This window comes from Streptomyces sp. NPDC048606, assembly GCF_040650855.1.
Lineage (GTDB): Bacteria > Actinomycetota > Actinomycetes > Streptomycetales > Streptomycetaceae > Streptomyces.
Genome location: NZ_JBEZIB010000002.1, coordinates 169218 through 281723, shown reverse-complemented (window position 1 = coordinate 281723; position 112506 = coordinate 169218). Strand labels below are relative to the sequence as shown.

The following is a 112506-nucleotide window of genomic DNA, read 5'->3' as shown; positions in this document are numbered from 1 at the left end:
CACGGTGCCGCGCCGGCCCGTGCGGTGCCGCCCCGTGCGGTGCCGTCCGCCCGCGAGGCCCCGCGGGCGGACGGCGTTCCCCCACGGCCGACCCTCGGCGGGGGTCAGCCGGTCCTCAGGGCGGCCTCCATGACGGCGCGCGCGATGGGCGCCGCCGCGCTGTTGCCGCTGATGTCCCGGCGGTCGGCCGCCGCGTCCTCGACCACCACCGCGACCGCCACGGCCGGCTGCGGCGCGCCCTCGGCCCTGGCCCAGGCGATGAACCAGGCGTACGGGGTGCCGGCGTTGCCCACGCCGTGCTGCGCGGTGCCGGTCTTCCCCCCGACGACCGCGCCGGGGATGGCGGCGTTGCGCCCGGTGCCGTCCTCGACGACCTGCACCATCAGCTCCTGCATCCGCAGCGCCGTCGCCGGGCTCATGGCACGGCCCAGCGTCCGCTGGTCGGTGCGGCGGACCGGGGAGCCGTCGTCCCGGGTGGTGCGCTCGACGAGGTGGGGGGTGCGCAGCTCTCCCCCGTTGGCGACGGCGGCCGCCACCATCGCCATCTGCAGGGGCGTCGCCCTCGTGTTGAACTGCCCGATCGAGGAGAGGGCCAGTTGGTCCCGGCTCATGTCCGTGTCGAAGCCGGACCGGGAGACCCACGACGGAACCCGCAGGCCGGCGTCGTTGAAGCCGAAGCGCTCGGCCGCCTCCACCATCCGTCGCAGCCCCACCTGGACCCCGATCTTCGCCATCACCGTGTTGCAGGACCACCGCACGGCCTCCGCCATGGAGGCGTCCTCGCAGCCGGTGCCCGCGTTCGGCAGCAGGGTGTGGGTGCCGGGCAGCGGGTACGGGTCGGGGGTGCGGGTGGGGGCGTCCACGTCGGTGACCACGCCCGCGTCCAGCGCCGCGGCCGCCGTCACGATCTTGAAGGTGGAGCCCGGCGGGTACGTCTCGCGCAGCGCCCGGTTCAGCATGGGCCGGGCCGGGTCGGCGTTCAGCCGCTCCCAGGCGGCCTTGACCCGCGATCCGGTGCCCGACAGCAGGCCCGGATCGTACGAGGGGCTGCTGACCAGCGCCAGGATCCGGCCCGTCGCCGGCTCCAGCGCGGCCACCGCCCCGCGCTTGCCGCCGAGCCCCCGGAAGGCGGCCTCCTGGAGGGCGGCCCGCACGGTGGTCGCCGCGTCGCCGCCGCCGGGGCGGCCGCGGGACAGCTCGTACCAGAGCGGGAAGGCCGACAGCGCCGGGTCGTCCCCGGCGAGGACCGCGTCCTCGGCGCGCTCGACGAAGCTGGTCCCGTAGCTCTGGGAGGAGAAGCCGGTGACGGGCGCGTAGAGCGGGCCGTTGACGTAGGTCCGCTCGTGGCGCAGCAGTTGGCCGCTGTCGCGGGAGCCGGTGACGGGTCTGCCGTCGACCAGGATGTCGCCGCGGGGTTCGGCGTACCGGGCGACGGCCGGGCGCTTGTTGGCGGGGTTCGCCCCGTAGGCGGCGGCCTCCCAGACCTGCACCCGGGCCACGTTGACGAGCAGGGCGAGCAGCAGCAGGGCGCAGAAGTACGCGCACCAGCGGATGTAGCGGATCACTCGACCCCCTCCCGCTCGGGGCGGGGTCTGCGGGCGCTGTCGCTGAGCCGGACCAGCAGCGCGACGATGATCCAGTTGGTGACGACGGAGGAGCCGCCCTGGGCCAGGAAGGGCATGGCCATGCCGGTCAGCGGGATGAGCCCGGTGACGCCGCCGGCGATCACGAACACCTGGAGGGCGATGATCGAGGCGAGTCCGGTGGCGAGGAGGCGGCCGAAGGGGTCGCGCAGGGCGAGGCCGGCGCGGAAGCCGCGGGAGACGAGCAGGCCGTAGAGGAGCAGGATCGCGGTCAGGCCGACGAGGCCGAGTTCCTCGCCGGCGGTGGCGAGGACGAAGTCGGACTTGGCGGCGAAGCCGATGAGGAAGGACTGGCCGTGCCCGAGTCCGGCGCCGAGCAGGCCGCCGGCACCGAAGGCGAAGAGGGACTGGGCGAGCTGGCCGGGGCCTTCGCCGCGCTCGATGGAGGCGAAAGGATTCAGCCAGTCGTCGACGCGGCTGTTCACATGGGGTTCGAAGGTTCCGACGGCGTAGGCGCCGAGGGCGGCGAGCAGCAGGCCGATGGCGATCCAGCCGATCCGGCCCGTGGCCGTGAACAGCATGATCACGAAGAGGCCGAAGAAGAGGAGCGAGGTGCCGAGGTCCCGTTCCAGGACCAGCAGTCCGACGCTGAGCAGCCAGATCGCCAGGATCGGGCCGAGGACCCGGCCGGGCAGCAGCCGCAGCTTCCAGAACAGGCGGCGGCCGGTGAGGGCGAGGGCGGTGCGGTTCGCGGCGAGGTAGGCGGCGAAGAACACCGCGAGCAGGATCTTGGCGAACTCCCCCGGCTGGAACGAGAGGCCGGCGAACCGGATCCAGATGTGGGCGCCGTTGACCGCCGGGAAGAACACGGGGACGAGCATCAGGGCGAGGGCGGCGGTGACGGCGAGGTAGGCGTAGCGCTGGAGGACGCGGTGGTCGCGCAGGAGTCCGACGACGAGCACGAAGAGCGTCACTCCGAGCGCGGACCACCGCAGCTGGTCGCCGGCGCCGCTCTCGCCCGGGGTGGCCAGGTCCAGGCGCTGGATGAGGACGAGGCCGAGGCCGTTGAGCAGGACGGCGATGGGGAGCAGCAGCGGGTCGGCGTGGGCGGCCCGCAGCCGGACGGCGAGGTGGGCCAGCAGCGCGGCGACGCCGAGGCCCGCCGCGTAGGGGGCGACGGGGCGGGGGGCGGGAGCGGGGGCGCCGGGGCCGGGCGCGGGGGCGCCGGCGGCGAGGCCGACGTAGACGTGGCCCAGTACGGAGATCAGGACCGCGCCGACGAGGAGGGTCAGCTCGATGCCGCGCCGCTTGGGGGCGCGGGCGGGGGGCGGGAGCGGAGCGGGTTCCGCCACCTTCGCCGTCAGAGCGGTCATGGGGGAAACGTAGCAAGGGTGAGGCGAGTATGTCCGGTTATGTCATAGTGTGCCGAAGAGTCGTCAGAAACGGTCAGGAGTGAGGGAGCCCCGCCCCATGGGACCTGTGGAGTTCATCGTCCTCGCCTTCCCCGAGGAGCAGCTGCGGGTCCCGGCGGTCGAGGCCGTCATGGGGCTGAGGAAGACGGGCGTGGTGCGCCTGATCGACGGCCTCGTCGCGACGAGGACGGCCGCGGGGGAGGTACTGGCCGCCGAGTTCGACGAGTTCGTGGAGCTACGGGGCATCCTGGCCGGCCGTGACGCGGCCCGGCTCATCGGCCCCGAGGACGTCCGGGAGGCGGCGGAGCTGCTGGAACGCGGCAGCTGCGCGCTGCTGCTGGTGGTCGAGCACGTGTGGGCGCAGGACGCGGCGGTGGCCGTACGCGCGGCCGGCGGGCGGATCGTGGGCTCGGTGCGGATCCCCGCGGAGCGGGTGGGGGCGGGGGCGGCGTGAGCGCGAGCGGCGGCGGCGCGGGACGCGTCCTGTTCATCCGGCCGGTGGGCACGAAGGTCGCGGCGGCGACCCGCGCCCCGGGCAGGCCATTGCTGCGGGGCCTGCTGCGCAGGGCGGCGGGGGCCGCGGAGTGGGGGGAGGCCGAGGACCGGGAGGAGGGCCGCGCCGAGGTCCTGGCGGAGGTGCTCGCCGAGGACGAGGCCGAGGCCCTGGCGGACGCGGCGCGCTACGAGGACCCCTTCCCGGAGCCCGCGCCGTGGGAGGAGGTCGAACCGCCCCCGTCGGCGAGCCCCGCGCGGCGCCCGGCGGAGCGGGAACAGCCGGCGGCCGAGCACACGGAGGCCGAACACCCGGCGGCGGAACACCTGGTGGCGGAGCTGACCCAACTGGCCGACCTCGCCCGCGAGGGCCTGTTGACCCCGGAGGAGTTCACGCGGGCGAAGGAACTGCTGTTGGGGCGGTAGCGGCCCCAAGGCGGTTCGAGCCGGACGCGCCGGCCCCCCGGAAGCGGGCGGCGCACCCCGGGGGCGGGGGGCGGTTCGCGGCCCGGAACCCAAGCGCGGCCACACCGCGAGAGCGCACCCCGGGGCGGGGGACGGTTCGACCCGGACGCGCAGGCCACCGCGGAAGCGGGTGGCGCACCCCGGAGGGCGGGGGCGGTTCAGAGGGCGTCGGAGAGGACCTGCGCGACCGCGCGGTGGGCGACGGCGGCCAGAACGGGGTTGGTGACGCGGTAGTAGTGCTCGGCGGTGAGGCCGAAGGCCAGGGCCCAGCCGCGCCCCCGGGCCCAGGTGGCGTCGTCCACCTCGACCGCCTCCCGGAACGCGCCGCGGGTCTCGGGCGTCAGCAGGGTCCAGGCGGCCATCGTGTCGCAGGCGGGATCGCCGACGCCCACGCAGCCGAAGTCGATGACGGCGGCGAGCCGGCCCTCCCGACCCAGCAGGTTGCCCGGCAGGAGGTCGCCGTGGAGCCAGACGGGGGCGCCCTCCCACTGTGGGAGAGCGAGGGTCTCCTCCCACACCGCGCCGGCCGCGTCCGCGTCGAGGACTCCGTCGGCCCCCAGGTCCCGGATCGCGGCCCGGACACCGGCGTCCCGCGCGGCGACCGGCCCTCCCCGGAACGATCGCGGTCCGCCGGTCGTGTCGATCCGCCGCAGCGCGGCGACGAAACGGCCCAGCTCGACCGCCGCGCCGCCCAGGTCCGTCAGGGGCGCGTCGAAGAGGTCCTCGCCGTCCAGCCATCCGTAGACCGACCACGGGAAGGCGAAGCCCTCACCGGGGACGCCCGCCCCCACCGGCGCCGGAACGGCCAACGGGAGGTGCGGCGCGAGCCGCGGCAACCAGCGGTTCTCCCGGGCCACTTGGTCCACGGAGCCGGGAACGCGCGGCAGGCGCACGGCCAGGCGCGAGCCCAGCCGGTACATCGCGTTGTCCGTGCCCGCGGACCGCACCGCGGTGACGGGCAGGTCCGCCCACTGCGGGAACTGCGCGGCGACCAGCCGCTCGACGAGGGCCTCGTCGATGTCGACCTCGTCGGCATGCATCCTCACGCCGGCTCCCCCCTTCCTCGGCACCGGAGCCGGCAGCGTAATCCGATCCCCGCCCGGCCTTCCAGAGGTTTTCGGGCGGCCCCACGGGCGCTCACCGACCCCTTCCGGGCCCCTCCGCGCCCCCTCCCCGCCCCCATCCGGGTGAGAGCGTCCACCCCGCCGGCCCGGGTCGGCCGCGCGGGGCGCGGGGCGTGGAAACATCGGGCCCCACGGAGGGATTACATGACAAAACGACTATTGCGGGTCGCCTGTCTCGTCACGCTCCTCGTCGCCGCCGGCCCCCCGGCCGCCGTACGGGCCGACCCCGCCCCCGCCCCGACCCCGACGCCTTCCCCGACCCCCGCCGCCACCACCACGCCCACCGCCCCCGCGGCCGGCACCACCGCGACCACCACCCCCGCCGCCGGCTCCGCTCCCGTGACGGAGTCCGTCGGGGAGCTGCTGACCCGGTTGCAGGGGCTGTACCAGAAGGCGGAGGAGGCCACCGAGGCCTACAACGCCACCGAGGTGGCGCTCACGGCGCGGCAGGACGAGGAGCGGCGCCTCACCGCCGAGCTCGGGCGGGCCCGTACGGCCCTGGGCGCCGAGCGGGCGGCCGCCGGACGGTTGGCCCGCGAGCAGTACCAGGGCGCCCAGGGGTTCTCGCCGTACCTGCGGATGCTGCTCTCCGGCGACCCCCAGCAGGCCGTCGACCAGCGGCGGCTCGCCGCCCGCGAGGGGGCCCGGCGGGCCGGGGTCGTGGCCCGGCTGGAGCGGGGCGAGCAGCGGGCCGACGTCCTGGCGGCCGGGGCGCGCAAGGCCCTGGACGCCGAGCGGTCGTTGGCGGCCGAGCGCAAGCGGCGGCAGGTCGAGGTGGCCGGGCGGCTCAAGGAGGTGGAGGCGCTGCTGGCGGCGCTGACCCCGGAGCAGTTGCGGGGGCTCGGGGCGCGCGAGGCGGCGGTGACGGCGGGGGCCCAGCGGGAGTTGCTGGGCTCCGGGCGGCTGCCGGCCCGGACCGGGACGCCGACGGCGGCGGGCGGTGCGGCCCTGCGCTACGCGGCGCGCCAGATCGGCAAGCCGTACGTGTGGGGCGCGGAGGGACCCGCGTCCTTCGACTGTTCCGGGTTGACCTCCCGGGCGTGGGAGGAGGCGGGGCGTGCCATCCCGCGCACCAGCCAGGAGCAGTGGGCGCGGTTGCCCCGGGTGCCGCTGGACGAGCTGCGGCCCGGGGACCTGGTGGTGTACTTCCCGAAGGCCACGCACGTGGCCCTGTACGTCGGCGACGGCAAGGTGATCCAGGCTCCGCGTCCGGGGGCCCGGGTGAAGGTCTCCCCCATCGCGGCGAACCCGCTGCTGGGGGCGGTGCGCCCGGACCCGGAGGGCGAACCGCTGACGGAGTTCACCCCGCCGCCGCTGCCGGGGGCCGCGACGGCGGGGGACGATTCCGGTTACTCGGCCGAGGAGGCGCCGGAGCCCGCCGAGGAGGCCGACACCCGGGCCGACGCCCGTGCGGGCACCCGGGCCGGCACCCGGTCCGACACCGAGGACGACGCCTAGGCGGACACCTGGACCGCCACCGAGGCCGACACCTCGGCGAGGTAGTCCGCCGCGTCCTCGGGGTCGTAGAAGTAGGCGTTGAAGTCGGCCGGGTTGTCGAAGCCGTTGGCGAATCGATCCGCCACCCGCTGGTGCTCCCCGGCCGCCCGGATCAGGTCGAGGACGTGCTGCGGCGGGGTGCCCAGCATCGTGTTGGTCCAGTCGGTGACGTGCTTGCCGGTCGTGAACCAGAACTTGTCGAAGGTGGCCTTCATCCACGCCTCGTCGAACGGCTTGTCGCCGTGCATGAGGATCGAGGAGAGGTACGAGGCCGCGCACTTGGCCGCCGCGTTCGTGCCCTGGTTGGTGATCGGGTCGTTGGCCACCACCACGTCGCCGACGCCCAGGACGAGGCCCCCGCCGGGCAGCCGGCCGACCGGCTTGCGCACGACCGGCGCGTAGCGGCCCGCGAGCGTGCCCCCCGCGTCGGTCAGCTCGACCCCGGTGGCGCGCTCGTACTCCCAGGGGGTGAACCTCTCCATCAGGTCGAGCGTCAGCTCCAGGTGGTCGGAGGGGTCGTTGACCCCCCGGAACACGTCGAGCGGGCCGCCCGGCACACCCTCCCAGAACAGGATGTCCGCCCGGCCCGAGGTGGTCAGGGTCGGCATGACGAACAGCTCGCCGACGCCCGGGACCAGGTTGCAGCGGACGGTCTCCGCGTCGGGGTGCTCGGGACGCGGCCGCAGTCCGCGCACGTAGGAGACGGCCAGCGCGCGCTGGGGGGCCGCGTACGGGGAACGGGCGGCGTCCCGGTCGAAGAGGGAGACCAGCTCGCCCTTGCCGGCGGCGACGAGCACCAGGTCGTAGGTGCGGGAGAAGTAGTCGAGGTCGGCCACGGAGGCGCCGTGGATGACCAGCTGTCCGCCGCGCTGGGTGAACACGTCCAGCCAACCGGCCATCTTCAGGCGCTGGTCGACGGATTGCGCGGGGCCCTTGAGGCGGCCGAGCCAGTCGACGGCGCGGGAGCCGTCGGGGGCGGCGACGGAGAAGCCGAGGCCGCGGATCGACGGGGCCTGGCGCTCCCAGAAGTTCAGCCGGAGGTCGCGCTCGTGCCGGAGGGCGGAGTCGAACATGACCTGCGTGGACATGACACGACCGGTGCGGATCTCGTCCGCCGTCCGGTTGGACATGAGGGTGACCTCGTAGTCCTTCGCCTGGAGGCCGAGGGCCAGCTGAAGGCCGGACTGGCCCGCCCCCACGACAAGAATCCTGCGCATTTCACGTTCTCCATCCGGACCGCGCCGGGGAGGACGGCGGCGGCTTCGAGTGTCGCTACGGCTTCGACTTCGACTACGGCGTACGGCTCGGCTACGGCTCGGCTATTCGGGGGTGCTGTCCAGCGCGTGGCCCACCAGCGTCAGCAGGGACTCCACGACCGTGTCGCGGCGCCGCGCGTCCATGATCACGACGGGGACCTCGGCGGGGATGGTCAGCGCCTCCCGCACGTCCTCGACGGCGTAGGAGCGCGAGCCCTCGAAGTGGTTGACGGCGACGGCGTAGGGGAGCCCGCAGCTCTCGAAGTAGTCCAGCGCGGGGAAGCAGTCGCGCAGCCGGCGGGTGTCGGCCAGGACGAGCCCGCCGATGGCGCCGCGGACGAGGTCGTCCCACATGAACCAGAACCGCTCCTGGCCCGGCGTCCCGTACACGTACAGCACGAGGTCGTCGGCGAGGGTGATGCGGCCGAAGTCCATGGCGACGGTCGTCGTGCTCTTGTCCGGGGTCCCGCTCAGGTCGTCCGTGGGAGCGCCGGCCTGGGTCATCACCGCCTCGGTGCGCAGCGGGGCGATCTCCGAGACGGAGGAGACGAAGGTGGTCTTGCCGACGCCGAAGCCGCCGGCGACGAGCACCTTGACGGCCACGGGCGCGCGGGAGCGGTCGTACTGCCAGGGCTGGACGGGTTCGTCGTCCAGGAGGGCGGCGGCCGGTTCAGAGACGGCGAAGACCACTGAGCACCCTTTCCAGCAGTGCGCGCTCGGGGCGGCCGGAGCCCTGCCCCGTGCCGTAGACGCGTACGCGGCCCTGGTCGGAGAGGTCGCTGACGAGGACCCGGACGACGCCGAGCGGCAGCTTCAGCAGGGCGGATATCTCGGCGATGGTCCGCATCCGGCGGCACACCTCGACGATGGCGCGCATCTCGGGCATGCGGTCGGGCGTCTTGGCCGGGCCGCTGTCCAGGGTGGCGACGAACGTCTCCACCCGCAGGACCTGCGTGAAGCGGGTGCGACCGCCCGTGAGGGAGTACGGGCGGACGCGGGCGGGGCGCCGGTCGGCGCCGCGTATCGGCAGCCGGTCGGAGGCCGTACTCCTCACGGGGTCTTCTCCATCGACTGGCGCAGCTCACTGCGGACTTCGGGGGTCAGGACGTGGCCGGCGCGGCCCACGAACAGGGCCATGTGGTAGGCGACGACGCTCATGTCGCAGTCGGGCGTGGCGTGCACGCCCAGCAGGGAGCCGTCGCTGATGGCCATGACGAAGACGGAGCCGTGCTCCATCGCGACCATGGTCTGCTTGACGGAGCCGAACTCCATGAGGGCGGCCGCGCCGGTGGTGAGGCTGCCGAGCCCGGAGACGATGGTCGCGAGGTCGGCGGAGGCTCCGCGCGGGCCCTTGGGGCGGCCTTCGTCGGCGGGCCGCGCCGCTCCTGGTTCGGAGGAGAGCAGCAGCAGCCCGTCCGAGGACACGACGGCCACGGAGTTGACCCCGGGCACCTCCTCGACCAGGTCGGTCAGCAGCCACTGCAGGTTGCGGGCCTGGGTGCTCAGTCCGTACGTACTGGGCGCGGTCATGTGCGTGCCTCCTGTGCGGTGTCCCCCTGGTCGGTCTGCCCCTGCCCCTGGTCCTGCGCGAGTTCGGCGGCCACGACGCGCCGCCCGTCCTGGGCGCCCTGGTAGAAGCCGCCGAGCCGGCGGCGCAGTTCCTCGGCGTCCACGCGGCGCGGCGCCTCGGGTCGGGCCGCGGCGGGGCGGGCGACGGGGGCCTTCGAGGCACGGGGGGTGCGCTTGGGCAGGCCCTTGTCGGTGACGGCCTCGGCGTCGTGGCCGGGGTGGCTGCCCTGACGCGGGACGAAGCCGTCGTCGGCGTCGGCGGCGCGCCGGTGGGCGGGCTGCTCGACGTCGGGGACGGGGATGGTGAGGGTCGGCTCGTCGACCTCGGCGGCGGCCGGGGCGGGCGCCGCCGGGGGCAGGACCGTGTCCTCGAAGGCCTCGGCCAGCGGGACCACCCTGGCCTGCTCCTCGGGCACCTGGTGGGGCTCGACGGGCTCGGGGGTCGGCTCGGGGGCGTCGGGGTCGGGCACGACGCGGGCGAGGAGTTCCTCGGCGGCGTCGGCGACGGCCTCGGCGGCGGGCTCCGGGGCGGGGTCGGTCGTGGGCTCGGGGGCCGGGGCCGGCTCCGGGTCGGCGAGGGTCCCGGCGGGCGCGGCGGCCTCGGGGGCGAGCGCGGTGAAGACCTGGTCCGCGGGCGGCAGCGCCTCGCCGTCGGCGGGCTCCTCGGCCCGTACGGCGGCCTCGTGGGCGTCGTCGGCCTCGTCGGCGTCGGTCGCGGCCCGCGCGGCCTCCTCCCGCGCGCCCCGGGCCAGCACGGAGTCCAGGTCCATGCCCAGGTCCATGCCGAGATCGGCGTCGAGGTCGGCGTCGGGTTCCGTACCCGGCTCGGCTTCGAGGTCGGACGCGGCGTCGACCTCGGCTTCGGCACGGGGCGCGGACGGGTCGGCGTCGGACGTCTCGACCTGCGTCTCGACCGCCGTGTCGACCGGCGTCTCGGGCTGCGGGCGCAGCCGCGGCGGGAGGGTGTTCTCGTTGGCCTCGGCGACCACGCCGGGCAGCTGGTAGGCGGGCAGGCCCGTCACGTCCAGGCTGTGCAGCGGGGAGGCCGGCGGGGTGGTCGGGAGCAGCGTGGCGGGGATGACGACCAGGGCCTCGGTGCCGCCGTGTTCCCCGGCGCGCAGCTCGGCGGTGACGCCGTGGCGGGCGGCGAGGCGGCCGGCGACGTAGAGGCCGAGTCCGAGTCCGTGTTCGGCCTCGGGTTCCTCGTCGTAGGCGTCGGGGGTGGCCAGGCGCTCGTTGAGGGAGGCGAGGCGGTCCTCGGTGACGCCGATGCCGGTGTCGACGACGGACAGGACCACGTCGCCGGAGTCCCGGAGCCGGCCGGAGACCTTCACCTTGGCGTCCGGCGGGGAGAAGGTGGTGGCGTTCTCCAGCAGCTCGGCGAGGACGTGCGAGATGTCGTCGGCGGCGTGGCCGGCGACCTGCGTGTACGAGGGGAGCTCGGTGAGGTCGACGCGCTCGTAGCGCTCGATCTCGCTGACGGCGGCCCGCATGACGTCGACCAGCGCGACGGGCAGGCTCTGGCCGTGGCCGTGTTCCTGTCCGGCGAGGACGAGCAGGTTCTCGTTGTGGCGGCGCATGACGGTCGCCAGGTGGTCCAGCTTGAAGAGGGTGGCGAGCCGGTCGGGGTCGCCCTCCTTCGACTCCAGCTCCTCGATGACCGCGAGCTGGCGTTCGACCAGGCCGAGGGTGCGCAGGGAGAGGGAGACGGAGGTGGTGGACATGACGCGGCGGTGCTCTTCGAGGCTCGCGCGCAGTTCGGCGAGTTCGGTCTCCATGGCGGCGCGGCCGGAGGCGAGTTCGTTCTCCAGGGCCTCGCGGCCCGAGGCGAGGGCCTCGTTGCGGCCGATGAGGCGGCGGCGGTCGGCGTCGAGGCCGGCGACGCGGGTGTGCAGGGCGACGGTCTGGTCGCGGACCGCGTTGAGGTGGCGGACGACCTCGGCGAACTCGTCGTTGCGGCCGGTGAACCGGACGGGCTCGACGGAGCCCTCGGGGGTGGTCAGACGTTCGGCGCCGCGCCGCAGGACCGACAGGGGTCGGGTCAGGGAGCGGGCGATGGCGGTGGAGAAGCCGACGACGAAGAGGAACAGGACGCCGAGTCCGGCGACGAGGAGCTCCAGTCGGGTGACGTCGTCGTCGCGCAGGGTGGCGAGGGCGGTCGCGCGCTCGCCGGCGAGGGTGGCCTCGACGGACCGCATGCGGTCGACGCGGGCGGTGAGGGCGGTGCCGACGGCGCCGGCGTCGACCTTGCGGTCGGCGGGGGTCAGCACGGGCCGGTCGGTGAGCCGCTTGAGGTAGTCCTCGGCGGTCTTGACCTCGGGGCCGGTGACGGTGGCGGCGAGGGTCTGGCGCACGTCGGGGCGCGCGGCGCGCGCGAAGTCGTCGAGGGCGGCCTGTTCGCGGACGCGGGCCCGCTGGGAGGCAGTGGTGAGCTCGTCGACGATCGCGGAGTTCGGGGGCGTTTCGCCGCGGGGGACGGCCAGTGCGGCGAGCAGCAGTCCGCGGGTGGCGGCGGCCTGTTCCACGGCCCGGCCCAGGGGGGCCAGGGGGCGGGTGACGGCGAGGGCGGCCTCGGCGCGCGGCGGGGTGAGTTCGGCGAGCCGGTTGCCGGGGGCCAGGAGTTCGTCCATGAGGCCGGCGTAGGCCTGGTGGGCGGCGAGGGCGCTGCCCTTGCCGTCGACGGCCTCGGCGCGGACGGCGACCACCTTGCCGAGGGCGCGGGTGAGGTCCTCGTCGGCCTCGGGGCGGAGTTCGCCGATCTGCCGGTCGGTCCGACCGGTGCGCTCGTCGACGGGCGCCTTGGCGCCGCCGGGGCGTCCCTTGGCCACGTAGTCGACGACGGCGTCGCGCTCGTCGCCGAGGAGGTGGGCGAGGGTGAGGGCCTGCTGCGACTGCTGCGCGAGGGTGACCAGGCGCTGGGAGTCGTTCAGTTCCCTCGTGGCGGAGACGACGGCGGGGGTGCCTGCCGCGAGGACGGTGAGTCCGGCGACGGCCACTCCGACCACCAGCCGACTGCGGACGCGTACGCGTCTTCCTGCCTGGGCGGGAACGTCGGCGCTGGCGGTGCCGTTCTTCCGAGACCGCTTCTTCTGCACCGGTGCTCGCAATCCTGTACGTGTGCTCGTGCTCGTCTACTCGTGTGGCCGAGGTAACGGCCGGTCAACAAGTAAACGCCCCCTGCCCCCTCGTACCGCCTCAGACCTTCGCAGTGTGTTGGGAGGAGAGCCGCACATCGCCCACCCGGCCACTCGAAGGAGTGAACATCACGGAGGAGTGGCCGACCAACTCGGACATCCCGTGTCAGGGGCCCGTCGTGGACGGGCGGTTGAAACATCGAGCCGGCCTTTGGCAATATGCGCGCCCACATCGCGATCGGACCGCGGGTAACGCCGTCCCCGGGGGCGCCCCCACCCCCCGCATATTGGTCCGGACCATTCGGTCCACACGGGGCTCCGGCGGGGAGAATGTCCCCATGCGCATCGACCTGGCCACGGCCCCGGGCGACCCGGAACGCCCCAACGAGGATTGGGTGTCGGCCGCGACACCTGCGCCGGGAGGCGGCGTCCTGGTCGTCCTCGACGGGGTGACGCCCCCGCGCGGCGGCGACGGGTGCGTCCACGGCGTGCCCTGGTTCTCGACGCGGCTCGGCGGCCGATTGACCGAACTGTCCGGATCGCGGCGGGACATGCCCCTGGACCGCGTGCTCGCCGAGGCCATCGCGGACACCGCCGAAGCCCACCGCGAAACCTGTGACCTTTCTCACGTCCGCACTCCGCAGGCGACGGTCGTGATGGTGCGCTGGGACGACGCGTACGTGGAGCACCTCGTCCTCTCCGATTCCGTGCTCCTGCTGCGCGGGCCCGACGGGGAGGTCACCGCGGTGCTCGACGACCGGCTCGACCGGATCCCCTCCCGGGTGCTGCGCTCCACGCGGGACACCGACGCGCTGCGCAACGCGGACGGCGGCTTCTTCACGGCGGCGGCGGACCCGGCGGTGGCGGACCGGGCGGTGACCGGGCGCACCCCGCGGGCCCGGGTGCGGGCGCTGGCCGCGCTCACGGACGGGGCGAGCCGCTGGACGGACACCTTCGCGGAGGGCGGCTGGGCCGCGTGCCTGGACGTGCTGCGCAAGGAGGGCGCGCAGGGGCTGATCGGGCGGGTCCGCACCCTCGAATCCGATCCGCTGCGCCCGCCGGCGCGGGGCAAGCGGCACGACGACGCCTCGGTGGTCTACGCGGAGCTCTGAGCGCCCGGGGGCCCTACTCCTCGCCGGAGTTCAACTGGCGCAGGAGCCTCGCCAGTTCCGCCACCTCGCCGCGGTCCCAGTCGGCGAGCTTGCGCATGTACTGCTCGCGCCGGGCGCCCCGGACCCGCAGGAAGCGCTCCCGGCCCTCGGCGGTGAGCCCGACGAGGAATGCACGGCCGTCGGCCGGGTCCGGCTCGCGGGCCACCAGGCCGAGCACCTCCAGGGCCCGCAGCTGGCGGCTCATGGTGGCCTTGCCGACGCCGAAGTAGGCGGCGAGCTCGGTGGCCCGCTGGCGGCCGGCGGCCTCCAGCCGGACGAGGAGCCCGTACGCGGCCGGCTCCAGCTCGGGGTGCAGCGCGCGGGCCATCTCGCCGGAAGAGGCCCGGGCCCGCCGGAGGAAGACGGACAGCTCCCGCTCCAGGGCAAGGAACTCCTGGTCTTCGCTCCCGTGCACGTCCCGCTCCGTTTCGTGGTGAGTGTCGGGTGGCGTGTGGCTTCCCCGTACGGGGTCAGTATTTCGCAGCGGGTACGCCGAGGGCCCGGGGCCCCGCCGAAGCGGGTTCCCGGGCCGGGTGCGTGGACGTCCCGCGCGTGCCCCTCGGGACGCCGGCCGCCGCTGCGTGCCTCAGGCGGCCTTGGTGAAGGAGATCTCCGCCGGGGCGAGGGCGAGCTCCAGCACCTGGCGCACGTCCGTCACGGGGTGTACCTCCAGTCCCTCCAGCACCTCGGCGGGGACGTCGTCGAGGTCCGCCTCGTTGCGCTTGGGGATGATCACGGTGGTCAGACCGGCCCGGTGCGCGGCGAGCAGCTTCTGCTTGACCCCGCCGATCGGCAGGACCCGTCCGGTCAGGGAGACCTCGCCGGTCATGGCCACGTCGGTGCGGACCGGGCGGCCCGAGAGCAGCGAGGCCAGGGCGGTGGTCATGGTGATGCCCGCGCTCGGACCGTCCTTGGGCACGGCCCCGGCCGGGAAGTGGATGTGCACGCCCCGGTCCTTCAGGTCGGCCACCGGGAGTTCCAGTTCGGCGCCGCGCGAGCGCAGGAAGCTGAGCGCGATCTGCGCCGACTCCTTCATGACGTCCCCGAGCTGGCCGGTGAGGGTGAGCCCGGCGGCCCCGGTCTCGGGGTCGGCGAGGGAGGCCTCGACGAACAGCACGTCGCCGCCGGCGCCGGTCACGGCGAGGCCGGTGGCCACGCCGGGGACGGCCGTACGCCGCTCCGCCGGGTCCTGGGCGGACTCGGGGACGTGGTGCGGGCGTCCGATGAGGGCGCGCAGGTCGCCCGCGCCGATGGTGAGGGGCAGCTCCCGCTTGCCCAGCTCGTGCTGGGAGGCCACCTTGCGCAGCAGGCGCGCCAGGGACCGCTCCAGGGTGCGCACGCCCGCCTCGCGGGTGTACTCGCCGGCGAGGCGGCGCAGGGCGTCGTCCTCCAGGGTGACCTCGTCGGCGCCGAGTCCGGCGCGCTCCAGCTGGCGGGGCAGGAGGTGGTCGCGGGCGATGACGACCTTCTCGTCCTCGGTGTAGCCGTCGAGCCGGACCAGCTCCATGCGGTCGGCGAGGGCCTCGGGGATGGCTTCCAGGACGTTGGCGGTGGCGAGGAAGACCACGTCGCTGAGGTCGAGCTCGACCTCCAGGTAGTGGTCGCGGAAGGTGTGGTTCTGCGCCGGGTCCAGGACCTCCAGGAGGGCGGCGGCCGGGTCGCCGCGGAAGTCGGAGCCGACCTTGTCGATCTCGTCGAGCAGGACGACCGGGTTCATGGACCCGGCCTCCTTGATGGCGCGGACGATGCGGCCGGGCAGCGCGCCGACGTAGGTGCGGCGGTGGCCGCGGATCTCGGCCTCGTCCCGGACGCCGCCGAGGGCGACGCGGACGAACTCGCGGCCCATGGCGTGCGCGACGGACTCCCCGAGGGAGGTCTTGCCGACGCCGGGCGGGCCGACGAGGGCGAGGACGGCGCCGCCCCTGCGGCCCCCGATCACGCCCATGCCGCGCTCGCCGCGCCGCTTGCGGACGGCGAGGTACTCGGTGATGCGGTCCTTGACGTCCCCCAGGCCCGCGTGTTCGGCGTCGAGGACGGCGCGGGCGCCGCGGATGTCGTAGCTGTCCTCGGTGCGCTCGTTCCAGGGCAGTTCGAGGACGGTGTCGAGCCAGGTGCGGATCCAGGAGCCCTCGGGGGACTGGTCGCTGGAGCGCTCCAGCTTGTCCACTTCCTTCAGGGCGGCCTCGCGGACCTTCTCGGGCAGGTCGGCGGCCTCGACGCGGGCGCGGTAGTCGTCGGACTCCTCGCCCTCCTTCTCGCCGCCCAGTTCGCGCAGCTCCTTGCGCACGGCCTCCAGCTGGCGGCGCAGGAGGAACTCGCGCTGCTGCTTGTCGACCCCGTCCTGGACGTCCTTGGCGATGGACTCGGCGACGTCCTGCTCGGCGAGGTGGTCGCCGAGGGCCTTGACGGCGAGGCGGAGACGGGCGACCGGGTCGGCGGTCTCCAGCAGCTCCACCTTCTGGGCGACGGTCAGGAACGGGGAGTAGCCGGAGTTGTCGGCAAGGGCCGACACCCCTTCGATCTGCTGGACCCGGTCGACGACCTGCCAGGCGCCGCGCTTCTTGAGCCAGCTGGTGGCGAGGGCCTTGTACTCCTTGACCAGCTCGGTCACCGAGCCCGGCAGGGGGTCGGGCAGGGGCTCCGCGACGGTCTCCCCCTCGACCCAGAGGGCCGCGCCGGGGCCGGTGGTGCCGGCGCCGATGCGGACCCGGCCGCGGCCGCGGATCAGGGCCCCGGGGTCGCCGTCGGACAGCCGGCCGACCTGCTCGACGGTGCCGAACACTCCGGTGCCCGCGTACGTGCCGTCGATGCGGGGCACGAGCAGGACCCGGGGCTTGCCCGTGCCCGCCGCCGCCTGCGCGGCCTCGACGGCGGCCCGCACCTCGGCGTCGGACAGGTCCAGCGGGACGACCATGCCGGGCAGCACGACCTCGTCGTCAAGCGGCAGCACGGGCAGAGTGAGCGTTACGGACGTCGAAGCCATGATCTTCCCTCCGGCAGTGAAGTTGAGCTATGCCGACTCAATGCTTCTGCGCCCGCCGATGTTCCCCGACGGCCGTTCGCCGGGGGCGAACGGCCGTTGAGGGCTGGTCAGAGGGGTGTTCAGAGGGCCGAGACGCGGATGTCGCCCGAGGTGGTGCGGATCGCGAGGCCGGAGGGTGCGCTGGGGGTGGAGGGAAGGGTGAGGTCGCGGGTGCCGGAGTCGGTGGAGGTCTCCAGCCGGTACGGGGCCCTCGGCACCTTGAGGGTGACGTCGCCCGAGCGCGCGGTGACCGACACCGCCGCGGGGGCCCGCGTGAAGTCCAGGCGGGAGTCTCCCGAGGTCGAGCGGACGTCGGCCTCGGCGCCCAGGGCGGTGCCCGTGACGTCCCCGGAGGCGGTGCGGATCCGCAGCGGCCCCGCGATGGCCTCGGCCCGTACGTCGCCGGAGTCGGACTCGACCTCGGCGGCGGCCACGCCCGTCAGCGCGACCCGGCCGCTGCTGCTGACGACCTTGACCTTCGCCGAGGCCGGCACCTCCAGTCGGTAGTCGATCCGGCAGGTGTCCGCGCAGCCCTCGGTGAAGGTCAGGACCCCGCCGGACACCCGCTGGCCGGGGCGGGGCTCGGTGTCGCCCCGGTAGCGCACGGTGCGGTGGACGCGCACCCCCGGGCCGCTGCCGACGGTGACCTCGACGGAGCCGCTGCGGACGTCGCCGACCTCCACGGCGGTGACGGCCTCGGCGACCGAGGCGTCTGCGGCCACGGTCCTGGTGGCCACGGGTTCCACCCAGGAGCAGCCCGACACGAGGAGGGCGGCCGCCGTCAGGGTGACGGCGAAGGCGGAGGCGCCGACTGCGGCGCGGACGGGACGCTCTGACGGGGTGTGGGATGCCATGCCCCCACCCTGGCCGCGTACGTCGCGGCCCGCGATGGGGCCGGTACCCGGCCGGTGGTGGGGTTATCCCCCGCCACGGGCGTCCGGCCCCTCTACGTCCCCGTGGTCACCGGGCGGGTGGGCGAGGGCAGGCCCCACTCGCTCCAGGAGCCGTCGTAGACCGCGGTGTCCCGGTGGCCGGCGAGGGTCGCGCCCAGCGCGAGGACGCAGGCCGTCACCCCGGAACCGCAGCTGAAGTAGAGGCGCTCGCGGTCGCCGGCCGCCGCCGCGAACAGTTCCCGCAGCTCGGCCGCCGGCCGCATCAGCCCGTCGGGCCGCCTGAGTTCCCCGAAGGGCAGGTTCACCGCGCCCGGCATGTGGCCGCCGCGCAGTCCGGGCCGGGGCTCGGGCTCCGTGCCGGCGAACCGGCCCGGGGTGCGGGCGTCGAGCACCGCGGCCGCCGGGTCGCCCAAGGCCCGGGCGACGGTGTCGGCGTCGACCAGCAGCCCGGGGCGGGGCCGGGCGGTGAAGGAGCCGGGCGGGCCCTCGTAGCCGGCCGGGCGGTCCTCGACGGGCAGCCCGGCGGCGGTCCAGGCCGGCAGGCCCCCGTCCAGGACGGCGGCCCGGTCGAAGCCCATCGCGCGCAGCATCCACCAGGCCCGGGCGCTGGAGTAGATCCCGGCGGCGTCGTAGACGACGACGGTGTCGGTGTCGTGGACGCCGAGTTCCCGCAGGGCCGCGGTGAAGCGGTCGGGGCCCGGCATGGTGTGCGGCGCGGGGGCGTCGTGGTCGGACAGGGCCCCGTCGAGGTCGAAGGGCCGGGCGCCCGGCAGGCGCGGGGCCCTCGCGCGGTGGGCGCCGACGGAGGCGTCGAAGAGGACCAGCCCGGGCGCCCCGAGGCACGCGGCGAGCCGCTCCACCGCGATCAGCGGCCCGACCGCAACCGGCACGGCGGACGGCCCGGGCCCGCCGGCGCCGGGAGGCCCCACCGAGGCCGCCGGGCCGGCCGGGGTCGCCGGCGAGGCGGGAGCGGCCGGGGTCGCTCCGGCGACCGAGGGGGCCAGAGCGGCGGGAACGGCCGGGGTGGCTTCGGAAGTCGAAGCGGCGGGTGCGGCCGGGGGCGCCGGGACGGCCGGGGTGGCCGGGACGGCCGGGTGCCCCGGCGAGGCGGGAGCGGCCGGGGTCGCTCCGGCGGCCGAGGGCGCCAGAGCGGGGGAAGCGGGCGGGCCGGCCCCGGCGGCCGAAGCGGCGGGTGCGGCCGAACCCGCCGGGGCGGACGGGGAGGCGGGGGGTTCGGGCGGGGGCATGGGGCGGACCTCCTGGGCCTGGGGCGTGTTCCGTGGATCATGCCCGACCCGTGCGCGGGAGGGGTCAGCCGCAGCCGCCGGGGCGGGCGTAGACGGCGACCCTGGCCCCGTGCACCCGGGTCTCGGAGCAGCGCTCGAAGCCGGCGGCCAGGGTGTCGCGTTTGACCGCCTCGACGGGCTCGCGGTCCTGCGGCTGCCCTGCCGGGTCCAGCAGGGCCACCACCCGGGGCGAGCGCAGCAGGGCCTCGCGGATGGCCCCGGGCGGCAGTTCGGTGCCGTGGAGGGTGTGCGAGGCCGTCGGGGCGCGATCGAGGGCGATGTCGCGCAGGCCCGCGTGGACCTCCGGGGAGGACAGCAGCCACTCGCGCCGGCGGGAGGGCAGGAACAGCACCGCGTCCCCGGGCCGGGCGTGCTCGCGCACGGCGGCGGCCACGGCGAGGACGTCGTCCTTGCGGGCCTCGGGGGTGCGCAGGTGGACGGACCACCAGAGCAGGGGCACGAGCAGCGCGGCCACCACCGCCCACGACCGCGCCGGGAGCGGGCGGGCGAGCCGCTCCCCGGCCAGGAGCGCGACCCCGATCAGGGCGTAGAGGACGTACCGGTCGACGTACAGGGGGCGGACGAGGGAGACCGTCAGGAGCAGGGCGGGCGGCAGCAGCGCGAGGGGGACGGCGACGCGGACGAGGTCGCGCCGGGGGCAGCCGCGGGCGAGGAGCAGGACGGCGGCCGCGAGCGCCCCGTAGCCGGCCCAGTCCTCCAGGCCGGGCCCGGCGAGCCGGCCCAACTGGGCCGCCGCCTGCCGCGAGCTGAGCCAGACCAGGGGGGCCGACGCGACGCAGACGGCGGCGGCGCCCCACCGCCAACCGCGCGAGCGGTGGGCGGTGGGGGCGTGCGCGAGGAGGGCGAGGAGGGCGAACTCGTGCAGCCAGCAGCCGAGCAGCAGGACGGTCGCGTAGGACACCCACCGTTCGCGCAGCATGAGGTACGTCGCCCAGGCCACGGCGGCGGCGACGAGGGCGTACGAGCGGCCCTCCTGCGCGTACGCCTGCACGGGCGGCAGCAGCGCGTAGGCGCAGCCGGCGAGGAGCGCGGCGCGTTCGCCCGCGAGGTGGTGGGCGAGGGCGGCCACGCCGGCGGCGGCGAGGGCGGTGGCGGCGACCGAGGGCAGGCGCAGGGCCCACAGGCCGCCGTCCCAGAGGGCGAAGACGCCGTGGGCGAGGAGGTAGTGGAGTCCGTGGACGGCGTCGACCTCGCCGAGGAGGCGCCACAGCTCGGGCAGGGGGCGGTGGGCGACCTGCCAGGTGGTGGACTCGTCGCGCCACATGCTGCCGCCGCCGGGGCCGCGTTCGAGTCCCACGAGGCCCAGGAGGAGGGCCAGGAGCGGGGGCGCCGCGCGCCAGGGGGCCAGGTGGCGGATGGCGGCCTCCGGGGTGCTTTCCGTGGCGGGACGGGGCCTCCATACTCGGGGTTCGGTCCGAGACCCGCGGAGGTGGGTGTGCGAACGGTGCGAACGGCGCGGGCGACAGGGGCGGCACGGGGGGCGCGGGCGGCGCGGGAGGCGGCGACGCGAACCCTCCCGACGGACCGGGCGGCGGCAACGACGGCAACGGCGCGAGCGGCGGCGACGACGCGTACGCTCCCGGCGGCGCGGGCCGTGCGCGCGGCGGGCGCCGTCACGGCGGCGGTGCTGGCGGTGGCGCTGCTGGGCGGCTGCGGCTCGGGCGGCCCGTCCGAGGCCTCCGGACCGGCCGGCTCCTCCGGGGCCCCCGCGACCTCGCCCCCCGCGCCGACGACCCCTGCGACGACGACCCCCTCGGCGTCGGCCCCGGGGAGCCCCTCCGCGTCGGCCCCCGGCGGCAGTCCCGGCCCCACCGGCTCGCCCGCCCCGACGGCCTCCCCCGATCCCCGGGCGGAGCACCTGGTCACGGTCATCCGTTCCGGCGGCTTCGCCGGCCGCTCGACGGGCCTGCTGGTCCGCGGCGACGGCTCCTGGAGCCTGGTGGACGACAAGGCCGCGGTGCTGCGGACCGGGCGGCTGGCGCCGGCCGCGCTGGAGGAGCTGCGGCGCGCGCTGGGGGCGGCGGACTTCGCCCGCCTGCCCCGCGAGGCGAAGGCCGATCCGCCGATCCACGACGGCTTCCGCTACGCGTTCACGTACGGCGGCCACACCGTGAGCGGCGACGAGGAGGCGCTCGCCCCGGCGCTGGGCGAGGTCCTCGAACACCTGCCGAGCTTCTCCGCGACCCCGTAGGGTCGCGGCCGTCATCGGACGTCAGCCCGTCCACCCCTGTCCGAACCCCGCATAGCCGCAGGCCGGTGGCTCCTCTACGCTGCACCCCATCACGCGGGATCTTCAGGGGCGGGACATGGAACAGACACACACCACCCACAACGGCGCCGCGGCCACCCCGGGCGCCCAGCGGCGCGTTCTCGTGGTCGAGGACGACCACACCATCGCGGACGCCATCGCGGCCCGGCTGCGGGCCGAGGGCTTCCAGGTGCAGACGGCCTACGACGGCCCCGCCGCGGTGGCGGCCGCCGAGAGCTGGCTGCCCGAGCTGCTGGTCCTGGACGTCATGCTGCCCGGCTTCGACGGGCTGGAGGTGTGCCGGCGCGTCCAGGCGCAGCGGCCGGTCCCGGTGCTGATGCTGACCGCCCGGGACGACGAGACCGACATGCTGGTCGGCCTCGGCGTCGGCGCGGACGACTACATGACGAAGCCGTTCTCCATGCGGGAGCTGGCCGCCCGGGTGCACGTCCTGCTGCGCCGGGTGGAGCGGGCCACGCAGGCCGCGACCGCCCCGCGCGGGGCCACGCTGCGCCTCGGCGACCTGGAGATCGACCACGCGCAGCGCCGGGTCCGGGTGCAGGCGGAGGACGTCCACCTGACGCCGACGGAGTTCGACCTGTTGGTGTGCCTGGCGGGCACACCGCGCGCGGTGCTCTCGCGGGAGCAGCTGTTGGCGGAGGTGTGGGACTGGGCAGACGCCTCGGGGACCCGTACGGTCGACAGCCACATCAAGGCGCTGCGCCGGAAGATCGGGGCGGAGCGGATCCGTACGGTCCACGGCGTCGGGTACGCCCTGGAGACCCCGGCCCAGCCGTGAGCGGGGCCCGGCCCGATCGCAGGCGCGGGGACGGCCGCCCCGGCGGGGCCGCCGCGCGCGACGGGGGGCTGCGGCCCTTCTCGCCGTTCTCGATCAAGACGAAGCTGGGCACGCTCGTCGTGGTGTCGGTGTTCATCACGACGGGGCTGCTGCTGGTGGCCCTGCGCACCGACACCGAGCTGCGGTTCATCACGGTGTTCTCGGTGATCGCCTCGATGTTGATCACCCAGTTCGTGGCGCACGGTCTGACGGCGCCGCTGGACGACATGACGACGGTGGCCCGCGCGATATCCCACGGGGACTACACGCGTCGGGTGCGGGGCGCGGGGCGCCGCGACGAGCTGGGCGATCTGGCCGTCACGATCAACCTGATGGCCGACGATCTGGAGGCCGTGGACAGGCACCGTAGGGAACTGGTCGCGAACGTCTCGCACGAGCTGCGGACGCCGATCGCGGCGCTGCGGGCGGTGCTGGAGAACGTGGTGGACGGGGTGTCGAGCGCCGATCCGGAGACCATGCGCACGATGCTGAAGCAGACGGAGCGCCTCGGCCGGCTGGTGGAGACCCTGCTGGACCTGTCCCGGTTGGACAACGGGGTGGTGCCGCTGCGGGCCCGCCGCTTCGAGGTGTGGCCCTACCTGTCGGGGGTGCTGAAGGAGTCGGGGCTGGCGGCGGCGGGGCGGCCGGGGCTGACCACCGGTTCGGGCGGGCACACCCGCAACGACGTGCACCTCCACCTGGACGTGTTCCCCTCGGACCTGGCGGCGTACGCGGACGCGGAGCGGCTGCACCAGGTGGTGGCCAACCTGATCGACAACGCGGTCAAGCACAGTCCCCCGCACGGCCGGGTGACGGTCCGGGCGCGGGCCGGTGACGCGCCCGGGAGCCTGGCCCTGGAGGTCGTGGACGAGGGGCCCGGCATCCCGGAGGCGGAGCGCCACCGGGTCTTCGAGCGCTTCAACCGGGGTTCGTCCGGGGGCGGCGACGGGGGCACGGGGCTGGGGCTGGCGATCGCCCGGTGGGCGGTCGCGCTGCACGGCGGGCACATCGGCGTGGCCGAATCGTCACGGGGTTGCCGAATCCTTGTCACTCTTCCGGGCAGCTCATCGGCGCCGTCTTGACGTAGGGTTCGAGGTGTAGGGACATGATCTCGGCCACACGTGCCCGCGATCGTCAGGGGTGCGAAGCCAGCAGGCCGCAACCTCGCTGTGCCCTACCCGAACCAGGCTGGTTTCCCGCCATTCAGGGCGACGAAACCCGCCGTTCGGTGTGACCTGCGTGACGGAAGTCCCGCCCGGCCTGCATGACACGGCCCGGGAGGCGTAGCCTTTATTCCCGCTGTCCATACCTTGTGAAGCGGAAGAGGGCGGTTGCCGCCGTGTCGCCACAGTCCCCCAGTAACCCGAGCACCACGACCGAAGCAGCAGAGGGCGGGAAGAACCCCGCCTCAGGCTTCGGCGCGAACGAGTGGCTCGTCGACGAGATCTATCAGCAGTACCTCCAGGACCCGAACTCGGTCGACCGGGCCTGGTGGGACTTCTTCGCCGACTACAAGCCGGGGGGCGCTGTCGCTCCGGTGAAGTCGGACGGTCCCGAGAAGCCCGCGACGACGGAGGGCGCCTCCGCACAGGCCGCCCCTTCCGCCGCCGGCGCCCCGCAGGCCATCGACGCCGCCGCCACGGGGGCGGCAGGCGCCGTGACCGCGCCCGCGCCCGTCGCGCCGACCCCTCCGCCTGTGTCAGCTCCTGCCCCTGCTCCTGCCACCCCCTCTGGTGCCCCTGCTGTGACTGTCACCTCCCAGGCCCCGGCCGCCGCACCGGCCGCGCCCGCCCCTCAGGCCCAGGCTCCGGCCGCCGCCACCACGCCGGCCCAGAAGGCCGCGCCCACCACCGAGGCCCCCGCGGGCCCCGAGCTGGTGACGCTCCGCGGCCCCGCCGCCGCCGTGGCCAAGAACATGAACGCCTCCCTCGACGTCCCGACGGCCACGTCCGTCCGCGCCGTCCCGGTGAAGCTGCTGTTCGACAACCGCATCGTCATCAACAACCACCTCAAGCGCGCCCGGGGCGGGAAGATCTCCTTCACCCACCTCATCGGCTACGCGATGGTGCAGGCCATCAAGGCCATGCCGTCCATGAACCACTCCTTCGCGGAGAAGGACGGCAAGCCGACCCTGGTCAAGCCGGAGCACGTGAACTTCGGCCTCGCGATCGACCTGGTCAAGCCGAACGGCGACCGCCAGCTCGTCGTCGCCGGCATCAAGAAGGCCGAGACCCTCAACTTCTTCGAGTTCTGGCAGGCCTACGAGGACATCGTCCGCCGCGCCCGCGTCGGCAAGCTGACGATGGACGACTTCACCGGCGTGACGGTCTCCCTCACCAACCCCGGCGGCCTCGGCACCGTCCACTCCGTGCCCCGCCTGATGCCCGGACAGTCGGTCATCATGGGCGTCGGCTCCATGGACTACCCCGCCGAGTTCCAGGGCACCTCCCAGGACACCCTGAACAAGCTGGGCATCTCCAAGGTCATGACCCTGACCTCGACCTACGACCACCGGGTCATCCAGGGCGCGGCCTCCGGCGAGTTCCTGCGCGTCGTCGCGAACATGCTGCTCGGCGAGAACGGCTTCTACGACGACGTCTTCGAGGCGCTGCGCATCCCGTACGAGCCGGTCCGCTGGCTCCGGGACATCGACGCCTCGCACGACGACGACGTCACCAAGGCCGCCCGCGTCTTCGAGCTGATCCACTCCTACCGGGTCCGCGGCCACGTCATGGCCGACACCGACCCGCTGGAGTACAAGCAGCGCAAGCACCCCGACCTCGACATCACCGAGCACGGCCTCACCCTGTGGGACCTGGAGCGCGAGTTCGCGGTCGGCGGCTTCTCCGGCAAGTCGATGATGAAGCTGCGCGACATCCTCGGCGTGCTGCGCGACTCGTACTGCCGCACCACCGGCGTCGAGTTCATGCACATCCAGGACCCGAAGCAGCGCCGTTGGATCCAGGACCGCATCGAGCGCCCGCACTCCAAGCCGGAGCGCGAGGAGCAGCTGCGGATCCTGCGCCGGCTGAACGCGGCGGAGGCCTTCGAGACCTTCCTGCAGACGAAGTACGTCGGCCAGAAGCGGTTCTCGCTGGAGGGCGGCGAGTCGGTCATCCCGCTGCTCGACGCCGTCATCGACTCGGCCGCCGAGGCCCGCCTCGAAGAGGTCGCGATCGGCATGGCCCACCGCGGCCGCCTGAACGTGCTCGCGAACATCGTCGGCAAGTCGTACGCGCAGATCTTCCGCGAGTTCGAGGGCAACCTCGACCCGAAGTCCATGCACGGCTCCGGCGACGTCAAGTACCACCTGGGCGCCGAGGGCACCTTCACGGGCCTGGACGGGGAGCAGATCAAGGTCTCGCTCGTCGCGAACCCCTCGCACCTGGAGGCGGTGGACCCGGTCCTGGAGGGCGTGGTCCGCGCCAAGCAGGACATCATCAACAAGGGCGGCACGGACTTCACGGTCCTGCCGGTCGCCCTGCACGGTGACGCGGCCTTCGCCGGCCAGGGTGTGGTCGCCGAGACGCTGAACATGTCGCAGCTGCGCGGCTACCGCACCGGCGGTACCGTCCACGTCGTCATCAACAACCAGGTCGGCTTCACCGCCGCCCCGGAGTCCTCGCGTTCGTCGATGTACGCGACCGACGTGGCCCGCATGATCGAGGCGCCGATCTTCCACGTGAACGGCGACGACCCGGAGGCCGTGGTCCGCATCGCGCGGCTCGCCTTCGAGTTCCGTCAGGCGTTCAACAAGGACGTCGTCATCGACCTCATCTGCTACCGCCGCCGCGGTCACAACGAGTCGGACAACCCGGCGTTCACGCAGCCGCTGATGTACGACCTGATCGACAAGAAGCGCTCGGTGCGCAAGCTGTACACCGAGTCCCTGATCGGTCGCGGCGACATCACCCTGGAAGAGGCGGAGCAGGCGCTCCAGGACTTCCAGGGCCAGCTGGAGAAGGTCTTCGCGGAGGTCCGCGAGGCCGCCACGCAGCCCGCGGTCGCCGCGCCGGCCCCGGTGGACCAGGCCGACTTCCCGGTCGCCGTGAACACGGCGATCTCGCAGGACGTCGTCAAGCGGATCGCCGAGTCCCAGGTCACCATCCCCGAGGGCGTCACCGTCCACCCGCGTCTGCTGCCGCAGCTCCAGCGCCGCGCGGCGATGATCGACGACGGCACCATCGACTGGGGCATGGGCGAGACCCTGGCCTTCGGTTCGCTGCTGATGGAGGGCACCCCGGTCCGGCTGTCCGGCCAGGACTCCCGCCGCGGCACCTTCGGTCAGCGTCACGCGGTCCTCATCGACCGGGAGACCGGCGAGGACTACACCCCGCTGCAGTACCTGTCGGACGACCAGGCCCGCTACAACGTCTACGACTCGCTGCTCTCCGAGTACGCGGCCATGGGCTTCGAGTACGGCTACTCGCTGGCCCGTCCGGACGCGCTGGTCCTGTGGGAGGCGCAGTTCGGTGACTTCGTCAACGGCGCGCAGACCGTCGTCGACGAGTTCATCTCCTCGGCCGAGCAGAAGTGGGGCCAGACCTCCGGCGTCACGCTGCTGCTGCCGCACGGCTACGAGGGCCAGGGCCCGGACCACAGCTCCGCCCGCCCGGAGCGCTTCCTGCAGCTCTGCGCGCAGAACAACATGACGGTCGCGATGCCGACCCTGCCGTCGAACTACTTCCACCTGCTGCGCTGGCAGGTCCACAACCCGCACCACAAGCCGCTGGTCGTCTTCACCCCGAAGTCGATGCTGCGTCTGAAGGCCGCGGCGTCGAAGGCGGAGGAGTTCACGACCGGTTCGTTCCGTCCGGTCATCGGCGACACCACGGTGGACCCGAACGCGGTCCGCAAGGTCGTCTTCTGCGCGGGCAAGGTCTACTACGACCTGGAGGCCGAGCGGGAGAAGCGCGGCATCACCGACACCGCGATCGTCCGCATCGAGCGGCTGTACCCGCTGGCGGGCGCGGAGCTCCAGGCGGAGATCGCCAAGTTCCCGAACGCGGCGAAGTACATCTGGGCGCAGGAGGAGCCGGCGAACCAGGGTGCGTGGCCGTTCATCGCGCTGAACCTGATCGACCACCTCGACCTGGCGGTCGGCGCCGAGGTCCCGGCCAACGAGCGGCTGCGGCGCATCTCGCGTCCGCACGGTTCGTCCCCGGCCGTGGGCTCGGCGAAGCGTCACCAGGCCGAGCAGCAGCAGCTGCTGAACGAGGTCTTCGAGGCCTGATCCCAGCGCCGCGTGCGAACGCGGAAGGCCCGGCTCCTTCGGGAGCCGGGCCTTCCGGCGTTCCGGGGCCCCGCGCCCCTACGGTTGGGGTTCGAAGTCCCAGTAGGGGCGTGCCTGTTGGCGGGCCGAGACGGTGTGGACGTGCTGCGGGCCGAGGGTGCGGGTGAGGGCCTTGAGGGCGGCGTCCTCGTGTTTGGCGGCCTCCGTGTCCTCGCGGACGGCCCGCAGGTCGGCGGCGAGCGCGGTCCGGGCGCTGAGGGCCATGGGGTGGTCGGGGCCCAGGATCCGTTCGGCTCCGCGCAGGGTCTCCCGGCTGAGGTCGAGGGCGTCCTCGAAGCGGCCGGTGATGTTGCGGTGCCCGGTGGCGTTGAGGGCGCAGCCCAACGTCCAGGGGTGGCGGTCGCCGAGGGCTCCGCGCATGCCGACGAGGGCCTGTTCGGCGAGGTTGAGGGCCTCGGTGCGTTCGCCCTGGGCGCGCAGCACGAGGGCGAGGTTGCCGACGGTGCCGATGCTGTACGGGTGGGCGAGGCCGAGTTGGGACTGGTAGCCGCGGACCACCTCCTCGGAGATCCGGCGGGCCTCCTCGATGTCCCCGTACTCGCGCAGGTAGGTGGCGTAGTCGGAGGCGACCATCAGGGTCCAGGGGAATTCGGCGCCGAAGACCCGGGTGGAGCGTTCCAGGACGCCGCGCAGGCGGGATCCGGCTCCGGTGATGTCGCCCGAACGGCGCAGGCACATGCCGAGGTTGTGTTCGGCGCGCAGGGTCTGGGGGTGGTTGGGGCCCAGGACCTGGGTGTTGAGCTTGAGGCCCTGCTCCTGGCGGGCGAGGGCCTCGCGGTAGCGGCCCATGAGGCGCAGGCCCATGGCGCAGCCGATGCCGGAGGAGAGGGTGGCGATGTGCCGGACGCGCAGGACCCGTTCGCGGCGGCGCAGGGTGTCCAGGTCGGTGTCGTAGGCCTCCTGGTAGCGGCCGAGGAGGCGCAGGACGACGGCGACGTTGTTCTGGGCGCCGAGGGTGGTGGAGTCGTCCTCGCCGAGGAGTTCGCGGTAGGTGGCGAAGGCGTGTTCCAGCAGGACGCGGGCCTCGTCGAACTTGGCGGTGCCCAGGAGGACGCCGGCGTAGGTGCTGGTGGCGCGCAGGGTCTCCAGGTCGCGGTCGCCGCGTTCGGCGAGGAGGCGGTCGGCGACCTGGCGGGCGAGTTGTTCGGCCTGGCGGAAGTGGCCGAGCATGCGCAGGGCGCCGCCGTGGTGGTAGCTGAGTTCGCGGACCTGGTCGTGGTCGTCGCCGAGCATGGCCCGCCAGACGGTGTCGGTCCGTTCGGACAGGCGCAGGCAGGTGCGGTACTCGCCGGCGAGGATGAGGTAGCGCAGGCAGTGCAGCAGGAAGTTCTGGATGCGGGGGTTGGTGCTGGTGAGGACCCCGGCGGACTCCAGGTGCGGGACGAGTTCGGCGTAGCGGGGCCACAGGCGGGAGTCGGTGGGGCGGCCGGGGTCGGCGGCGGCGAGCACCTGGCGGACGGCGCGGGAGAGTTGCTCGGCCTCCTCCTCGGCGAGGTTCTCGCGGACGATGTTGTGGACCATGCGGTGGAGTTGCACGGTCTCCAGGCCGCCGCCCTCCTCCACGGACAGGTCCGAGTACTCCAGGCGGACCACGGAGAACTGGACGAGCTTGTTGAGGGCGGCGTTCCAGCGGATCTGGTCGTTGACGATGCCGGCGAGGTGCTCGGGCACGTCGTCGGCGGGGAACTCGCGCAGCAGGCGCAGCGGGACGCGGCCGGGGGCGAAGAAGACGAACAGCCGCAGCAGGGCGAGGGCGTCGGGGAAGTTCTCCCGGACGTTGTTGAGGAGTATGGCCAGCGCGGTGGGGAAGGGCAGCGGGTAGTCGTCGGAGAGGGTGACGGCCTCGTGGGAGTCGAGGCGGCGCTGGAGCAGGCTCAGGTACTCGCCGACGCCGATCGGGGAGTCCGCGAGCCAGCCGGCGGTCTGGTCGAGGGCGAGGGGGTAGTCCTCCAGCGCCTCGGCGAGCTGGTCGGCCTCGTCGGCGGTGAGCCGGCGGGCCCGGCGGCGGATGAAGGTGAGCGACTCGGGGCGGGCGTACAGGGGGACCTCGACGAGGCTGGTGTGGCGGGTGGCCCACTCCCGGTTGCGGGAGGTGATGATCACGTCGCCGGCGCCGGAGGGCAGCAGGTCGGTGAGGTCGTCGGGGTGGTCACAGCCGTCGAAGACCAACAGCCAGCGGTGGTACGGGTTCCCGCGCCGCAGGGCCTCCAGTACGGCGCGGATCTGCTCGCCGTAGCTGCCGGCGCCGCGCGGCAGGTCGAGGGCGGGGGCCAGGTCGGCGAGGCGTTCGCGCAGGGTGGGCCGGTCCTCGGCGGGGACCCACCACACGACGTCGTACTCGGAGGCGAAGCGGTAGGCGTACTCGGTGGCGACCTGGGTCTTGCCGACGCCGGACAGGCCGAGCAGGGTCACGGTGGAGGCGCCGGGCGGGGCCTCGGCGAGGGCGGACCGCAGCCGGCCGATGACGTCGTTGCGGCCGGTGAAGCGGGGGTTGCGGCGCGGGACGCGGCCCCAGACCTCGGGCGGGTCGTTGGGGAAGCGGGGGCCGCGCCGGCCGGACTCGGTGCCGATGCGGTCGGTGGGCAGCTCCAGGCGGCGCAGCACCCGGTACTCGGCCTCGTAGGCGTCCAGGCCCCACAGGTCGGTCTTCTCCAGGGCGGCGACGGCGCTGGGCAGCGGGGCGTCGGTGAGGCAGACGGCCGCGAACCGGCCGGGGTGGGCCTCGGTGACGGTGCGCAGGGCGGTGTTCCACTCGTCGTCGGCGTGGGTGCCCAGCGAGAAGTAGCGCTCGCTGAGGACGAGGAGGATCCGGCCGCCGGCCCGGGCCAGGTCGTCGAGGGCCTCGGCCAGTCCGGGGCTGGTCTGGGGGTCCCAGCGTTGGAGGACGACGCGGTGGCCGTGTTCCTCCAGGCGGTGGGCGATCCACGCGGCCCAGGGCCGGTTGAAGCCCGCGAAGCTGATGACGAAGCGGCGCGGTCGGTCGGCTCCGTCGCGGTCGTGACGCGTACCGGTGGCGGTCATGGCTGCCGTCTCCCTGTGATCCCGGCGGTGGACTGGAAGGGGAGGGGGTGGAGCGGGACGGGGCGGTGCGGGATTGAAAGGTACCGCAGCCCCGGGGGTCCTCAGCCGTGGCGGGGCGGGGCGATTTCGGGGTGCGCCTCGTACCAGGCGCGGCGTTCCCGGTCGAGGGCGCGGCGGGCCGTGGCGTGTTGGTCGCCGGGCGGCGGCAGTTCGTCCATGGCCCGCTCCGCGCAGGCCATTCCTTCGACGAACTCCCTTCCGGTGACGGTCAGATGGGGTTCGGCGCGCAGGGCGGGCAGCACCGCCGCGACCTGGGCGCGCAGGCGGGCGTGCTGGGCCCACGCGCCGCGGGCCCCGTACAGGGCGGCGCGCTGCCAGTAGCCGGCGAGGGCCAGGTGGGCGTACGTACCGTGCAGCAGCCCCTCCAGGGGCCTGGGGTCCTCGCGCCAGGGGGCCCAGTGGCAGGGGGTGCGGTCGGCGGTGTGCAGGGTCAGGATGTCGGCGAGCGCGGCCAGTTTGCCGTGCTGGACCTCGTGGACCAGGGTCGCGGCGAGCGCGGGCGGGGCCTGGCTGCGGGCCAGGAGCGAGCCGGCGGCGGCGGGCAGGGTGGCGCCGGTGGAGCGGGAGCCGCCGGCCAGGGGCACGACGGAGCGCAGCAGGGCGTCCACCTCCTCGGCGCGGGTGGAGTCGTAGCGCTCCAGCAGGGTGAGGGCGCCGGACCACTGGATGTCCCAGCGCTTGTGCCCCTTGGGGGTGAGCCGGCGGGCGGCGCGCACGGGCTCGGTCCGGAGCTCGACGGGATGGCCCGGGGCGGGTCCGCCGGGGGGCCGGACCCGGTAGGGGTCGAGGTCGTCGAGGGAGGCCCGGCCGCCGGGCAGGGGGTGCAGGGGCAGGGCGTCGGCGCTGTCCCAGGAGCGTTCGGTCAGGGCGAGCGGGCCGGGGCGGTCGGGGCGCAGCAGGCCGAGGGTGGGCAGGACGAGGCGGCCGTTGACGGGCCGCAGGGTGGCCTTGAAGCCGATCCCGGCGCGCAGCGCGGCGGCGACGGCGAGGGCGCCGAGGTGGGCGAGGTCGGGGGCCGGACCGTAGGGGGCGTGCAGCCGGCGCAGGGTCTCCTCGGCCCAGACGCCGGTGGCGGGGTAGTGCAGTACGTCGCGCACCGCGTCGGGGTCCTGTCGTTCGGCCTCCTCCAGGAGCGCCCACCGTTCGCCGGTCTCGCCGCCGGGGCCGTCGGGGGCGGCGTCGAGGACGGCGCGCAGCAGGAGCAGCCGCTTGGAGCGGCGTACGTCGCGCACGAGGCGGGTGCCCTCGGGGGTGGGTTCGGTGGAGGCGAGGGCGCGCAGGGTGCGGGAGCTGACGGCGAAGGAGTCGAGGCCGGAGTCGGGGGCGTCGGCGGCTTCGGCGGCGGGCGCGGCGGTGGCGGGCGGCGCGCCGAGGGGGTCCGTCCCGGGGGTGCGCGGGGTGGGGACGGCCGGATCGCCGGGGCGCGCGGTACGGGTGGGGTCGATGCGGGTGGGGTCGGTGCGGCCGGGGGTGGCGCGGCCGGGGTCCGTGCGGTGGTTCACGAGGCGGCCCGTCCCGTCGTGGCGGCGGTGTGCAGCGCGTCGGCGACGTGCCGGATCAGTCGCTGGAGGTCGGCGCAGTACACGGACGGCTGCCGGAACCCCTCCCCCTCGCGGTAGCGGTGCGGGTAGTGCCCGCCGCCGCACACCTCCACCAGTTCGCAGGACCGGCAGGCGTCGGCGAGGGCCTCCCGCCCGAGCTGGCGGGCGACGAAGCCGGGGTGGTCGAGGAGTTGGTCGAAGCTGTGGGTGTCGAGGTTCATGCCGGTCGCGGCGGCCCCCTCGTACGCGGACTTCAGCGAGTCGGCCTGTTCGATGCTGCCGTCGGTCTCGACGACGGCGGTGGTGACGGGCGCCAGGCCCAGGGTCTCGGTCGCGGCGGGCAACCCCAGCAACAGCGCGATCACCTCCTCGAAGACGCGGACCCGGGTGCGCCGCGCCCCGTCGTGCCACCAGCGTTCGAAGACGGCGACGAGCCAGTCCCCGTACGGGGCTCCGGTGCCCGTGTGGCCGGGCGGCGGGGCGGACCGGTTGGCCAGCGGCAGCAGCAGGCCGATGACGGGCGGGGCGAACTCCAGCAGGGACTCGTACGTCTCCACCGGGTCCTGCGCGAGGTCCACGACGCACAACACCCCGGCGTACCCGGCGGGATGCCGGGCGAGCAGCCGCAGGCCCCGGGCGGCGGCGGCGAACGCGGGCCGCCCGGTGTGGTCCACGCGGCGCGCGTTGTGCGCGGGGAGCCCGCCGTCGAGGCTGACGCCGACCCGGATCCCGGCGGCGGCCAGCGCGGCGACGCGGCCCCGCGTCAGCAGGGTGGCGTTGGTCTGCACGCTCGCGGTGAGCCGGGTGCGGGGGGCCCGGCGGGCCAGCGCCTCGCGTACCGCCTCGACGGGCGCGGCCAGCCGGGCGGGGGCTCCGAGGAGGGGTTCGCCGCCGTGCAGGACCAGGTCGACGCGGCTCAGATCGTGGGCGGCGGCGTGCTCGGCGATGCGTTCGGCGGCGCGCGCGGCGACGGCGGGCGCCATGACGGCGGGACGGTCGCGCCAGCTGCGGTCGGCCATCTCGTAGACGTAGCAGTAGGTGCAGGCGAGGTTGCAGCGGCTGTGGGTCTTGAGCACGAACTGCCGTACGGGGTGCGGTGCGTGGCCGGCGGAGCGCAGGGCGGGCACGTCGAGCCGGGCGTAGGGCCAGGGGGCGTGACGGGCGTGCGCGACGGGCGGGGGCGGTTCGCCCGGTGCGCCGGACGCGGCCGGTTCGGCGGGGTCGCCGACGACCGGCGGTCGGTGCGCGGGCAGCACGGGAACGCTCGTCATCGCTTGGCCCATCGCCTGTACCTCTCGCCGCGGACGGTGCATCCCTGCCCTGCGCAGAGCCCCCGCTAACGGCGGAAAGTGGTCAACTCCGGCCGGTACGGACCCGGTCCGGTGGAAACCGGGGGCGGCTAGACGACGCCGGAGTCGAAGGCGTTGAGGATCTCGGCCGGGTGCGTGACGCGGTCGACCATGCCCTCGATGACCTCGGCCAGGACGGGATGGTCGATCCCGCGCAGGGCGGCCAGGTCGAGGCCGGACAGGTCGGGCAGTCGGGCGGGGCAGGGGCGGGGCGGGGCCGCCTCCCGCGCGGGGGGCCGGCCGGGGGCCGGGGCCGGGGCCACGGGGGTCACCGGTGTGGTCGTGGCCGGAGGTGCCGGCGTGGTCGTGTCCCGACGTCCCGTCACCATGGGCAGCCCGTCCCCCTGTCGTATGCGGTGGTCCACTGCCCCTTCCCGTCGCCGGGCGGGCGGAAACGGCCGGGGCGCACCCGCGGCGGGCATCGCGGGCCCGGCAGGGTCCGGCCGCACGACCTAACCCCCCGTCTCCAGGGCGTGGACGCGGGCCCGGACGGTGCGGGCCCGTTCGTCGTCCGGGGTGCCGAGGCGCTGCCACAGCTCCAGGGCGGCCCGGTAGGCGTCCAGGGCCGCGCGGGGGCGGGCCAGCCGTTCCAGGACGTCCCCGCGCAGTTGTTGGACGCGGGCCGCGAGCCGCAGGGCGGCGCCGTCGGGGCGGCGGTCGGCGTGGTCCTCGCGGGCGTCGCGGTCGGCCTCCAGGGCGGCGCGCCAGGACCGCCGGTAGGAGTCGGCGGCCCGGTCGAGCCGGTCGGCGGTGCCGGTGTGGGCGTGGATCTCCTGCTGCACGTCCCCGTGTTCCCGCCAGGCGCGGGCCCGTTCGAGGGGGCCGTGGCTCTGCCGGACGGCCAGCTCCAACAGGTACTCCGCCTCCCTGAGGTCGACGAGGTCCCCCTCGTAGGCGTGCCGCAGCCGCAGCCCGGCGGCCAGCCTCAGCAGCCGGTACGCCGATCCGGGGTCGGACTGGGGCACCGCCGCCCGGCTCTCGCGCAGGACCCGTACGGCGAGGGAGGCGAAGCGGCGGCCGTCGCCGGCCCGGGCCCGGTCCAGGAGCGCGTCGCCCCACTCGGGGAGCAGCTCCGCGAAGGCGTCCGCGTCCCGCGGGATCAGCCCCCGGGCCCGGCCGTAGGCCTCGCCGGCCTCCTCCAGGGCCGCCGGGTCGCCGTCGCGCGCGTACCGGGCGCGGTGCACCCGGGCCAGGCACAGCAGGGCGGCCAACCGCAGCTCGGGGTCCCCGACGGACTCCTCCAGGGCCCGGGCCAGTTGCGCGGCCGCCTCCTCCAGCCGCGCCGGGAGGTGGCGCAGCGCGGCGGCCAGCTCCACGCGCACGCGCGCCCGCGTCCCGCGTGCCTCCGCCGGGCCGACGGGCCGTGCGACCCGGCGTTCCCGGATCCCGGCCGCGCCCGCCCCGGCGTCGGTGTCGGTGTCGGCGTCGGTCGGGGCCCCGTCGTGCCCGTCGTGCCCGTCGGCGCCGTGCCCGTCGGCGCCCCGCCCCTGCGGTTCCGGCGCGTCGGGGTCGGTGGCCGAGGCGCCGTCCAGCAGGGCGGCCAGGGCGGTGCCCAGGCGGGCGGCGGCCCGTTCGGCCAGGGCGGTGCGTTCCGTCGGGTCCGGGGTGTGGGGCAGCAGGGCCAGCAGCACCCGGCCCAGGGCCAGCAGCAGTTCGGGGTGGGCGCCCGGGCCGCCCGGGGCCTCCTGCGGCAGGACCGCGGCCTCCAGCGCCACCCGCGCCTCGTGCAGTGGGCCGGCATCGCCGCGCAGCTCGCCCAGCCGGATCAGGGTCTGCGCCCGCCGGACCGCGCAGTCCCGGCGCAGGCGGGGGTCGGCGGCGGCGCCGGCCTGCGCGAACTCCCGCTCGGCGGCGGCCAGCAGCTCCGCGTCGGGCCGGCCGGCCAGGGCCCGTTCGTACAGCACCCGGCCCAGGGCGGCGCCGGCGGCGGGCGTGCGCAGGCCGGTCAGGGCCCGTTCGGCCTCGTCGAGGAGTTCGGGGTCGCGCTGTTCGGCCCACAGCCACAGCAGTACCTCCGCGAGCGCGGTCTCGGCCTCCTCCGGCGGGTCCTGGGGTCCGGGCGGGGCGGTGACGGCCCGGCGCAGCAGGGCGGCGGCCTCGTACAGGGCCCGCGCGTCGCCGTCCACGAGCCGGTCCAGGGCCGCGCGCAGGGAGCGGGCGCGGTCGGGGACGGGCGGTGCGGGGGGCGCGGTCGCGGCGTGGGCGGGGTCCTCTTCGGGCGGGCCGGGCAGGTAGCGGCGTACGACCTTGGCCGACACGTGGGCGAAGGCCTGCGGGGGGCGCAGCGGGGGCACCCGGCCGGCTTCGGCCCCGGGTTCGGTGAGGGGGACGCCGGTGAGCTGGGAGACGGCGAGCGCGGGGAAGTTGCGCACGCCGCGGCCGAAGTGCGCGAGGACGTACTCGGAGCAGTGGGTGAGCACGAGCGCGGCCTCGTCCCGTCCCAGGGGCCCCAGCAGCACGTCCTGCACCCCGGGGACGAACTCGTACCACTGGCCCGGCGCCTCCCCGGTGCGCCTCAGGAGCCCGCTGAGCAGGACCTCGGCGAGGTCGGAGGGTTCCGAGTCGGGGAGCATCGTGCGCTGGACGAGCCGCATCACGGGCAGGGTGAGCGGGGCCGCCGACAGGTACACGGCGAGCCGGACGGCGTCGGGCGCGGCGGAGGAGCGGAAGCGGCGCACGAGTTCGCGGGGCGGTCGGGCGGCCCTGGGCAGGGGCTGGGGGGAGGCGGGGTGGCGGGCGAGGACCCGGCCCACCTCGGCCGGTACGGGGCCGGTGCCCAGCCCCGCGACGAGCCGGGCCCACGCCCCGAGGGCGGTGGCGCTGGGCGGCAGCACCGGGACGGTGAGCCCTCCGGTGGGCCGGCCGGGCCGGGGCGCCCGGTCGGAGCGGAAGCGCAGCAGCGGGCCGGCGCCCGCGCCCGCGCCGCCGTCGGCGCGCTCCAGCACGCCGCGTTCGGTGGGCAGCCAGCTGCGGCTCCAGAGGCGCTGCGGGAGGGGTTGGACGACCACGCAGGGCGCGCACTGGGCCCACCGGTGGAGCAGGCGTTGGGCCTCTCCCTCGCGCCACAGCGGTCCGGCGCAGTCGGAGACGACCATGGTCAGGGTGCGTCCGGTGGGGTCGCGCAGTTGGTCGCCGGAGCGCAGGGCGGTGCCGGGGGCGGGGCCGCGCCCGATCGCGGCCGTGCCGTCGGCGGGCCGGTGGAGGTAGTGGACCTGGACGTCGCGGAAGGCGCCGAGGCGTTCGCAGACGGCCCGCAGCTCCTCGAACATCTCGTGCCAGACGGCCATGGACGGGGAGGCGTCCATCACCAGCCGTACGGTCGCCTCGCGGCGGGTCTCGGGCCGGAACACGGGGATGAGCAGGCCGAGGGCGCGGGCCCCGGCCTCCGCGGTGGCGGCCTCGTCGAGGACGTGTCGGGTGGGCGGGCCGGGCGGGCGGTGGCGTTGCAGGGCGCGCAGGGCGCGTTGGACCTCCAGGATGCGCGGCAGCGCGGCCGCCGCGGGCACCCGTACGGGGATCCCGCCCGGCGTCTGCCCGCCGCCGAACGGTTCGCCGTCGGCGTCGGGGTCGGCCCCGGTCCCCTCGTCCGGGTCGGTCCCGGGGGCGGGGGCGCCGGCCGGGTAGAGGCGCAGCGCCTCCTCGGCGTCGGTCTCCTCCCGGGGGCGGGTCGGGCGGGGTCCCCCGCCGGTCTCCTCGTCGGATTCGTCCTCCTCCCGGTCCGGTCGGGGCGGGGTGTCGCGCGGGCCGTCCGGGGCGGCGGCGCGGGCCGCCTCGCGGGTGCGGCCGGCCAGCCACAGGGCGTCGGCGAGTTCCTCGGCGGAGGGGTCGAGCCCGACGGAGCGCAGCAGGCCGGCGAGGGCGCGGATCACCGGGTCGGGGGATGCGGCCACGGGCTCACCTCGGACGGTCGAGGCGCTGGATGAGCAGGTCCGCGAGGTCCTCGCGGGTGGGCGGGGCGGCGTAGTGGGTGAGGTAGATGGCGTTGAGGAGTTGGTCGGCCGCGACCAGCTCGGAGCGGGAGCGGCTGAGGAACTCGCGGATCAGGTCGGCGCCGAGTTGCGCCGCCTCCTCCCCGAGGTGGGCGCGGACCATGCCGGCGAGGCGCTTCTCGCCCGGGGGGCCGAGCTTGAGTTGGATGCAGCGGCGCAACAGGGCGGCGGGGAAGTCCCGTTCGCCGTTGCTGGTGAGGATGATGAAGGGGAAGGCCCGGCAGCGCACGCGGCCGTCGCGGACGGTGACCTTGGTGCCGTCGTCGGTGAGGACGCGCACCTCGGGTTCGGAGTCGGCGACCCGTTCCAGTTCGGGCAGCGTGAACTCGCCCTCCTCCAGGACGTTCAGGAGGTCGTTGGGCAGGTCGATGTCGCTCTTGTCGAGTTCGTCGATGAGCAGCACGCGCGGTCGCGCGGTGGGCAGCAGGGCGGTGCCGAGCGGGCCGAGGCGGATGTAGCGGCCGATGCCGCTGTCGGCTCCGCCGTGGACTCTGTTGTCGGCTCCGGCGTCGGCTCCGCCCTCGGCTCCGGCGGCCGGGGCCCGGTCCGACCGGCCGGCGCCCGCCGTGATCTGGACGTCCTGGAGGCGGGCGAGGGCGTCGTAGCGGTAGAGGCCCTCCTGGAGGACGGTCCGCGAGACCACCGGCCAGCGCAGGACCCGCCCCAGTTTCAGTTCGTGGGCGACGGCGTGCGCCAGGGTGGACTTCCCGGTGCCCGGGTAGCCGGTGACCAGCAGCGGCCGGCGCAGGTAGAGGGCCGCGTTGACCGCCTCCAGCTCCTCCGGTTCGGGCCGGTGCAGGGCGGCGGCCCGGCGGTGGGCGCCCAGCCTGCGCGCCACGCTCCCGTCGACGGCCGCGGCGGCCCCCTCCGGTTCGGCGAGGGGTCCGCCGTCGAAGTCCCGCCACGGCGGCGGGTCGGGCAGCGCCCCGATCCCGTCGTGTGGTTCGCCCACCCCCCGGTAGATCAGCCATTCCTCGCTCACGCCCGCTCCCTCCCACGACCCCACACCCGTACGGACCCGCTCCGTACGGGTCCCGCGCTCCGTGCTCCCCCGGACGCCGTGCCCGCCGTCGCCCGGCTCCCCCGCGCCCCGGGCGCGGCGCCCGGGGCGGTCGTCCGCCGCCCGCTCACAGGTCCCCCTGGAGCGGCTCGTCCTCGGGCAGGGGCCGCGCCGGGTCGTCCCAGACGAGGGTCACCCCGGCCGCCCAGTAGGCGTCGGGGTCCGCCCCGTACGCCCGGGCCCGCAGCGCCCGCAGGCGCTGCGGCAACACCGCGGCGCGGCCCGCCTCGGCCAACTCCTCGCGCAGCCCGCGGTGGAAGGGCGCGCAGGACACGGGCGGGCCGGGCGGCGGGCGGCGGCCGACCAGCACCCCGTAGCCCGTCTCCCGTACGGCGCGCAGCGCGCCCAGCGTCGGTTCGGCGTCGGCGGCCCGGCAGAGCACGGGGACGGTGTTGTCCAGGAGTCCGGCCAGCCAGCCGGGCGAGGGGCTGCGCGGTCGCCCGCGCGCGCAGTCGGCCCGCTGGTCGAGGAGCGGGCCCTCGCGCACCCGCGCCCACCGGACGGCCGCGGCCGGTCCCCCGTCGCCGTCCGGGTGGCGGAGCACCACCGGGCGCTGGACGCCCAGGGGCACCCCGCCCGACAGCGTCCAGGCGTCCACCGGGAGCCCGAACAGCTCGGGTTCCACGGCCACTTCGAGGAGCGATGCCGCCTCGTGCGTGTCGCAGCGCCGGAAGCCCTCGGCGAGCGGGGCCCGCAGGGCCTCGGGCAGGTCGTGGGGGCGGACGCGGACGCCGGACGCGATCGGGGTGACGTGGCCGGGGCGGGCGGGACCGGCCAGGACGGAGACCCGCCAGTCGTGGACGTCCTCCCAGCCGTGCGCCCACACCTCCAGCAGTACGGAGGGTCCCGACGGGGGGCCCGTGGCGGTCCTGGACCGGCCGCGCGCCCCCGTCGCGGCGTGGGCGCGGCGGCGGCGCTCGCGTTCGACGAGGCCGCGGTCGCGCTGCTCGCCCAGTTCGCGCCGCAGCGGGCGCCACAGTCGCTCCGCGGTGGTGCGCACCCAGTCCCACAGTTCGTCGTCCGCGCCGGGCGAGGGGGGCTCGCGGTGGTCGGCGACGCTCACGCCGGTCGCGTAGCGGAGCATCGCCGCGGCCTCACCTCCGACGCCGGGCGGATCGTGCAGCAGGCCGAGGCCGTCGCGCCAGCCGAGCGGGGCGGGTACGGCGGTGTCCGGTTCCTCGCCCCGGGCCTGTTCGACGAGCTCGCGCACGGCCTCCGAGGAGCCGGGCGGCGGCAGCTCGGCCAGCAGCCCGCACAGGGTGGTGAACTCCCCGGGGGTGAGCCGGCCCCGGCCGCCGTGGCGTGCGCCGTACCGGTCGGGCTCGGCGGAGGCGAGTTCGTCGTGGACGTCGGTCCAGGTGCGGCGGCTGTCGAGATCGCTCAGGTGGCGGTCGTGGTGGTAGAGGTCGTGGGCCTGCATCACCCTGCGGTACAGGCCGGTCTGGCCGGTGGCGGCCATGGGCAGGGTCCGCAGTTGGGACACCGAGACGGCGAGGCCTCCCCCGCCGCCGTGCCGGCGGGCCTTGACGACGCCGACGACCTCGCCGCGCGCGAGGTCCACGACGGGGCCGCCGGACATGCCGGCCTCGATCTCGTCGTCGTCCCCGAGGCGGATGGCGGCGCCGTGGGCGGCGATGCCGCGCAGCCGGGTGGTGCGGCCGGTGATCTCGGGGACGCCGAGTTCCTCGGTGCAGCCGAAGTAGGCGGCCTCGTCGAGGTGGGGGCCGGCGCGGTCGGTGAGCCAGACGCAGGCGTGCGAGACGGGGGCGAGGACCCGGACCAGGGCCAGGTCGGGCAGGTCCCACAGGGCCCGGCGGCCGGGGCGCCGTTCCTCCAGCCGTTCGGGCAGGACGCATTCCACCCGGCCCGCGACGGTTCCGGTGGCCCCGTCGGGGCCGGACTGGAAGGTGATGCCGAGCTCGCGCCCCGCCAGCCGCATCGCGGCACCCCCTTCGCCGACCACGTGCGCGCACGTCAGGACCCAGCCGGGGGCGATGAAGAAGCCGCTGCCCCAGGTGGGTCCGGACCAGTCGCTGCCGGGGTTGTCATACCCGCCCCGGGGCGGATGGACGCGTACCGTCGCGGCCCGGACCAGGGGTTCCAGGAGCGCGTAGGCACGCGCCGAACCGGTGCCCAGCCCGTCAGGCATCCCGCGCCCCCCGCCCACCGTCAGGCCCTGTCGTCCCATCGTGGCCGTCCAGGCTAGCCCCGGGGACGGACGTGGCGGGAGGGTGTGGTCGTAAGGCGGATTATCCTGGCGGGAAACACCCCCACCACGACACGGCACGGAGCCCGACTTGTACTTCACCGATCGCGGCATCGAGGAGCTGGAGAAGCGGCGCGGCGAGGAGGAGGTCACCTTCGAGTGGCTCGCCGAGCAGCTCCGTACGTTCGTCGACCTCAACCCGGACTTCGAGGTCCCGGTGGAGCGCCTGGCCACCTGGCTGGCCCGTCTCGACGACGAGGACGAGGACGACGAGTAACCCCGCCCGCCCGGCCCCGGGCCCGGCGCGCACACCCCCGAGGGGCCCGACCACACCCGGTCGGGCCCCTCGGCCGTCACCCGGACCGCCGCCCGCCCGGCGACCGAAAAGCTTCGGACCGCGCGGCGAGCCGGGCGCACGGTGTCCGGGGCCGCGCGCACAGTCCGTCGGGGTGCGCGTGCGACGCCGCGACCTCGATCATCCGCCCGACCCGCCGGGCCGGGCCTCCCCGAGCCGGGCCTCGCCGACGCGGACGAGCAGGCGGACGGCGGCGGTGCGGCAGAACCAGTCCCCGGGGACGGGGGGCGCGGCCCAGTACAGGGGCCGCCGCTCCTCGCCCCGGGCCCGCAGCGGGTCGGGCACCCCGAGGTACGTGCCGTGGCCGAGGCACTCCGCGCCGGCGCGGGCGCCCCACCCCCGCGCCGTGCCGGGCTCGACGAGGGCGTAGTGGTTGCGCCCGCGCGCGTCGTGGATGACGGGTCCCTCCAGGGCCACGGCGAGGACGAGGCCCACGACGTCGTCCCGGTCGCTCAGGGTCGCGGCCCGGGCCAGGGCGTCGGGGATCCGCACGGCCTCGAACCGCGCCCCGAGCGGCAGCACGGCCACGCCCCGCTCCCGCCACTCGGCGTGCGCGACCGCCGGATCGTCCAGACACCGCGCGTACCAGTCGGCCGTTCTCCTACAGGACACGGCGGCTCCCTACCGTCGTCAGCGAGTGGTGGCACGAGTGTGGAGGCACGGCGAGGCCCCGACTGTCCGGAGTTCCGGATAGTCGGGGCCACGGTTTCGCGGAGGGTCAGGCCCCGAGCCAGGAGCCGTACGACATGAAGGAGTCGGGCAGTTGGCGGCGTGCCGCCTCCAGGCCCGCGTAGGTCTCGCGGACGGTCTGGTGGTACCGGGCCTGCTGGGGTGCCGCCTTCCGCGCGTGCAGGAGGTTCTGGAAGCTGCCGTCCAGGTCGCCGGTCCACAGCTGAGCCCGGGCCAGCTCGGCGTGGTGGTGAGAGCGCCGCGACCTGGGCCAGTCCGCCGGGATGTTCAGCCCGCGCCCGCTCTGCGCGGCCTGCCCGTACTCGTCCAGTTCGGCCAGTACGCTCACCCGGTGCACGGCGACGTTCGTGGGCCCGAAGGTCAACCAGTGCACGGTGACGGCCTCGCCGGTGGAGTCCGCGATCCGCTCCGCCTCCCCGAGGTGCCCCTCGGCCCGATCGCCGTCCTTCGACCGTCCCGCCAGCACCGCCGCGCCCAGGTGGAGCTGACCGGTGACCACCTCTCGTTCCCGGCTGGGCTCGGACTGCGCCAACGTCCGCAGCCCGAGGTCGACGAGCCGTGCGCCGGTGCGGTATTCGCCGGCTCGCAGGTAGGTCAGGGCCCGCATGTAGCGGTACATGGCGCCGAACACGGCGTCGGAGCCGCGTTCGGCCGCCCAGTCCATGCGGGCCAGGGACAGCGCGGCGAGGTCGTAGTAGCCGAGCTTCGAGGAGACGTCGTAGGCGGTGCGGTAGAGGCCGGCCAGGAGCAGCCAACGCTCGCGGGCCGGCGCGGCGTGCGCCGCCGTCGTCGCCTCCTGGAGCAGGCCGGGGAGCCGGCCGGCGACCTGCTTGATCTCGCCGGCGCGGACGGCGACGAGGAGGGATTCGGCGTCGGCGGCGAGCAGGTGGTCCGCGCGCGGCGCGACGTCCGGGTCGGCGCCGAGGTCGTACAGGTCGAGCGCCTCGCGGATCGGTCGGATGAGCACGTCCAGTTCGTCCGCGCGCAGTTCGGTGACGTACGGCTGGCCGGTGACCGTGGCGACCTCGACGCGCAGGGCTCTGGCCAGGGCGGCGATGACGTAGGGCGTGGCGGGCGTGACGCCCTGTTCCACCTTGATGAGCGTGCCATACGGCACGAGCGAGAGGTCGGACAGCGCCTTCTGCGTGAGGTGGCGTTCCAGGCGCAGTCGTTTGACGCGCGTTCCGGTGTGGTCGTGCGATAGAGAGTGCATGATGGCTCCCGTTCAGACTCGACATCCGAACAGTAGCGGGACGCCGGGCACGCCCCCGAGGCCCCGACCGGGGGCGGACAGCCCAACGGCCCGGCCGCTCGGAGCGGTCGGGCCGTTGTCGCGTGCGCGCTGAGCGGCGCGGGGGGATCCCCCGGGCACCGGGATCAGGCGGCCTTGGTCTCCCAGAAGATCCGGTCGATCTCGGCGATGAGCTCCAGGGCCTTGGCGCCGGTCGCCGGGTCGTTCGACGCCTTGGCGGCCGAGAGGGCCTTCAGGGTGTCGTTGACCAGGGTGTGGAGCTGCGGGTACTTCTCGAAGTGCGGGGGCTTGAAGTAGTCGCTCCACAGCACCGACACGTGGTGCTTCGCGAGCTCGGCGCGCTGCTCCTTGATGGTGATGGCGCGCGCGCGGAAGTCCGCGTCCTCGTTGGCCTGGTACTTCTCCTGGACGGCCTTGACCGACTCGGCCTCGATGCGGGCCTGGGCCGGGTCGTACACGCCGCAGGGCAGGTCGCAGTGGGCGGAGACCTTCACCTTGGGGGCGAAGAAGCGGGAAAGCATGGGCTTGTCCTCCTCGTGATCGTCTTCTCAAGGGTGGAGATTACTCGCTGAGAAAGGGGATATCGCGGGCGCCCCCATGGGCTTGGGACAAAAGTCCAGCCCCGGACGAGGAGTGGTGAGCGAACGTACGGCGCCGTACGGCAGCATGCGGGGAGGGACGAGGAGGTCGGACATGACGGAGAACAGGCGCGAACGGGTGCGTTTCGGTGTCGCCGAGGTGACGGGCCCGTCGATGGTGCCGACGCTGTTGCAGGGGGACCGGCTCGTGGTCCGCCACGGGGCGCTGGTCCGACCGGGTGACGTGGTCGTGTTCCGGCATCCGTTCCAGCAGGACCTGCTCGTGGTGAAGCGGGCGGTGGAGCGGCGCCCGGGCGGTTGGTGGATGCTCGGCGACAACCCGTTCAACGAGACCGGCGACAGCACCGTCTACGGGGCGGTGCCCGAGGACCTGGTCCTGGCGACGGCCGTGCTGCGCCTGCGGCCGCGCGACCCGGCTCAGCGCTCGCTCAGGGCCCGGCTGTCCTGGCTGCTGTCGGCGGCGCGGCCGCTGCGCGCGGACTCCTCGGCCTCCAGGCGCTTGCGGGCGCGGTAGGCGGCGACGTTGGCGCGGGTGGCGCAGCGGTCGGAGCAGTAGCGCCGGGAGCGGTTGGTGGAGGTGTCGAGGTAGGCGTTGCGGCAGGGCGCGGCCTGGCAGAGGCCGAGCCGGTCGGGGCCGTGTTCGGTGAGGTGGAAGGCGAGCCCGAAGGACGCGATGGCGGCGTAGCCGGCGGAGGCGTTGGAGGGGTGGTCGGCGAGGTGGATGTGCCAGTCGGGGCTGCCGTCCGGGCCGACGGTCTCGTGGCCGGAGACCTGGGGGCTGACGGGGAACTCCATGAGCAGGGAGTTCAGCAGGTCGACGGCGAGGACGTGGTCGCCGCCGTCGGCGGCCTCGAAGACGGAGCGCAGCCGGCCGCGGACGTTGCGGAAGCGGGTGACGTCGGTGTCGGTGACCCGGCGGGCCATCTGGACGCTGGCCCCGAAGAGGGCGCGGACGTCGTCGGCGGAGGTGAGGGAGTCCTTGCCGCGGGCCGGCTCCTCGGTGTTGACCAGGCGCACGGCATAGTCCGAGTAATGGGCCAGTTCCACTTGTAGTCCTTACGGCTGCGGGTTAGTGTCTACGGGGGCCGGCTGTAACGGCCGATATACGTTCGAGGGTATTACGTGGAGGAGGGTTTCGGGATGACGGATGCGCGGACCGACTCGATCGGCACGGACTGGCAGGCCTGGCAGGACAGCTGGGACCGCCAGCAGGAGTGGTACATGCCCGACCGCGAGGAACGGTTCCGGGTCATGCTGGACATGGTCGAGGCACTGGTCGGTCCCACCCCCCGGGTCCTGGATCTCGCGTGCGGTACGGGAAGTATCACGGACCGGCTCCTCAAGCGGTTCCCTGAAGCGACGAGCACCGGGCTGGATCTCGACCCCGCGCTGCTGACGATCGCCCGGGGCCACTTCGAGGGGGACGACCGCGTCACCTTCGTCACCGCCGACCTCAAGGACCCGAACTGGCCGGCGGCGCTCCCCCACGACTCCTACGACGCCGTCCTGACCGCCACCGCCCTGCACTGGCTGCCCAGCGCGGACCTGTCGGTCCTCTACGGGCGGATCGCGCCGCTGGTGCGCCCCGGCGGGGTGTTCATGAACGCCGACCACATGCCCGACCCGAGCACCCCGCGCATCGACGCCGCCGAGCACGCCCACCGGCACGCCGGCATGGACCGGGCCCGCGCGCAGGGCGTGCCCGACTGGCGCGAGTGGTGGGCCCTGGCCGCAGCCGACCCGGTGCTGGCGGAGCCCACGAAGGCCCGGTTCGAGATCTACGGCGAGCACGCCGACGGCGACACCCCCGACGAGGCCTGGCACGCCCGCACGCTGCGCGAGGCCGGTTTCGCGGAGGCCCGTACCGTCTGGCGCTCCCCCTCGGACGCGCTGGTCCTCGGTCTGAGGTAGCGGGACCGAAGGAGGAGCGGCGCCCGCCCGCCCCGCCGGGCACGGGGCCGGGGTCGGGAACGCGTGAGAGGGGCGGTACGGGTCTTCCGTACCGCCCCTCTCGCGTGTCGCGGGGACCGTGCCTAACGCGCCGGGACCGGTCACGACGGTCACAGCACCTTGGACAGGAACGCCTTCGTGCGGTCGTGCTGCGGGTTGCCGAGGACGTCGCGCGGGTTGCCCGACTCGACGACCACGCCGCCGTCCATGAAGACGAGGTTGTCGCCGACCTCGCGGGCGAAGCCCATCTCGTGCGTGACGACGACCATCGTCATGCCGGACTCGGCCAGGTCGCGCATGACGTCGAGGACGTCACCGACCAGCTCCGGGTCCAGGGCCGACGTGGGCTCGTCGAAGAGCATCAGCTTCGGCTCCATGGCCAGCGCGCGGGCGATGGCCACGCGCTGCTGCTGGCCGCCGGAGAGCTGCGTCGGGTAGTTCCCGCCCTTGTCGCCGAGGCCGACGCGGTCGAGGAGCTTGACGGCGCGCTCCCGCGCGACGGCCTTGCTCTCGCCCTTGACCATGACGGGGGCTTCCATGACGTTCTCGATGGCCGTCATGTGCGGGAAGAGGTTGAAGCGCTGGAAAACCATGCCGATGTCCCGGCGCTGGGCCGCGACCTCGCTGTCCTTCAGCTCGTAGAGCTTGTCGCCCTTCTGCTTGTAGCCCACCAGGTGGCCGTCGACCGAGAGCCGGCCGGCGTTGATGCGCTCCAGGTGGTTGATGCACCGCAGGAAGGTCGACTTGCCGGAGCCGGAGGGACCGACCAGGCAGAAGACCTCGCGGGGGGCGACCTCCAGGTCGATGCCGCGCAGGATGTGGGCGGCGCCGTACGACTTGTGGACGCCTTCGGCCTTGACCATCGGCTGGGCGGTCACTTCGCCACCTCCGTACGGCGGAACAGGTTCAGGTTGGCCTTCAGCCGCTGGAGCGGCGTGGGCGGCAGGCTGCGCAGGGAACCGCGGGCGTAGCGGCGCTCCAGGTAGTACTGCCCGACGCTGAAGACGCTGGTGAGGGCGAGGTACCAGATGGAGGCGACGAAGTACATCTCGATGACCGCGCCGGCCGTGGTGCCGATGTTGGAGCTGGCCCGCAGGAGTTCGGTGTACTGCACCGCCGAGACCAGGGAGGAGGTCTTCAGCATGTTGATGAACTCGTTGCCGGTCGGCGGGATGATCACGCGCATCGCCTGCGGGAGCACGACGCGGCGCATCGTCTGGACCTGCGTCATGCCGAGCGCGTGCGAGGCCTCGGTCTGGCCCTCGTCGACGGACTGGATGCCGGCCCGGACGATCTCCGCCATGTAGGCGCCCTCGTTCAGGCCGAGGCCCAGCAGGGCGACCATGAACGGGGTCATGACGTCGACGGTCTCGTTCTTGTAGATCGGACCGAGGTCGATGTACTGGAAGATCAGCGGGAGGCTGAACCAGACCAGCAGCTGCACGTAGACCGGGGTGCCGCGGAAGAACCAGATGTAGAGCCAGGCCACGAAGCTGGTGACCGGGTTCTTCGACAGCCGCATCACCGCGAAGAGGATGCCGAGCGCGAGGCCCAGCGCCATCGAGGCGATGGAGATGATCACGGTGTTGCCGAGACCGGCGAGCACCGAGGGGTCGAACAGCTTGTCGCTGACCGTGCCCCAGATGATCTTGCCCTGGGAGAAGGCGTAGACGAGCCAGGTGAGCAGTACGGCCACGACGACGGCGCTGATCCAGCGACCGTAGTGCCGTACGGGGATGGCCTTGATCGCCTCGTAGGGGGTGCCCGAGGCGCCGGGCCCGGCCGGCGGAGTGGCGGCCGGACCCTTGTCGATCTTGTCAGTCACAATGACTGCCCTTCAGTGGAGCGCTCGGTCTTACTTTCCTGCGTTGACCGTGGCGGACGGCACGGCGCTGTCCTTCACGTTCCACTTCTCCAGGACCTTGGCGTAGGAGCCGTCCTTGATGATGGCGTCGAGGGCTTCCTTGAGGGCGTCGCGCAGCTGCGTGTTCTCCTTGGAGACCGCGATGCCGAAGAGGCCCACGTCGGCCTGCTGGCCGGCGACCTCGAAGTCGTTGCCGCCGCCCGAGGTCTTCGCGATGTACGCGGCGACCGGGAAGTCGTTGAGGTCGGCCACGGCGCCGCCGGCCTTGACGCGGGTCTGCGCCTCGGCGTCGGTGTCGAAGGCCTCGATGGTGAGCTTCTTGTCCCCGCACTTCTCGGCCTGGGCCTTGAAGGTGTCCTCGTAGATGGTGCCGCGCTGGACGGCGACCGTCTTGCCGCAGACGTCGTCGAGGGACTTGATGTTGTCCGGGTTGCCCTTCTTGACCAGGAGGGAGAGGCCGGAGGAGAAGTAGTCGACGAAGTCGACGCCCTTGCCGATCTTGGCGCCCTTGTCGTCGAGGCCTTCCTGGCGCTTCTTGTTGTCGGTGATCGAGGACATCGCGACGTCCTGACGACCGGTCTCCAGCGAGGTGATCAGACCGTCGAAGGTGCCGGAGGTGAACTGGAACTTCACGCCGAGCTGCTTGCCGAGCGCGTCGGCGATGTCGGGGTCGACGCCGACGATCTTGCCGCCCTCGGTGAACTCCATGGGGGCGTAGGCCGCGTCGGTGCCGACCTTGATGACACCCGCGTCCTGGATCTTCTTGGGCAGCTTGGAGAACAGCGGAGCGTCGCTGGTCTTCTCCTTGGTGGCGGAACCGCTGTCGGTCTGGTCGCCACAGCCGGTGAGGATCAGGGCGCCGGCGACCGCGATCGCGCCGACCGCGGCGATCCGGGACCGGGCGGCGGTCGTACGACGGGTGGTGCTAGCGGTCATGAGCTGGTTCCTCCGACAGGGGTGGAAAAGCATCCGAGACAGGTCGGGCACGCACCATCGAGTGTCGCGACCTTGTGTGATTACGGCATCTTGCCATTCGGACTGACGCATTCAGGCTGCCCGTCAGGTCAAAATCAGATAACGGGTGCCCGCGTAGACCCAACAGCCCTGCGGGGAACGGCTCTCGGGGCCGCACAAAACGCTGTGACCAGCCCTTTTGGGAGCACTTTTTACGGTGCGTCTCGCCCAGTGGACAGAGAGCTTTGGACTTTTAGCCAAAAACAGGACAAGCAGCCTATGGTCGAGCAGGAATCGACTCGTCTGGGTGAGCGTTCTTCCGGTAGAACAGATCCTTACACCCCTCATCCGGGGCTCAGGGCGCGCGTGCGGCGTGCCCGCGCGTACGAACCTCCCCTTCGCGGAGACGGGCCAACCGTCGATGCGGAGTACGGACGCGGTGCCCGCCCACTTCTTAACCAGGAGTGGCCACCCTCAACGATTCAAAGGACCTAAGGGGTCACACGAAGTGGCAGCGGAGATCGTCAACCCTCGCAGCGACAGCGCGACGGACAACAACCCCGACGCGGTGTTCGCACTGCACCGGGGCGGAAAGATGGCCATCCAGGCCACGGTGCCGGTGAACGACAAGGACGACCTGTCCCTGGCGTACACCCCCGGCGTGGCGAAGGTGTGCACCGCCATCGCCGAGCAGCCCGAGCTCGTGAACGAGTACACCTGGAAGTCGAACGTGGTCGCCGTCGTCACCGACGGTACGGCCGTGCTCGGACTCGGTGACATCGGGCCCGAGGCCTCCCTCCCCGTGATGGAGGGCAAGGCCATCCTCTTCAAGCAGTTCGGCGGTGTCGACGCGGTTCCGATCGCGCTCGCCACCAAGGACACGGACGAGATCATCGAGACCGTCGTGCGTCTCGCGCCGTCCTTCGGCGGGGTCAACCTGGAGGACATCTCCGCGCCCCGCTGCTTCGAGATCGAGCGGCGCCTCCAGGAGGCGCTCGACATCCCGATCTTCCACGACGACCAGCACGGCACGGCCATCGTCACGCTGGCCGCGCTGCGCAACGCCGCGAAGCTCACCGGTCGCACCCTCGGCGACCTGCGGGCCGTGATCGCGGGCGCCGGCGCCGCCGGCATCGCGATCGCCAAGATCCTCGTGGACGCGGGCATCGGCGACGTGTGCGTCACCGACCGCAAGGGCGTCGTCTCGGCGGACCGCTCCGACCTGACGGACGTCAAGGCGGAGATCGCGGGCCTGACGAACAAGACGGGCCTGAACGGCACGCTGGAGGAGGCCCTCGCGGGCGCGGACGTCTTCATCGGCGTCTCCGGCGGCACGGTCGGCGAGGAGGCGGTGGCCTCCATGGCGAAGAACTCCTTCGTCTTCGCCATGGCCAACCCGAACCCCGAGGTCCACCCCGACATCGCGCACAAGTACGCGGCCGTCGTGGCGACCGGTCGGTCGGACTTCCCGAACCAGATCAACAACGTGCTGGCCTTCCCGGGCATCTTCGCGGGCGCCCTGAAGGTCCGCGCGACCCGGATCACCGAGGGCATGAAGATCGCCGCCGCCGACGCCATCGCCGGCGTCGTCGGTGACGAGCTCGCCGCCGACTACGTGATCCCCTCGCCTTTCGACGAGCGCGTCGCGACGGCCGTCACCGCCGCCGTCGCCGCGGCGGCGAAGGCCGACGGCGTGGCCCGCCTCGTCTGATCGGCGCGCCGGACCGCACGAGCCCGTACGCACGAAGGCCCGACCGGAGTGATCTCCGGCCGGGCCTTCGCGCGTCCGGACCCGCCCCGCCGGCCGCGACGCCGGCCCCTGCGCCGGCCGCTGCGCCCGCCCCGACGCCGCCCCGACGGTCACCCCTGGCCGGCGGGCCTACCGGGCGGTAGCGTCTGGCGGCATGTTCGCTGCCTACGCCTCCCGAATCGACCGCGACCAGCCGCTGAACGGCCTCACGCTGGGCGAGCGCCCGGCCCCCGTGGCCCGCCCCGGCTGGGTGACCGTCGACGTCCGTGCCGCCTCCCTCAACCACCACGACCTCTGGTCGCTGCGCGGGGTGGGCCTCGGCGAGGACAAACTGCCCATGATCCTCGGCTGCGACGCCGCCGGGGTCGACCAGGACGGCAACGAGGTCGTCCTGCACTCCGTCATCGGCCAGAGCGGCCACGGGGTCGGCCCGGACGAGCCCCGCTCCATCCTCACCGAGCGCTACCAGGGCACCTTCGCCGAGCAGGTCACCGTCCCCGCCTGGAACGTGCTGCCCAAGCCCGCCGAGCTCTCCTTCGAGGAGGCCGCCTGCCTGCCGACGGCCTGGCTCACCGCCTACCGGATGCTGTTCACCAACGCCGGGGTGCGCCCGGGCGACTCCGTGCTGGTGCAGGGCGCGGGCGGGGGCGTGGCCACCGCCGCGATCGTCCTGGGTCGCGCGGCCGGCCTGCGGGTCTTCGCCACGAGCCGCGACGCCGCCAAGCGGGAGCGGGCCGTGGAGCTGGGCGCGCTGGAGGCGTACGAGCCGGGCGCGCGGCTGCCGCAGCGGGTGGACGCCGTCATCGAGACGGTCGGCGCCGCCACCTGGTCGCACTCGGTCAAGTCCCTGCGCCCCGGCGGGACCCTGGTCATCTCGGGCGCGACCAGCGGCGACCGGCCGGCGCACGCCGAGCTGACCCGGATCTTCTTCCTGGAGCTGAAGGTGGTCGGCTCGACCATGGGCTCGAAGGACGAGCTGGAGGACCTCCTCGCCTTCTGCGCCGCCACCGGGGTGCGCCCCGTGATCGACGAGGTGCTGCCGCTGGACCGGGCGCGCGAGGGCTTCGCGAAGCTGGAGTCCGGCGACCTCTTCGGCAAGGTGGTCCTCAAGGTCTGAGTCGGGGTCGGCGTACGGGTGCCGCCCGTCGCACCCGAACGCCCGTCACGCCCGCTTGTCAATCAGGGTTGACACCTCTCCCGTTGTCAACCTAGATTGACATGCATGACGGAAGCCACCGATCTCGCCGAACAGGCCGGAGACCCCGACCCGCGCGTGGGCCTGCGCTCCGTGGCCGCGCTGCGCAGACTCCTCGAACAGCTGGAGGCGGTGCAGGTGCGAGCCGCCCGCGCGCGGGGCTGGTCCTGGCAGGAGATCGCGGCCGAGCTGGGCGTCAGCCGGCAGGCCGTGCACAAGAAGTACGGGAGGCTGTGATGTTCGAACGCTTCACCAAGGACGCCCGCGAGACGGTGGTGGGGGCGGTGGCCGAGGCCAGGCGCGCCGGGGCCGCCACGGTCACCGAGGAGCACCTGATGCTCTCCCTGCTCGACCTCGGCGCCCTGGACCCGCTCGGCGTGGACCGGGCGACGGTGGCGGGCGCCCTCGCGGCGGCCCGCCGTCGGGGCGGTCTCTCGCGCGCCGACGAGCAGGCCCTGGCGGGGCTCGGCATCGACCTCGCGCGGATCGTCGAGCGGGTCGAGGAGACCCACGGCGCGGGCGCCCTGGACTCCCCCGCGCCGCGCCGGCGCACCCTCGGCTCCTCGCTGCGCTCGGCGCTGGGCCGCCCCGAGTCGGAGCACCGGCACGTCCCCTTCGCCGAGGGCGCGAAGAAGACGCTGGAGTCCTCGCTGCGCATCGCGCTGGGCCGGGGCGACCGGAGCATCGGCACCCCGCACCTGGTGCTGGCCCTGCTGGCCCGCCCCGGCAGCGTCCGCGAGGTCCTCGCGGACCAGGGGATCACCTACGACACCGCCGAAACGACCCTGGCGGCCTGACGAAAACCCCACGACCGGCGCGACACCCCAGGTCACGCCCGGCCGGCCCGGCCCACGCCTCGCCGAGCCGCCTCCGAACCGGGCCTGGCGGCCTGACGGGAACCCCGACACGGGCGCCCGCGGGCCCGCGCACCCGACGCCGGGGGGGGGGGGGACGGGCCGGTGGGCCTACGCTCCCGGGCGCAGGCCCGCCTCGATGCGGGCGGCGGCGGCCGCGAGGTGGGCGCGGGCCTCGGCCAGCTGGGCCGGGTTCACGCCGTGGTCGCGGGCCGCGTCACGGACGTCGTCGCGGAAGCGGTCCAGGAGCCGGTCCAGGTCCCGCGCAGGGTCGGCGGAGGGGGTGAGGTCCTCGGCCCAGCCCGCTCCGGCGGGTCCGGGGGCGCTCGCCGTCTCGGCGGCACCCGCCCCGGCGGGATCCGGCGCCGCGGGGCCGCTGCCGCCGCCCAGCCAGGCGCCGGCCAGGCTCCCCAGGACCCCGCTCGACTTCGAGAACTGCTCCTGGAGCTGGGCCGCGATCCGCTGGACCTCCTCGCGGGCCCGGTCCTGGGCCTCCTTCGCCTGCCGGCGGGCCGCCTGCGCCTCCTCGCGGGCCCGGCGGCTCTCGTCCTTCGCCCGGCGCGCCTGTTCCTTCCACTCCACGCGCGCCTTGCGCAGTTCCTCCTTGGCCGCCTTCCAGGAGTCGTCCTCGACGGGGGTGGCCGTCACCGAGGCGGCGGCGGCCCGCATCTCCCGGCGCAGATCCCCGGCGGCGCCCCGGACGTCGTCGCGGATCTCGGCGGCCAGTTCGGAGACCGAGTCGCGGATCTCCAGTTCCAGGTCGGCCAGTTCGCCGCCGCGGTCGGCCAGTTCGGCGCGGCCCGCCTCGGTGATGGAGTACACCTTCCGCCCGCCCTCGGTGGCGTGGGTGACCAGCCCCTCGGCCTCCAGCTTGGCCAGGCGCGGGTACACGGTGCCCGCGGAGGGCGCGTAGAGGCCCTGGAAGCGCTCCTCCAGCAGGCGGATCACCTCGTAGCCGTGGCGCGGCGCCTCGTCCAGCAGCTTGAGCAGGTAGAGGCGGAGGCGGCCGTGGGCGAAGACGGGCGGCATGTCAGAGCACCTTCTTGTCGAGCTGGAGCGGGGTGGCGGCGTCGGCGTCGGCTTGGGGCCGGCGCAGGAGGGCGATGGCTCCGGAGACGGTCGTGGCGCGCAGGGTGCCGGCGCCGGTGCCGAGGGTGCCCGTGATCCGCTTGGCGCCCAGCTGGCCGGAGACCCGCAGGTCCTCGAAGGCGTTGGAGACGCCGCCGGTGGCGGTGTTGGCCTCGACCTTGGCGTCGGCGGGGTGCGGGAGGCGGATCGCGACCTGTCCGGAGACGGAGTTGAGGAAGATGTCCACCGGCCGGGCCGCCCCCGGGTCGGGGGCGAGGTCGATGAGCATGTCGCCGCTGACCGAGTCGGCGCGTACGTTCCCGCCGGAGCCGTCCACCACGGTCAGGCCGCCGGAGACGGAGTGGAAGCCGAACTCGCCGGTGACGGACTGCGCCTCGACGCTGCCGGAGACGGTGTGCGCCTTGACCCGGCCGGACAGGGCCACGAGGGTCGCGTCGCCCGAGACGCCGTTGACGTCGGTGCCGCCGGAGATGCCGGAGACGAAGGTGGCGGCGCTGACGGCCGCGAGTTGGACGTGGGTGGCGGCGGGGACGGTGAGGGTGACGGTGACGCTGCGCTCCCACGCCTTGCGGCCGTCCTCGGAGGCGCCGGACCAGGCCTTCCACGGCTTGCTCTCGAACCACTTGCGCAGGCCCTGGGAGCCGTTCCAGGGCAGGTCCTCGTAGGAGAGGGTGAGGACGCCGCCCTCCTGGACCACGTGGAGGGGCGGGCCGTCTACCTCGGCGACCTCCAGGCGGGCCGGCCCGTCCTCGGCCGCGACGACGTTGACGACGCCGCCGACGATGCGGACGCGGAGGTCGGTGATCGGTTCCTCGAAGGTGAGCTTCTGCGGTGCCGCGACGGACCACGTCGTCTGCTCTGCCATGGTGCTGCTCCTCCTCGTGGGCTGACGCACGCAACATATCGCGTCTTATGAACAACACGATATATCGCGGTCGGGGGAAGTCAAGCAACCGGCCCGATGTCCGGGAACCTCCCCCCGTCGGCCGTACGCGTCCCGGCGCGGGCACGACGACGGCCCGGACCCCGGTCGGGGTCCGGGCCGGGTCGGGGGCTCGGGTCGGGCTCGGAAGGCGCTCTCAGGCCGCCAGCAGCGGACTCGCGTGGTGGTGGAGCCACGCCCGGTACGGCGGGGTGCCGAGGGCGGCCTCGCGGTAGGCGGCGCGGAGGTCCTGGTAGACCTCGGCGTGCGCCCCCGGACGGGTCGCCAGCAGCAACCGCACGGCGAGGGGGTCGCCCGACAGCGGCCGGATCGCCATGTCGTCGCGCGGGCCGGAGGTGGGCTGGCAGGGGGCGACGGCCTCGCCGGAGACGATCAGGGAGGTGGCCGTGTGGTAGTCGGCGTGCAGCACGGGCGGATCGAGCCCGGCGCCGGCGAAGACCCTGCGCAGGCCGTCCCACTCGCCGTCGACCGAGGGGTCCACCGTCCAGCGGTCCTCGGCCAGGTCCTCTAACGCCACCACGGGCGAGCGCGCGGCCGGGTGGTCGCGCGACATGGACACGAACTGCGGTTCGCGCTCCATCAACACCCGCATCTGGAGCCCCTCGGGCACCCGCAGCGGACTGCCCTCCACCTCGTGCACGAAGGCCACGTCCAACTGCCCGGACGCCACCATCCGCAGCAGGGCGTTCGCCGACACGTCGACCACCAGCGAGGTCTCCGTCTCCGGCTCCCTGCGGTGCAGCCGCCGCAGCCAGCCCGGCAGGGCGCGACTGGCCGTCGAACCGATCCGCAGCCTGGGGCCGTGCGCCGCCGCCCGCGCCTCGGCGACCAGCGCCGCCATGTCGGCGAGCAGCGGTCGCGCGCGGCCGAGCACCGCGCGCCCGAAGGGGGTCGGCCGACATCCGGTGCGTTCGCGCAGGAACAGCTCGCCGTCCAGGGCCCGTTCGATCCGCTGTAACTGCGTGGTCAACGAGGGCTGGCTGACACCGAGTTGCCGCGCCGCCTTGTGCAGGCTGCCGGCGTCGGCGATGGCGCACAGCGCGCGCAGGTGCCTCACCTCGAGCTCCATGCCCCGAGGGTAGGACGGGGCCGGTGGACCGCACCAGTCGCCTATAGCCCCCCGAATCCCGCCATTCTCACGCCAGTTGCCCGTGGTAAATCTCACCGAAAACTCCCCGATAGGTGTGTGCTATCGGGCGCTGACATCATCCCCGCGCGCCGTCGGCTCCCGCAGACTCCGGTACCGAACCACCACCCCCCACCGCACCGGACGAGTAGGAGCACCCCCACATGCGCCCCTTCCGTATGCCCATGACGGCCGCCACCGTCGGACTGGGCCTCGCCGCCGCCCTCGTCGGCTTCGCCCCGACGGCCACCGCCACGACGGCCGCCCCGGCCGAACTCGCCGCCGGGTACGCGGCGTACGAGAGCTCCCAGGAGAACCAGGCCGCCAACCGCGCCTTCTTCGACGCCGTGCAGCGCTCGGTCGCCGAGCAGCGGGCCGCGAACCCCGGCGCCGCCGTGGTCACCGTCACCTACAACACCCGCAGCGCGCCCAGCTTCCGCACCCAGATAGCCAACTCCACCCGCATCTGGAACAGCTCGGTCACCAACGTGAAGCTCCAGGAGGTGTCCTCCGGCGGGAGCTTCTCCTACCGCGAGGGCAACGACTCGCGCGGCTCGTACGCGAGCACGGACGGCCACGGTCGCGGCTACATCTTCCTCGACTACCGCCAGAACCAGCAGTACAACTCCACCCGCGTGACCTCGCACGAGACGGGCCACGTGCTGGGCCTGCCGGACCACTACTCGGGTCCGTGCAGCGAGCTGATGTCGGGCGGCGGGCCGGGCACCTCCTGCACGAACGCCACCCCGAACAGCGCCGAGCGCTCGCGCGTCAACCAGCTGTGGGCCAACGGCTTCGCCGCCTCGGGCCTGGGCTCGAAGGGCTAGTCGACGGGTTCGTCGCGGCGGCCGGCCGGGGTCGGCCGCCGCGGCGCGTCAGGCGCCCTCGCCGGAGGGCACCCGGCCCACCCCCTCGGGGGCGAGGTAGCGGTGGCATTCCGGGTTGTGACAGGGACCCGCGTGCCAGTCCGGTACGAAGATCCCGAGCGACTTGCGTCGACTGACGACCGTATCCACGGCACGCCCGCAGGCCGGACACGTGTATCTCTCGTGTCCGGCCCGCGGTGCGACCGTCTCCCGCACGTGCTGCTGTTCACCGGCCATACCTCCACGGTAGGCCGGTTTCGCGCGTGTGGCGGGTCAGCGCTTCACGGCGTAGGAGGTGACGATCTGGCCGCCGCCGAGGACGGTGCAGCCGGTCAGCTCCAGGGGCCGGACGCCGAAGCCGGCGCGGGACATGGGCATGCCGGTGCCGACGACGAGCGGGTAGGTCTTGACGATGTACTCGTCGATCTCGTCGACCAGCTGACCGGCGAGGTCCGCGCCGCCGCAGAGCCAGATGTCGAGCCCGTCTCTGCCCTTCAGCTCGCGCACCGCCGCCACCACGTCGCCGCTGATCAGCCGCACGGCCGGGTCCGGGGACTCGGTGAGGGAGCGCGAGACGACGTACTGCTCGCGCAGGTGGCCGTAGGGGCTGGTCATGCCCGCCTTGAGGCCGGGCTCGTAGGTCCCGCGGCCCATCACCACCGTGTCGAAGCGGCGGGGCGGGAGCCCGTCCATCCCGAGCTGCGCGCGTCCGGCGCCGGAGACGGTCTCGGGGTACTCGGCCCTGAGGTGCTCGATGAACTCCGCGTCCACGTAGGGGTAGATGAAGTCCGCGTCGCCGTCCGGGGCACCGATGAACCCGTCGACCGTCGTCGCGATGAAGTACGTGAGCCTGCGCAAGCGATTCTCTTCCGTTCGACCGTGCCACCGCTCCGGTGCACGCCAGTCAAAGTACTTCACCTGAAGTACTTCACCAAGGGCTTTTATCAGCCGCGCGGTTTGCGCCACATGGGCCACATGAGCGGCCCCTCCGGCAGCCGCACCGCCTCGCCCGTGAACGCGAAGCCGAGCCGCTCGTACAACCGCCGGCTGCGCTCGCTGCTCGCCTCCAGGTACGCCGGGACGCCGTCGCGGTCGCAGCGCTCCAGCACCGGACGCATCAGCTCCGTCCCCAGCCCCTCCCCCTGACGGCCCGGCTCGACGGCGATCATCAGCAGGTACTCGTGCTCCTCGGCCGTCGGGTGCACCGCCCCGGTGAGCCGGCCGACGAGCTCGCAGCGTTCGTTGTCCGGATCGGCCACGGCGCGCATCTTCGCGGGGATCTCGTCCTCGCCCTCCGGCTCGCCGGCGGGGATCCGCAGCCACAGCGCCGCCGCGGAGCCGTCCGCCGCCCGGTCGATCCGCCCCTCCGCGAGGGCCACGTCCACGAACACCCCGAGGAAGCGGCCGTGCACGGCGGCGCGGTGCTCCGGGTCGGGGAAGACCCAGCCGCTCACGGGGTCGTCCCGGAAGGCCTCGTCCAGCAGCCGCGCGACCTCGTCGCGCTCCGACCGGTCCGCCTGACGTATCTCCAGCACCACGGGTCACACCCTCCACTCGGACGTCAACAACCGGGTGTGATCCTAGAGTTGACGCACCGACGCGGAAAGGCCCGTTCCGGCGCCCTCACGCTGCCGGAACGAGCCTGCCGCGAACGACGCCGCCGAGGACGGTCGGCGGCGCCGCGCGATCGGGGGCGCACGGCCGTCGCGGGGCGACCGTCGCCCGGTGTCACCGGGCGGCCGTCACCTCGCGGCCGTCACCGGGTGCGGCGGGTGACGAACTCCGCCAGCGCCAGCAGCCCGTCGGCCGCCGCGAGGTCGGGTACGGCCCGCGACAGCTCCTGCACCGCCCGGCCCATCCGGTCGGCCGCGTGGGCCTGGGCCCAGTCGCGCCCGCCGGCGCGCTCCACCGCGCGGGCCGCGCGGGTGACGTCGTCCCCGCTCATCGGGCCCGCGTAGAGCGCGGCCAGTTCCTCACCCGCCCCGGTGCCCGAGGTGAGGGCGGCCACGACGGGCAGGGACTTCTTGCGGGCCAGCAGATCGGCCCCGGCGGGCTTGCCGGTGTGGACCGGGTCGCCCCAGATGCCGATCAGGTCGTCGATCAGCTGGAAGGCGATGCCCGCCTCGCGGCCGAAGGCGTCCATCGCGTCGGCCTCCTCGGCCCCGGCCCCCGCGTACAGCGCGCCCACCGCGCAGGAGCAGCCGAGCAGCGCCCCCGTCTTGGCCGTGGCCATGGTCAGGCACTCGTCGAGCGAGACGTCCGGACGCACCTCGAAGGCGCAGTCCGCCTGCTGCCCCGCGCACAGTTCGACGATGCAGGCCGCGAGCCGGGCGGAGGCCCGGGCCGAGGCCGGGTGCGGATCCTCGGCGAGCAGCCGCAGGGCGAGGGCCATCATGGCGTCGCCGGTGATGATCGCGTCGGCGGTGCCGAAGACGGTCCAGGCCGTGGGTCGGCCGCGGCGGCGGACGTCCTTGTCGACGACGTCGTCGTGGAGCAGCGTGAAGTTGTGCGCCAGTTCCACGGCCACCGCGCCCCGCACCGCCGCGGCCTCGACGGCCTCCTCGGCGGTCCCGGAAGCGGCGGGGCGCAGCGCCCGGGCCGAGGCCAGGACGAGCGCCGGCCGGATGGCCTTGCCCGCGCCCTCCTGGGCCGGACCGCCGTCCTCCCGTTCCCAGCCGAAGTGGTACATCGCCACCCGTCGCATGCCGCCGGGCAGGCTCTCGACGGCCCGGCGCAGTTCCGGGTCGACCGCTCCCCTGGTCCGCTCCAGCAGGACCGACGCCTCCTGCCCCTCGCCCCGGGCGAGGGTGTGCGCGCTCATCAGCGCCATCGTCCGATCTCGACGTTCTCCAGGACGCCGAGCGCGTCCGGCACCAGGACGGCGGCGGAGAAGTAGGCGGTGACCAGGTAGGAGATGATCGCCTGCTCGCTGATGCCCATGAACCGCACGGACACGCTCGGCTCGATCTCGTCCGGGATGCCGGGCTGGTGCAGGCCGATCACGCCCTGTTCGGACTCGCCGGTGCGCATGCACAGGATGGAGGTCGTACGGGCGTCGCTGATCGGGATCTTGTTGCTCGGGAAGATCGGGACCCCGCGCCAGGCCGGCACCCGGGTCCCGGCGACGTCGATCGTCTCGGGGTAGAGGCCGCGCTTGTTGCACTCGCGGCCGAAGGCGGCGATGGCCTTGGGGTGCGCGAGGAACAGGTTGGAGTCGCGGCGCATGGACAGCAGCGCGTCGAAGTCGTCCGGGGTGGGGGCGCCGTCGTGGGGCTGGATCCGCTGGTCGTAGTCGGCGTTGTGGAGGAGCCCGAAGCCGCGGTTGTTGAGCATCTCGTGCTCCTGGCGCTCGCGCAGCGCCTCGACCGTGAGCCGCAACTGCTGCTCGGTCTGGTTCATGGGGTGGTTGTAGAGGTCGGCGACGCGGGTGTGGACGCGCAGGACCGTTTGTGCAATGGAGAGTTCGTACTCGCGCGGACGGGCTTCGTAGTCGACGAAGGTGCCCGGGAGGACGGCCTCGCCCTCGTGGCCGGCGGAGAGGTCGATCGCCGCCTCGCCGTAGGGGTTGGTGCGCCGGTCGGGGGTGGCCCGGGCGCTGTCCACGTGGGCGCGCAGGGAGTCGACGCGGTCGGCGAGGAGCCGGAAGTCCTGGCGGGTGAGGACCAGGGCGGTGCCGGCGGTGGCGGCGCGGGCCGTGTACTCCCAGATCGCCTCCTCCTCGGCGAGGGAGTCCTCGCCGAAGAAGGCGCCGTCGGCGACGGTGCGCAGGACCGCGTCGTCGCCGTAGGGGCCGGGGCCGATCTGTTCGACGCGGCCGTGGGCGAGGAGGAAGACCTGGTCGGAGGGGCTGCCGAAGGAGGTGAGCTCCTGGCCGGCCTCGAAGTCGAGCTGGCGGCAGCGGGCGGCGAGTTCGGTGAGGACCTCCTCGTCCTCGTAGCCGCGCAGCAGGGGCAGTTCGCCGAGTTCGGCGGGGATGACCTGGACCTGGGTGCCGGTCTTGACGAACTCGACGATCCCGTTGCCGACGGTGTGCGTCAGTCGGCGGTTGACCCGGTAGGTGCCGCCCTGCACCGAGACCCACGGGAGCGTCTTCAGGAGCCACCGGGAGGTGATCTCCTGCATCTGCGGCACGGACTTGGTCGTGGTTGCCAAGTTCCGCGCTGCCGAGGTACCGAGACTGCGCTGCGGTGTCTGGGCTTCGGACTCGGAACCCGCCTGGACCGACATGTCTTTCCCTTTCGATCACTCCATGGACTGCGGACGGAACGCTGCCGGCCCGTGACGTGGCGTGGCCATTACACAAAAGGGTGGGACTACTCCGTACGGGTGTGGGCATCCTGCTTGGCCCGACTTCTTCGCCCGGCGGCCCCTCCACCCCATCGGTTCCGGCCGGCGCGAACCCCGTCGACGCTTAACTTGTATCTGCGATGCAAGTTTTCTACGCTGAGGCCATGCGGCTGACCCGATTCACCGACCTGGCGCTGCGCGTCCTGATGCGCCTGGCCGTCGAGGAGACGGACCTCCCGACGACGCGCGACGTCGCGGCGAGCATGGAGGTCCCGTACACCCACACGGCCAAGGTGGTCGCCAGGCTGCAACATCTCGGCCTGGTCGAGGCGCGCCGCGGGCGGGGCGGCGGTCTCGCCCTCACCCCCGCGGGGCGCGCGGCCTCGGTGGGCGGGGTGGTGCGCGAGCTGGAGGGCGCGGGGGACGTCGTGGACTGCGACGGCGCCGTCCCGTGCCCGCTGCGCGGGGCGTGCGTCCTGCGCGGGGCGCTGCGGCGCGCACAGGAGGCCTTCTACGCGGCACTGGACCCGTTGACGGTGAACGAGCTGGTGGCGGCCCCGACGGGGCCCGTACTCCTCGCCCTCTCGGGCGCAGGCGCCCCGCGGGTCGATCCCGGGGACCGGATGGCCGAATAGGTTCGCCCACGGCGACCCCGCCGGCCCTTTCCGAGCGGAACGCGAGGGCACCCGAACAGATTTACGCCCTGCCACGGCACCTCCGCACGCCCTTGAATATGAATCTGTCATACCAATTAGACGAGGAACGAGGAGCACCCATGCTTTCGGAGAAGTCGGCCGCGACCGTACGCGCCAGCCTGCCCGCCGTCGGGGCGGCCATCGGCGACATCACCGAGCTGTTCTACGAGAAGCTGTTCGCGGCCCACCCGGAGCTGCTCCGGGACCTGTTCAACCGGGGCAACCAGAACGCCGGGCTCCAGAAGCAGGCCCTCGCCGGCTCCATAGCCGCCTTCGCGGGCCGGCTCCTGGAGCACCCGGACACCCGGCCCGACGTGATGCTCGGGCGGATCGCCCACAAACACGCCTCCCTGGGCGTGACCCGCGAGCAGTACCCGGTCGTCCACACCCACCTCTTCGCCGCCATCGTCGAGATCCTCGGCGAGGCCGTCACCCCCGAGGTCGCCGAGGCCTGGGACGAGGTCTACTGGCTGATGGCGAACGCCCTCATCGCCATCGAGGAGCGCCTCTACGCCGAACAGCGCGTCCTCGCGGGCGACGTGTGGCGGCAGTGGACCGTCACCGCCCGGATCGAGGAGACGCCGGACGTCGCCACCTTCCACCTCGCCCCGGCCGACGGGGGCGACCTCCCGCGCGCCCTGCCCGGCCAGTACGTCTCCGTGCAGGTCGAGCTCCCCGACGGGGCCCGCCAGATCCGCCAGTACAGCCTCTCCTCCTCCCCCGGCGCCCCGCTCCGCGCCGTCACCGTCAAGCGGGTCCACGGCCCGGCGGCCGGCGGCCCCGACGGCGAGGTCTCCAACCACCTGCACGCCGCCGTGCGCCCCGGCGACACCCTGCGCGTCTCGGCCCCGTACGGGGACCTGACGCTCCGGGAGTCGACCGCGCCGGTGCTGCTCGCCTCGGCCGGCATCGGCTGCACCCCGATGCTCTCGATGCTGGAGCACCTCACCGAGACCGGACACGCCTCCCCGGTCACCGTCGTGCACGGCGACCGCACGCCCGGCGAGCACGCCCTGCGCGCCGACCACCGCGCCCTGACCCACAAGCTCCCCGACGCGAGCGCCCACTTCTGGTACGAGGCCGGGGCCGAGCCGGGCGACCTCGCCGGGCGGGTGGACCTGACGGACGTCGCGGTCGCCCCCGGCACCCACGCCTACCTGTGCGGCCCCCTCCCCTTCATGCGCGCGGTGCGCGCGCAGCTCCTGGACAAGGGGGTGGCGGCGGCGGACATCCACTACGAGGTGTTCGGACCCGACCTGTGGCTGGCTTCCGCCTGACGGCCGGCCGAAACCCGCCCTAGGCGCGGAACACCTCCCTCCGCTACACCGGAACGTAACGGTACGCACACATACGGTGTCCGTCCCGTGTCGTGAAGGAGGGCCCGTGTCCGCACCCATGTCCGCGACCCGGTTCATCAACGCCCTGCGCGGCGCCGACCTCACCGTCGTCGAGGTCGGCGCCTGGCGCACCCGCAACCGCAACCACAAGGGCCCCTGGGGCCCCGTACACGGGGTGATGGTCCACCACACCGTCACCCGCGGCGCCGCCTACACCGTGGCCCTGTGCCGCGACGGCTCCAGCGCCCTGCCCGGACCCCTGTGCCACGGGGTCATCACCAAGGACGGCCGGATCCACCTCGTCGGCTACGGCCGCACCAACCACGCGGGCGCCGGCGACTCCGACGTCCTGGCCGCCGTCATCGCCGAGAAGCGCCTCCCCCCGGACAACCAGGCGAACGTCGACGGCAACCGCCACTTCTACGGCTTCGAGTGCGAGAACCTCGGCAACGGCGAGGACCCCTGGCCCGCCGTCCAGCTCGACGCCATCGCCCGCGCGGCGGCGGCCGTCTGCCGCGTCCACGGCTGGACCGCCCGCTCGGTGATCGGCCACCGCGAATGGCAACCCGGCAAGATCGACCCGGTGGGCTTCACCATGGACTCGATGCGCGAGCGCGTCGCGGAGATCCTGAAGCCCTGACCCGCCGGCCCGCCCGCCCCACCGGACAACGGGTCCGTGCCCCACCCCGAACTGTCCCCGCGCCCCGCGTCACCGCTCGTCGAGATCCCCGACGAGCGGTTCGCCGCGCCTGGCGATCCCGGCCCCAGCACGACAGACACGCTCCGGGTGCACGCCCGTTTTTGAGCGCCTACCTGTGGTCTGGCCGGCGACAACGTGTGACCCAGGGCCCGAGAACGACCGTGGGAAGGCCCCCCCAACGCCCTGTTGGGGTCTGCCGGAACCCGCTACCCAAGGTATGGGGCGGGGCGGCTCTCCAAGAAGTGCTGCACTCGCAGGCGTTGGGTGTGGTGCATGGGCAGGGCCCCCAGCTCAGCCGGCTCCACGAAGCGGAGTTCCGTGCTCTCGTCCGAGATCGCCGGCGTGCCCCCGGTGATGCGGGCCGTGAAGCAGACGTTGAACTGGCGGCGGACCTCGCCGTCGCTGTACTCGATGATGTGCTTCGGGTCCGTGTAGGTGCCGACCAGCCCCGTGATCTCCACGTCGAGGCCCGTCTCCTCCTTGACCTCTCGGACGGCCGTTCCGGGGAGGGAGTCCGTGAGGTCCATCCCACCGCCGGGGAGAGCCCACAGATCGTTGTCGCGGCGCCGTTGCAGCAGGATGCGGCCCTGGTCGTCCGTGACGACGGCTGAGGCTGCCACGACCATGCTGTTGGGCGCGGGAGCGTGGGGATCGTCGTAGTACTCGGTCCGGGCCATCGGGTCACTCCTCCACGGGACGGGCCGTCTCCCACACCGCGTTGAAGCTGTCGGCGTAGGTGTCGAACATGCCCCCGGCTTCGTGACGGCGAAGGTGCCACACGGGCGCACCGTACGCGTTCACACCCCAGACGTGGGCATTGACCAGGACTTCGCCGTCCGCCCGGTACAGGCTGTTGTAGAGGGTCGTGCTGTGCGTTCGCAGCTCGATGCCGGGAACGTCGGCCAACGGTCGGTAGTGCATGAGGGCGAGACGGCAGCGGGATTCGATGCCGTGCCCGAACCTCTCTTCCTGTCCACGCTGCCGGACGTTCTCGCTGTCCGCGTCACCGATGGCGATCCGGACCGTGCAGCCGTCCGCCGCGCGCTCCCGAAGAAGGTCGTTCAGGCGCGGATACGCCTCGTGCAGGAACACCGCTGCGTAGACCAGCACATCGATCCGCTCGCGAGCTGTCGTCAGCAGGTCCACGAACACGGAGACGGGAAGGTCCGCTCGCTGGTCGTACAGCGCCACCAGTTCGGGGCTGACGGCCCGCGCGGCACGTGCCTGTCTCAGCGCCGGCCACAGTGCGTGGACGTCCTCGCCCAGTGTCTCGGCAGCCAACAGCGCCGTTGCCCGCCGTGGGGTGCGCCCGAGGTTGACCCAGCGTTCGACACTCTTCGGATCGACGCCCGTGGCGCTTGCCAACGATGCATGAGTCCAGCCGCCGGATGCCATCAGGGCCCTTAACCGCTCGTTCTGCATAGGGACGTTCTGCATGCCGCAGGACGTCCCGAAGTGGGAAACGTACGAGGTTCCCCCGTCCTGATCATCACGGCGACGATCCCGGTACCAGCGAGGTACGAAGGGATCCGGAATGGTGCGGGGACTGTGGCAGCAGGTCGAACAACGTGATCCGTTTCCGGTGCCTGATCCCGATCCGGCCGACCCGACGTGCGACGTCTGCGCTGCCCTGGTCGTACAGCGCACCGAGTGCTACCGGCTTCGGGACCGGTCGGGGGTCGTGGACTGCAACGTCGAGATCCGCCGGCACCCCCACACGGAGGTGAGCCGATGACGCGCGCCGTGCTGCGCTACATCCCCCACACCATCCGGCACGTCCCGGAAGGCGGGGTGACCTACGAGGCGTTCTGTGTCACCGAGAGCTGTGGAGCCGAGTCCGGCGCCCACGACGAACAGGCGGACGCGCAGGACTGGGCGCTCCGGCACGCCGGGCGGACGGGGCACGACCTGTTCAGGCGGGTGTTCACGGATCACGCGCGCGTCACTCGCGAGACGTAGACCCCGGCCCGCTGGGCGACGGCGAGCAAGACAGTCCAGCGCGCCGGCTTCGGCCCCGCCCACACGACCCGAATCGTGTGGGCGGGGCTCTGACGTGCGACGGCGAGGACGGGAGCGTCCCACAATGAACGGGTGAACCGCCCCGCGAACCTTGACGTGCTCTTGCAGCCGCGCCCGCCGTCCCCGTTGCAGGAGATCCATGACGAGCGGTTCGAGCGGCACGGCGTCCGCCTGCTGCTGAAGCGGGACGACCTCGTCCATCCCGAGCTGCCCGGGAACAAGTGGCGCAAGCTCGCCCCCAATCTGCGGGCCGCGCTGGAGGCGGGCCACGACGGGCTCGTCACCTTCGGCGGCGCCTACTCCAACCACCTGCGGGCCACCGCCGCCGCCGGGCGGCTGCTCGGACTGCGCACCACCGGCGTCGTCCGCGGGCACGAGCTGGCCGACCGGCCGCTCAACGACTCCCTCGCCCGCTGCGCCGCGGACGGCATGCGGCTGCGCTTCGTGACCCGGACGGAGTACCGCCACAAGGCCGAACCGGCGACCCTGGCCCGCCTGCTGGAGGCCGCCGACGCGGTCGGGGCGTACGTGATCCCCGAGGGCGGCAGCAACGCCCTCGCCCTGGGCGGCTGCGCGGAGCTCGGCCGCGAGCTGCGGGACGCGGGCGACGTCGTCGCGGTGGCCTGCGGCACGGGCGGGACCCTGGCCGGACTCGCGGCGGGCCTCGCCCCCGGGCAGCGGGCTCTCGGCGTACCCGTGTTGGCGGGCGGCTTCCTGGAGGCGGAGATACGTTCCCTCCAGAGCCGGGCCTTCGGCGGCCCGGCCGGCGACTGGAGCCTGGCCGAGGGCTTCGACCACGGCGGCTACGCCCGCGTCCCCCGACCGCTGGAGGAGTTCGCCGCCGACTTCGAGTCCCGCCACGGCCTCCCCGTCGAGCGGATCTACGTGGCCAAGCTGCTGTGGGCCCTGACCGCCCTCACCTCCTCCGGCGCCTTCCCCCGCGGCACCACCCTGGTCGCCGTCGTCACGGGCCGCCCGTAGGGCCGGTCACGGCGACTCCTCCCGGTACGCCGCCGCCTCCTCCAGGTCCAGTCGGCGCAACAGGGCCCGCAGCATCTCGTCGTCGATGTGCCGCTGGTCGCGCAGGGTGACGAAGACCTCCCGCTCGGCGCCGATCATCTCCCGCGCCAACCGCCGGTACACGTCGTCCGCCGACTCCCCCGTGACCGGGTTGACCTCCCCCAGCCGCTCCCACACCGCGTTGCGCCGCCGCTCCAGCACCGAGCGCAGCCGGTCCACCAACGGCGGCGGGAGCGTGCTGTTCGCCGGGTCCTCCAGCAGTTCCGCGAGCCGTTCCTCCGCCGCCCGCGAGGCCCGGCTCTGCGCCTGGGCCTCCGCCAGGGTCTCGGCCCGCGCGTCCCGCGCCGGCAGCCTGAGCGCCCGGATCAGCGGCGGCAGGGTCAGCCCCTGCACCACGAGCGTGCCGATGACGGTCGTGAAGGTGAGGAAGAGGATCAGGTTGCGGTGCGGCACGCCGATCGGCACCGAGAAGGCGATGGCCAGCGAGACCACCCCGCGCATCCCCGCCCAGCCCACGACGACCGGGGCCTTCCAGTCGGTGTCGGGCTCCCGCTCACGGATCCGCCGCGACACCCACCGGGGCACGAACGTCGCCGGGAACACCCACAGATACCGCGCCGCCACCACCGCGAGGAACACCACGACCGCGTACCAGGCCGCCGCGATCCCCTCGTACGCGCCGAGCCCCTTCAGCACCACCGGCAGCTGGAGCCCGATCAGCGCGAACACCACCGACTCCAGGACGAAGGCGACGACCCGCCACACCGCCTCCTCCTGGAGCCGGGTGGCGAAGTCGACCTGCCAGTTGCGGTGCCCCAGGTACAGCGCGACCACCACCACCGCCAGCACCCCGGACGCGTGGACCCGCTCCGCCACCGCGTACGCCACGAACGGGATCAGCAGCGAGAGCGTGTTCTGCAGCAGCGGCTCCTTCAGCCGTTTGCGCAGCTGGTGGATCGGCACCATCAGCAGCAGGCCCACCCCGACGCCGCCCACGGACGCGAGCAGGAACTCCGCGAGCCCGCCGGCCCACCCCGCGCCCACCCCGACCGCCGCCGCCAGCGCCACCTTGTAGGCGGTGATGGCGGTGGCGTCGTTGACGAGCGACTCCCCCTGGAGGATGGTCGTCACCCGGTTCGGCAGCCCCAACCGGCGGGCGATGGCCGTCGCCGCGACCGCGTCCGGCGGGGCCACCACCGCCCCCAGCACCAGCGCCACCGGCAGCGACAGGCCCGGCACCAGCAGGTACGCCACGTACCCGACGGCCAGCGTCGCGAACAGCACGTAGCCCACCGACAGCAGCGCGATCGGCCGCGCGTTGGCCCGCAGGTCCAGGTACGAGCTGTCCACCGCGGCCGTGTGCAGCAGCGGCGGGAGCAGCAGGGGGAGCACGATGTGCGGGTCGAGGGCGTACTGCGGCACGCCCGGCAGGTACGCGGCGATCAGACCGGCCGCGACCAGCAACAGCGGCGCCGGAACCGGCGTGCGGCGGGCGAACCCGGCCACGGCCGCGCTCCCCGCCACGAGCGCCACCAGCGGCAATACCTCCATCGGTGATCATCCCCATCCGTCGGCCGGTCGTACGCTGGCCATCATGAGCGAGTGCACCCACGTTGCAGAACTGCCGCGCCCCGAGCCCGTCCCGCATGGGCCGACGTGCCCGGAATGTGAGGCCATCGGAAGTCATCCGGTGCAACTGCGGATGTGCCTGGGGTGCGGGTACGTGGCCTGCTGCGACTCCTCCCCCCACCGGCACGCCACCGCACACCACCACGAGACCGGGCATCCGGTGATGCGGAGCTTCGAGCCGGGAGAGACCTGGCGCTGGTGTTTTGTCGACGGTTCGATCGTCTGAACCGGGGGTAGGTCAACCCTCCGCCGGTTCCCCCGAATTGGGCCCGCAGACCCCTAGCCACTGTGCGTACCCGTGGGCTTACCATCAGTCACCGGACGGAGGCACGGCCGGCCTGGGGTGCCCTGAATCGGGCGTCATGAGGGGTGCCGCGACACGATCACCCGGATCGCGATAGCGTCACCGGCGAACAGAGCTCGTACCACCTTGGAGGTGAGGGTGTCCCAGATCGCAGGCGAGCCCGGGACCCAGGACTTCGTGGAAGTCCGGCTGCCGGCTGCGGGTGCCTACCTGTCTGTGCTGCGAACGGCCACGGCCGGTCTCGCGGCGCGTTTGGACTTCACCCTCGACGAGATCGAGGACCTCCGCATCGCGGTGGACGAGGCCTGCGCGATCCTGCTCCAGCAGGCCGTGCCCGGCTCCGTCCTCAGCTGCGTCTTCCGTCTCGTGGACGACTCGCTGGAGGTGACCGTCTCCGCGCCGACCACGGACGGACGGGCCCCCGAGCGGGACACGTTCGCGTGGACGGTCCTGTCGGCACTGGCCGGCAAGGTCGAGGCCACGGTCGAGGAGAACCGGACAGTGAGCATCAGCCTCTACAAACAGCGCGGCGCGGGGCCAGGCCCGGCGTGAGCGGCGGGGAGATCCCGGTGCGGGGCGGGGATCGGCCCCGGGTACGACACGAGGTCGACGGCGGCATCCCGGAGCAGCTGCACGCCCGGCCGCACCCGGCCGGCGCGGATGCGGAAGACGGCTTTTTGGACTCGGCGGAGCGACGGGCGGGCCCTATGAGCGAGAACGAGCAGGACCACACACAGCCACCGGAGGCCGCTGCCACGGCCCCGGCGGTGCCGGCGGGGCCCGTGGCCCTGCCGGATCCGCGGGACCGCAGCGGTGCGCGGGCCCTGTTCTTCGAGCTGCGCGAGCTGCCCGAGGGGTCGGCGGAACGGGCGGAGCTGCGCAACCGGCTGGTCCGGATGCACCTGCCGCTGGTCGAGCACCTGGCGCGGCGCTTCCGCAACCGCGGCGAGCCGTTGGACGACCTGACCCAGGTCGCCACCATCGGCCTGATCAAGTCCGTGGACCGGTTCGACCCGGACCGCGGGGTGGAGTTCTCGACGTACGCCACGCCCACCGTGGTCGGCGAGATCAAGCGGCACTTCCGCGACAAGGGCTGGGCGGTACGGGTCCCCCGCCGCCTCCAGGAGCTGCGGCTCTCCCTGACCACGGCCACGGCGGAGCTGTCGCAGCAGCACGGTCGTTCGCCGACGGTCCACGAGCTGGCGGAACGCCTGGGGATCTCCGAAGAGGAGGTGCTGGAGGGGCTGGAATCGGCCAACGCCTACAGCACGCTCTCCCTGGACGTGCCCGACACCGACGACGAGTCGCCGGCGGTCGCGGACACGCTGGGCTCGGAGGACGAGGCGCTGGAGGGCGTCGAGTACCGCGAGTCCCTCAAGCCGCTGCTGGAGGGACTGCCGCCGCGGGAGAAGCGGATCCTGCTGCTGCGCTTCTTCGGCAACATGACCCAGTCGCAGATCGCGCAGGAGGTCGGCATCTCCCAGATGCACGTCTCCCGGCTGCTGGCCCGCACGCTGGCCCAGCTCCGCGAGAAGCTCCTCGTGGAGGAGTAGGGGAACAGGAGGGTCCGGCCGGACGGCCGGGCCGCCCGGTCCGCGGGTCGCCGGGCGCTACGGCGCCCGGTCGCCGGCGGGGCCGATGCCGAGGGCCTCGGTCGCCGTCGGGTTCACGAGCAGGGCGACCACCGCCACCGCGGCCAGGGCCAGGGCCACCGCGGCGGCGATCATCGCGCCACCGGTGGTCCACAGGGTCCAGGCCACCGGGAGCGCCATCAGCTGGGTGATCAACGCCGGGCCGCGGCTCCAGCGGCGGCCCAGGCGCAGCCCGTACGCCGCGACCAGCGGGAGCGCGGCGAGCCCGAGCAGGGTCAGGCCACCGGTCTCGGCCTGCTGCGGGGAGTCGGGGTCCCCCGCGATGCCGACGAACAGCATGTAGACGCCGAGGCCCGCCAGGGCCAGGCCCTCCAGGGCGGTGAGCACGGCCGCGACGGCCAGTCGGCGCGGCGGCGCAGGCGGCACCGCGGGTACGACGACGGGCGCGGCGGCGGGCGCGGCGGGGGCGGTCGGCTTCTTGCGGGGCTGCTTCTTGCTCACCCCAGCAGGGTAGCCGCGCCCCCTCCACCGTCGGAGGGGACCGGCCGGTAGGGGACGCATATGCGGGGGTGGGTAGTCTGGCGGTCATGCGTGCACTCCTCGTGGCCAACCCAGCAGCGACGACCACCAGTGCGCGCACGCGCGACGTCCTCACCCACGCCCTGGCCAGCGAGATGAAGCTGGAGGCGGTGACCACCGAGTACCGGGGGCACGCCCGTGACCTGGGGCGGAAGGCGGCGCACGAGGGGGTGGACCTCGTGGTGGCGCTCGGCGGCGACGGCACCGTGAACGAGGTCGTGAACGGACTGCTGCACGACGGGCCCGATCCGGAGCGGCTGCCGGGACTGGCGGTGGTCCCGGGCGGTTCGACGAACGTGTTCGCCCGCGCGCTCGGGCTGCCGAACGACGCGGTGGAGGCGACCGGCGCCCTGCTGGACGCGCTGCGCGAGCGGCGCGAGCGGACGGTGGGCCTGGGCCTGGCGGCGGGGATCCCGGGGACGGAGGACGAGTCGGCGCCGGCGCGCTGGTTCACCTTCTGCGCGGGCTTCGGCTTCGACGCCGGCGTGGTGGGGCGCGTGGAGCAGCAGCGCGAACGCGGCAAGCGTTCGACGCACGCCCTGTACGTGCGGCAGCTCATGCGGCAGTTCTGGGAGGAGCCGAACCGTCGGCACGGCACGATCACCCTGGAGCGGCCCGGCGCGGATCCGGTCACGGACCTGGTGCTGTCGATAGTCTGCAACACCTCGCCCTGGACGTTTCTCGGCAATCGTCCGCTCTACGCCTCTCCGGAGGCGTCGTTCGATACCGCGCTTGACGTATTGGCCCTCGACCGTTTGTCAACTTCGGCCGTCGCCCGCTACGCCACGCAGCTCCTGACCTCGACTCCTGAGCGCGGTCCGCGAGGCAAGCACGCGGTGTCCCTGCACGATCTGACCGACTTCACCTTGCATTCGAAGGTTCCCCTCCCGTTCCAGATGGACGGGGACCACCTCGGGCTGCGTACCAGCGTTCGGTTCACAGGCGTACGCCGTGCACTGCGTGTGATTGTGTGAGTGGAAGGGCCAAAAGTCCTTCTACTCGAACGTTTACACGCCGGTCCACCCCCAGGAACTAGGGCTGTGACCTAGTAGACACCGACGAATCCAAAAAAACTTTCCGGAAGGGGTTGTATCCCCGTCCGAGGTTTGCGAATCTCTACATGGCGATCGGGACAGCCCGCAGCACCCGGCACCCACACAGAACGCCAGAACCCCTCCACGCATCTCGGACCGCACCAGGCAACTGGGCGTCGGCCCTTCCCTCACGGGGGGATTCGTGAAAGCGTTCACATTCACAAGCAACCTGCCCGCAATACAAGGAGATGGAGCAGCCATGGACTGGCGTCACAACGCCGTTTGCCGCGAGGAAGACCCGGAACTCTTCTTCCCCATCGGCAACACCGGTCCTGCGCTGCTGCAGATCGAGGAAGCCAAGGCCGTCTGCCGCCGTTGCCCCGTCATGGAGCAGTGCCTGCAGTGGGCGCTCGAGTCCGGCCAGGACTCCGGCGTCTGGGGCGGTCTCAGCGAGGACGAGCGCCGCGCCATGAAGCGCCGCGCCGCTCGCAATCGGGCGCGTAACGCCACCGCCTGACATCGACTTTCGAGCCTCGAGCCGCAGCGCGTAGAACCCGTACAAGCGCTCAGCAACGTGCTCTTGAGCCCCGGACCGATCACCATTCGGTCCGGGGCTCAGTGCTGTCCGGGGTCGATCCGGGGATGTCCGCCGTACGGGGCCCGTCACCCTGGGTGACGGGCCCGTGGGGTCACTTCTGCGGGCTGGCCGGTACGTCGAGGACCACCCGGGTGCCGCGCGGCTCGGCGCCGACCATGTCGAAGGTGCCGCCGAGCTCGCCCTCCACGAGGGTCCGGACGATCTGGAGGCCCAGGTTGCCGGCCCGCTGCGGGTCGAACCCCTCGGGCAGACCGCACCCGTCGTCCACCACCGTGATCAGCAGCCGGGCGTCGGCGCGGCCGGTGCCGGAGCGGACGGCGGACACCTCGACCCGGCCGCCCTCCCCCTGGGTGAAGGCGTGTTCCAGCGCGTTCTGGAGGATCTCGGTCAGCACCATCGACAGCGGAGTGGCGACCTCCGCGTCCAGGATCCCGAACCGGCCGGTACGCCGGCACTCCACCTTGCCGGGCGAGATCTCGGAGACCATCGCGATCACGCGGTCGGCGATCTCGTCGAACTCCACCCGCTCGTCGAGGTTCTGAGAGAGCGTCTCGTGCACGATCGCGATCGATCCGACGCGGCGCACCGCCTCGTTCAGCGCCTCGCGGGCCTGCGGCGAATCCATCCGTCGCCCCTGGAGCCGCAAGAGCGCGGCCACCGTCTGGAGGTTGTTCTTCACCCGGTGGTGGATCTCCCGGATGGTCGCGTCCTTGGTGATCAGTTCGCGTTCGCGACGGCGCAGTTCGGTGACGTCGCGGCACAGGACGAGGGAGCCGATCCGGGTGCCCTTGGGCTTGAGCGGGATGGCGCGCAGCTGGATCACGCCGCCGTTGCCCTCCACCTCGGTCTCCCGGGGGGCCCAACCGCTGGCGAGCTTCACGATCGCCTCGTCCACCGGGCCGCGGGTCGGGGCGAGTTCGGCGGTGGTGGTGCCCAGGTGCTGGCCGACGAGGTCGGCCGCGAGGCCCAGGCGGTGGTAGGCGGAGAGCGCGTTCGGGGACGCGTACGTCACCACGCCCTCGGCGTCGAGCCGCATGAGGCCGTCGCCGGCGCGCGGGGAGGCGTCCATGTCGACCTGCTGCCCGGGGAACGGGAAGGAGCCCGCGGCGATCATCTGGGCGAGGTCGGAAGCGGACTGGAGGTAGGTCAGCTCCAGTCGGCTCGGTGTACGCACAGTGAGCAGATTGGTGTTGCGCGCGATCACGCCGAGGACGCGGCCCTCGCGGCGGACGGGGATCGACTCGACGCGGACCGGCACCTCCTCGCGCCACTCCGGGTCGCCCTCGCGCACGATGCGGCCCTCGTCGAGGGCGGCGTCGAGCAGCGGGCGGCGGCCGCGCGGCACCAGGTGGCCGACCATGTCGTCCTGGTAGGAGGTGGGGCCGGTGTTGGGGCGCATCTGCGCGACCGACACGTACCGGGTGCCGTCGAGGGTGGGGACCCAGAGCACGAGGTCGGCGAAGGACAGGTCGGAGAGCAGCTGCCACTCCGAGACCAGCAGATGGAGCCACTCCAGGTCGGTTTCACTGAGAGCGGTGTGCTGGCGTACGAGGTCGTTCATGGAGGGCACGTTGCGAGCGTACCCCGGGTACGGGGATGACTTTTCCCACGGCGAATACTCAGGAGTATCCAGGAAGGGCACAGTCCGCGTACTGTTGGAGGAAGTGACGGGTCGGTAGTGCCCGCCATTGGATGGACAGAACAGATTGGTCTAGTCCACAATTACGTCAAGCTTCCGCCCTCCCCGCACAGGAGGACGGATCGAGGTAACCGCGCGCTCTGCCCTGACCGCGCAGGCACCTCCCACCGACCACCGGGAACCGCACACCCGATGGTCGTTAGTACTCCGGGCTACGGTGCCGGATGGGTTGAGGGTCCCGTCCTGCACCGTGGCCCAGAGGAATTTACGGGCCCGAATCGCCCATTTCCCGCACGGCGCCACCCCCGTGGAATTCCCGCGGGTCGCCCCTCCGAATTCCGGACGATCTTCCCGGCGCCCCGCCGCCCCGGCCCTCGCCCGCGCGCCGCCCGCCCTACCGCGGCCAGGCCAGCAGCGCCAGCTCCGCGACGGCCTCCAGCTCCCGCCGGCTCGCGCCGTCGCGGGACTGCTGGGACATCCCCTGGAGCACCGCGCCGGCGTACCGGGCGAGGGCCCGCGCGTCGGTGTCGGCGGGCAGGGCGCCCGTGGCGACGTCCGCGCGGACGCGGCTCTCGAACAGCTCCAGGTTGGCGTTGCGCCGCTCGCGCAGGGCCTCGGCCACCTCCTCGGAGGTGGTGTTGACCGCCGCGCTGATGACCATGCAGCCCGGCGGGTGGGCGGGGTCGGTGTAGATCTCGGCCGCCTCGCGCAGGATCCGGCCCACGGCCGCGCGGGCGGTGGGCTCCTCGGCGAGCGCCACGGCCGCGAAGTCGCCGTAGCGGCCTCCGTAGACCACCACGACCTCGTCGAAGAGCTTGCGCTTGTCGCCGAAGGCGGCGTAGAGGCTGGGGGCGCCGATGCCCAGGGCGCGGGTCAGGTCGGCGATGGACGTCGCCTCGTAGCCGTGCTCCCAGAAGGCGAGCATCGCCTTGTCGAGGGCGGCGTCGCGGTCGAAGGAGCGGGGCCTGCCGCGCTGTCCGGTCACCATGGAACAGATTCTATAGCGGCCACTAGGTAATCTGGTACGGTCCTTTCTGTAGCGACCGCTAGCGATTTCTGGAGGGGGGCGCGTCATGGGCGTGCTCAAGGGGAAGACGGCACTGGTCACGGGCGGCAGCCGCGGCATCGGACGGGCCGTCGCGAGGCGACTGGCACGGGACGGGGCCCTGGTGGCGGTGCACTACGGACACGACGCGGCGGCCGCGCGGGAGACCGTCGAGGGGATCGAGGCGGCCGGGGGCCGGGCCTTCGCCCTGAAGGCGGAACTCGGGGTGCCCGGGGACGCGCGGGCGCTGTGGGCGGCGTACGAGGCCCATCCTGAGCACACGGAGGGCGTGGACATCCTGGTGAACAACGCCGGGGCCGCGACCTTCGCGGGCATCGCGGAGACGGACGAGGAGGCCTACGAACGGGTCCAGGCACTCAATGCCCGGGCGCCCTTCTTCGTGATCCGCCAGGGGCTGGACCGGCTGCGCGACGGGGGCCGGATCGTCAACGTGACCGGCACCCCCGACATCGCCCTGCCGGCGATCCTGGCCACCGTGATGGCGAAGGGCGCGGTCAACGCGCTGACGGTGTCCCTGGCCGCCGCGCTCGCGCCGCGCGGGATCACGGTGAACTCGGTGGGGCCCGGCATCACGGAGACCGACCTGAACGCGGCCTGGCTGGCCGATCCGCGGGCCCGCGCCCACGCCGCCTCGCGGTCCGTCTTCGACCGCGTCGGCACCGCCGAGGAGGTCGCGGACGTCGTGGCCTTCCTGGCCTCGCCGGACTCCCGGTGGATGACCGGGCAGCACCTCGCGGCCACGGGCGGACTCCAGCTCGCCCTGCTCTGACCGCCCCGCCCGAGCGGGCGCGGGAGGAGGGCTACAGGGGCGCCGGAGGCTGGTGGCGGCGGGGGTGGTTCGGGACCACGATGGAAGGGGCGCGGAGCCGCCACGGGCGGCCCGGCTCTGCTAGATTGGTCTATACCACAATCACCGGACCCCTCTCAGATCGGCAGGCCCCGCGTGGAAGTTGTCATCGTCCCGGACGCCAAGGCAGGCGGCGAGCTCATCGCGGAGGCCATCGCCGCCCTGGTCCGCCGCAAGCCCGACGCCCTGCTCGGCGTGGCGACCGGCTCTACCCCGCTGCCCATCTACGAGGCCCTCACCGCCCTGGTCGCGGCCGGCCGGGTCGACGCCTCCGCGGCCCGGATATGCCAGCTCGACGAGTACGTCGGACTGCCGGCGGGGCACCCCGAGTCCTACCGGGCCGTGGTGCTCCGCGAGGTCGTCGAGCCCCTGGGCCTGCCGGAGTCCTCCTTCATGGGCCCCGACGGCTCGGCCGAGGACGTCCAGGCCGCCTGCGTGGCCTACGACGCGGCGCTGGCCGCCGCCGGCGGGGTGGACCTCCAGATCCTCGGCATCGGCACGGACGGGCACATCGGCTTCAACGAGCCCTGCTCCTCCCTCGCCTCCCGCACCCGCATCAAGACGCTGACGCAGCAGACGCGCGTGGACAACGCCCGCTTCTTCGACGACGACATCGACCAGGTGCCCCACCACGTCATCACCCAGGGCATCGGCACCATCCTCGACGCCCGCCACCTGGTGCTCCTGGCCACCGGCGAGGGCAAGGCCGAGGCCGTCGCCCAGACCGTCGAGGGCCCGCTGTCCGCGCTGGTGCCGGCCTCCGCGCTCCAGCTGCACCCGCACGCGACCGTCGTCGTCGACGAGGCCGCCGCCTCCAAGCTGAAGCTGGCCGACTACTTCCGCCAGACCTACGCCGACAAGCCCTCCTGGCAGGGTCTGTAGGCACGAAGGGCCGCCCCCGCGCGGCACGCGGCACGCCGAAGGGCCGGGCCCCCCTCCTCGGGGGCCCGGCCCTTCGCGTGTACCCCGGTCCCGCCTGACCCGCGGGACCGGAAAGGGGTGACGCCCCTACGGGACGCGGACGCCCGCGACGACCTCGGCGGCGGCCCGGCCGCACACGCGGGAGGCGCCGTGCGTGGCGACGTACAGCGCCCCGCGCGGCTCCGCGCGCGGCACGCCCATCTCCACGACCACCGTCTGCGGCCGGGCCGCGACCAGCGCGTCCAGGGCCTCGGTCATCCACGGGTGGCGGTGCGCGTCGCGCACGACCGCGACGACGGTGCGCTCCCCCGCCGCGGCGAGGATCTGCTCGGCCGTCGCGCCCTCGGGGTAGGTGCCCGCCTCGGTGTCCGGCACCAGCGCGGCCAGTTCGGCCGCGACGCCCCAGGGGGTCTCGTCGCCGACCGCGATGTTCGCGACGGGCGCGAGCGTGGCGACGTACGGGGCGAGGACGGGAGTCGGCTCCCCGGAGACGACCAGCGCGCGGCGGGCCGCCGTCAGGCCGATGCCGGACGCGCCGCTCCCCTCCGGCAGCGCGTCCGGCCGGGCCCGGCGGGTCCATTCGGCGAGGGCGCGCACCCGGGCGGCGGCGTCGGCGAGCCGCTCCTCCGAGAGCGCGCCCTCGCGTACGGCGGCGACCAGCGCGTCGCGCAGACGCAGCACGGTCGCCTCGTCGGCGAGGCCCCCGCCGACGCAGATCGCGTCGGCGCCGGCCGCGATGGCGAGCACGGAGCCTCGCTCGATGCCGTACGTCCCGGCGATGGCGTTCATCTCCATGCCGTCGGTGACGATCAGGCCCTCGTAGCCGAGGTCCTTGCGCAGCAGACCGGTCAGGATCTGCGGGCTGAGGGTGGCCGGGCGGGTCGGGTCGAGGGCGGGCACCAGGATGTGGGCGCTCATGACGGCCTTGGTGCCGGCCTCGATGGCCGCCCGGAAGGGGACCAGCTCGCGGGCCTGGAGGGTGTCGAGGTCCACGTCGATGCGGGGCAGCGCGTGGTGCGAGTCGACGTTGGTGTCGCCGTGGCCCGGGAAGTGCTTGGTGCAGGCGGCGACGCCGGCGGCCTGGAGGCCCTCGACCCAGGCGGCGGTGTGCCGCGCGGCGAGGCCGGTGTCGGCGCCGAAGGACCGTACGCCGATCACCGGGTTGTCGGGGTTGGAGTTGACGTCCGCGGACGGGGCCCAGTTGAGGTTCACCCCGCACTCGGCCAGGCGCCGGCCCAGCTCGCGGGCGACGTCGCGGGTCAGCGCGGTGTCGTCGACGGCCCCGAGCGCCAGGTTGCCGGGGAAGGACGAACCGCCCTGGACCTCCAGGCGGGTGACGTCGCCGCCCTCCTCGTCGATGGCGACGAGGACGTCCTCGCGCTCGCGGCGCAGCTGCGCGGTGAGGGCGGCGAGCTGCTCGGGGGAGGCGATGTTGCGGCCGAAGAGGCCGACGGCCGTCAGGCCCTCGCCGACCTGGCGCAGCAGCCAGGCGGGGGCGGTGGTGCCCTCGAAGCCGGGCTGGAGGACCGCGAGCGCGTCGCGGGTCAACGTATCCGTGCGGTGCGCAAGGACAGTCATGTGCCGTTATCCCTTCACGGCGCCGGCGGTCATGCCGCCGACGGCCTTGCGCTGGAGGAAGATGAAGATGAGCAGGACCGGGACCGCGAACAGCGAGGACGCGGCCATGGTGGCGCCCCAGTCGTTGCCGAAGGCGGTCTTGAACTCGGTCAGCCACAGCGGGAGGGTCTGCGCGGTCTTGTCCTTGCTGAGGATCAGGACCATCGCGAACTCGTTCCAGGCGGTGATGAAGCCGAAGAGCGAGGTGGACATCAGGCCGGGGGCCAGCAGCGGGAAGATCACCTTGCGGAAGGCCTGGCCGCGGGTGCAGCCGTCGATCTGGGCGGCCTCCTCCAGGGTCTCCGGGACGGCGGCGATGAAGCCGCGCAGGGTCCAGATGGTGAAGGGGAGGACCATCACGAAGTAGATGGCGGTCAGCACGCCGATGTTGTTCAGCATCTCGGCGTCGCGGACGATCATGTACATCGCGATGACCATGACCTCCCAGGGGGCCATCTGCGCCATCATCACGGCGAGGACGAGGCCCTTGCGGCCCTTGAAGCGCATGCGGGCGATGGCGAAGCTCGCGGCGAGGGCGACGAGCAGGGCCAGCAGGACGGCGCCGACGGTGACGACGAGGCTGTTGGTGACGTACGTCCAGAAGTTGTCGACACCGGTGGCCTTCGTGAAGTTGTCCAGCGTCGGCGTGAAGACGAAGACCGGGTCCTTGGTGAGGATCTCGCTCGACGGCTTGAGCGACGAGGAGAACATCCAGTAGACGGGGAAGACGAAGACGAAGGCCAGCAGGACGGCGCCGACGTTCTTGGCGACGGTGCCGGGACGGAGCGGGCGACGGGTGCGCAGCTCCTGCGCGGGCTTGGCGGACGGCTGGGAAGGCGCCGGCTTCGGGGCGGTGGTGGTGCTCACTGCTCCTCCTCCTGCTTCAGGATCAGGCGGAAGTAGAAGGACATGACGACGATGAGGATCAGGATCGTCAGGACGGAGATCGCGGCGGCCAGGCCGTAGTGGAACTGGCTCTGGCCCTCGACGTAGGCGAAGACCGGGAGGATCTCGGAGGCGCGGTCGGGGCCGCCCTTGTTCATGGCGTAGACCTGGGTGAAGGCCTTGAAGACCCAGATCACCTCAAGGAAGGTGGTGATCAGGAAGAAGGGCTTGAGCTGCGGGAAGACGACCTTCCAGAAGGTCTGCCAGCCGTTGGCCCCGTCCATGCGGGCGGCCTCGTAGAGCTCGGCGCCGACCGTGGTGAGGCCCGCGTACATGTTGAGGGCGACGAAGGGGATGGATCCCCAGACCACCAGGATCGTGACGATCACCAGGGTGGACAGGCCCGTCTCGAACCAGTTGTGCTGGTCGTAGCCCGCGAAGCCGGCCGAGCGCATCACCCAGTTGATGACGCCGAACTGCTCGTCGAAGAGCCACTGGAAGACCTGGACGGAGGCGACGATCGGCATGGCCCAGGCCATCACCAGCGCCATCGACAGGACCAGGCGCATCCACTTGCCGAGCCGGTTGAGCAGGATGCCGACGAGGCTGCCGATCAGCATGATCAGGGCGACGTTGGCGAGGGTGAAGCCGAAGCTGCGCAGGACCACGGTCCAGAAGTTCGAGTCACCGAGCAGCTGGGTGTAGTTGTCCAGGCCGGCCCACGGGTACTCGCGCCGCACGAACTCGATCCGGTTGATGTCCTGGAAGGACAGGATCACGTTCTTGATCAGCGGGTACAGCAGCAGGGTCGCCAGGCTGAGGACCGCGGGCAGGATCAGCAGGTAGGGCAGCCACCCCGAGGGCAGCGACTTTCTGGTCCCGCGAGGAGACGGACGACTGGGGCCGGTCGCGGCGTCGGGCGCCTTCGGCCGGCCGGCGGACTTCAGTGGTGCGTCCTGTGGAGCGCTGGTCGTCGCTCCCTGGGAGTGCACGGTCATGTCTGGGCTTCCTCGCGGTTGACTGTGGAGTCAAATGCGCGACCGGGGGCGCGGCAGACGCTGCGGGGCGCCTGCCGCACCCCCCGGTGCGATCACACTGCTGGGTACTGCGGGTGGTGCGGGTACTGCCGGGTGGGACTACTTGTTGATGCGGTTCGCGATTTCCTTGTCCGCGTCCGCGCCCGCCTTGGCGGCGTCCTCACCCTTCAGGACCTTGGTCATGAACTCCTTGATGGGGTTCGGCTCGGTCTCGACGTTCGCCCAGCCGGCGGTGACCGGGGTGATCTTGCCGGAGGTGGCGGCCTTGGCCATCGACTCGGCGAAGGAGCCCGGGGCCGAGGCGAAGTTCGCCGCGGTCTGGTTGGGGAGCAGCGCGCCCTCGGTGGCGGTGGCGTACTTGGTCATCTGCTCCTTGCCGGCGGCGAGGGCCAGCCACTCCTTGGCGAGGGCCTTGTTCTTGGAGCGCTCGGCCACGGCGAGGTTCGAGCCGCCGAGGAAGACGGAGCCCGGCTTGTCGGCGGTCTTGCCCGGGATCGGGAAGTAGCCGAAGTCGCCTTCCTTGCCCGCTTCCTTCAGGGCCTTCAGCGCGCCCTGGGCCTCCCAGCCGAGACCGATCCAGGAGGAGACGCCACCCTTGGGGATGATGTCGGTGGACTGCTGCGGGGTGGCCTCGTCCTTGTCCTTGGGGGCCGTGGAGAAGGACTGGAGCTTCTTGTAGAAGTCCATGGCGGAGGCGGCCTGCGGGGTGCTCAGCTGGCCCTTCCACTTGCCGCCGTCCTTGACGGCGAGGTCGCCGCCCTCGTCCCAGACGAAGCCGGCGAGGATGTACCAGCTCTGGCCGGGGAGGTAGATCGGCTGGGCGGACGGGTCCGAGGCCTTCAGCTTCTCCAGGCCGGCCACCCACTCGTCGCGGGTCTTCGGCGCGGTGATGCCGGCCTTCTCGTAGGCCTTCTTGTCGTAGATGACGACGCGGTTGGCGGCGTACCACGGGGCGGCGTACAGCTTGCCGTCGACCTCGGCGGAGGCGGTCATGCCCTTCGACCAGGCGTCGGCGCCGAGCTTGGCCTTGTCGCCGGACAGGTCGGCGAGGCCACCGGTGACCGCGTAGCCGACGGTCTGGGTGTTGCCGAGCTCAAGGACGTCCGGCGGGTTGTTCTCGGAGAGGGCCGTGGTGACCTTCTCCTGGATGCCCGTCCACTTCTGCTCCTCGACCTTGACCGTCACACCGGGGTGCTTGGCCGAGAACTCCTTGTTGACCTCGTCGATCCACGCCTTCGGTGCGGAGCCGTCCATCACCCAGACGGTGATCTCCTTGGCCGCGCCACCCGACGCGTCGGCCTTCGCCTTGTCGTCGCCGCCGTTGCCGCACGCCGCGACACCGACCATCATTCCCACGACACCGACCGCCGCAATGAGCTTGCGCTTCACGCCACCCTCCTCAGGGATGCTGCCTGCAACTTCCCTCGCCCGCCGCGGTGACGTACCAAGTACTGCCCGTGGGGCCGGGATCTGATCCATATTGGTGTAGACCAGTACCCGGAGCTTGGCCTAGACCTTTAGGGGTGTCAAGGGTCTAATGAGCGGGTGCTCGGTCCGTTATCGGACCGACACCTGGGGGAGGGAGGAGGCCTGTCCGCCCACCCGTGTCACCATGTGACCGCACATATCGGAGGAGCCGGTGACGGCAGCGAAACTGGAGTCGGGAAGGCGGGCGGCGATGTCCACCGAAGGGGCGACCACGGAGCCGGAAGGCGGGGCAGCCACTCGCACGGCGCGCGTGCCCAAGTACTACCGACTCAAGCGGCACTTGCTCGACATGACCGAAACGCTCCCCCCCGGCACCCCCGTGCCGCCGGAGCGTACCCTCGCGGCCGAGTTCGACACCTCCCGGACCACCGTCCGACAGGCGCTCCAGGAGCTCGTCGTCGAGGGCCGACTGGAGCGCATCCAGGGCAAGGGCACCTTCGTGGCCAAGCCCAAGGTCTCCCAGCCCCTCCAACTCTCCTCCTACACCGAGGACATGCGCGCCCAGGGCCTGGAGCCCACCTCCCAGCTCCTCGACATCGGCTACGTGACCGCCGACGACACCCTCGCCGGACTCCTCAAGATCGCCACCGGCGGGCGGGTCCTGCGCATCGAGCGGCTGCGCCTGGCCAGCGGCGAACCGATGGCCATCGAGACCACCCACCTGTCCGCCAAGCGCTTCCCCGCGCTGCGCCGCTCCCTGGTCAAGTACACCTCCCTCTACACCGCCCTCGCCGAGGTGTACGACGTCCGGCTCGCCGAGGCCGAGGAGACCATCGAGACCTCGCTCGCCACCCCGCGCGAGGCGGGTCTCCTGGGCACGGACGTCGGCCTGCCGATGCTGATGCTCTCGCGCCACTCGCTCGACGCCGACGGCGAACCGGTCGAATGGGTGCGTTCGGTGTATCGCGGCGACCGTTACAAGTTCGTGGCCCGTCTGCAGAGGCCCACTCCGTAGCGGGCGGTTGACTCTCCTTCGACCCCCGGTGGACGCTCGTACCGCTATACGGACGGGGACTTACATCCACCGGTCAAGTCCCCGTAGATTCCCTGCGCTTACGCAGATGATCAACGAGGGGACGAGGATCATGCCGGAAACGGAAGCAACAGGGACGGATCGGGCGCCGACATCGGCTGCGGGGCGACTCACCCCGCAGTCGATCGCCGTATGGGTGCTCGTCGCGCTCGTCGGGGCCATCGGCTGGGGCGTGCTGGCGCTCTCACGGGGCGAGGAGATCTCGGCCGCCTGGCTCCTGGCCGCCGCGCTGGGCTCGTACGCCATCGGCTACCGCTTCTACTCCCGCTTCATCTCCCACCGCGTCCTGAAGGTGGACAAGACGCGGGCCACCCCCGCCGAACGCCTTGACAACGGTGTCGACTTCCACCCGACCGACCGGCGCGTGCTCTTCGGCCACCACTTCGCCGCCGTCGCCGGCGCGGGCCCCCTGGTCGGGCCCGTCCTCGCCGCGCAGATGGGCTACCTGCCGGGCACCATCTGGATCGTCGCGGGCGTGATCTTCGCCGGCGCCGTCCAGGACATGGTGACGCTGTTCTTCTCCACCCGGCGCGACGGACGCTCCCTCGGCCAGATGGCCCGGGACGAGATCGGCCCCGTCGGCGGGGCCGCCGCCCTGGTCGCCGTGTTCGCCATCATGATCATCCTGCTGGCGGTGCTCGCGCTCGTCATCGTCAACGCCCTGGCCCACTCGCCCTGGGGCGTCTTCTCCATCGGCATGACGATCCCGATCGCCCTCTTCATGGGCGTGTACCTGCGCGTCCTGCGACCGGGCCGGGTCACCGAGGTCTCCGTCATCGGCGTGGCGCTGCTGCTCCTGGCGATCGTCGCGGGCGGCTGGGTCGCCGAGTCCTCCTGGGCGGACACCTTCACCCTGGAGAAGGAGACGCTGGTCATCTGGATGATCGTGTACGGGTTCTTCGCGTCGGTGCTGCCGGTGTGGCTGCTGCTCGCGCCCCGCGACTACCTGTCCACCTTCATGAAGGTCGGCACCATCGCCCTCATGGCGCTCGGCGTGGTCCTGGCCATGCCCACGCTGAAGATGCCCTCGGTCACCGACTTCGCCGCGCGCGGCGACGGCCCGGTCTTCGCCGGGTCGATGTTCCCGTTCGTCTTCATCACCATCGCCTGCGGCGCCCTGTCGGGCTTCCACTCGCTGGTCTCCTCCGGCACCACGCCGAAGATGATCCAGAAGGAGACCCAGGTCCGGGTCATCGGCTACGGCGCCATGCTCACCGAGTCCTTCGTCGCCGTCATGGCCGTGATAGCCGCGAGCATCATCGAGCCCGGCCTGTTCTTCGCGGTGAACTCCCCCGGCGGCGTCATCGGCGCCACCGTGCAGAGCGCCTCGACGGCGGTGACCAACTTCGGCTTCGCCATCTCTCCGGAGGCCCTCGCGCAGGCGGCGAAGGACGTCGAGGAGGCGAGCCTGCTCTCCCGCACCGGCGGCGCGCCGACCTTCGCACTCGGAATGTCGGAGATCTTCTCCGCCGTCATCGGCGGAGCGGGCATGAAGGCGTTCTGGTACCACTTCGCCATCATGTTCGAGGCCCTCTTCATCCTGACCACGGTCGACGCGGGCACCCGCGTCGGACGGTTCATGCTCCAGGACACCCTCGGCAACGTGCACAAGTCCTTCAAGGACGTCAGCTGGAAGCCCGGCGTCTGGCTGGCCAGCGCGATCGTCGTCGGCGGCTGGGGCTACTTCCTGTGGGTCGGCGTGAAGGACCCGCTGGGCGGCATCAACCAGCTGTTCCCGCTGTTCGGGATCGCGAACCAGCTGCTCGCGGCCGTGGCCCTGGCCGTCTGCACCACCCTGCTGATCAAGTCCGGCCGGCTCAAGTGGGCCTGGGTCACGGGCGTCCCGCTGGCCTGGGACGTGGCCGTCACCCTCACCGCGAGCTACCAGAAGATCTTCTCGGACGACGTGAAGGTCGGCTTCTTCGCCCAGCGCGACAAGTACCAGGGCGGCATCGACGCCGGGAAGGTCCTGCCGCCCGCCAAGAACATGGACGAGATGCACACCGTGGTCACCAACGCCACGGTCGACGGCGTCCTGTCCGTGCTCTTCGCCGTGCTGATCGTCATCGTGCTGCTGGACGCCGCCCGGACCTGCTTCAAGGCCATCGCCGACCCGGCCTCCGTGCGCCTGTCCGAGGTGCCGTGGACCGAGTCGAAGATCGTCGCCCCGGCCGGGCTGATCGCCACCGCCGAGGAGAAGGCCGAACTCGCCGCCGCCGGCCTCGACGGGGGCGGCGGCCGGGTCAAGGAACCGGTCGCGTGAGCGGGGTGCGCGGGGCACTGGCGAAGGCCCGGTTCTTCGTTCGGGAGTTCTCGGGCGAGGCTGCCTACGACCGCTACGTCGCCCACGCCCGCGCACACGACCCCGAGGCCGAGGTCATGACCCGTCGGGCCTTCGAACGGGCCCGCACCGACGCCCGCGAGGCGGACCCCCGCGAGGGCTTCCGCTGCTGCTGAGCGGCCGTCCGCACACGCCGTACGGACGGTACGCGCACGGCCCCGAAGGGCCGCCACAGGGCCCCGCCGCCCCCACCCGGGGCGGCGGGGCCCCGCCGCGCGAACGCCACGCCGCACGACCCCCCGCACCGTCTCCGGGGCCGCCTCAGAGGCCGTGTCCCGGGCCGCTCCCCGCCGTCCAGGCCCCCGCGACCGGCCGCCCCTGACGCACACTCGACGGCATGGACATCGTGATCAGAACGGCCGAGCCCGCCGACTACGCGGAGCTCGGCGACATCACCGCAAGGGCCTACCTCGACGACGGCCTCCTGGACGGCAACACCGACGACTCCTACGAGCGGGCGCTGCGCGACGTCGCCGGCCGGGCCGCCGACGCCGAGGTGCTCGTGGCCACCCTGGACGGCGTCCTGCTCGGCGGGGTGACCTTCGCCCCGCCCGGCAGCCGCATGGCCGACATCGCCGGGCCCGACGAGGCCGAGTTCCGGATGCTGACCGTGGCCCGCGCCGGACGCGGCCGGGGCGCCGGCGAGGCCCTCGTGCGGGCCTGTATCGGGCGCGCCCGCGCCCTCGACGGCGTCACCCGACTGGTGCTCTCCACCCAGGCCCAGAGCCCCGCCGCGCACCGGATCTACGAGCGGCTGGGCTTCGTACGGACCCCCGAACGGGACTGGGCCCCGGTCCCCACCGTGCCCCTGCTCACCTACGCCCTGGAGCTGTACGCCCCCGAGCAGTAGCCGCGCCGACACAACATGTGGGGGCTACAGCATCGGGGCGCCCCCACATGTATGCTCATGGCTGCTGTCGCCGCAGGGGAATCCGGTGCGAATCCGGAACTGTCCCGCAACGGTATGACGTATGCCATTTCGGTGTACTCGCGAGTCCGAGGACCTGCCGACAGCGCGCCCGGCTCGACCGATCCGGGTGCCGACCACGTCCGGGCCTCGCGGTTGGGCCGGTGGACGCCATGCGGTGTGTCGCGATCCGTCGCGCCCGCGTGCGCCCGCTCGCGCCCCGCCCCGCCGATGACCGGGCCGAGCGAGGGAGAGCTCCCCCCGTGACCATCGCGCCTGCCGCACCGCGCGCCGAGTCCGACCAGCCCGCAGCCGCAACCGAGGGCGGGGGCCCCGGTGCCGCGCTGCTGCGCACCCTCACCGAGCTGACGGCCGACCTTCCCGACACCGACCCGGGCCGGGTCGCCGCCGCCGCCCTGCGCGGGCGCAGCTCCGTCGCGGACGAGGCCGAGCTGCGGGGGCTCGCCACGGAGGCCGCGGCCGGCCTCATCTCGGAGGACCCGGCGTACTCCCGCCTCGCCGCCCGCCTGCTGACGCTGGCCGTGGCCGACGAGGCCGCGAGCCAGGGCTCCGTCTCCTTCGCCGAATCCGTCGCCGTCGGCCACCGCGAGGGCCTGATCGCCGACCGCACCGCCGAGTTCGTCGCCGCGCACGCGGCCCGGCTGAACTCCCTCGTCGAGCACGCCCTCGCCGAGGGCGCGGACGACCGCTTCGGCTTCTTCGGCCTGCGCACCCTGCACAGCCGCTACCTGCTGCGCCACCCCATCACCCGTCAGGTGATCGAGACCCCGCAGTTCTTCATGCTGCGCGTGGCCTGTGGTCTCGCCGAGAACGACACGGTCCAGGCCGTCGAGGAAGTGGCCTCGCTCTACCGGCTGATGAGCCGCCTCGACTACCTGCCGTCCTCCCCGACGCTGTTCAACTCCGGCACCCGCCACCCGCAGATGTCCTCCTGCTACCTGCTGGACTCCCCGCTGGACGAGCTGGACTCGATCTACGACCGCTACCACCAGGTCGCCCGCCTCTCCAAGCACGCCGGCGGCATCGGTCTGTCGTACTCGCGCATCCGGGCCCGCGGCTCCCTGATCCGCGGCACGAACGGCCACTCGAACGGCATCGTCCCGTTCCTGAAGACCCTCGACGCCTCCGTCGCGGCCGTGAACCAGGGCGGTCGCCGCAAGGGCGCGGCCGCCGTCTACCTGGAGACCTGGCACGCGGACATCGAGGAGTTCCTGGAGCTCCGCGACAACACGGGTGAGGACCAGCGCCGCACCCACAACCTGAACCTCGCCCACTGGGTGCCGGACGAGTTCATGCGCCGCGTGAACGCCGACGCCGACTGGTCGCTGTTCTCCCCCTCCGACGTCCCCGAGCTGGTCGACCTGTGGGGCGACGAGTTCGACGCCGCCTACCGCAAGGCCGAGGCGGACGGGCTGGCCCGCAAGACCATGCCCGCCCGCGACCTGTACGGCCGGATGATGCGCACCCTCGCGCAGACCGGTCAGGGCTGGATGACCTTCAAGGACGCCTCCAACCGCACGGCGAACCAGACCGCCGAGCCGGGCACCGTCGTGCACTCCTCGAACCTCTGCACCGAGATCATCGAGGTCACCAACGACGGCGAGACCGCCGTCTGCAACCTCGGTTCCGTCAACCTCGGCGCCTTCGTGCTCACCGAGACCGGTGAGATCGACTGGGAGCGGCTGGACGAGACCGTCCGCACGGCCGTCACCTTCCTCGACCGCGTCGTGGACATCAACTTCTACCCGACCGAGCAGGCCGGCCGCTCCAACTCGCGCTGGCGTCCGGTGGGCCTGGGCGCGATGGGTCTCCAGGACGTCTTCTTCAAGCTGAAGATGCCCTTCGACTCCCCCGAGGCCAAGGCCCTGTCGAGTCGGCTGGCCGAGCGCATCATGCTCGCCGCCTACGAGGCCTCCTGCGACCTCGCCGAGCGCAGCGGCCCGCTCCCGGCCTGGGAGCAGACCCGCACCGCCCGCGGCGTCCTGCACCCGGACCACTACGACGTCGAGCTGAACTGGCCCGAGCGCTGGGACGCCCTGCGCGCCCGCGTGGCGAAGAGCGGCATGCGCAACTCGCTGCTGCTGGCCATCGCCCCGACGGCGACGATCGCCTCGATCGCGGGCGTGTACGAGTGCATCGAGCCGCAGGTCTCCAACCTGTTCAAGCGCGAGACCCTCAGCGGTGAGTTCCTCCAGGTCAACGGCTACCTGGTGGAGGAGCTGAAGAAGCTCGGCGTGTGGGACGCCCAGACCCGCGAGGCGCTGCGCGACTCGTCCGGCTCCGTCCAGGGCTTCGGCTGGATCCCGGCCGAGGTCCGCGAGCTGTACCGCACGGCCTGGGAGATCCCGCAGCGCGGTCTGATCGACATGGCGGCCGCCCGTACGCCGTTCCTGGACCAGGCGCAGTCGCTGAACCTGTTCCTGGAGACGCCCACCATCGGCAAGCTCAGCTCGATGTACGCGTACGCCTGGAAGCAGGGTCTGAAGACCACGTACTACCTGCGGTCCCGCCCGGCGACGAAGATCGCCCGCGCCGCCTCCGGCAGCGCCGTCCCGGCCGCCGCCACCCCCCTGCCGCAGGCCGTCGACGCCGACGCGCTTGCCTGCTCCCTTGAGAACCCCGAGTCCTGCGAGGCCTGCCAGTAATGAGCTCCACGGAAAAGAAGAACCTGCTCGACCCGGGCTTCGAACTGACCCTGCGTCCCATGCGCTACCCGGACTTCTACGAGCGCTACCGGGACGCGATCAAGAACACCTGGACCGTCGAGGAGGTCGACCTCCACTCGGACGTCGCCGACCTGGCGAAGCTGACGCCGGCCGAGCAGCACATGATCGGCCGTCTGGTCGCGTTCTTCGCGACGGGTGACTCGATCGTCTCGAACAACCTGGTGCTGACGCTCTACAAGCACATCAACTCCCCGGAGGCGCGCCTGTACCTGTCGCGCCAGCTGTTCGAGGAGGCCGTGCACGTCCAGTTCTACCTGACGCTGCTGGACACCTACCTGCCCGACCCGGACGACCGCGCGGCCGCCTTCGACGCGGTCGAGGAGATCCCGTCGATCCGCGAGAAGGCGCAGTTCTGCTTCAAGTGGATGGACTCGGTCGAGAAGATCGAGCGGCTGGAGACGGCCGCCGACCGCCGCCGCTTCCTGCTGAACCTGATCTGCTTCGCGGCGTGCATCGAGGGCCTGTTCTTCTACGGTGCCTTCGCCTACGTGTACTGGTTCCGCTCGCGCGGCCTGCTGCACGGTCTGGCGACCGGCACCAACTGGGTCTTCCGCGACGAGACCATGCACATGAACTTCGCCTTCGAGGTCGTGGACACGGTCCGCAAGGAGGAGCCGGAGCTGTTCGACGACGCCCTCCAGCAGCAGGTCACCGACATGCTGAAGGAGGCCGTGGAGGCGGAGCTGCAGTTCGGCCGCGACCTGTGCGGCGACGGCCTGCCGGGCATGAACACCGAGTCGATGCGCGAGTACCTGGAGTGCGTCGCGGACCAGCGTCTGGTGCGCCTGGGCTTCCCGCCGGTGTACGGCTCGCAGAACCCGTTCTCGTTCATGGAGCTCCAGGGCGTCCAGGAGCTGACGAACTTCTTCGAGCGCCGTCCGTCGGCCTACCAGGTCGCGGTCGAGGGCACGGTCGACCTGGACGAGGACTTCTAGGAGTTCCAGGAGTTTCGAGGCGGCCGCACCCCCGGGTGTGACGGGAGCCGGGACGCGAGGTGATCGCGTCCCGGCTCCTTCGCGTCCCGATCCTTCGCGTCCCGGGCCGACGGCGTCCGCCACGGCCGCGTCAGTGGGCGAGGCGTCCCCGCCGCCAGGCGCCGGTGCGCCGACCGTACCGGGCGAGCCGGGCGAGCGGGCCGCGCCGGCGCGGGGTGGGCGGCAGGCCTCCCGCCCGCTGCCCCGGCAGCCACACGCGCCGGGTCTCGACGGCCCGCAGCTGCCGGTCGATGCGCCGGTCGCGCAGGACTCCGTAGAGGCCGGGGGCGAGCAGCGGGACGGCGAGGGCGAGGACGGCGAGGTAGCTCAGGAACGTGTTCATGTCTCCACTGTCGCCCCGCCCGGACCACCCGGCCAGTGGCAGGACTGTCACCAAAGAACGAATTACTGCCACACTGGCGGCATGCTGACCAATGTGGCGGTGGCGCTCGTCGACGAGGTGGCGCCCTTCGAGTTCGGGATCTTCTGCGAGGTCTTCGGGATCGACCGGAGCGAGCAGGGCCTGCCGGTGTACGACTTCGCCGTGTGCGCGGCCGAGGACGGCCCGCTGACCATGGCCGACGTGGGCTTCGCGATCACTCCGCAGTACGGGTTGGAACACCTGGAGGAGGCGGACCTGATCTGCCTGCCCGCCGACCGGAAGGCGCCCGTGCGCACGTACCCCGAGCCCCTCCTCGACGCCCTGCGGCGGGCCGTGGACCGGGGCGCGCGGGTGCTCAGCGTGTGCAGCGGGGCCTTCGTCCTGGGCGCGGCCGGGCTGCTGGACGGCCGGCGCTGCACCACCCACTGGATGCACGCCCCGGCGCTGACGCGCCGCTTCCCGCGCGCCGTGGTCGACCCGGACGTCCTCTACGTCGACGAGGGGCCGGTGATCACCGCCGCCGGCACCGCTTCGGGCATCGACGCCTGCCTGCACGTGGTGCGCCGGGAGCACGGGGCCGAGGTGGCCAACACCATCGCCCGGCGGATGGTCGTACCGCCCCACCGCGACGGCGGCCAGGCGCAGTTCATCCGGCGGCCGCTGCCGCGCACCTCCTGCGACACGGTCGGCGAGGTCCTCGGCTGGATGGCCCGCCACCTCGCGGAGGAGATCACCGTAGAGCAGCTCGCGGAGCGCGCGCACATGTCACCGCGCACCTTCGCCCGCCGCTTCCAGCAGGAGACGGGCACCACCCCCTACCAGTGGGTGCTGCGCCAACGGGTGCTCCTCGCGCAGGAGCTGCTGGAGTCCTCCGACGAGACCGTCGACGCCATCGCCGGCCGCAGCGGCTTCGGCGGCGCCGCCGCCCTGCGCCACCACTTCCTGCGCACCCTGGGCACCACCCCGAACGCCTTCCGCCGCGCCTTCCGGGGGCCGCGCGCGGTGGCCTGACCCCCGCCGAGCACGCGCGAGGGCCCCGCTCCGGATGCCGGAGCGGGGCCCTCGTACGCGGTACGGGCGGGCGCCCGGATCAGTCGTTGGGGACGATCTCGTAGCGCGGGGTGTTCTCGGCCATCTGGCGCAGGGCGTCCTTGCGGTCGCGCTTCGAGAGGCGGTCGATGTACAGGTAGCCGTACAGGTGGTCGGTCTCGTGCTGGAGGCAGCGCGCGAAGTAGCCGGTGCCGCGGACCTTGATCGGGTTGCCCTGGGCGTCCTGGCCGGTCACCTCGGCATAGTCCGGGCGGGCCAGGGAGGCGTAGGCGGTCGGGACCGACAGGCAGCCCTCGTTCGAGTCGTCCAGCACGCGCGAGCCGGCCGGCTGCTCGACGAGCTTCGGGTTGACGACGACACCGGTGTGGCGCGCGCCCTCGTCGTCCGGGCAGTCGTAGACGAAGACCTTCGCGTCCACGCCGATCTGGTTCGCGGCCAGGCCCACGCCCTCGGCGGTCTTCTGGCTGGCGAACATGTCGTCGATCAGGCGGGCCAGGTCGTCGCCGAACTCGGTGACGTCCTTGCACTCCCGGTGCAGCACCGGGTTGCCGACCACCGTGATCGGGCGGGACGTGCCGCGCTCGCGGTAGGCGAGTTCGCGCGCCTCACAGTCCTCGGTGTCCACGACGTAGCCCTCGTCGTCGACCGGGACAACCTGGTTCTCCTGCTGCGCCATGTCCGCCGTACGCCTTCCTCAAGTCACCGATGTGCCGGTACAGCCTACGGCCCAGCCTCAGCAGACTTCTTCGAGATCCCGCCACTCACGACTGTCGGGGCTGTCCGCGACCCAGCCGTCGAGCAGTCCGCGCACCAGACCGGCGGGCGCCGCGATGCCGCATTCGCGCTCGGGCACCCACAGGGAGCCGGAGCCGGCCGTGCGGTGGCCCAGCGGTCCGGGGTGTCCCGGTTCGCTGTGGTCGTGCGGGTCCTGGCGGTCCTCCTCGCCCTCCCCGCTCGGCATCGCGCTCTCCGAACACGTCCGGCACAGCAGCCGGACCGACGAGGACCAGTCCTCGGCGGCGAAGCCCGCGTCCGAGGCCAGCTGCTCCAGGGCGTCGCGGTCCTCCTCGGTGGCCGCCTCCAGCAGCACCACCCAGGTCGGCACCGGAGAGGGCGCCCACAGCTCGATCTCGTCGAAGACCGGGTACGAGGGGCCGGCCGCGGTGACCCGCTCGCCGTGCGGCACCCCGTCGTGCAGGACGACCTCGCCCCAGCGCCGCCCCGAGGAGGGCAGCGGGATGGACAGGACCTCCATGCGGGCTGGATCCAGCCTGCGGCCCCACACGACCTCGGCCTCGCCCTCGGGCGACAGCCGGACCGCCGCGCTGCCCAGTTCCATGCCCACCGGCTCGCCGGTGCCGGCCGCGCTGTGCGGGTCGCCGGGCACCTTCAGCCCGTACGCCTGCCAGGCCCGTCGGGCCAGCGGCCAGTCCTGGAGCGCGGTCGCGGCGATGCCGACGTTCCACCAGTCGGGGGCGCCCGTCTCGCGGTCCAGCAGGGCCACGGCCCGCAGGCCGGCGGCCCGCGCCTGCTCCCAGTCGTGCCGGAACTTGTGCAAAAGGGCCAGGTTGAACCAGGACTCGGACAACCAGGGTTCCAGATCGGCCGCTCTGGTCAGGAGCGCGCCCGCGTCCTCGTACCGACCGTCGCCGATCAGCGTGAACGCGCGGTCGGTGGCCTGCCGCCACGAGGCGGAGGGCCGATGCCGTACCTTCCCGAAGATCCTCACGATTCCCGCCTGCCGGTCCCACGGTGCAGCCTTGCGGACACCCTCACGGACACTCTTACTGCATCCAACCATGCCCGCTCGGACGGCCGCTCATTACCCATGGGTTACCCCTGGTGGACGGGAACGACTCCGGCACGTCCGCCCCTGGCCAGAACCCTCGCCAGACACTCCACCACCTCCGGCTGGAACTCGTGCCCGGTGCCCAGCCTCAGCCGCTCCAGCGCGGCCAGTGAGCCGGCCGGGTGACGGCCGCCGCCCGCCAGGTCGTCGTACGCGTTGACCGCGCGCACGATCCGGGCGGCGACGGGCTGCTCCCGGTACGGGTCCGCCTGCCGCTCCACGATCACCGCGACCTCCTGCGGCACCCCGGTCTGACGGGCCACCTCCCCGCCCAGCCCGGCGATCCGGCGGGCCAGTGCGGCGGGCAGCTCGGCGGTGGCCCCGTCCGGGACCGGGTCGACGAGGGAGAGCTGGCCGATGTCGTGCATCAGGGCGGCGTACTCCAACACCGTGAGCTCCCGCTCCGTCATCCCCAGCTCCCGGCCGACGGCCCTGCTGAGGGCCGCCACCCGCAGCGCGTGCCCCGGCGGGGTGTACCCGGCGATCTCGGTGGCCCGGGCCAGGGAGGTGATGGTCTGGCGGTAGGTGGTGCGCACGGCGGCGATCCGGTGGAAGGACAGCTGGGTCAACAACAGCGGCACCCCGGACACCGGCAGGGTCCAGGGGCCCGCCACGGCCACGCCCAGGGCCATCACCACCGCGGTGGCGCAGGTCGCCGCGCCGACGCCGAGCCGGGCGCGCAGCTCGTCGCGCAGCAGCGGCCCGTACGGCCAACCGGTGCGGCAGGCGTCCCGGGCGGCGGCGAGCACCGCGTCGCACAGGGCGGTGAGCGCGAGCAGGAACAGCAGGAACAGGACGAGGGACGGACCCTGCCCGAGCCAGCGCTCCAGCCGCCCCGCGTCGTGCAGCGGCCGGAAGCAGACGGCGGCGAAGGCGACGGTGAGGACCCTGCGGGCGAGGAGGTCGACGGCGGGGCCGTGCCCCCGGGCGACCTGCGGGACGATCCCGACGAGCGCGGCGGCGAGGACGACGGCGACGGTCTGGAGCACCCCGTGGTGGGCGGGCTGCCCGGCGTGGTGGCCGAGCAGGGCGTAGGCGAGGGCGCCGGCCGTGCCCAGGGGGGCGGGTCGCCGGTCCTCGGGCCGGCGACCCGGGTCCTCGGCGTCCGGGGTCGACCCCGCGCCGGCGCGGGGGGCCCGCCGGACCAGGTCTCCGAACGCGATCAGGGCTCCGAAGACCAGGGCGGTGCCGGGATCGACGACGCCGTTCCACAGGGTGTGGCCCAGCCCGGCGGCGGCGATCAGGGCCGCCGCCGCGCGCAGGGCCCACAGGGCGCCGCCCCTCACCGCGCGTCCCGCCCGGTCCGCGTCCCGCGCCGGCCGGGCTCGGGCTGCCGGCCGAGGAACCCGCCCGGAGCGGCCGACGGGGGCGACGAAGCTGAGGACGGGGGCGGCGGGGCCGACGGGGGCCGCGCCTCGCCCTCGGGTTCCGGAACCGTTTCTCCGCCCTCCCCGCCCTCCCCGCCGGCGGCGGCGATCACCTGGAGGTCCGCGTCGGAGGTCACCACCGGATGCCAACCGTGCCGCCCGACGGCGTCGACGAGCGCCCGCACCATCGCCGGGTCGAACTGCGCGCCCGCGCACCGTTCCAGCTCCGCCAGCGCGGTGGCCACCGGCCGGGCCCGGCTGTACGAGCGGGTGGAGGTCATCGCGTCGAAGGAGTCGGCCACCGCCACCACCCGCGCCAGGACCGGGATCTGCTCGCCGGTCAGCCCGTAGGGGTAGCCGGAGCCGTCGACCCGCTCGTGGTGGTGCAGGATCGCGGAGCGGGCCTCCCCCAGGAAGCCGATGCCCCGCACGATCTCGTGGCCGTACTCGGGGTGCAGCTCGATGACCCGGCGCTCCTCGGGGGTCAACGGCCCGTCCTTGCGCAGCAGCCGGGTGGGCACGCCGAGCTTGCCCACGTCGTGGAGGATCCCCGCGATGCGGACCACCTCCATGCGGTCGTCCGCCATCCCCAGCTCCCGGGCGATCATCTCGGAGGCCTGTCCGACGCGCTCGCTGTGCCCGCGCGTGTAGCGGTCCTTGATGTCGACGGCCCGGACGAGGGCGCGGATCGTGGCCCGGTGCGCGGCGCGCTCGCGCCGGCAGCGGTCGAAGACCCGGCAGGAGACGTACACGGGCACCAGGACGAGCAGGGCGGCCGGGAGCCCGTAGGGGCTGCGCCACATGACGGCCGCCATCAGCCCCACGAGCCCGTGGACGCAGTACGGGAGCGGGGAGCCCGGCACCGGTGGCCGCCGGGCGCGGACCGCCCGGCGGCCCTCGGCGGCGGCGAGGACGCCGAGGTCGAGGGCGCCGAGCACGAGGCAGAGGACCACGGCCGCCACGAGGGCGGGCAGCAGCGCGTACGGGAACCCGGGCCCGTCCGGGAGCGCGTGGGCCCCACCGGCCGCCCACCCGGCCGCCCAGGCGGCGAGCGCCTGACGGGCCGCGTGCCAGACCCGGCGGACCCGGGCGGGGCGTCGCGACACGCTCTGGGCCAGGCCGCCCGGCACCGCCACCAGCGCGGCGGCCCCCGGCGGCAGCAGGAACACGGCGGCGAACAGGACGGGGAGGAAGGTGCCGCTCCCCGCGGCGGCGGCGCCCGCGGGGCGCGGCCCGAACCGCACGCGTTCGCAGCCGAGGTGGAGCGCGGCGAGCAGGGCCACGTCGGCCCAGGGCGTGGCGGGGTCGACGAGGGCCGGGGCGACACAGGCCGCGGCGGCGAGCACGGCGCCCAGCACGAAGGCGCGCGCCGCCGGCGGAAGTACCCGCATGGCGCCCTCCTCCCCCCGTGCCGCGCACGTGCCGCGTCCGGGCGGCATCGAGAGGGGAGAATAGGTGGGCGCCACGGCGATACGGGGCGGATTTTCGCATTGCACCGTACGGGCGCCCCCGGATTAGCACCTTCGAGTGAACGAAGTGCCTTTCCGGGGGCGGTGTTTCAGGCGGTGACGCCGAGGGTTCGCGCGGCGGTTCAGCCGGTCGCGGGACCCGCCGTGATGTCGTGGTCGGGCACGGCCTGACCCGAACGGATCAGTTCGATCCGGCCCATGACCTTGGAGCGCAGATCGGTCGGCACGTCGTCCGATCCGCAGCAGCGCTTGACCAGCTTCTTCACGGCCTGCTCCAGCCCGTACTTCTCCAGGCAGGGATTGCACTCGCCGAAGTGTGTCTCGAACTTCGTGCAGTCACTGTCGGGCATCTCGTGGTCCAGGAACTCATAGAGATGGTCCAGTACCTCAGCGCACTCCGTCTCGTGCGGCTCTCCGCAGCTCATGAGCCTGAGCCTTTCAGGTCGTTCGACTCTCCCGCGCCGGCGGGGACCAGCCCGCGCTCACGGGCGTAGTCCTCCAACATTCCGCGGAGTTGACGGCGGCCACGGTGCAGTCGCGACATGACCGTACCGATGGGTGTACCCATGATGTCCGCGATCTCCTTGTACGCAAAGCCCTCTACGTCGGCAAGATAGACCGCGATGCGGAACTCCTCCGGAATGGCCTGGAGCGCTTCCTTCACGTCCGAATCGGGCAGGTGGTCGAGCGCCTGCGATTCGGCGGAACGCAAACCGGTCGACATGTGCGACTCGGCGCGCGCCAGCTGCCAGTCCTCGATCTCCTCCGCCGCACTGCGCTGGGGTTCGCGCTGCTTCTTGCGGTAGGAGTTGATGAACGTGTTGGTCAGAATGCGGTAGAGCCACGCCTTGAGATTGGTGCCCTCGCGGAACTGGTGGAAGGACGCGTACGCCTTCGCGTACGTCTCCTGGACCAGGTCCTCGGCGTCGGCCGGGTTGCGCGTCATGCGCAGCGCGGCGGAATACATCTGGTCGAGGTAGCCGAGGGCGTCCCGCTCGAAGCGCGCGTTGCGCTCCGCCGTTGTCTCCTGCGCCTGGCCTTCGTCGGTCCCAGCGACAGGACCCACCTCCTCCGACAGCGTGGCGGCTCCGAAAGCGGATCCGCTCGAATCGGAGAATAGTCGACCATCCCGGCCCTCCGCCGCCCGGAGCGAGCCGCGCTTGGGCCCCGGCAGGACCGTCCATTCCAGGTCAGCGGCCTGCGGACGATTCTGACTGATGACCTGCGTCATGCGCTCCCTCTCCTCCGGCGTCTTTCCGTGCGTATCGACATCCGGCACAACAGGCGGCCCGTGCGCCGCATTCCCGGGCCGCGCGCGGCTTTTCGGATCCGTCAAGTCGGGGATGTCGGCGGGGTGAGCGGGATCACCCGGGCGTATGTCAGGTCGGACCTTTTCGGGCGCGGCCGATCGGGGTCGGCGCGGGGAAAGGGATCTCCCCCGCGGCTATCCGTCGAGCCGGTCGAGCCACTCGGCCACGGCTTCGGTGATCAGCGCGAGGGCCGCGTCCTGGGTGAGGTCCGCCTTCTTCGGGACGGCGAAGCCGTGGTCCGCCCAGGGCACCTCGACGAGCTCGTACGGGTGCTCCCCGGCCGGTCGCGGGAACTCCCCGGGGCCCCCGAACGGGTCCCGCGCGCCCTGGACGACCAGGGCGGGCCGGCCCGCGGCCGACAGCTCCTGCGCCCGCGACCTCTCGGGCCGCCCCGGCGGGTGCAGCGGGAAGGCCAGCGCGAGCACGGCGGCGGCGTGGAGCCCGGCGGCGGTGCGGCAGGCCACCCGGGCCCCGGCGCTGCGTCCGCCGGCCACGACGGGCCGGCCGGGGCGCTCCAGGGCCGGCCACAGCGCCCGCCAGCCCTCGTCCAGCACCTTGGGGGCGGCGGCCACCTTCTTGCCGGCGACCCGCCAGGGCTGCTCGACGAGGGCCACGGTGGTGCCCCGGGCGGGCAGGGCCGCGGCGAGCGCGACCAGGTCCCGGGCCTCGATGCCGCCTCCGGCGCCGTGGCCCAGGGCGAGGACGCGGCGCGGCTCGGCGGCCTCGTGCCAGGTGATCCGGGCCTCCCCGGCGGGGGTGGCGACGCGCTCGGTACGGGTGCTCATGGCCCCCATCCTGCCCGGACGGCCCGCCGGTCCCCGGGGCGACCCGCGCGGGCACCGCCGGACACCGCCGGGGGCCGGCCCGGCGCGGGTCGGACCGGCCCCGACGCGGGTCGGACCGGAGGCGCGGGTCGGACCGGATGCGGGCCCCGGGTCAAAAGCGCGGGCCCCGGGTCAGAAGAGCGTGCCCTCCTCCGGCGCGGGCAGCTCGCCCAGCAGCTCCGCCCCGTTGTTGCGCACGTTGCTCACGGCCGTGGACACCGCGTAGGCCCGCATCAGCCCGCCGGGCGGCGGGGCCAGCAGGGCCCGCAGCCCGTGCTCGTCCGTCCGCGCGGGGTCCAGCCAGGCGTCCCAGCGGTCCGGGGTCAGCATGAGGGGCATCCGGGGGTGGATCTCGGCGAGCGAGCGCGGCCCCTCCTCGGGGGCCACGCCGAGCGGCCCGGTCTCCGCCTCGGCGGTGATCACCGAGCAGGTCGCCCACCAGGCGTCGGGGTGTTCGTCGGGCAGGGTCCGGTCGCGCCAGAACTCGTAGAGGCCCGCCATGGCGAAGACGGAGCCGTCGGAGGGCAGCACGAAGTAGGGCTGTTTGCGGGCCCGCTTCTTCTTCCCCTCGACCTCCAGCTGCCGCTCGTCGTGGGCGGTGACCCACTCGTAGTACCCGTCGGCGGGCACGATGCAGCGGCGCTGGGCGAAGGGGCGGCGGAAGGACGGCTTCTCGTGCAGGGTCTCGGACCGCGCGTTGATCATCCGGGCCGCGCCCTCGGGGTTCTTGGCCCAGGACGGCACCAGTCCCCACCTCAGGGTCCGCAACTGGCGAACCGGACGCGGGTCCGCCGCGTCCTTCAGGGGACGGTCGAGGACGACGTGGACCCGCTTGGTCGGGGCCACGTTCCAGTCGGGGGCCAGGGTCTCCCGCGGCTCCCACCGCTCGATCCCGAATATCCCGGCCAGCTCCTCGGGCGCACGACTCGCCGCAAACCTTCCGCACATGGCTGACACACTGCCATGGCACCCGCCCACCACCGCAAGGAGTCCGCCACTCCATGGACAGCACGACGACGGCCGGCCTCTGGGACCGGCTGACCGGCATACAGCCCGAGGTCCCCTGGTGGCTGGTGGTCGCGACGGGCCTGGCCGCGCTGGTCGCCGTCGCGCCCCGGCCGCTGTGGCGGCTCTCGCGCAACGCGATCACCATCGCGCACGAGGGCGGCCACGGACTGCTGGCCCTGCTGACCGGTCGCCGGCTCGACGGGATCCGGCTGCACTCGGACACCAGCGGGGTCACCGTCAGCCGGGGCAAGCCGACCGGCATCGGGATGGTGCTGACCGCCGCCGCCGGGTACACCGCGCCCTCGCTGCTGGGCCTGGGCGGCGCCGCGCTGCTGTCGGCGCACCGGATCACGCTCCTGCTGTGGGCGGCGACGGCCCTGCTGGCGGCGATGCTGGTGATGATCCGCAACGCCTACGGGGTGCTGACGGTGGTGCTCACCGGCGCCGCGTTCGTCCTCGTGTCCTGGCTGGCGCCGTCCGAGGTGCAGGCGCTCTTCGCGTACGCGGTGGTCTGGTTCCTGCTGCTCGGTGGAGTGCGGCCGGTGTTCGAGCTCCAGGCCAAGCGGAGGCACGGTGGAGCACCGGACTCCGACGCCGACCAGCTCGGGCGGCTCACGCACGTGCACCCCGTCGCCTGGCTGCTGCTCTTCCACGCGGTGGCGCTGTGCTCGCTGATCGGCGGCGGGCGCTGGCTGCTCGCCCTCTGAGACGGGGCCCTCGCTCACAATCCGTGGCCAGGGGAAGCCACTAAAGTAGGGGCCATGACCGAGACCCCCGCGCTCCACGCCCTCTGGCCCGCCCCCCTCGCGGACGGGGCCGTCCACGCCACCGTCACCGTGCCGGGCTCCAAATCGGTCACCAACCGAGCCCTCGTGCTGGCCGCCCTCGCGTCCGAGCCGGGCTGGGTGCGCCGCCCGCTGCGCTCGCGCGACTCCCAGCTGATGTCGGACGCGCTGCGCGCCCTGGGCGTCGGCATCGAGGAGACCGTCTCCTCCAGCTCCACCGAGGGCGACAGCGGCGAGGCCTGGCGGATCATCCCGGCGGCCCTGCACGGCCCGGCCACCGTCGACGTCGGCAACGCGGGCACGGTCATGCGCTTCCTGCCGCCCGTCGCGACCCTCGCGGACGGCGACATCCGTTTCGACGGCGACCCGCGCTCCTACGAGCGCCCCCTCGGCCAGGTCATCAGCGCCCTGCGCACCCTCGGCGCCCGGATCGACGACGACGGCCGGGGCGCGCTCCCGCTGACCGTCCAGGGCGGCGGGGCCCTGGAGGGCGGCACGGTCGAGATCGACGCCTCCAACTCCTCCCAGTTCGTCTCGGCGCTGCTGCTGTCCGCTCCGCGCTTCAACCAGGGCGTGGAGGTGCGCCACACCGGCGCGACCCTGCCCTCGATGCCGCACATCCGGATGACGGTGGAGATGCTGCGGGCCGCGGGCGCCCAGGTCGACACCCCCGAGGCCGGGGGCGAGAAGAACGTGTGGCGGGTCGCGCCCGGCGCGCTGCTCGGCCGCGACATGATCGTGGAGCCGGACCTGTCCAACGCCCAGCCGTTCCTGGCCGCCGCCATGGTCACCGGCGGCACGGTGACCATCCGCGACTGGCCGCGCCGCACCACCCAGCCCGGTGACGCGCTGCGCCGGATCTTCACGGAGATGGGCGGCTCCTGCGAGCTGACCGACGACGGCCTGGTCTTCACCGGCACCGGCAAGATCCACGGCATCGACGTGGACCTGAGCGAGGTCGGCGAGCTGACCCCGGGCATCGCGGCGGTCGCGGCCCTGGCCGACTCGGAGTCGGTCCTGCGCGGCGTCGCGCACCTGCGGCTGCACGAGACGGACCGGCTGGCGGCCCTGACGGCGGAGATCAACGGCCTCGGCGGCGACGTCACCGAGACCGCCGACGGCCTGCGCATCCGTCCGCGCCCGCTGCACGGCGGCGTCTTCCACACCTACGACGACCACCGGATGGCGACCGCCGGCGCGGTCATCGGCCTCGCGGTGAAGGGCGTGGAGATCGAGAACGTGGCGACGACCGCGAAGACCCTGCCGGACTTCCCGAAGATGTGGGCCGACATGCTCGGCCAAGCTCCGCGGGGAGCGGGAGCGTAGGGCCCCGTCATGCGCAGGTACGGCAAGCACACCGATGAGGACGACATCCGCCAGCGGCCCAACCCCAAGGGCAACCGGCCGCGGACCAGCATCCGGCCCAAGCACGAGGACGCGGCCGAGGGCTTCGTCCTGACCGTCGACCGCGGGCGGCTGACCTGCCTGGTCGGAGACCGCTCGATCACCGCGATGAAGGCCCGGGAGCTGGGCCGCAAGGCGGCGGTGGTCGGCGACCGGGTCTGGATCGTCGGTGACCTGTCCGGCAAGAAGGACACCCTCGCCCGCATCGTGCGGATCGAGGAGCGCAAGTCCGTCCTGCGGCGCACGGCGGACGACGACGACCCCTACGAGCGGGTGGTCGTCGCCAACGCCGACCAGTTGGCGATCGTCACGGCGCTGGCCGACCCGGAGCCGCGGCCCCGGATGATCGACCGGTGTCTGGTGGCGGCGTACGACGCGGGGCTGGAGCCCCTGTTGGTGCTGACCAAGTCCGACCTGACCTCCGCGGACAAGATCCTGGAGATCTACGCGACGCTGGGCGTGAACTACGTCGTCACCAACCGCGAGGAGCTGGCGACGGGGGACGCGGCCGACCGGGTGCGCGAGCGCCTCGACGGCCGGATCACCGCCTTCGTCGGCCATTCCGGCGTCGGCAAGACCACGCTGGTGAACTCGCTGGTCGCCGAGGGGCGCCAGCGGGCCACCGGCCACGTCAACGCCGTCACCGGGCGCGGCCGGCACACCACCACCTCGGCGCTCGCGCTGCCGTTGCCCTCGGGTGACGGGTGGGTCATCGACACCCCGGGCGTGCGGTCCTTCGGGCTGCACCACGTGGATCCCTCCCGGGTGATCCTGGCCTTCCCCGACCTGGTGGAGGGTACGGAGGGCTGCCCGCGGGCATGCGGTCACGACGAGCCGGACTGCGCGCTCGACCGGTGGGTGGAGGAGGGTCACGCGGACCCGGCGCGGCTGGATTCGCTGCGGCGACTGCTGCGGACCCGGGAGCGTCGCGAGGGCGACTGATCGCACGGCGGGGTTTGCAGGACGCCATGTCTGGTAAATGCATCATCGCATCGAGTGACGAGACGTCACGTGACGCGGGGAGGTCTTCGACATGGCGTGGCTGCTGGTCGTGGTCGCGGGACTGCTCGAAACCGGTTTCGCGGTCTGCCTGAAGCTGTCCCACGGCTTCACCCGGCTGTGGCCGACGATCGCCTTCGCCTGCTTCGCCCTCGGCAGCTTCGGTCTGCTGACCCTGGCGCTGAAGAAGCTCGACGTGGGGCCCGCCTACGCGGTGTGGACGGGCATCGGCGCGGCCGGCACCGCGATCTACGGCATGGTCTTCCTGGGCGACCTCGTCTCCACCCTGAAACTCGTCTCGATCTCGCTGGTGATCCTCGGGGTCATCGGCCTCCAGCTGTCGGGTTCGGCGCACTGAGGTCCGCGCCCCCCGGCGCGCCGGCGAGCAGCCGCAGCAGTTCGTCCCGGCCCGTCTCCTCCCCCGGGGCGACGACGTAGGACAGCGCGAGGCGGACGGCCAGCTCGCCCCGCCAGTGCGCCTGCGCGGAGGGCACCGCCGCGGCCCGGTCGCGTACGGCGCGGACCAACTCCCCCGGCCCCAGCGGTCGGCGCCCGCCGGGCGGGGGCGGCGTGGGCAGGGTCGGGCCCCAGGATCCGGTGAGCAGGGCCCGTACGAGGGGCCGCGCGCGGGCCGCCCGTACGGTCCACTCCGCGAGCGCGACGAAGGGTTCGGCGCCGGGGTCCCCTCCCGGGGGCGCCGCCGCGCCCGCACCGGTCTGCCCGGCCGGGGCCAGCGCGCTGTCCACCCCGGCGAGGTAGCGGTCGGCGGCCCGGCGGACCAGGGCGTGGCCGAGGCCCTCCTTGCCGCCGAACTCGTTGTAGAGGCTCTGGCGCGACACCCCGGCGGCGGCCGCGACCTCGACCATCCGCACGGACGGCCAGGGCCGCGCGGACAGCGCCGCCTCGGCGGCTCGCAGCAGGGATTCCCGGGCCGTGGCCATGCGTCGCCTCCCCCGTTCGGCTCCTCAGCCAGAGTTGACGGGGCGACAGATCCTGTCAAGGGCGCCCTCCGGCCGGCCGCCGGCCGCACTGTGGACCTCGTTCGCCGGGCGCCGGGAGTCTGGATACTGTTCGGGCATGCCCGAGTATGACGATGACCTCCGCCTCGCCCTCGAACTCGCCGACGCGGCGGACGCCACCACGATGGAGCGCTTCCGCGCCCTCGACCTGCGGGTCGAGACGAAGCCGGACATGACGCCGGTCAGCGAGGCGGACCAGGCCGCCGAGGAGGTCGTCCGGGCCGGGATCCTGGCCGCGCGCCCCTCGGACGCCATCCTGGGCGAGGAGTACGGCCTCAAGGGCGACGGTCCGCGCCGCTGGGTCGTCGACCCGATCGACGGCACGAAGAACTACGTGCGCGGCGTTCCCGTCTGGGCGACGCTGATCTCCCTCATGACCGAGGGCGAGGACGGCGTGTTCCGTCCGGTCGTCGGCGTGGTCTCGGCCCCGGCACTGGGCCGCCGCTGGTGGGCCTCGCAGGGCGGGGGCGCCTTCTCGGGCGGTGCGCTGGGCGCCACCACCCCCCTCGGCGTCTCCAAGGTCTCCACGCTGGCCGACGCCTCCTTCGCCTACTCCTCGCTGACCGGCTGGGAGGAGCAGGGCCGCCTGCCCGGCTTCCTGGACCTGACGCGCGCCTGCTGGCGCAGCCGGGGCTACGGCGACTTCTGGCCGTACATGCTGGTGGCGGAGGGTTCGTTGGACCTGTGCGCCGAGCCGGAGCTGAACCTGTGGGACATGGCGGCCATCGCGGTCGTGGTCCAGGAGGCGGGCGGCTGGTTCACCGACCTCGACGGGACGGACGGGGTCCACGGCGGCAACGCCGCCGCCTCCAACGGCCTGCTGCACGAGGAGATGCTGGGCCTGCTCCGCCCGCGCGCCTGACGGCCGCCCCGAAGCGCCGCCCCGACGCGTCCGCCTCGAAGCGTCCGCCCCGTCCACGTGCCCGACGCCCCGCGCGTGCGGGCACGTGCCCGGCCGTGCCGGAGCGTGCCCACCCGTGCGAGCGCGCCCCTCGCACGCCTCCTTGCTGACCCTCCGTGCCCGTGGGAGTCTGAAAGTCCCCCGGCTTGTGCGTTTGTGAAGCGTTTCTCTAGGGACACTCCACCGCCGCACCCACCCAAGCCGGAGGAATCACCCAGGAGGTGGCTCTCTTCATGCTCGTCCGTGACGCCATGAGCACCGTGATCCTCACCCTCGGACCCGCCCACACCCTGCGACAGGCGGCAAGCCTGATGTCCGGCCGGCGCGTCGGCGCGGCCGTCGTCCTCGACCCCGACCACAGCGGCGTCGGGATCCTGACCGAGCGCGACATCCTCAACTCGATCGGCGCGGGCCACGACCCCGACCGGGAGGCCGTGGGCGCGCACACCACCAACAACGTCGTCTTCTGCACCCCGGACGCCACGCTCCAGGAAGCCGCCGAGGCGATGGCGAACGGCGGCTTCCGCCACCTGATCGTGCTGGACGGCGGCGGCCCCGTGGGCATCGTCTCCGTCCGGGACGTGATCCGCTGTTGGGTCAGGGCGCGACACGGCGCCGTGGCCGCGTGAAAAACGGCGGGCCGGAACCCTCCGAGGAGGATTCCGGCCCGCCGTCCGCTACGACAAGCGGTCCGACTAGCCGCGAAGGGCCTGGACCGCGGCTTCCAGCCGCTTGCCGAAGTCTCCGTCGGCCTGACGGAAGTTGTTGATCGCCCGCTCGGCGAGGTCGTCACGGGAGACCTTGGCTATGAAGCCGGACAGGTTCTCGATCAGACGGGACTTCTCGTCCTCGGACATCAGGCGGTAGAGGTTGCCCGCCTGGACGAAGTCGCTGTCCTCGGAGTGGACGGCCGCGGCGTGGTTGCCGGTGCCACCGGTGACGGGGACCGACTGCCACAGCGGACGGTCCGTCTGGGACGGGCCGCCGAAGCTGTTCGGCTCGTAGTTCTTCGCGCCCTTGTGGCGGCCGTCGTAGAGGAAGCCGTCACGGGAGTTGGTGCGCGCCTCGGTGGCGTGCGGGCGGTTCACCGGCAGGTGGTCGGCGTTGATGCCGACGCGGTAGCGGTGGGCGTCGCCGTAGGCGAAGAGGCGGCCCTGGAGCATCTTGTCCGGGGAGGGACCGATGCCGGGGACGAAGTGCGCCGGGCTGAAGATGCTCTGCTCGACCTCGGCGAAGACGTTCTCCGGGTTGCGGTTGAGCTCCAGCTTGCCGATCTCGATCGGCGGGTAGTCCTCGTGCGGCCACACCTTGGTGAGGTCGAACGGGTTGAAACGGTACTCGGCCGCCTCGGCCGCGGGCATGATCTGGACCTGCACGGTCCAGGTCGGGAACTCGCCGCGCTCGATCGACTCGCGCAGGTCGCGCTGGTGGGAGTCGGGGTCCTCACCGGCGAGGAGGTTGGCCTCGGCCTGGGTGAGGTTCTTGATGCCCTGGTCGGTCTTGAAGTGGTACTTGACCCAGAAGACCTCGCCGGCCTCGTTGTTCCACTGGAACGTGTGCGAGCCGTAGCCGTTCATGTGGCGGTAGGACGCCGGTATGCCGCGGTCGCCGAACAGCCAGGTCACCTGGTGGGTGGACTCGGGCGACAGACCCCAGAAGTCCCAGACGTTGTCCGCCTCCTGCGAGCCGGTGTACGGGTCGCGCTTCTGGGTGTGGATGAAGTCGGGGAACTTGATGGCGTCCTTGATGAAGAACACCGGGGTGTTGTTGCCGACGAGGTCGTAGTTGCCCTCTTCGGTGTAGAACTTCAGCGCCCAGCCGCGGGGGTCGCGCACCGCGTCGGCCGCGCCGAGGTTGCCCGCGACGGTGGAGAAGCGCAGGAACGTCTCGGTCTGCTTGCCGACCTCGGAGAGGAACTTGGCCCGGGTCCACTGCGAGACGTCACGGGTCAGGGTGAAGGTGCCGTAGGCGCCGGCGCCGCGGGCGTGGACCACGCGCTCCGGGATGCGCTCGCGGTTGAAGTGGGCGAGCTTCTCCAGCAGGAGCTGGTCCTGGACCAGCACGGGCCCGCCGACGCCGGCCGTCTCGCTGTTCTGGTTGTCGGCGACCGGAGCCCCGGCCTCCGTGGTGAGCGGTCCCTGCGTCACGTGCGCCTCCTGCGTCATTCCTGCAAGTCCTGTCCTTGGTGTTTGCCGTAACCGATCCTACGATGGACTTTGTCTAAGTCAAGTAAGCATCCAAGTCCACATCGGTTCGGGATCTGCACCGAATCCCCACTGTTAGGCTGACGTCTATGAGTGACCTGCTGGAACGACTTCGCGGACGCGGCTGGCGCATGACGGCCCAGCGGCGCGTCGTGGCCGAGGTGCTCGACGGTGACCACGTTCACCTGACGGCCGACGAGGTCCATGCCCGCGCCGTGGCCAAACTGCCCGAGATCTCTCGAGCGACGGTCTACAACACCCTGGGCGAGCTCGTGTCCCTGGGCGAGGTGCTGGAGGTCTCGACCGACCGGCGCGCCAAGCGGTACGACCCGAACGCCCACCGCCCCCACCAGCACCTGGTATGCGCCCGGTGCGGTGCGATCCGTGACGTCCACCCGGCGGGCGACCCGCTGGCGGACCTGCCCGACGGCGAGCGCTTCGGCTTCGTGGTCTCGGCGGTCGAGGTGACCTACCGCGGCGTCTGCCCCGGCTGCGCGGCCGCCTGACCGATCGCGGAAGAGGAGGCCGGAGCCACGCGCCCGGCCTCCTTCTGGCATGCCCGGACGCCGACACTCGTGGACGGCGGGATGGCGGGCCGCCGGGAGGGTGGGCGCCGCCGACCGTGAGCGCCAGGGCCGCCGTCGGCTTCGACCTGGGCATTCGACTTCGCGACCGGAAACGACTCGAGGCCCGGATCCATGGGATCCGGGCCTCGGGCCTTCAGTAGCGGGGACAGGATTTGAACCTGCGACCTCTGGGTTATGAGCCCAGCGAGCTACCGAGCTGCTCCACCCCGCGTCGGTAAACCCCACTCTACGGGGACGTGGCCGGCATGTGCAAATCCGTTCCTGCGGCCCCACCGCGGCCCCGCCCCGGGGGGCCGATCAGGCCGAGAGCTCCTCCGCCAGGGCGTCGCGCAGCCGGGCGGCGCGCTCGGCGACCTCCGCCGGGCCCAGTTCCATGGCGCGCACGCACCATTTCTGCCCCTCCGCGAGGTCCCCGTGGCGGGCGGCCAGCAGGCCCAGCCGCAGCGCGGCCCGGCCGTGGCCCGCGACCGCGGCCCGGGTCCACCACAGGGCGGCCTCGGGCTCGTTCCCCTCGCGCGCGAGCAGCAGCCCGAGGTTGAAGGCGCCGTTGCGGGAGCCCGCCTCGGCCGCCTCCCGGTACCACCGGGCCGCCACCGCCAGGTCGCCCCGGGCGGCGGCCAGCATGCCGACCCGCACCTGGGCCCGGCGGTGCCCCTGCTCGGCCGCCCGCTCGTACCACTCCTCGCTCTCGGTGCGCGCCGCGCCGCCGACGGGTTCGCCCAGCGCCACCGGCTCCGGCGGCGGGGCCAGCGATTCCAGCAGCGAGGCCAGCCGGAACGCCGCCTCGGCGCTGCCGCCGCCCGCCGCGCAGCGCAGGTGGCGCTCCGCGGCCCGGTCGGCGCCGTCGCGCACGAGGGCGATGCCGACCTGGAGCGCCGCGTCGGTGTGACCGGCCGCGGCGGCCCGCTCGTACCACTTGAGGGCGGTGCGGTCCTCGTCCCGGCTCGCGAAGAGGATCCCGAGGTTGAAGGCCGCGTCCACGCTGCCGGCCTCGGCCGCCTTGGAGAACCAGGGCTCGGCCCCGGCGGCGTCCCCGCCCTGGAGGAGCAGGATCGCCAGGGCGTTGGCCGCCTCGCGGTGACCCGCGTAGGCGGCGCGGCGGTACCACTGCTCCGCCTGCGCGGTGCGCTCCTGCGCCGCGCACAGCAGGGCGAGGTTGTAGGCGCCGTTCTGGTCGCCGGCGTCCATGGCGGCCCGGTACCACTTCTCGGCGGTCTGGGTCTCGCCGCGCGCGGCGTGCAGCGCGCCCAGGGCGTTGGCGGCGTTGCCGTCGCCGTCCTGGGCGGCGCGGTGCCACCAGGCGGCGGCGCTGTCCTCGTCGCCCGCGTCGCGCAGCAGGAAGCCGAGGGCGCAGGCCGCCCGGGCCTCGCCCTGCTTGGCGGAGCTGAGGTACCAGCGGCCGGCCTCCTTCAGCTCGCCGCGGGCCTCCAGCAGGGCGCCCAGGTGCAGCCCGGCGCGGCGGTGCCCGCGGGCGGCGGCCTGGCGGTACCACTGCTCGGCCTCGGTGGGGTCGCCCCGGCGCAGGTGGCGGGCGAGGCGGTACGCGGCCTCGCGGTGCCCCTGCTCGGCGGCGGCCCGGAACCAGCGCTCGACGCCCGGGTCCCCGCGGTGCTCCAGCAGGTCGGCCAGCCCGTACGCGCCCAGGGCGTGGCCGGATTCGGCCGCCTGGCGCAACCAGTACTCGGCGGCGGGCTCGTCGCCGCGCTCGCGGTAGTGCCGGCCGAGGGCGTGCGCGGCGGGGGCGGAGCCGGCCACGGCGGCGACCCGCCACCAGCCCGCGGCCTCGTCGGGGTAGCCGCGCTGGTGCAGGAGGACGCCGAGGTTGTTCGCGGCGGCGCGGTCGCCGGCGGCGGTGGCGCCCCGCAGGTGGGGTTCGGCCCCGACCAGGTCACCGCGGCGCAGCAGGAGGGCGCCGAGCACGCTCATGGCGCCGGGGTCGCCCTTGTCGGCGGCCACCCGGTGGCGCGCCTCCAGCTCGGTCTCGTCGGCCCCCGCCGCGTCGCCGAGCGCTTCTTCCGCGAGATCCGCAACGGTCAGGGCGGTCTGCGCGTTGACAGCGGGGACGGCCCCACCGACCCCCGCGCCCGTCTCGGACTCCGCCCTCACAAACCGCCCTGTCTCCAGCAGAGTTGACCTGTCCCCCATAAATCCCATCGTCGCATCACCTGCTACCCGCGTACACCTGGTATGTCGCAGCCAGTGAGGTCACTACAGCGTTTTGTCGACATGCCCACAGAGAGACAAGTCAAACACGCTCCTGCCCCAACTCACCCGTCCCAGTGACCCCGTGTCTCACAGCACCTGGTCCAGGACATGACGAAGGCCCGGATCCCATTGGATCCGGGCCTTCGTCTTCAGTAGCGGGGACAGGATTTGAACCTGCGACCTCTGGGTTATGAGCCCAGCGAGCTACCGAGCTGCTCCACCCCGCGTCGGTGAAACAACAGTAACACGACGCGGAGGGAGCCTTGACCGGGTTTCCGGCTAGCCGCCCGGCTTGGGCGTCGGGGCCGTCAGCTTCGCCTCCGCGTCGATCGCCCGCTGGAGCGCCGCCTTGATCTCGTCCTGCGCCTTGCCGAAGGCGGTCCAGTCACCCTTCTGACGGGCCTCCTCGGCGGCCTGGATGGCCTTCTGCGCGTCGGAGAGGGCCGCCTTGACCGTCGGGTCCTGCGCGGTCGGGGGCGTGGTGGTGCCCTCGCCCGGCGGGGTGGTCGTCGGCGGGTTCGGCGTCGTCGGCGTCGTCGGGGCCTCGGCTCCGAAGACCACGTTCAGCGCCTTCTCCAGGGTGTCCTCGAAGGCCGTCTGGCCGCCGTAGGTCACCAGCACCTTGCGCAGCAGCGGGTACTTCAGGCCGGAGCTGCGGACGTAGACCGGCTCGACGTAGAGCATGCCGCCGTCGAGCGGGACCGCGAGCAGGTTGCCGTACTCGACCTCGGAGTCGCCACCGCGCAGCAGGCGGATCGACTCGGCGATCTTCGGTTCGGACTGGAACTTGCTCTGGACCTGCTTGGGGCCGTCGACGGGCTTGCTCGTCGGCAGCTTCAGGATCCGGATCTTGCCGTAGTCCGGGGTGCCCGGGTCGGCGTTGACCGCCATGTAGGCGCTCAGGTTGTCGCGCTCGTTCGGAGTGAACGTCGTCGTGAGCGAGAAGACCTGGTCCTTCTCCGTCTGGCCCGGCATCTTCATCGACAGGTAGTACGGCGGGACGGCCGTACCGGCCTTCGTCGTCGGGTCGTCCGGGACGGCCCAGGCCTCACTGCCGCTGAGGAAGGTCTGCGGGTCCGTCACGTGGTAGCGGGTCAGCAGCTCGCGCTGGACCTTGAAGAGGTCCTGCGGGTAGCGCAGGTGGTCCATGAGCGCCTTGTCGATCGCGCTCTTGGGCTTGACCGTGCCGGGGAAGGCCTTCATCCAGGTCTTGAGCACCGGGTCCGCGGTGTCCCACTGGTAGAGGTTCACCGTGCCGTCGTACGCGTCGACGGTGGCCTTCACCGAGTTGCGGATGTAGTTGACCCGGTTCTCCTGGGCCACCACCGCGCGCTGGCTGTTGGTCAGCGAGTCGGCGGTGCTGTCGCCCAGGGTGGTGCGCGAGGCGTACGGGTAACCGTTGGTCGTCGTGTAGGCGTCGACGATCCACTTGATCCGGCCGTCGACGACCGCCGGGTACGGGGCACCGTCGATGGTCAGCCACGGCGCGACGGCCTCGACGCGCTCCTTGGGCGTGCGGTGGTAGAGGATCCGCGAGCCCTCGCCGATGGCGCCCGAGTAGAGGATCTGCGGCTCGCTGAAGGCGAGCGCGTACGCCGCCCGGTTGATCGGGTTGTCCAGGTTGACGCCGGAGTCGCCCTTGTAGCTCGTCTCCTTCTCGCCCTTGTCGTCCGAGTAGTCGAGCTCCTTCTGCGGACCGCCGACGATCGAGTACTGCTTCGTCATCTCGCCGTAGTAGATGCGCTGCTCGAAGTCCGTGCCGAACATGCCCTTGGAGGGCAGGTCGGACTGGGTGAAGTCGGGGGCGCCGTCCTTGACGGTGGTGCCCTTGGCCGCGACCACGCCGTAACCGTGCGTGTACTTGAAGTGGTCGTTGATCCAGTTGTTCTTCGGGATGCCGCCGATGTTCAGCTCGCGGAGCCCGATGACGGTGTCCTGGCCGTTGTACCGGTCGACCGCCAGCGTGGACGGGAAGCCGTAGTAGCCCTTGACCTGCTGGAGCTGCTGGAAGGCCGGCGAGACGATGTTCGGGTCGAGCAGGCGCACGCTGGCGGTGGTGTCCGCCGCCTTGCGCAGGGCCGCCTTGTCGGTGCCGGCGGCGGGGACGCCCGCGTAGTCCTTGACCTCGGCCCCGCCGATGCCGTAGGCGTCGCGCGTGGCCTTGATGTTCTTCTCGACGTACGGCGATTCCTTGGCCTGCTCGTTCGGCTGGACCTGGAACTTCTGCACGATCGCCGGGTAGAGCCCGCCGATCAGGATCGCCGAGAGGACCATGAGGCCGAAGCCGATGACCGGCAGCTGCCAGGTGCGGCGCCACAGGGTGGCGAAGAACAGCACCGCGCAGATGGCGGCGATGGCGACGAGGATCGTCTTGGCCGGCAGGTAGGCGTTGGCGTCGACGTAGCGCAGGCCGGTCCAGTTGTCGGCGGCCTTGAAGTCGCTGGACTTCACGGCGAGGCCGTACCGGTCGAGCCAGTAGGCGATGGCCTTCAGCGACACGAAGAGGCCGAGGAGCACCGACAGGTGCCCGGTCGCCGCGGCGGTGGCCCGGGCGCCCGGGCTGGTCACGCGCAGTCCGCCGTACAGGTAGTGCACGACGACGGCCGCGATCACCGACAGCACGACGGCGGCGAAGCCGAAGCCGAGCAGGAAGCGGTACCAGGGCAGGTCGAAGGTGTAGAACGACACGTCCAGCCGGAACTGGGGGTCCTTCTGGCCGAACGGCACCCCGTTCACGAACATCAGCCAGGTCTTCCACTGGCCGGCCGCCGAGGCGCCGGCGATCAGGCCGACGACGGCGGCGATGCCCAGGAGCAGCCACTTCTTGTACGGGGCGATGCTCATCCGGTACCGGTCGAGGCTCTGCTGCTCCATCGACATCGCGCTCAGCGGCGGTCGCAGCCGGTGGGCGAGCCAGATGTTGAGCCCGACGGCACCGGCCATCAGCAGACCGAAGACGGCGAACAGGCCGACCTTGGTCCACAGGGTGGTGGTGAAGACGGTGGAGTACTTCACGGAGCGGAACCAGAGCCAGTCGGTCCAGAAGCCCGCGAACATGATGAACGCCATGGCCAGTACGGCCAGGACGCCCAGGGTCGTCAGCAGAGTCCGGGCACGCCGGGAGGGGCGGCCGACTCTCATCCGTGGCCCGGAGGGGCCTCCGCCTCGGTCCGGCATCTGGAAAGCCAAGGTGCGCACCTCGAAAGTCGCTGTGTCTGGTGTGGTCTCTGGTGTACTTGAAAGCTGGGTTACTTGGAAGCAGCCAAAGCAGGGCCCCGATCGTAGAGCCCACTCATGCAACTTACTGAGGCTTTAGTCAGTTCCCGGTATCGGGGGTGAAGGAGGCAGGATGTTGTCCATGTCCAACGTTTCCCCCTCCCCCGGCACCCCGATGGCGGCCGGCCCGCTGACCCGTGCCGTCCTCGAAATCGACGAGTACGCCTCCACCCTCGGCTGGGACAAGCCCGCCCGGCTGTTCGCCCTGGTCGACACCGCGCGCCTGCGCCGCTCCGAGCCCGACCTCGCGCGCCGGCTCGGCCAGGACCAGGACGACGCCGGAAAGGCGCAGCTCACCCCGATCGAGCAGGACGAGGTGCCGGCCGGGACCCCCCTGGACAAGTTCCTGGGAACCATCGCCTGGCCCGACGCGATCGTCGGCTGCGCCCTGACCGTGGAGCGGCTGATGCTGCCGCCGTCCGCCGAGGCCTCCGTCCCGGCCGGGCTCAGCGACAAGCAGCTGACCAAGTGGGTCGCCACGCACCCCGACCGGCAGGAGGTGCGGCTGACCGTGGGCGTGCTGCGCGACGGCTCGCGCGAGTCCGCCGTACGACTGCGGGACAAGGACTCCACG

The 112506-nt window shown here is 73.2% G+C and carries 101 protein-coding genes, 2 tRNA genes and 1 riboswitch (1 of these 104 cut by a window edge); of the genes, 43 read left to right on the top strand and 60 right to left on the bottom strand.

Annotated elements, in window-relative coordinates; translation table 11 throughout:
• Window positions 1-104 precede the first annotated feature (104 nt).
• Window positions 105-1565, bottom strand: coding sequence for a penicillin-binding transpeptidase domain-containing protein (locus AB0D01_RS03360; protein WP_363053277.1), 1461 nt, complete (start codon window positions 1563-1565; stop codon window positions 105-107).
• Entirely contained in the window at window positions 1562-2956 is a 1395-nt protein-coding gene (locus tag AB0D01_RS03355; RefSeq protein ID WP_363053276.1) for an FtsW/RodA/SpoVE family cell cycle protein, read from the bottom strand. Before AB0D01_RS03355 ends, AB0D01_RS03360 begins: the two co-directional genes overlap by 4 nt.
• A gap of 97 nt (window positions 2957-3053) precedes the next feature.
• On the opposite strand from AB0D01_RS03355, the gene AB0D01_RS03350 reads away from it, so the two are divergent.
• Together AB0D01_RS03350 and AB0D01_RS03345 are read left to right on the top strand one after the other, a co-directional pair.
• Window positions 3054-3449 (top strand): DUF6325 family protein, encoded by a 396-nt coding sequence (locus tag AB0D01_RS03350; protein WP_363053275.1) that lies wholly within the window; start codon window positions 3054-3056, stop codon window positions 3447-3449.
• The gene (locus tag AB0D01_RS03345; RefSeq protein ID WP_363053274.1) at window positions 3446-3913 is read left to right on the top strand and encodes a hypothetical protein; all 468 of its coding nucleotides are present in this window, start codon (window positions 3446-3448) and stop codon (window positions 3911-3913) included. Before AB0D01_RS03350 ends, AB0D01_RS03345 begins: the two co-directional genes overlap by 4 nt.
• A gap of 197 nt (window positions 3914-4110) precedes the next feature.
• On the opposite strand, the gene AB0D01_RS03340 is transcribed toward AB0D01_RS03345, so the two are convergent.
• Entirely contained in the window at window positions 4111-4992 is an 882-nt protein-coding gene (locus AB0D01_RS03340) for an aminoglycoside phosphotransferase family protein (RefSeq protein WP_363053431.1), read from the bottom strand.
• 228 nt (window positions 4993-5220) lie between these two features.
• Between AB0D01_RS03340 and AB0D01_RS03335 the strand changes: the two genes are divergently transcribed.
• Entirely contained in the window at window positions 5221-6534 is a 1314-nt protein-coding gene (locus tag AB0D01_RS03335; RefSeq protein ID WP_363053273.1) for an NlpC/P60 family protein, read from the top strand.
• Here AB0D01_RS03335 and AB0D01_RS03330 read toward each other — a convergent pair.
• The 5 genes from AB0D01_RS03330 to AB0D01_RS03310 form a co-directional block, all read right to left on the bottom strand.
• Window positions 6531-7790 carry a styrene monooxygenase/indole monooxygenase family protein gene (locus AB0D01_RS03330; RefSeq protein WP_363053272.1) on the bottom strand — a complete coding sequence of 420 codons (1260 nt, stop codon included), beginning with the start codon at window positions 7788-7790 and terminating at the stop codon, window positions 6531-6533. The two genes, AB0D01_RS03335 and AB0D01_RS03330, sit on opposite strands and share 4 nt — an antisense overlap.
• Window positions 7791-7892: 102 nt before the next feature.
• Window positions 7893-8519, bottom strand: coding sequence for an ATP/GTP-binding protein (locus AB0D01_RS03325; RefSeq protein ID WP_363053271.1), 627 nt, complete (start codon window positions 8517-8519; stop codon window positions 7893-7895).
• On the bottom strand, window positions 8500-8883 hold the full coding sequence (locus AB0D01_RS03320) for a DUF742 domain-containing protein (RefSeq protein ID WP_363053270.1): 384 nt from the start codon (window positions 8881-8883) through the stop codon (window positions 8500-8502). Before AB0D01_RS03320 ends, AB0D01_RS03325 begins: the two co-directional genes overlap by 20 nt.
• Window positions 8880-9359 (bottom strand): roadblock/LC7 domain-containing protein, encoded by a 480-nt coding sequence (locus AB0D01_RS03315; RefSeq protein WP_363053269.1) that lies wholly within the window; start codon window positions 9357-9359, stop codon window positions 8880-8882. Before AB0D01_RS03315 ends, AB0D01_RS03320 begins: the two co-directional genes overlap by 4 nt.
• Window positions 9356-12493, bottom strand: a complete 3138-nt coding sequence (locus AB0D01_RS03310) for a nitrate- and nitrite sensing domain-containing protein (RefSeq protein ID WP_363053268.1) — start codon at window positions 12491-12493, stop codon at window positions 9356-9358. The genes AB0D01_RS03315 and AB0D01_RS03310 overlap by 4 nt, the downstream gene beginning before the upstream one ends.
• A 377-nt stretch (window positions 12494-12870) precedes the next feature.
• On the opposite strand from AB0D01_RS03310, the gene AB0D01_RS03305 reads away from it, so the two are divergent.
• Window positions 12871-13644: a protein phosphatase 2C domain-containing protein gene (locus AB0D01_RS03305; RefSeq protein WP_363053267.1), complete on the top strand. Its 774-nt coding sequence runs from the start codon at window positions 12871-12873 to the stop codon at window positions 13642-13644.
• Between the two features lie 13 nt (window positions 13645-13657).
• Here the strand turns inward: AB0D01_RS03305 and AB0D01_RS03300 are convergent, their stop codons facing one another.
• From AB0D01_RS03300 to AB0D01_RS03280, 5 genes are all read right to left on the bottom strand, one after another.
• Complete coding sequence (locus tag AB0D01_RS03300) at window positions 13658-14098, bottom strand: MarR family transcriptional regulator (RefSeq protein WP_363053266.1); 441 nt, start codon at window positions 14096-14098, stop codon at window positions 13658-13660.
• A 171-nt stretch (window positions 14099-14269) separates the two neighbouring features.
• A complete protein-coding gene (gene lon / locus AB0D01_RS03295; protein WP_363053265.1) occupies window positions 14270-16666 on the bottom strand; it encodes an endopeptidase La in 2397 nt (798 codons plus the stop codon).
• Window positions 16667-16785: 119 nt separating this feature from the next.
• Complete coding sequence (locus AB0D01_RS03290) at window positions 16786-17559, bottom strand: DUF4097 family beta strand repeat-containing protein (RefSeq protein ID WP_363053264.1); 774 nt, start codon at window positions 17557-17559, stop codon at window positions 16786-16788.
• Window positions 17560-17651: 92 nt separating this feature from the next.
• Window positions 17652-18527, bottom strand: a complete 876-nt coding sequence (locus AB0D01_RS03285; protein ID WP_363053430.1) for a sulfurtransferase — start codon at window positions 18525-18527, stop codon at window positions 17652-17654.
• A 382-nt stretch (window positions 18528-18909) separates the two neighbouring features.
• Window positions 18910-20202: a glycosyltransferase family 39 protein gene (locus AB0D01_RS03280; RefSeq protein WP_363053263.1), complete on the bottom strand. Its 1293-nt coding sequence runs from the start codon at window positions 20200-20202 to the stop codon at window positions 18910-18912.
• A gap of 297 nt (window positions 20203-20499) precedes the next feature.
• Here AB0D01_RS03280 and AB0D01_RS03275 point away from each other — a divergent pair, with 297 nt between their 5' ends.
• From AB0D01_RS03275 to AB0D01_RS03260, 4 genes are all read left to right on the top strand, one after another.
• Window positions 20500-21096, top strand: coding sequence for a hypothetical protein (locus AB0D01_RS03275; RefSeq protein WP_363053262.1), 597 nt, complete (start codon window positions 20500-20502; stop codon window positions 21094-21096).
• Between the two features lie 115 nt (window positions 21097-21211).
• Window positions 21212-21952, top strand: a complete 741-nt coding sequence (locus AB0D01_RS03270; RefSeq protein ID WP_363053261.1) for a response regulator transcription factor — start codon at window positions 21212-21214, stop codon at window positions 21950-21952.
• Window positions 21953-22020: 68 nt separating this feature from the next.
• A complete protein-coding gene (locus AB0D01_RS03265; RefSeq protein ID WP_363053429.1) occupies window positions 22021-23073 on the top strand; it encodes a HAMP domain-containing sensor histidine kinase in 1053 nt (350 codons plus the stop codon).
• Window positions 23074-23330: 257 nt separating this feature from the next.
• The gene (locus AB0D01_RS03260; protein WP_363053260.1) at window positions 23331-27224 is read left to right on the top strand and encodes a multifunctional oxoglutarate decarboxylase/oxoglutarate dehydrogenase thiamine pyrophosphate-binding subunit/dihydrolipoyllysine-residue succinyltransferase subunit; all 3894 of its coding nucleotides are present in this window, start codon (window positions 23331-23333) and stop codon (window positions 27222-27224) included.
• Window positions 27225-27302: 78 nt separating this feature from the next.
• Here the strand turns inward: AB0D01_RS03260 and fxsT are convergent, their stop codons facing one another.
• The 7 genes from fxsT to AB0D01_RS03225 form a co-directional block, all read right to left on the bottom strand.
• Window positions 27303-30305, bottom strand: a complete 3003-nt coding sequence (fxsT, locus tag AB0D01_RS03255; RefSeq protein WP_363053259.1) for an FxSxx-COOH system tetratricopeptide repeat protein — start codon at window positions 30303-30305, stop codon at window positions 27303-27305.
• 101 nt (window positions 30306-30406) lie between these two features.
• On the bottom strand, window positions 30407-31867 hold the full coding sequence (locus tag AB0D01_RS03250) for an HEXXH motif-containing putative peptide modification protein (protein ID WP_363053258.1): 1461 nt from the start codon (window positions 31865-31867) through the stop codon (window positions 30407-30409).
• Window positions 31864-33177 (bottom strand): FxsB family cyclophane-forming radical SAM/SPASM peptide maturase, encoded by a 1314-nt coding sequence (locus tag AB0D01_RS03245; protein ID WP_363053257.1) that lies wholly within the window; start codon window positions 33175-33177, stop codon window positions 31864-31866. Before AB0D01_RS03245 ends, AB0D01_RS03250 begins: the two co-directional genes overlap by 4 nt.
• 128 nt (window positions 33178-33305) lie before the next feature.
• Window positions 33306-33527 carry an FxSxx-COOH cyclophane-containing RiPP peptide gene (gene fxsA / locus AB0D01_RS03240; protein ID WP_363053256.1) on the bottom strand — a complete coding sequence of 74 codons (222 nt, stop codon included), beginning with the start codon at window positions 33525-33527 and terminating at the stop codon, window positions 33306-33308.
• A gap of 180 nt (window positions 33528-33707) precedes the next feature.
• On the bottom strand, window positions 33708-37145 hold the full coding sequence (locus AB0D01_RS03235; RefSeq protein ID WP_363053255.1) for an SAV_2336 N-terminal domain-related protein: 3438 nt from the start codon (window positions 37143-37145) through the stop codon (window positions 33708-33710).
• Between the two features lie 4 nt (window positions 37146-37149).
• Window positions 37150-38226 carry a MoxR family ATPase gene (locus tag AB0D01_RS03230; RefSeq protein ID WP_363053254.1) on the bottom strand — a complete coding sequence of 359 codons (1077 nt, stop codon included), beginning with the start codon at window positions 38224-38226 and terminating at the stop codon, window positions 37150-37152.
• 145 nt (window positions 38227-38371) lie between these two features.
• A complete protein-coding gene (locus AB0D01_RS03225; RefSeq protein WP_363053253.1) occupies window positions 38372-40453 on the bottom strand; it encodes a trypsin-like peptidase domain-containing protein in 2082 nt (693 codons plus the stop codon).
• Between the two features lie 148 nt (window positions 40454-40601).
• Here AB0D01_RS03225 and AB0D01_RS03220 point away from each other — a divergent pair, with 148 nt between their 5' ends.
• Entirely contained in the window at window positions 40602-40787 is a 186-nt protein-coding gene (locus AB0D01_RS03220; RefSeq protein WP_007266501.1) for a DUF6104 family protein, read from the top strand.
• Between the two features lie 198 nt (window positions 40788-40985).
• Here the strand turns inward: AB0D01_RS03220 and AB0D01_RS03215 are convergent, their stop codons facing one another.
• The 3 genes from AB0D01_RS03215 to sodN form a co-directional block, all read right to left on the bottom strand.
• Window positions 40986-41477 (bottom strand): hypothetical protein, encoded by a 492-nt coding sequence (locus AB0D01_RS03215; RefSeq protein WP_363053252.1) that lies wholly within the window; start codon window positions 41475-41477, stop codon window positions 40986-40988.
• Between the two features lie 106 nt (window positions 41478-41583).
• Complete coding sequence (locus AB0D01_RS03210) at window positions 41584-42768, bottom strand: helix-turn-helix transcriptional regulator (RefSeq protein WP_363053251.1); 1185 nt, start codon at window positions 42766-42768, stop codon at window positions 41584-41586.
• Window positions 42769-42932: 164 nt separating this feature from the next.
• Window positions 42933-43328 (bottom strand): superoxide dismutase, Ni, encoded by a 396-nt coding sequence (sodN, locus tag AB0D01_RS03205; RefSeq protein ID WP_007266490.1) that lies wholly within the window; start codon window positions 43326-43328, stop codon window positions 42933-42935.
• Between the two features lie 172 nt (window positions 43329-43500).
• On the opposite strand from sodN, the gene sodX reads away from it, so the two are divergent.
• Window positions 43501-43920, top strand: coding sequence for a nickel-type superoxide dismutase maturation protease (sodX, locus tag AB0D01_RS03200; protein WP_363053250.1), 420 nt, complete (start codon window positions 43501-43503; stop codon window positions 43918-43920).
• Here sodX and AB0D01_RS03195 read toward each other — a convergent pair.
• On the bottom strand, window positions 43824-44453 hold the full coding sequence (locus AB0D01_RS03195) for a CGNR zinc finger domain-containing protein (RefSeq protein WP_363053249.1): 630 nt from the start codon (window positions 44451-44453) through the stop codon (window positions 43824-43826). The genes sodX and AB0D01_RS03195 overlap by 97 nt on opposite strands.
• Window positions 44454-44546: 93 nt before the next feature.
• Between AB0D01_RS03195 and AB0D01_RS03190 the strand changes: the two genes are divergently transcribed.
• Window positions 44547-45317 (top strand): class I SAM-dependent methyltransferase, encoded by a 771-nt coding sequence (locus AB0D01_RS03190; RefSeq protein ID WP_363053248.1) that lies wholly within the window; start codon window positions 44547-44549, stop codon window positions 45315-45317.
• Between the two features lie 149 nt (window positions 45318-45466).
• Here AB0D01_RS03190 and AB0D01_RS03185 read toward each other — a convergent pair whose 3' ends face one another.
• From AB0D01_RS03185 to AB0D01_RS03175, 3 genes are read right to left on the bottom strand one after another with little or no spacing between them, the layout of a single operon-like run.
• Complete coding sequence (locus tag AB0D01_RS03185; protein WP_363053428.1) at window positions 45467-46219, bottom strand: amino acid ABC transporter ATP-binding protein; 753 nt, start codon at window positions 46217-46219, stop codon at window positions 45467-45469.
• Window positions 46220-46230: 11 nt separating this feature from the next.
• Window positions 46231-47181 (bottom strand): amino acid ABC transporter permease, encoded by a 951-nt coding sequence (locus AB0D01_RS03180; protein ID WP_363053247.1) that lies wholly within the window; start codon window positions 47179-47181, stop codon window positions 46231-46233.
• Between the two features lie 30 nt (window positions 47182-47211).
• Window positions 47212-48156 carry an ABC transporter substrate-binding protein gene (locus AB0D01_RS03175; protein ID WP_363053246.1) on the bottom strand — a complete coding sequence of 315 codons (945 nt, stop codon included), beginning with the start codon at window positions 48154-48156 and terminating at the stop codon, window positions 47212-47214.
• A 526-nt stretch (window positions 48157-48682) separates the two neighbouring features.
• Between AB0D01_RS03175 and AB0D01_RS03170 the strand changes: the two genes are divergently transcribed.
• The 4 genes from AB0D01_RS03170 (at window position 48683) to AB0D01_RS03155 (ending at window position 51916) form a co-directional block, all read left to right on the top strand.
• Complete coding sequence (locus AB0D01_RS03170; RefSeq protein WP_363053245.1) at window positions 48683-49885, top strand: NADP-dependent malic enzyme; 1203 nt, start codon at window positions 48683-48685, stop codon at window positions 49883-49885.
• 193 nt (window positions 49886-50078) lie between these two features.
• The gene (locus AB0D01_RS03165) at window positions 50079-51041 is read left to right on the top strand and encodes a zinc-binding dehydrogenase (RefSeq protein ID WP_363053244.1); all 963 of its coding nucleotides are present in this window, start codon (window positions 50079-50081) and stop codon (window positions 51039-51041) included.
• A gap of 105 nt (window positions 51042-51146) precedes the next feature.
• Entirely contained in the window at window positions 51147-51356 is a 210-nt protein-coding gene (locus tag AB0D01_RS03160; protein ID WP_363053243.1) for a helix-turn-helix domain-containing protein, read from the top strand.
• Complete coding sequence (locus AB0D01_RS03155) at window positions 51356-51916, top strand: Clp protease N-terminal domain-containing protein (RefSeq protein WP_363053242.1); 561 nt, start codon at window positions 51356-51358, stop codon at window positions 51914-51916. The genes AB0D01_RS03160 and AB0D01_RS03155 overlap by 1 nt, the downstream gene beginning before the upstream one ends.
• A 168-nt stretch (window positions 51917-52084) precedes the next feature.
• Here the strand turns inward: AB0D01_RS03155 and AB0D01_RS03150 are convergent, their stop codons facing one another.
• From AB0D01_RS03150 to AB0D01_RS03140, 3 genes are all read right to left on the bottom strand, one after another.
• Window positions 52085-53002: a helix-turn-helix transcriptional regulator gene (locus tag AB0D01_RS03150; protein ID WP_363053241.1), complete on the bottom strand. Its 918-nt coding sequence runs from the start codon at window positions 53000-53002 to the stop codon at window positions 52085-52087.
• 1 nt (window position 53003) lies between these two features.
• On the bottom strand, window positions 53004-53927 hold the full coding sequence (locus tag AB0D01_RS03145) for a DUF4097 family beta strand repeat-containing protein (protein WP_363053240.1): 924 nt from the start codon (window positions 53925-53927) through the stop codon (window positions 53004-53006).
• 214 nt (window positions 53928-54141) lie between these two features.
• Entirely contained in the window at window positions 54142-55074 is a 933-nt protein-coding gene (locus tag AB0D01_RS03140) for a LysR family transcriptional regulator (RefSeq protein WP_363053239.1), read from the bottom strand.
• Between the two features lie 221 nt (window positions 55075-55295).
• Here AB0D01_RS03140 and snpA point away from each other — a divergent pair, with 221 nt between their 5' ends.
• Window positions 55296-55958, top strand: a complete 663-nt coding sequence (snpA, locus tag AB0D01_RS03135) for a snapalysin (RefSeq protein ID WP_363053238.1) — start codon at window positions 55296-55298, stop codon at window positions 55956-55958.
• Window positions 55959-56006: 48 nt separating this feature from the next.
• Here snpA and AB0D01_RS03130 read toward each other — a convergent pair whose 3' ends face one another.
• The 5 genes from AB0D01_RS03130 to AB0D01_RS03110 all read right to left on the bottom strand — a co-directional run bounded on the left by AB0D01_RS03130 (window position 56007) and on the right by AB0D01_RS03110 (window position 60224).
• Entirely contained in the window at window positions 56007-56234 is a 228-nt protein-coding gene (locus tag AB0D01_RS03130; protein ID WP_363053237.1) for a hypothetical protein, read from the bottom strand.
• A gap of 36 nt (window positions 56235-56270) precedes the next feature.
• The gene (locus tag AB0D01_RS03125; protein ID WP_363053236.1) at window positions 56271-56855 is read right to left on the bottom strand and encodes a dihydrofolate reductase family protein; all 585 of its coding nucleotides are present in this window, start codon (window positions 56853-56855) and stop codon (window positions 56271-56273) included.
• Between the two features lie 86 nt (window positions 56856-56941).
• Complete coding sequence (locus tag AB0D01_RS03120; protein WP_363053235.1) at window positions 56942-57535, bottom strand: GNAT family N-acetyltransferase; 594 nt, start codon at window positions 57533-57535, stop codon at window positions 56942-56944.
• A 218-nt stretch (window positions 57536-57753) separates the two neighbouring features.
• Window positions 57754-58827 (bottom strand): family 2 encapsulin nanocompartment cargo protein polyprenyl transferase, encoded by a 1074-nt coding sequence (locus tag AB0D01_RS03115; protein ID WP_363053234.1) that lies wholly within the window; start codon window positions 58825-58827, stop codon window positions 57754-57756.
• The gene (locus AB0D01_RS03110) at window positions 58818-60224 is read right to left on the bottom strand and encodes a family 2B encapsulin nanocompartment shell protein (RefSeq protein ID WP_363053233.1); all 1407 of its coding nucleotides are present in this window, start codon (window positions 60222-60224) and stop codon (window positions 58818-58820) included. Before AB0D01_RS03110 ends, AB0D01_RS03115 begins: the two co-directional genes overlap by 10 nt.
• A gap of 224 nt (window positions 60225-60448) precedes the next feature.
• Here AB0D01_RS03110 and AB0D01_RS03105 point away from each other — a divergent pair, with 224 nt between their 5' ends.
• The 3 genes from AB0D01_RS03105 (at window position 60449) to AB0D01_RS03095 (ending at window position 62956) form a co-directional block, all read left to right on the top strand.
• Window positions 60449-60919: an Rrf2 family transcriptional regulator gene (locus AB0D01_RS03105; RefSeq protein WP_363053232.1), complete on the top strand. Its 471-nt coding sequence runs from the start codon at window positions 60449-60451 to the stop codon at window positions 60917-60919.
• A gap of 140 nt (window positions 60920-61059) precedes the next feature.
• Entirely contained in the window at window positions 61060-62256 is a 1197-nt protein-coding gene (locus AB0D01_RS03100) for a globin domain-containing protein (protein WP_363053231.1), read from the top strand.
• 106 nt (window positions 62257-62362) lie between these two features.
• Window positions 62363-62956, top strand: a complete 594-nt coding sequence (locus tag AB0D01_RS03095; RefSeq protein ID WP_363053230.1) for an N-acetylmuramoyl-L-alanine amidase — start codon at window positions 62363-62365, stop codon at window positions 62954-62956.
• 266 nt (window positions 62957-63222) lie between these two features.
• Here AB0D01_RS03095 and AB0D01_RS03090 read toward each other — a convergent pair whose 3' ends face one another.
• Together AB0D01_RS03090 and AB0D01_RS03085 are read right to left on the bottom strand one after the other, a co-directional pair.
• A complete protein-coding gene (locus AB0D01_RS03090; RefSeq protein ID WP_363053229.1) occupies window positions 63223-63693 on the bottom strand; it encodes an NUDIX domain-containing protein in 471 nt (156 codons plus the stop codon).
• Between the two features lie 4 nt (window positions 63694-63697).
• Window positions 63698-64438 carry an XRE family transcriptional regulator gene (locus AB0D01_RS03085; protein ID WP_363053228.1) on the bottom strand — a complete coding sequence of 247 codons (741 nt, stop codon included), beginning with the start codon at window positions 64436-64438 and terminating at the stop codon, window positions 63698-63700.
• A 309-nt stretch (window positions 64439-64747) separates the two neighbouring features.
• On the opposite strand from AB0D01_RS03085, the gene AB0D01_RS03080 reads away from it, so the two are divergent.
• Complete coding sequence (locus tag AB0D01_RS03080; RefSeq protein ID WP_363053227.1) at window positions 64748-64975, top strand: hypothetical protein; 228 nt, start codon at window positions 64748-64750, stop codon at window positions 64973-64975.
• Between the two features lie 132 nt (window positions 64976-65107).
• Window positions 65108-66016: a pyridoxal-phosphate dependent enzyme gene (locus AB0D01_RS03075; protein WP_363053226.1), complete on the top strand. Its 909-nt coding sequence runs from the start codon at window positions 65108-65110 to the stop codon at window positions 66014-66016.
• Window positions 66017-66022: 6 nt separating this feature from the next.
• Here AB0D01_RS03075 and AB0D01_RS03070 read toward each other — a convergent pair whose 3' ends face one another.
• Window positions 66023-67606, bottom strand: coding sequence for a Na+/H+ antiporter (locus tag AB0D01_RS03070; RefSeq protein WP_363053225.1), 1584 nt, complete (start codon window positions 67604-67606; stop codon window positions 66023-66025).
• 43 nt (window positions 67607-67649) lie between these two features.
• Here AB0D01_RS03070 and AB0D01_RS03065 point away from each other — a divergent pair, with 43 nt between their 5' ends.
• The 3 genes from AB0D01_RS03065 to AB0D01_RS03055 all read left to right on the top strand — a co-directional run bounded on the left by AB0D01_RS03065 (window position 67650) and on the right by AB0D01_RS03055 (window position 69541).
• Window positions 67650-67910: a UBP-type zinc finger domain-containing protein gene (locus tag AB0D01_RS03065; protein ID WP_363053224.1), complete on the top strand. Its 261-nt coding sequence runs from the start codon at window positions 67650-67652 to the stop codon at window positions 67908-67910.
• 216 nt (window positions 67911-68126) lie between these two features.
• On the top strand, window positions 68127-68540 hold the full coding sequence (locus AB0D01_RS03060) for an anti-sigma regulatory factor (RefSeq protein WP_008741530.1): 414 nt from the start codon (window positions 68127-68129) through the stop codon (window positions 68538-68540).
• A gap of 11 nt (window positions 68541-68551) precedes the next feature.
• Window positions 68552-69541 carry an RNA polymerase sigma factor SigF gene (locus tag AB0D01_RS03055; protein ID WP_363053427.1) on the top strand — a complete coding sequence of 330 codons (990 nt, stop codon included), beginning with the start codon at window positions 68552-68554 and terminating at the stop codon, window positions 69539-69541.
• Window positions 69542-69598: 57 nt separating this feature from the next.
• Here AB0D01_RS03055 and AB0D01_RS03050 read toward each other — a convergent pair whose 3' ends face one another.
• Entirely contained in the window at window positions 69599-70006 is a 408-nt protein-coding gene (locus AB0D01_RS03050; RefSeq protein WP_363053426.1) for a hypothetical protein, read from the bottom strand.
• Window positions 70007-70167: 161 nt separating this feature from the next.
• Between AB0D01_RS03050 and AB0D01_RS03045 the strand changes: the two genes are divergently transcribed.
• Window positions 70168-71133: a diacylglycerol kinase family protein gene (locus tag AB0D01_RS03045; RefSeq protein WP_363053223.1), complete on the top strand. Its 966-nt coding sequence runs from the start codon at window positions 70168-70170 to the stop codon at window positions 71131-71133.
• Window positions 71134-71452: 319 nt separating this feature from the next.
• On the top strand, window positions 71453-71710 hold the full coding sequence (locus AB0D01_RS03040; RefSeq protein ID WP_004937597.1) for a WhiB family transcriptional regulator: 258 nt from the start codon (window positions 71453-71455) through the stop codon (window positions 71708-71710).
• A 172-nt stretch (window positions 71711-71882) separates the two neighbouring features.
• On the opposite strand, the gene AB0D01_RS03035 is transcribed toward AB0D01_RS03040, so the two are convergent.
• On the bottom strand, window positions 71883-73352 hold the full coding sequence (locus AB0D01_RS03035; RefSeq protein WP_363053425.1) for a PAS domain-containing sensor histidine kinase: 1470 nt from the start codon (window positions 73350-73352) through the stop codon (window positions 71883-71885).
• 472 nt (window positions 73353-73824) lie between these two features.
• Window positions 73825-74418, bottom strand: coding sequence for a TetR/AcrR family transcriptional regulator (locus AB0D01_RS03030; RefSeq protein WP_363053222.1), 594 nt, complete (start codon window positions 74416-74418; stop codon window positions 73825-73827).
• A gap of 85 nt (window positions 74419-74503) precedes the next feature.
• Between AB0D01_RS03030 and AB0D01_RS03025 the strand changes: the two genes are divergently transcribed.
• Window positions 74504-75265, top strand: a complete 762-nt coding sequence (locus AB0D01_RS03025; protein WP_363053221.1) for an SDR family oxidoreductase — start codon at window positions 74504-74506, stop codon at window positions 75263-75265.
• A gap of 174 nt (window positions 75266-75439) precedes the next feature.
• Window positions 75440-76225, top strand: a complete 786-nt coding sequence (gene nagB / locus AB0D01_RS03020) for a glucosamine-6-phosphate deaminase (RefSeq protein WP_363053220.1) — start codon at window positions 75440-75442, stop codon at window positions 76223-76225.
• Window positions 76226-76351: 126 nt separating this feature from the next.
• Here the strand turns inward: nagB and AB0D01_RS03015 are convergent, their stop codons facing one another.
• The 4 genes from AB0D01_RS03015 to AB0D01_RS03000 all read right to left on the bottom strand — a co-directional run bounded on the left by AB0D01_RS03015 (window position 76352) and on the right by AB0D01_RS03000 (window position 81192).
• Window positions 76352-77842, bottom strand: a complete 1491-nt coding sequence (locus tag AB0D01_RS03015) for a glycoside hydrolase family 3 protein (RefSeq protein ID WP_363053219.1) — start codon at window positions 77840-77842, stop codon at window positions 76352-76354.
• A 6-nt stretch (window positions 77843-77848) separates the two neighbouring features.
• On the bottom strand, window positions 77849-78685 hold the full coding sequence (locus AB0D01_RS03010) for a carbohydrate ABC transporter permease (RefSeq protein ID WP_363053424.1): 837 nt from the start codon (window positions 78683-78685) through the stop codon (window positions 77849-77851).
• A gap of 59 nt (window positions 78686-78744) precedes the next feature.
• The gene (locus tag AB0D01_RS03005; RefSeq protein WP_363053218.1) at window positions 78745-79764 is read right to left on the bottom strand and encodes a sugar ABC transporter permease; all 1020 of its coding nucleotides are present in this window, start codon (window positions 79762-79764) and stop codon (window positions 78745-78747) included.
• Window positions 79765-79902: 138 nt separating this feature from the next.
• A complete protein-coding gene (locus tag AB0D01_RS03000; RefSeq protein WP_363053217.1) occupies window positions 79903-81192 on the bottom strand; it encodes an extracellular solute-binding protein in 1290 nt (429 codons plus the stop codon).
• 289 nt (window positions 81193-81481) lie between these two features.
• On the opposite strand from AB0D01_RS03000, the gene AB0D01_RS02995 reads away from it, so the two are divergent.
• The 6 genes from AB0D01_RS02995 (at window position 81482) to AB0D01_RS02970 (ending at window position 89254) form a co-directional block, all read left to right on the top strand.
• A complete protein-coding gene (locus AB0D01_RS02995; protein ID WP_363053216.1) occupies window positions 81482-82246 on the top strand; it encodes a GntR family transcriptional regulator in 765 nt (254 codons plus the stop codon).
• A gap of 130 nt (window positions 82247-82376) precedes the next feature.
• Entirely contained in the window at window positions 82377-84587 is a 2211-nt protein-coding gene (locus AB0D01_RS02990; RefSeq protein WP_363053215.1) for a carbon starvation CstA family protein, read from the top strand.
• Entirely contained in the window at window positions 84584-84781 is a 198-nt protein-coding gene (locus AB0D01_RS02985; protein WP_363053214.1) for a YbdD/YjiX family protein, read from the top strand. Before AB0D01_RS02990 ends, AB0D01_RS02985 begins: the two co-directional genes overlap by 4 nt.
• A 221-nt stretch (window positions 84782-85002) precedes the next feature.
• On the top strand, window positions 85003-85515 hold the full coding sequence (locus tag AB0D01_RS02980; protein ID WP_363053213.1) for a GNAT family N-acetyltransferase: 513 nt from the start codon (window positions 85003-85005) through the stop codon (window positions 85513-85515).
• 41 nt (window positions 85516-85556) lie between these two features.
• A riboswitch (cobalamin riboswitch) is annotated at window positions 85557-85692 on the top strand.
• A gap of 143 nt (window positions 85693-85835) precedes the next feature.
• Complete coding sequence (locus AB0D01_RS02975; RefSeq protein ID WP_363053212.1) at window positions 85836-88238, top strand: ribonucleoside-diphosphate reductase subunit alpha; 2403 nt, start codon at window positions 85836-85838, stop codon at window positions 88236-88238.
• The gene (locus AB0D01_RS02970; protein ID WP_363053211.1) at window positions 88238-89254 is read left to right on the top strand and encodes a ribonucleotide-diphosphate reductase subunit beta; all 1017 of its coding nucleotides are present in this window, start codon (window positions 88238-88240) and stop codon (window positions 89252-89254) included. Before AB0D01_RS02975 ends, AB0D01_RS02970 begins: the two co-directional genes overlap by 1 nt.
• Window positions 89255-89384: 130 nt before the next feature.
• Here the strand turns inward: AB0D01_RS02970 and AB0D01_RS02965 are convergent, their stop codons facing one another.
• On the bottom strand, window positions 89385-89636 hold the full coding sequence (locus AB0D01_RS02965; RefSeq protein ID WP_363053210.1) for a hypothetical protein: 252 nt from the start codon (window positions 89634-89636) through the stop codon (window positions 89385-89387).
• Window positions 89637-89717: 81 nt separating this feature from the next.
• Here AB0D01_RS02965 and AB0D01_RS02960 point away from each other — a divergent pair, with 81 nt between their 5' ends.
• Window positions 89718-90686: a helix-turn-helix domain-containing protein gene (locus tag AB0D01_RS02960; RefSeq protein WP_363053209.1), complete on the top strand. Its 969-nt coding sequence runs from the start codon at window positions 89718-89720 to the stop codon at window positions 90684-90686.
• A gap of 79 nt (window positions 90687-90765) precedes the next feature.
• On the opposite strand, the gene def is transcribed toward AB0D01_RS02960, so the two are convergent.
• The 8 genes from def to AB0D01_RS02920 all read right to left on the bottom strand — a co-directional run bounded on the left by def (window position 90766) and on the right by AB0D01_RS02920 (window position 98492).
• Window positions 90766-91401: a peptide deformylase gene (gene def / locus AB0D01_RS02955; protein ID WP_363053208.1), complete on the bottom strand. Its 636-nt coding sequence runs from the start codon at window positions 91399-91401 to the stop codon at window positions 90766-90768.
• A gap of 57 nt (window positions 91402-91458) precedes the next feature.
• Window positions 91459-92454 (bottom strand): hypothetical protein, encoded by a 996-nt coding sequence (locus AB0D01_RS02950; RefSeq protein WP_363053207.1) that lies wholly within the window; start codon window positions 92452-92454, stop codon window positions 91459-91461.
• Between the two features lie 104 nt (window positions 92455-92558).
• Entirely contained in the window at window positions 92559-93860 is a 1302-nt protein-coding gene (locus tag AB0D01_RS02945) for an HD domain-containing protein (RefSeq protein WP_363053206.1), read from the bottom strand.
• The gene (locus AB0D01_RS02940; RefSeq protein WP_363053205.1) at window positions 93857-95332 is read right to left on the bottom strand and encodes an HD-GYP domain-containing protein; all 1476 of its coding nucleotides are present in this window, start codon (window positions 95330-95332) and stop codon (window positions 93857-93859) included. Before AB0D01_RS02940 ends, AB0D01_RS02945 begins: the two co-directional genes overlap by 4 nt.
• 200 nt (window positions 95333-95532) lie before the next feature.
• Entirely contained in the window at window positions 95533-95835 is a 303-nt protein-coding gene (rsrA, locus tag AB0D01_RS02935) for a mycothiol system anti-sigma-R factor (RefSeq protein WP_363053204.1), read from the bottom strand.
• A complete protein-coding gene (locus AB0D01_RS02930; protein WP_007266438.1) occupies window positions 95832-96476 on the bottom strand; it encodes a sigma-70 family RNA polymerase sigma factor in 645 nt (214 codons plus the stop codon). The genes rsrA and AB0D01_RS02930 overlap by 4 nt, the downstream gene beginning before the upstream one ends.
• 378 nt (window positions 96477-96854) lie before the next feature.
• Window positions 96855-97505 (bottom strand): alpha/beta family hydrolase, encoded by a 651-nt coding sequence (locus tag AB0D01_RS02925; protein WP_363053203.1) that lies wholly within the window; start codon window positions 97503-97505, stop codon window positions 96855-96857.
• A gap of 171 nt (window positions 97506-97676) precedes the next feature.
• Window positions 97677-98492, bottom strand: coding sequence for an SOS response-associated peptidase (locus tag AB0D01_RS02920; RefSeq protein WP_363053202.1), 816 nt, complete (start codon window positions 98490-98492; stop codon window positions 97677-97679).
• A gap of 53 nt (window positions 98493-98545) precedes the next feature.
• Between AB0D01_RS02920 and AB0D01_RS02915 the strand changes: the two genes are divergently transcribed.
• From AB0D01_RS02915 to AB0D01_RS02900, 4 genes are all read left to right on the top strand, one after another.
• Window positions 98546-99259, top strand: a complete 714-nt coding sequence (locus AB0D01_RS02915) for a M50 family metallopeptidase (protein ID WP_363053201.1) — start codon at window positions 98546-98548, stop codon at window positions 99257-99259.
• Between the two features lie 54 nt (window positions 99260-99313).
• On the top strand, window positions 99314-100663 hold the full coding sequence (gene aroA, locus AB0D01_RS02910) for a 3-phosphoshikimate 1-carboxyvinyltransferase (protein ID WP_363053200.1): 1350 nt from the start codon (window positions 99314-99316) through the stop codon (window positions 100661-100663).
• Between the two features lie 9 nt (window positions 100664-100672).
• Complete coding sequence (gene rsgA, locus AB0D01_RS02905; RefSeq protein WP_363053199.1) at window positions 100673-101683, top strand: ribosome small subunit-dependent GTPase A; 1011 nt, start codon at window positions 100673-100675, stop codon at window positions 101681-101683.
• A 91-nt stretch (window positions 101684-101774) separates the two neighbouring features.
• Complete coding sequence (locus tag AB0D01_RS02900) at window positions 101775-102098, top strand: multidrug efflux SMR transporter (RefSeq protein WP_329099136.1); 324 nt, start codon at window positions 101775-101777, stop codon at window positions 102096-102098.
• Here the strand turns inward: AB0D01_RS02900 and AB0D01_RS02895 are convergent.
• On the bottom strand, window positions 102064-102681 hold the full coding sequence (locus AB0D01_RS02895) for a helix-turn-helix domain-containing protein (protein ID WP_363053198.1): 618 nt from the start codon (window positions 102679-102681) through the stop codon (window positions 102064-102066). The two genes, AB0D01_RS02900 and AB0D01_RS02895, sit on opposite strands and share 35 nt — an antisense overlap.
• A gap of 136 nt (window positions 102682-102817) precedes the next feature.
• On the opposite strand from AB0D01_RS02895, the gene hisN reads away from it, so the two are divergent.
• Together hisN and AB0D01_RS02885 are read left to right on the top strand one after the other, a co-directional pair.
• Window positions 102818-103621 carry a histidinol-phosphatase gene (gene hisN / locus AB0D01_RS02890; RefSeq protein WP_363053197.1) on the top strand — a complete coding sequence of 268 codons (804 nt, stop codon included), beginning with the start codon at window positions 102818-102820 and terminating at the stop codon, window positions 103619-103621.
• Between the two features lie 272 nt (window positions 103622-103893).
• Window positions 103894-104289, top strand: a complete 396-nt coding sequence (locus AB0D01_RS02885) for a CBS domain-containing protein (RefSeq protein WP_363053423.1) — start codon at window positions 103894-103896, stop codon at window positions 104287-104289.
• Between the two features lie 66 nt (window positions 104290-104355).
• On the opposite strand, the gene AB0D01_RS02880 is transcribed toward AB0D01_RS02885, so the two are convergent.
• The gene (locus tag AB0D01_RS02880; RefSeq protein ID WP_363053196.1) at window positions 104356-105825 is read right to left on the bottom strand and encodes a catalase; all 1470 of its coding nucleotides are present in this window, start codon (window positions 105823-105825) and stop codon (window positions 104356-104358) included.
• A gap of 128 nt (window positions 105826-105953) precedes the next feature.
• Here AB0D01_RS02880 and AB0D01_RS02875 point away from each other — a divergent pair, with 128 nt between their 5' ends.
• The gene (locus tag AB0D01_RS02875) at window positions 105954-106370 is read left to right on the top strand and encodes a Fur family transcriptional regulator (protein ID WP_363053195.1); all 417 of its coding nucleotides are present in this window, start codon (window positions 105954-105956) and stop codon (window positions 106368-106370) included.
• 218 nt (window positions 106371-106588) lie between these two features.
• Here the strand turns inward: AB0D01_RS02875 and AB0D01_RS02870 are convergent.
• From AB0D01_RS02870 to AB0D01_RS02855, 4 genes are all read right to left on the bottom strand, one after another.
• Window positions 106589-106662 (bottom strand) — tRNA-Met (locus AB0D01_RS02870).
• A gap of 86 nt (window positions 106663-106748) precedes the next feature.
• Window positions 106749-108605, bottom strand: coding sequence for a tetratricopeptide repeat protein (locus tag AB0D01_RS02865; RefSeq protein WP_363053194.1), 1857 nt, complete (start codon window positions 108603-108605; stop codon window positions 106749-106751).
• A 204-nt stretch (window positions 108606-108809) separates the two neighbouring features.
• Window positions 108810-108883: transfer RNA gene (locus AB0D01_RS02860), tRNA-Met, on the bottom strand.
• A gap of 52 nt (window positions 108884-108935) precedes the next feature.
• Window positions 108936-111833 (bottom strand): UPF0182 family protein, encoded by a 2898-nt coding sequence (locus tag AB0D01_RS02855; RefSeq protein WP_363053422.1) that lies wholly within the window; start codon window positions 111831-111833, stop codon window positions 108936-108938.
• Window positions 111834-112005: 172 nt separating this feature from the next.
• Here AB0D01_RS02855 and AB0D01_RS02850 point away from each other — a divergent pair, with 172 nt between their 5' ends.
• Window positions 112006-112506: the 5' portion of a PPA1309 family protein gene (locus tag AB0D01_RS02850; protein WP_363053193.1), read on the top strand. The gene runs 72 nt beyond the window's last position; the window shows 501 of its 573 coding nt (coding positions 1-501); the start codon lies at window positions 112006-112008; its stop codon lies beyond the right edge, outside the window.

Coding starts and splice junctions, on each gene's coding strand:
- AB0D01_RS02880 (WP_363053196.1), bottom strand. CDS start 105,825: ATGACGCAGGAGGCGCACGTGACGCAGGGACCGCTCACCACGGAGGCC.
- AB0D01_RS02865 (WP_363053194.1), bottom strand. CDS start 108,605: ATGGGATTTATGGGGGACAGGTCAACTCTGCTGGAGACAGGGCGGTTT.
- AB0D01_RS02885 (WP_363053423.1), top strand. CDS start 103,894: ATGCTCGTCCGTGACGCCATGAGCACCGTGATCCTCACCCTCGGACCC.
- AB0D01_RS02970 (WP_363053211.1), top strand. CDS start 88,238: ATGAGCTCCACGGAAAAGAAGAACCTGCTCGACCCGGGCTTCGAACTG.
- AB0D01_RS02920 (WP_363053202.1), bottom strand. CDS start 98,492: ATGTGCGGAAGGTTTGCGGCGAGTCGTGCGCCCGAGGAGCTGGCCGGG.
- AB0D01_RS03190 (WP_363053248.1), top strand. CDS start 44,547: ATGACGGATGCGCGGACCGACTCGATCGGCACGGACTGGCAGGCCTGG.
- AB0D01_RS03065 (WP_363053224.1), top strand. CDS start 67,650: ATGAGCGAGTGCACCCACGTTGCAGAACTGCCGCGCCCCGAGCCCGTC.
- aroA (WP_363053200.1), top strand. CDS start 99,314: ATGACCGAGACCCCCGCGCTCCACGCCCTCTGGCCCGCCCCCCTCGCG.
- def (WP_363053208.1), bottom strand. CDS start 91,401: ATGGCGCAGCAGGAGAACCAGGTTGTCCCGGTCGACGACGAGGGCTAC.
- rsgA (WP_363053199.1), top strand. CDS start 100,673: ATGCGCAGGTACGGCAAGCACACCGATGAGGACGACATCCGCCAGCGG.
- AB0D01_RS02925 (WP_363053203.1), bottom strand. CDS start 97,505: ATGAGCACCCGTACCGAGCGCGTCGCCACCCCCGCCGGGGAGGCCCGG.
- AB0D01_RS02915 (WP_363053201.1), top strand. CDS start 98,546: ATGGACAGCACGACGACGGCCGGCCTCTGGGACCGGCTGACCGGCATA.
- AB0D01_RS03025 (WP_363053221.1), top strand. CDS start 74,504: ATGGGCGTGCTCAAGGGGAAGACGGCACTGGTCACGGGCGGCAGCCGC.
- AB0D01_RS03070 (WP_363053225.1), bottom strand. CDS start 67,606: ATGGAGGTATTGCCGCTGGTGGCGCTCGTGGCGGGGAGCGCGGCCGTG.
- AB0D01_RS03340 (WP_363053431.1), bottom strand. CDS start 4,992: ATGCATGCCGACGAGGTCGACATCGACGAGGCCCTCGTCGAGCGGCTG.
- AB0D01_RS02900 (WP_329099136.1), top strand. CDS start 101,775: ATGGCGTGGCTGCTGGTCGTGGTCGCGGGACTGCTCGAAACCGGTTTC.
- AB0D01_RS03145 (WP_363053240.1), bottom strand. CDS start 53,927: ATGGCAGAGCAGACGACGTGGTCCGTCGCGGCACCGCAGAAGCTCACC.
- AB0D01_RS03030 (WP_363053222.1), bottom strand. CDS start 74,418: ATGGTGACCGGACAGCGCGGCAGGCCCCGCTCCTTCGACCGCGACGCC.
- AB0D01_RS03210 (WP_363053251.1), bottom strand. CDS start 42,768: ATGCACTCTCTATCGCACGACCACACCGGAACGCGCGTCAAACGACTG.
- AB0D01_RS03110 (WP_363053233.1), bottom strand. CDS start 60,224: ATGTCGGTCCAGGCGGGTTCCGAGTCCGAAGCCCAGACACCGCAGCGC.
- AB0D01_RS02940 (WP_363053205.1), bottom strand. CDS start 95,332: ATGCGGGTACTTCCGCCGGCGGCGCGCGCCTTCGTGCTGGGCGCCGTG.
- AB0D01_RS03015 (WP_363053219.1), bottom strand. CDS start 77,842: ATGACTGTCCTTGCGCACCGCACGGATACGTTGACCCGCGACGCGCTC.
- fxsT (WP_363053259.1), bottom strand. CDS start 30,305: ATGACCGCCACCGGTACGCGTCACGACCGCGACGGAGCCGACCGACCG.
- AB0D01_RS03160 (WP_363053243.1), top strand. CDS start 51,147: ATGACGGAAGCCACCGATCTCGCCGAACAGGCCGGAGACCCCGACCCG.
- AB0D01_RS02875 (WP_363053195.1), top strand. CDS start 105,954: ATGAGTGACCTGCTGGAACGACTTCGCGGACGCGGCTGGCGCATGACG.
- AB0D01_RS02960 (WP_363053209.1), top strand. CDS start 89,718: ATGCTGACCAATGTGGCGGTGGCGCTCGTCGACGAGGTGGCGCCCTTC.
- AB0D01_RS02895 (WP_363053198.1), bottom strand. CDS start 102,681: ATGGCCACGGCCCGGGAATCCCTGCTGCGAGCCGCCGAGGCGGCGCTG.
- AB0D01_RS03105 (WP_363053232.1), top strand. CDS start 60,449: ATGCGGCTGACCCGATTCACCGACCTGGCGCTGCGCGTCCTGATGCGC.
- AB0D01_RS03315 (WP_363053269.1), bottom strand. CDS start 9,359: ATGACCGCGCCCAGTACGTACGGACTGAGCACCCAGGCCCGCAACCTG.
- AB0D01_RS03035 (WP_363053425.1), bottom strand. CDS start 73,352: ATGAACGACCTCGTACGCCAGCACACCGCTCTCAGTGAAACCGACCTG.
- snpA (WP_363053238.1), top strand. CDS start 55,296: ATGCGCCCCTTCCGTATGCCCATGACGGCCGCCACCGTCGGACTGGGC.
- AB0D01_RS02965 (WP_363053210.1), bottom strand. CDS start 89,636: ATGAACACGTTCCTGAGCTACCTCGCCGTCCTCGCCCTCGCCGTCCCG.
- AB0D01_RS03245 (WP_363053257.1), bottom strand. CDS start 33,177: ATGACGAGCGTTCCCGTGCTGCCCGCGCACCGACCGCCGGTCGTCGGC.
- AB0D01_RS03305 (WP_363053267.1), top strand. CDS start 12,871: ATGCGCATCGACCTGGCCACGGCCCCGGGCGACCCGGAACGCCCCAAC.
- AB0D01_RS03115 (WP_363053234.1), bottom strand. CDS start 58,827: ATGGCGCTGATGAGCGCGCACACCCTCGCCCGGGGCGAGGGGCAGGAG.
- AB0D01_RS03290 (WP_363053264.1), bottom strand. CDS start 17,559: ATGGCATCCCACACCCCGTCAGAGCGTCCCGTCCGCGCCGCAGTCGGC.
- AB0D01_RS03085 (WP_363053228.1), bottom strand. CDS start 64,438: ATGCAGAACGAGCGGTTAAGGGCCCTGATGGCATCCGGCGGCTGGACT.
- hisN (WP_363053197.1), top strand. CDS start 102,818: ATGCCCGAGTATGACGATGACCTCCGCCTCGCCCTCGAACTCGCCGAC.
- AB0D01_RS03100 (WP_363053231.1), top strand. CDS start 61,060: ATGCTTTCGGAGAAGTCGGCCGCGACCGTACGCGCCAGCCTGCCCGCC.
- AB0D01_RS03355 (WP_363053276.1), bottom strand. CDS start 2,956: ATGACCGCTCTGACGGCGAAGGTGGCGGAACCCGCTCCGCTCCCGCCC.
- AB0D01_RS03165 (WP_363053244.1), top strand. CDS start 50,079: ATGTTCGCTGCCTACGCCTCCCGAATCGACCGCGACCAGCCGCTGAAC.
- AB0D01_RS03175 (WP_363053246.1), bottom strand. CDS start 48,156: ATGACCGCTAGCACCACCCGTCGTACGACCGCCGCCCGGTCCCGGATC.
- AB0D01_RS03335 (WP_363053273.1), top strand. CDS start 5,221: ATGACAAAACGACTATTGCGGGTCGCCTGTCTCGTCACGCTCCTCGTC.
- AB0D01_RS03270 (WP_363053261.1), top strand. CDS start 21,212: ATGGAACAGACACACACCACCCACAACGGCGCCGCGGCCACCCCGGGC.
- AB0D01_RS03130 (WP_363053237.1), bottom strand. CDS start 56,234: ATGGCCGGTGAACAGCAGCACGTGCGGGAGACGGTCGCACCGCGGGCC.
- AB0D01_RS03155 (WP_363053242.1), top strand. CDS start 51,356: ATGTTCGAACGCTTCACCAAGGACGCCCGCGAGACGGTGGTGGGGGCG.
- AB0D01_RS02990 (WP_363053215.1), top strand. CDS start 82,377: ATGCCGGAAACGGAAGCAACAGGGACGGATCGGGCGCCGACATCGGCT.
- AB0D01_RS03045 (WP_363053223.1), top strand. CDS start 70,168: ATGCGTGCACTCCTCGTGGCCAACCCAGCAGCGACGACCACCAGTGCG.
- AB0D01_RS03080 (WP_363053227.1), top strand. CDS start 64,748: ATGACGCGCGCCGTGCTGCGCTACATCCCCCACACCATCCGGCACGTC.
- AB0D01_RS02995 (WP_363053216.1), top strand. CDS start 81,482: ATGTCCACCGAAGGGGCGACCACGGAGCCGGAAGGCGGGGCAGCCACT.
- lon (WP_363053265.1), bottom strand. CDS start 16,666: ATGGCTTCGACGTCCGTAACGCTCACTCTGCCCGTGCTGCCGCTTGAC.
- AB0D01_RS03005 (WP_363053218.1), bottom strand. CDS start 79,764: ATGACCGTGCACTCCCAGGGAGCGACGACCAGCGCTCCACAGGACGCA.
- AB0D01_RS03330 (WP_363053272.1), bottom strand. CDS start 7,790: ATGCGCAGGATTCTTGTCGTGGGGGCGGGCCAGTCCGGCCTTCAGCTG.
- AB0D01_RS03150 (WP_363053241.1), bottom strand. CDS start 53,002: ATGCCGCCCGTCTTCGCCCACGGCCGCCTCCGCCTCTACCTGCTCAAG.
- AB0D01_RS02980 (WP_363053213.1), top strand. CDS start 85,003: ATGGACATCGTGATCAGAACGGCCGAGCCCGCCGACTACGCGGAGCTC.
- AB0D01_RS03090 (WP_363053229.1), bottom strand. CDS start 63,693: ATGGCCCGGACCGAGTACTACGACGATCCCCACGCTCCCGCGCCCAAC.
- rsrA (WP_363053204.1), bottom strand. CDS start 95,835: ATGAGCTGCGGAGAGCCGCACGAGACGGAGTGCGCTGAGGTACTGGAC.
- AB0D01_RS03185 (WP_363053428.1), bottom strand. CDS start 46,219: ATGGTCAAGGCCGAAGGCGTCCACAAGTCGTACGGCGCCGCCCACATC.
- AB0D01_RS03225 (WP_363053253.1), bottom strand. CDS start 40,453: ATGCCTGACGGGCTGGGCACCGGTTCGGCGCGTGCCTACGCGCTCCTG.
- AB0D01_RS03350 (WP_363053275.1), top strand. CDS start 3,054: ATGGGACCTGTGGAGTTCATCGTCCTCGCCTTCCCCGAGGAGCAGCTG.
- AB0D01_RS03040 (WP_004937597.1), top strand. CDS start 71,453: ATGGACTGGCGTCACAACGCCGTTTGCCGCGAGGAAGACCCGGAACTC.
- AB0D01_RS03140 (WP_363053239.1), bottom strand. CDS start 55,074: ATGGAGCTCGAGGTGAGGCACCTGCGCGCGCTGTGCGCCATCGCCGAC.
- sodN (WP_007266490.1), bottom strand. CDS start 43,328: ATGCTTTCCCGCTTCTTCGCCCCCAAGGTGAAGGTCTCCGCCCACTGC.
- sodX (WP_363053250.1), top strand. CDS start 43,501: ATGACGGAGAACAGGCGCGAACGGGTGCGTTTCGGTGTCGCCGAGGTG.
- AB0D01_RS02855 (WP_363053422.1), bottom strand. CDS start 111,833: ATGCCGGACCGAGGCGGAGGCCCCTCCGGGCCACGGATGAGAGTCGGC.